This window comes from Streptomyces omiyaensis (assembly GCF_014650895.1).
In the GTDB taxonomy this organism is placed as follows: Bacteria; Actinomycetota; Actinomycetes; order Streptomycetales; family Streptomycetaceae; genus Streptomyces; species Streptomyces omiyaensis.
The window spans coordinates 1-82,422 of sequence record NZ_BMVV01000030.1; the positions used below are offsets into that span (position 1 = coordinate 1).

Genomic DNA, 82,422 nt, shown 5'->3' on the forward strand with positions numbered 1-82,422 from the left:
CGGCGCGTCGAACCCGCCGTCCGGCCGCGCGAGGAACGTGAACAGCGCCACCGAACCGTCGCCGTACCCGTACAGCGCCGCCACGTCGTCCCGGCCGTCACCGTTGAAGTCCGCGTTCACCCGCGAGGAGGTGTCCTCCTTGGGCGCCTCCGGAGCGGGGACCGGGTCGTCGAGGATGCCCTTCAGCCGGGCCGGGGCGAAGGGGCCCTTTCCGCTGTAGTAGGGGTAGGGGAGAATGCGGTGGTGGACGCCGCTGGGCGTGAATTCGTAGCCCCAGTAGGAGGACTTGTCGGAGGTCGCCCATTCCTCGAAGAGGACGATGTGGCCGTCGGCACCGGAATCGTCGTCGAGGAGCGCGTCACCGGGCTTGAGTTCGGCCTTCGTTATCCATTCGGCCGTTCCCGGGACGAAGTTCGGGGTGGCGAGCGAACTGCCGAGCCCCCACGCCATGGAGACGTAGCCGGAGCAGTCCATCCGGTAGCCCTGGTGGTAGTTGGTCCAGCTGTAGTCCAGGCCCTTGCCGACCCAGGACTTCGCCCGGGCGATGACCTCGCTGCGGGTGATGCCCGCGGCGGCGGCGAGGCTCCGCTGCCCCGCGTCCCGGCGGAACTCGTCCGGGACGGGCGTGACCTTGCCCTGCCCGGCACCCGGGTACTCGACCCCGCCGGCCTTCACGGCCGGGCGGTGGCCGGCCGGTCCGGGCGACTGGGCGAACGCCCCGCCGGTCGCGCCGAGTCCGAGGGCGGTGGCGGCGCACAGGGCGACCGAGACGCGTCGGGTGATCCTGATCCTGTTCAACGTCATTCCTTCTGGGCAGGGGAAACCCACCCTGCGGACGGGCGGCTTCCGGGAATCGGTCGGGAAATGTGCCGGCCTTTTCCCCGACCGGATCAATTCCCTTTTCTCCTCCGGGAGTTCGGCGGCGCCTGACTCCCGATGCCTGAATCCTGCAACACGCCGGAAGGCCGGTGAAGCCGTTCGGGGTGTCAGCATCGGGACACGTCCGCTTCGGGACACCCTCCGTTCGGGTGAGGGCGCGTCGGCCCGCCGGGTGGACTCGGACGCCACCCCTGCCGCGTCGCGGGCATCCAACCCTTTGGTCGTATAACTTCCGTTCGTGATCATTCCTGTACGGAAAATGGCCGCATATGGCCTACTGGGTGCCGTTCTCGTCGGCTGCGGCGAGGGCGCCGAACCCCCCGCACCCAGGGCGAAGCCCGGGGCCACCGCCTCCCGCACCCCGCCGCCCGCCCCCGGCGGCACGCCGTCCGCCCCCGGAGCCCCGGCCGCGCCCAAGCCGGGCGCCGCACCCGCCGGGGTCCCCGTCCTGAAGCCCGGCCCCGACGGGCTCACCCCCGTCTACACGCGCGGCGCCGCGCGCTCCGCCCGGGGCGCGGAGAAGGTCGTCGCGCTCACCTTCGACGCCGACATGACCGCCGACCAGGGGCCCCGCGCGGCCGGCGGCGAGCGCTTCGACAACCCGGAACTCATCGCGACCCTGCGCCGCCTGAAGGTGGACGCGACGATCTTCATGACCGGCCGCTGGGCGGAGGAGTACCCCGACCAGGCCGGGTCCATCGGACGCGACCCCCGCTTCGAGATCGCCAACCACTCCTACAGCCACTACGCCTTCGCCACGCCCTGCTACGGCCTGCCGACGGTCGCCGCACCGGACATGGCGGCCGACGTGCGGCGCGCCTTCGAGTCCTTCCGGGACGCCGGCGCGGTCAACGTCGTGCCGTACTTCCGCTTCCCCGGCGGCTGCTACGACGACACCGCCCGGCACGCGCTCGCCCCGGCCCGGGTGACGGCCGTGCAGTGGGACGTGGTCGGCGGCGACGCCTTCGCGAAGGACCCGGACGCGGTGGCGGAGCAGGTCCTCTCCGGGGTGCGCCCGGGCTCCCTGGTGGTCCTGCACTGCACGCGCAGCGCCGCGCCCGCCACCGAGCGGGCGATCCGCCGGATCGTCCCCGAACTCCGCGCCCGCGGCTACCGCTTCGTGAAGGTGTCGGAGCTGATGCGGGCGGGCTGAGCCCCGCCCCCGTGGGTCAGCCGGCCGGCTCCGCCAGGCGGGCGAGGCCGTCCCGGACGGACTCCCGCTCCGCCGGACCGAGGGGCACGGCCGCGGCCTCCGCGGCCGCCTCCTCGTCGCCGGGCCGCCGCGCGGCGTCCGCGCGGAGCACCGGGAGGCGCAACCGCCGGACCGGGGAGGGCGGTTCGTCCGGTGCGCGCGGTGCCCGGCCGATCACCGTCGCGACCGCGACGGGCTCCTCCTCCGAGTGGGCGAGGAGGCCGGCGTGGTGCCGCGCGCGGACTCCGGAGCGGGAGGGGTCAGCCGGAACAGGCGTTGCGCTGCGCCTCCTGCCACTCGCAGACCGGGCACAGCACGATCCCCTTGGCCGACTCCGCGTACTCGGTCGGCTCCAGGCACAGCACGCAGCGCGCGTACGGTCCCCCGGTCGCCTTCGGCGGCCGGGGCGCGGGCTCGGGGGCGCAGGAGGCGCCGGGGCCGCCGGATTCCGTGGTCGTCATGGGAGAAGGCTACGCCGGGACGGGCCCCGCGACCGGCCCCGTCCCGCTCTCCGTCCCGGTCCCGGTCCCGGTCCCGGTCTCCGTCCCCGTCCACCGGCCCCGCCCCGCCGGTCCCCGTCCGCCCCTTCTCACTCCAGGCGGGCGGCGGCGAGGCGGGAGACGGCCGCCGTGACGGCGGCCAGGAGGACGGCGGCGGCGCACGCGGCCCACGGCGGCCGGACCGCCCCCTCGGCGCCGACCAGGGAGGCGACCGCGTGCTTCGCGGGCGACCCCGTCGTCACCAGCGCGCCCAGGGAGCCGAGGAGCAGCGCCGCCACCGAGAGGCCGGGCGCCCGCACGAAGGGGCGCGCGGCGAGCGCGCCGACGGCCCCGCCGGTGAGGGCGCAGGCGGTGGTGGCCAGGACCCCGGCGAGCAGGGCGGCCGGGCCTCCCGTCCCGGCGAGGTCCCCCGTGGCCGTCACCGCGCAGGCCGCGACCGCGCCGGCGAGGACCGGCCATCCGGCGCCGGTGAGGAGGGCCGCCAGGTGGGCGCGGGACCGGCCTCCGGCGGCGGCGACCACCGCCCGGGAGGCCTCCGGCTCCTGCGTCAGGCAGATCCGCACCGCCCACGCCGACACCGGCAGCAGACCCGCCGCCGCGATGCCGAGCGAGCCCGCCACCGGATCGCCCGGCCGCACCCCGACCACGACGAGGGCCGCGTACAGGATCAGGGGAGCGAGCCACCGCTGGGAGCGGAGGAACAGCGCGGAGTGGTACCGCAGCAGCGCCGTCACGCCGGCTCCCGGGCAGGTGCGGGCGCCGGTTCCGGCTCGACGCGGTGGACGTGCCAGGAGGCCGCGAGCAGCAGCCTCAGCAGTTCGTCGGAGTCGCCCCCGCCGACCCGGAAGACGACGCCCCCGCCGTCCGCCGGCGAAACCCGGGCGGCCCCGCCGGGCAGGACGTCCGGCAGCGCCCGGCCACCGGAGGCGACGATCCGCATCGACGCGGGTACGGGCACGGCCGCCGGCGCGGGTGCCGACACCCGCGCCGGCCTCGGCGCGGCGGGGCGCGGAGCGGGGTCCGGCCCGGCCCCGTCGCCGGGGCGGGGCGGCAGGCCGTGGACCCCGCCGTGCTCCAGCCGGAGGGTCACGCCGGCCTCGCCGGCCAGGCGGCGCGGGTCGTGGTCGACGAAGAGGACCGTGCAGCCGGCGGCGACCCGTTCGCGGACCGCCCGGTCGAGCTCCGCGCGGGCGCCCTCGTCCAGGCCCGTCCAGGCCTCGTCCAGGACCAGCAGGCCGGGCGCGGCGAGCAGCGCCTGGGCGACGGCCACCTTCTGGGCGCCGCCCTTGGAGAGCTCCGCGAGCGCGGTCCCGGCGTACGCGCCCGCGCCGAACCGCTCCAGCCACTCCCCCGCCCGGGCCCGGGCCTCGCCGGTGCGCAGGCCCTGGAGGCGGCCGAGGTGGACCAGGTGGGCGAGGGCCGTGAAGGGCAGGGCGGCCGGGAAGCGCTCGGGGACGTACGCGGTGCGCGCCGGGCGGCCGGTGATCCGGCCCTCGGCGGGGGCGTCGACCCCGGCGACCAGCCGCAGCAGCGTCGACTTGCCGGTGCCGTTCGCACCGGTGGCGCGCACCAGCCGCCCCTCCGGCAGCTCCAGGTCGACACCACGCAGCACCCACGGGCCGCGCGGCCCGTAGCGCCGCCCGACCCCCGCGAGCCGCACCGGCCCCCGTCCCCGCTCCGACGTCCTCATGGCGCCGATCCTCGCGCGCCCTCCGCGCCGGCCACAAGATCCGCCGGACCGGGACGGTGGCAGACTTGCCCGGGTGAGCAGCAACGACACCGATCCCCGCGACGAGAAGCCGCAGTTCGTCCTCCCCCTGGTGGTGCGCATCGAGCGGGACGCGCCCCCGGCCCGCACCGACGCCCTGGAGAGCGCGGCCCGGGCGGTCCTCCGGCTCCTGACCGACGAGCGCGCGCTCGGCGAGGGGGAATGGGCACAGGCCGTCGCCGACTGGGAGGACGCCCGGATCCGCAAGGTCGTCCGGCGGGCGCGCGGCGCGGAGTGGCGGCGCGCCTCGGCCCTTCCCGGCATCACCGAGACCGGCGCGGAGGCGGAGGTGCGGGTCTTCCCGCCGGTCCCGCTGGACGGCTGGCCCAAGGAGCTGGCCAAGCTCCAGGTGTCGGGCACCGACCTGGACGACCCGGAGCCGCCGGGGCCCGCCCCCGAGGGGGCCGCCGTGCTCTGGTTCAACCCGGAGCTCGCGATGTCGGCCGGCAAGGCGATGGCCCAGGCCGGGCACGGGGCGCAGCTGCTGTGGTGGGCCCTGGACGGGGCGGCCCGCGCGGCCTGGCGGGAGGCGGGCTTCCCGCTCGCCGTCCGCACCGCGGACGCGGACCGGTGGCCCGCGCTCGCCGCGAGCGGCCTCCCGGTCGTCCGCGACGCCGGCTTCACGGAGATCGCGCCGGGCAGCGCCACGGTGGTGTCCTCCTTCCCCGGTGTTCTCGGGGCTCCCGGTGCCCCTGCGGCCGGGAACCTCAAATGAAGCTCTGAACCTCCCCCTTCATGGGTTCGACCGGCATCGCCGGGGTCATCACGTGGATGACTGAGGACCGAAGGAGGGGGACATGACGGAACTCGGCATCGGCATCGGCTGGCGTCCCGAGATCGCGGACGCGGTCGAGGAGCTGCCCGGGGTCGACTGGGTGGAGGTCGTCGCGGAGAACGTGTGCGCCGGCCACCTGCCCGAGTCGCTGGCACGGCTGCGGGCGCGCGGCGTCACGGTCGTGCCGCACGGGGTGTCGCTGGGGCTCGGCGGGGCGGACCGGCCGGACCCGGAGCGGCTCGCCGCGCTGGCGGCGAAGGCGGAGGCGCTGGGGGCGCCGCTCGTCACCGAGCACATCGCGTTCGTCCGGGCCGGGGGGCCGCTGACCGCGACCCCGCGCCTGGAGGCCGGGCACCTGCTGCCCGTCCCGCGCACCCGGGACGCCCTCGACGTGCTCTGCGAGAACGTCCGCATCGCGCAGGAGTCGCTGCCGGTGCCGCTGGCGCTGGAGAACATCGCCGCGCTCTTCTCCTGGCCGGGCGAGGAGATGACGGAGGGGCGGTTCCTCGCGGAGCTGGTGGAGCGCACGGGGGTACGGCTCCTCGTCGACGTCGCCAACCTGCACACCAACCACCGCAACCGGGGCGAGGACCCGGCGCGGGCGCTCGCCGAACTCCCCGTGGAGGCCATCGCCTACGTGCACGTGGCGGGCGGGGTCGAGCGGGACGGCGTCTGGCACGACACCCACGCCCACCCGGTGCCGGAGCCGGTCCTGGACATCCTGGCCGACCTCGCCGGCCGGGTCGCCCCGCCCGGTGTGCTGCTGGAGCGCGACGACCGCTTCCCGGCAGCGACGGAGCTCGCCTCGGAGCTCGCGGCGATCCGTACGACGGTGACGACGGCCGCCCGCCGGCGCCCGGCGGCCCCCGGCGCGCGCCACGGCGTCGCCGCCGCCGCCCTCCGCGCGGGCCGCGCGCTCACCGGCGGCGACCCGCTCCACATCGGCGCCGGAGCCCGCGTCTCCGGCGGCCTCATGCCGCCCGCCCGGCCGGCCGCGGCCCCGGAGCCCCGCCCGCTCCGCGCGGCGGCCGTCCCGCCCGGCGGCCCGGTGGCCGTCCTGCCCCGCCCCGCCCCCGAGGCCGGAAGCGGAGCCGTGGCCGGGACCGCGCCCGAGCCCGGAGCCGAGGCCGCGGCCGTCGGGGACGCGGTGCGGCAGCGGGTCGGGGTGGGGCAGGCCGCGCTGCTGTCCGCGCTGGTGGCGGGGACGCCGGTGCCGGAGGGCTTCGACGTGCGGCGGATCCGGGTGCAGGGCCGGGCGCTCGCCGCGAAGCGGGCGTCCGTCGTGGCGCGGATCGCGCCCGAGCTTCCGGAGATCCTCGGCGAGGAGTTCCGGCCCGCGTTCCTCGCGTACGCGCGGTCCCGGCCGATGCCGGGGAGCTACCGCCGGGACGCGCTCGACTTCGTCGAGGGGCTGCTGCTCGACGGGCGGCGGCCCGAGCGGCGGGAGCTGACCCGCTGGTGGCAGGAACGGTCGGACAGCCGTCCGCCCGGGCTCGCGGGCCGCGTGGCCCGCGCCGCCCGGCACGTGCTCGGGGGGCGGTGGACGGCATGACCTTCCTCCTCCTCGCCTTCTACGCGGCCGGCGTCACCGCCTGCGCCGGGCTCGTCGTCGCCTGCCGCCGGGGCCGGGGCGGCCCGCCCGGGCCGCTCCAGGACGTCTACGAGGCCGCCTTCCTGGGCGGCGGCCCGGGCAGGGTCGCCGACACCGCCCTCGCCGCCATGCACGTGGACGGGCGCCTGGCCATCGGCGGACCCGGGGTGGTCGCGGTGGACCGGGCGGTCGCCCACGACCCGGTGGAGCGGGCCGTGCTCGACACCCACGCGGGCGCCCCGCACGGCGCCCTGCACACCCTGCGGCTCGGCGTGATGACGCACCCGGCGGTGCAGGAGATCGGCGACGGGCTCGCCGCGCGCGGCCTCGTGGTCGTGCCGGCCCGGCGCCGGACGCTGCGGCGGCGGTGCCTCTCGCTCGCCCTGGCGGCGTTCCTGATGCTGCCGGTCTCGGTGGTGGTCACCGTCGTCCAGTTCTCCGACCCGGAGGGCGCGATGGTGCCGTTCGTCGTGCTGGTGCTGCCGCTGTTCTTCGGCTGCTTCGTCACGGCCCTCGTCTGCGGCACCACGTACACCCGCCAGGTGAGCGCGGCGGGGCTGGTCGCGCTGGCGGCGTACCGGAGGGCGCACGGCCACGGCGGCGGCACCGCGCACGCGGTGGCCCTCGGCGGCATCCGCGCGCTGTCCGACCGCGACCTGTGGGAGCGGCTGCGGAACGCGGCCCGGCTCCAGGGGCCCGCGGCCGGGTCGAGCCGCCCCTCTCCGTCCCCGTACGCGCGGCACTCCTCCGACACCACCGCGGCGGCGGCCGTGGTCCTGTGGTGCGCGGGGGCGGCTCCGGGCGGCGGGGACGGCTGGGACTCGGGTTCCGGCGGGTCGGGATGCGGGTCGGGCGGCTCCTCCTGCGGGTCCTCGTCGTCCTCCTGCGGATCCTCCTCGTCCTCCTGCGGCTCGTCCTCGTCGTCCTCGTGCGGATCCTCCTCCTCGTCCTGCGGCTCGTCCTCGTCGTCCTCCTGCGGGTCCAGCGGCTGAGCCGTTCGGGTGGCGGAGCCCGCGGTCCTGTCGTACAACACGATCATGGTCTGGATCCCGCTCCTCCTCGTCGCCTCCGTCGTGACCGCCGTCGCCTGCGTCCGGCTCTGCCGGGCGGCGATCGCCGCCGGCGGGCCCGGCGGCGGGGCGGCCGGGGAGGGCGAACTCACCCTGGGCGAGGCCGCGTTCCTCGCGGGCGGGCCGGGGCGGGTCACCGATCTGACGCTGGTCTCGATGCACCGGGCTCGCCGGCTGCTGCTCGCGCACACCGGCTGGGCCACGGTCGTCGACGCCTCCGGCGGCGGGGACGAGCTGGAGCGGGCGGTGCTCGGCGCGATCGGCCCGGAGGGGCAGGCGCCGGTGCCGCGGCTGCGTCCGGCGGTCGCCGCCGCCGGGTGCGTACGCCGGATCGAGGAGGGGCTGGTGGAGCGGGGGCTCGCGGTGCCGGGGGCGGGGCGGCGGGAGGTCGCGGCCGGGCTGCGGGCGGTCGAGGGCGCGTTCCTGCTGGCCCTGGCGCTGGGGGCGGTCGCGGTGCCGCTGGTGTCCGCGGCGGAGCGGACGCAGGCCGTCGCCGGGTTCGTCCTGCCGCTGACGGCCTCGGGACTCTGTCTGCTGCTCGGCCGGGCGGAGTCGTATCCGCGCAGCCGGTGGGCCTCGCACGCCGGTCAGCGCCTGCTGGCGGGGCTCTCGGCGGAGGATCCGCTCACCGCGCTCGCCACCCGGGGGCCCTCGGTCCTGGAGCCGGAGCTGCGGGCCGCGCTGGGGCGCCCGCCGGGGGTGCGGTGAGGAAGGGACGCCGGTGCGGCGCGCTCGCGCGCGCCGCACCCGGTGCCGGACCCGGTGTCGCTGGAGCGGCGGGCCATGGAGCGGCCGCCGTCTGATCTTCCGGGTCGAGGGGCGAACCCCGGCTGGGAGCCGGGGTGCCACCAGGTCGTGGGGCCGTCAGGCCAGGCCCGCCACCAGGTCCGCGACGCTCTTGCGGCGGCCGGTGTAGAAGGGGACCTCCTCGCGGACGTGCATCCGGGCCTCGGAGGCGCGCAGGTGGCGCATGAGGTCCACGATGCGGTGCAGCTCGTCGGCCTCGAAGGCGAGGAGCCACTCGTAGTCGCCGAGCGAGAAGGAGGCGACCGTGTTGGCCCGGACGTCCGGGTAGCCGCGGGCCATCTTGCCGTGGTCGGCGAGCATCCGGCGGCGGTCCTCGTCCGGCAGCAGGTACCAGTCGTAGGAGCGGACGAAGGGGTAGACCGAGACGTAGTCGCGGGGGGTCTCGTCGGCCAGGAAGGCCGGGATGTGCGACTTGTTGAACTCGGCGGGGCGGTGCAGCGCCATGTTGGACCAGACCGGCTCCAGAGCGCGGCCCAGCTCGGTCCGGCGGAAGAGGTTGTACGCCGTCTGGAGCTCGTCGCTCGTCTCGGCGTGCCACCAGATCATGACGTCGGCGTCGGCGCGCAGACCGGAGAGGTCGTACGTGCCGCGGACGGTGACGTCCTCCGCCGCAAGCTTGTCGAAGAGCTCCTGGACCTCGTCGGCGTAACCGGCTCGGTCGGCGGGCAGGACGTCGCGCAGCTTGAAGACGGACCACAGGGTGTAGCGGATGACCTCGTTGAGGTCCTTCGCCTTCTTACCGGCGTTCGGGATCTTTTCGGGCGCACTCATACGCCTATTCTCGCCCGTCACGAGGAGTGCCCCGCACCGGGGTGCCCCGTTTCCGACGTGGCGATGATCTCGTCGGCGACCGCGTCGGCCGCGCGGTGCGCCGAGGCGACGCAGGCGGGGATGCCGACGCCGTCGTACGCGGCCCCCGCGAGGCGCAGGCCGGGCAGGCCGGCGAGGGCGGTGCGGGCCCGGGCGACCCGGTCCAGGTGGCCGACGGGGTACTGGGGCAGGCCGCCGGTCCAGCGGGTGACCGTGGTGGCGACGGGGCGGGCCGCGAGGCCGGTGGCGGCGCCGAGGTCCTTGAGGGAGGCGGCGACGAGGTCCTCGTCGTCGCGGTGGAGCCAGGTCTCCTCGCCGTGCCGGCCGACGGAGGTGCGGAGCACGAAGAGCTCGGGCGCGGCCTCGCCGACCCAGCGCCACTTCCGGCTGGAGAAGGTCGAGGCCTTGATGGTGTGCCCGTCGACGGGCGGGACGAGGAAGCCGGAGCCCGGCAGGTCCGGCACGTCGGCGCGGCGGAAGGCGAAGGTCACCAGGGCCATCGAGGCGTACGCGATCCCGTCGAGGAGCGCGGCGGCCGCGGGGGCGTGACCGGCGAGGAGGCCGGCGGCGACGGGGGCGGGGGCGGCGAGGACGACGGCGTCCGCGTCGAGCGTCCGCTCCGGGGTGACCACCCGCCAGCCGGTGCCGTCCCGGAGCAGGGCGGTGGCGGGGGTGCCGGTCAGGATCGTGCCTCCGGCGGCGCGGACGGCGTCGGCGACGGCACCGGGGAGGGTGCCGATGCCGCCGTCGAGGCCGGCGAAGGCGGCCCCGCCGAGGCCGGTGGCCGCGCCCGCCGCGTCGGCGGGGACGGCCGCTCCGGCGGCCTGGACGGCCCGGACGGCGGCGGTGAGGGTGGGGTGGCGGCGGGCGGCCTCGAAGAGGGCGGGGACAGCGGCCCGCATCGAGATGCGGTAGGCGTCGCCGGCGTAGACGCCGCCGAGGAGGGGCTCGACGAGCCGGTCGACGACCTCGCGGCCCATGCGCTCGGCGACGTACGCGCCGATCGCGGTGTCCTCTCCGAGCTCGGTGGGCGGGAGCTCCAGGTCGCGCCCGATCCGGCGCAGGGCCTCCTCGGAGAGGAGGCCGGCGACGGCCTCCGCGTCGCCGGGGACGCCCATGACGTGGCCCTTGGGCATGGGGACGAGACTGCCCCGGGACCAGACGGAGGCGGTGGTGGTGCCGGGGGGCCGGAGCCGGTCGCCGAGGCCGACGGCCCGGGCGAGGGCGACAGCCTCGGGGCGGCGGGCGAGCAGGGACTCGGCGCCGAGGTCCACGGGGGCGCCGGCGATCTCCCCGGCGAGGAGTTTGCCGCCGAGCCGGCCGCCGGCCTCCAGGAGGGTGACGCGCGCGCCGGCGGCGAGCAGCCGCAGGGCGGCGGAGAGGCCGGTGATGCCGCCGCCGACGACGACGGCGTGCGGTCCGGCGTGGGGTCCCGTGGTGTCCGCGTTCATGGGACCACTCTCTCAAATCGCCCGCGCGTCCCGTTCCGAGGCCGGAACGTGACCGCATCGCTACCGCGCGGCGCAAACCGGGAGCGGGTCCCGGACGTCCTAGGGACATCACTTCCGGCGACCCTGGGGGGTTTCGGTGCGCACGACGGTCAGGACGAGCGGGACGGGCAGGGCGGGCGGGGCGGCCCGGCGGCGGAGGGCGGGGGCGGCGCTGCTGCTCGCCGCCTCGGTGGCGCTGACGGCGGGCTGCGGCGGCGCCCCGGACTCGACCGCCGGGAGCAAGAGCGCCGCGGCGGCGGACGAGGCGGCCGGCGCGGCGCGGCAGGACACGCCGGGCGGCGCCACCGGCGGGTCGGGCTCCGGGTCGGCCGGCGCGAAGGGGGACGCGGCGGCACCGGCGTCGAAGGCGCCGGCCGTCCAGCACGTGATCCGCACGGCCTCGCTCTCGGTGGAGGTCGACCGGGTGGCGCCGACCGCCGACCGGGTGCGGGCGGTGGTGTCCGGGGCGGGCGGCCGGGTGGAGTCCGAGACGACCGAGCGCGTCGACGACCGGTACGGCGCCTCGACGATGGTGCTGCGGGTGCCGCAGGACCGGTACGACCGGGTCCTCTCCGAGCTGGCGGGCACCGGGAAGCTGCTCTCCCGCAAGGCGGAGGCGCAGGACGTCACCGACCAGGTGGTGGACGTGCAGAGCCGGATCGCCACCCAGCGGGCGAGCGTGGCGCGGGTGCGGGCGCTGATGGACCGGGCCGAGCGGCTGGGCGACGTGGTGACCCTGGAGGGCGAGCTGAGCCGCCGGCAGGCGGACCTGGAGGCACTGCTGGCGCAGCAGGCCTCACTGAAGGACCGGACCTCGCTGGCGACGATCACGCTGAACCTGCACGAGAAGGAGCGGGCCGCCGTCGAGGGCGGAGAGACCGAGGAGGGCAGGCCGGGACTCGGGGAGGCGCTCGGCGGCGGCTGGAGCGCGCTCGTCGCCGTGGTGGCGTGGGTCCTGGTGGTCCTCGCGGCGCTCGCGCCGTGGCTGGTGGTGGCCGCGGCGGCGTACGCGGTGTGGCGGTGGGTGGTGCGTCCGCGCCTCCGGGCCCGTGCGGCCGTCGCGGCGCCCCGGCCCGCGCCCGTTCCCGTACCGGGGCAGGGGGGCCGGACGAACGCGGCGGGGCTGCCGCTGCCCGACGCGGAGCCGGACGGGGGGACCCCGGCCCCGTAGCGTGGGCGCATGAGCGAACGACTGGTGATCATCGGCGGCGACGCGGCGGGCATGTCCGCCGCGTCGCAGGCGCGCAGGCTCAGGGGACCCGGGGAGCTGGAGATCACGGCCTTCGAACGGGGCCGCTTCTCCTCGTACTCGGCCTGCGGCATCCCGTACTGGGTCGGCGGGGACGTCGCCGGGCGCGACGAGCTGATCGCCCGCTCCCCCGAGGAACACCGGGCGCGCGGGATCGACCTGCGGACGCGGACCGAGGTGACGGAGATCGACCTCGCCGGGCAGCGGGTTCTGGCCAGGGACCTGGCGGCCGGCACGGAGACGTGGACGGGCTTCGACAAGCTGGTCGTCGCGACCGGGGCGCGGCCCGCCCGGCCGGCGGTGCCCGGGATCGACGCGGCGGGCGTGCACGGCGTGCAGACGCTGGAGGACGGGCAGGCGCTGCTCGACTCGCTGGCCGGGACGGCGGGGCGCCGCGCGGTGGTCGTCGGCGCCGGGTACATCGGCGTGGAGATGGCCGAGGCGCTGCTGAACCGGGGCTACGAGGTGACGGTCCTCAACCGGGGCGAGCAGCCGATGTCCACGCTCGACCCGGACATGGGCCGACTGGTGCACGCGGCGATGGACGGGCTGGGGATCCGGACGGTCGGCTCGGCGGCGGTGCGGGAGATCCTCACGGGGGACGAGGGGCGGGTCCGGGCGGTGGTCACGGACGACGGCACGTACCCGGCGGACGTGGTGGTGCTCGGGACCGGCGTGGTGCCGGAGACCTCGCTGGCGAAGACGGCGGGGCTGCCGCTCGGGACGCACGGCGGGCTGCTGACGGACCTGGCGATGCGGGTGCGGGGGCAGGAGAACGTGTGGGCCGGCGGCGACTGCGTGGAGGTCCTGGACCTGGTGTCGAACCGGGAGCGGCACGTGCCGCTGGGCACCCACGCCAACAAGCAGGGACAGGTCATCGGCTCGAACGTGGGCGGCGACTACGCGACCTTCCCCGGGGTGGTGGGGACGGCCGTGTCCAAGGTGTGCGACCTGGAGATCGCCAGGACCGGGCTGCGGGAGAAGGACGCCCGGGAGGTGGGACTGCGGTACGTGACGGTGACCGTGGAGTCGACGAGCCGGGCCGGCTACTACCCGGGGGCGGCGCCGATGACGGTGAAGATGCTCGCCGAGAAGCGGACCGGGCGGCTGCTCGGGGTGCAGATCGTGGGCCGGGAGGGCGCGGCGAAGCGGGTGGACGTCGCCGCGGTGGCGCTGACCGCCGGGATGACGGTGGAGCGGATGGCGGCGCTGGACCTGGGGTACGCGCCGCCGTTCTCGCCGGTGTGGGACCCGGTGCTGATCGCGGCCCGCAAGGCGGTGGCGGCGGTGCGGGCGGCGGGCTGACCCCGCCGCCCGCACCGTCCGTGCCCTGCCCGCCCTGCGCGCCCTGCGTGCCGTGCGGCGGGGCGTCAGACCGCCGTGCGCTCGTGGACGTGGGCGACGAGGCGGGTGAGGGCGTCGGGGTCCATCGAGGGCATGACGCCGTGGCCCAGGTTGAAGACGTGCCCCTCCAGGCCCTTCGCGGCGGCCAGGACCTCGTCGGCCTTGGCCTCGACGACCTCGGTGGAGGCGAAGAGGACGGCCGGGTCCAGGTTGCCCTGGAGGGCCTTGCCGGGGCCGACGCGGCGGGCGGCCTCGTCGAGCGGGACGCGCCAGTCGACGCCGACGACGTCGGCGCCCGCCTCGCCCATGAGGCCGAGGAGCTCGCCGGTGCCGACGCCGAAGTGGATGCGCGGGACGCCGTGGCCGGCGACCGCGTCGAAGACCTTGGCGGAGGCCGGGAGGACCGAGCGGCGGTAGTCGGCGGGGGCGAGGGCGCCGACCCAGGAGTCGAAGAGCTGGACGGCGGAGGCGCCGGCCTCGATCTGCACCTTCAGGAAGGCGGAGGTGATCCCGGCGAGGCGGTCGAGCAGGTCGGCCCAGAGCTGCGGGTCGCCGTACATCATCGCCTTGGTGCGCTCGTGGCTGCGGGACGGGCCGCCCTCGACGAGGTAGCTCGCGAGGGTGAAGGGCGCGCCGGCGAAGCCGATCAGCGGGGTGTCGCCGAGCTCCTCGGTGAGCATGCCGATGGCCTCGGTGACGTAGTGGACGTCGTCCGGGGTGAGGTCGCGCAGCCGGTCGAGGTCGGCGCGGGTGCGGATCGGGTCGGCGACGACGGGGCCCACGCCGGGCTTGATGTCGAGGTCCAGGCCGATGGCCTTGAGGGGGACGACGATGTCGCTGAAGTAGATCGCGGCGTCGACCTTGTGGCGGCGGACGGGCTGGAGCGTGATCTCGGTGACCAGCTCGGGCCGCATGCACGACTCCAGCATGGGGATGCCCTCGCGCACCTTCAGGTACTCGGGGAGGGACCGCCCCGCCTGCCGCATGAACCAGACGGGGGTGTGGGGCACGGGCTCGCGCCGGCACGCCTTGAGGAACGCGGAGTCGTGCGTCCGCGACTGCTGCTTCGTCTGCTGGCCCGTCGGGCTGTCCATGGCACTCACGCCCAAATCTTCGCATGTGACCGGAAGCCACTCGTGCCGGGCGGGTGTCTCTCCCCGCATGGCGGCCCCGTTCCGCCTACTCTTCCCCGCATGGCTGCGGCTCAGGGACATTTTTCCGATCATTCCGACGGCGTGCGAGGGACGGGCGACAAGGCGGACAGTACGGCGGGGACCCCGGTGCCGGCGGCGTTCCGGCGGGCGGTGGACGCCCTGCGGACGGCACGGCTGCGGTCCGAGATGGAGGTCGAGCCGACCCGCCCGCCGCAGCGGCTCGCGCCGTACGCGTACGCGGTGGAGGCGGCGGTCGTCGACGGCGAGGAAGACCTCGCGGACGGGCGCCTGGTGCTGCTGCACGACCCGGCGGGGCACGAGGCCTGGAAGGGCACCTTCCGGCTGGTGACGCTGGTGCGGGCGGAGCTGGAGCCGGAGATGGCGGCGGACCCGCTGCTGCCGGAGGTGTGCTGGTCCTGGCTGACCGGGGCCCTGGAGGCGCGGGGGCTCGCGTACGGGGAGGCGAGCGGGACCGTGACGATGGCGGGCTCGCACTACTTCGGGGGACTCGCGGAGCGCCGGCCGGCCACCCAGATCGAGATCCGGGCGTCCTGGACGCCCCGGGAGGGGACCGGTGGGGTCCCGGACACCGCCGCGCACCTGGCGGCCTGGTCCGACCTGCTGTGCCAGATCGCGGGGCTGCCGCCGGCGCCGGCCGATCCGCCGGGGGCGCACGGCCCCGCGGCGGCGGGTCCGGCGGGGACGGTGTCGGGCGCGGGGGTCGTCTCGCTGCCCCAGCGGCGGGGGCCGCAGGGGGCCTGAGTCCCGTCCGGACAGGTGTGCGCGAGGGGCCCCTCAGGGGGCCCTTCCCTCATTCGTACGGGGTCCCCCGTGGGAGTGAGGGAACGGGGGCCGCTCGTAGGATGATCGATCGCGCGTCCGAATTGCCCTAATTGTTACTCACTAAATCGTGATCTTTCCCTAAAGGCGGGCGGCCCCTCTGCCGAAAGAGTCATTGACCCCTTCGGCAGCGGGGGTCCACCCCCGGCTTCTTCCCCGAGCCGACTCCGTCCCCCTCCCCTTCAGCCTCAGGAGGCCGAGTGTCCGTTCTGCTCGAGCAGCCCGCCAGCCTGGTCGCCTACCGCCCGAACAAGCCGACGGCCATGGTCGTCGTGGCCGACCCGCGCGTCCGCTCCACCGTCACCCGCCACCTGTGGGCGCTCGGCGTGCGGGACGTGATCGAGGCGTCGTCCATCGCGGAGGCCCGCCCCCGCGTCGGCAACCCGCGCGACATCTGCGTGGCCGACGTCCACCTTCCCGACGGCAGCGGCCTCACCCTGCTGTCCGAGACCCGCGCCGCCGGCTGGCCCAACGGCCTCGCCCTCTCGGCCGCCGACGACATCGGCGCGGTGCGCAACGCGCTCGCCGGCGGCGTGAAGGGCTACGTCGTCACCGGCACGCGGACCAACATCGGCCACCCGACGCGCCCCGGCGCCGCGCCCATCGGCGCCGCGGCCGCGCGGCTCGGCCACCGCCGCCCCCCGGGTGCCCCGAGCCACCCGGGCGGCTACCGCGAGCTCTCCGGCCGCGAGGTCGAGGTGCTCCGCCTCGTCGCCGAGGGCCAGTCCAACAAGGCCATCGGCGTCTCCATGGGGCTCTCGGCGCTCACCGTGAAGAGCCACCTCGCCCGGATCGCCCGCAAGCTGGGCACCGGCGACCGGGCCGGCATGGTCGCCGTCGCCCTGCGGACCGGGATCATCCACTGACTCCGGTCGACGGAAGGGCCGCGCCTGTCGACGGAACGTTCCGTCGGCAGGCGCTTGCCGTCGGCGGATACCCTTGACAGGTGACCGACGCCCAAGAGACCGCAGCAGACACCACACTGCGCACCACCGGGGGCGGCCCCCCGGACGACGACGTCCCTGCGAATGGGCTTCCGATCCCGTTGCTGGAGCCCCGGGAGGGCATCCCGCCGGTCGTCGCGGACGACGAGGCCCTCGCCGGGGTCATCGCCGCCTTCGCCGCCGGACGCGGGCCCGTCGCCGTCGACGCCGAGCGCGCCTCCGGCTACCGCTACGGCCAGCGCGCCTACCTCGTCCAGCTCCGCCGCGAGGGCGCGGGCAGCGCCCTGATCGACCCGGTCGGCTGCCCCGACCTCTCCGGCCTCGGAGAGGCCCTGGACGGCACCGAGTGGATCCTCCACGCCGCCACCCAGGACCTGCCCTGCCTCCGCGACATAGGCATGCGCCCCTCCTCGCTCTTCGACACCGAGCTGGCCGGCCGGCTCGCCGGCTTCCCCCGCGTGGGCCTCGGCGCCATGGTCGAGTCCGTCCTCGGCTACGCCCTGGAGAAGGGCCACTCCGCCGTCGACTGGTCCACCCGCCCGCTCCCCGAGCCCTGGCTGCGCTACGCGGCCCTCGACGTCGAGCTCCTCGTCGACCTGCGCGACGCGCTGGAGAAGGAGCTGGACCGGCAGGGGAAGCTGGAGTGGGCCCACGAGGAGTTCGAGGCCATCGCCGCCGCCCCGCCCGCCCCGCCGCGCAAGGACCCCTGGCGCCGCACCTCCGGCATGCACAAGGTGCGCCGCCGCCGCCAGATGGCGGTCGTGCGGGAGCTGTGGACGGCCCGCGACCGGGTCGCCCAGCGGCGCGACGTCTCCCCCGGCAAGGTGCTGAGCGACGCCGCGATCGTCGAGGCGGCGCTCGCCGTCCCGGTGAACGTCGCCGCGCTCACCGCACTGCCCGGTTTCGGCCACCGCATGGGCCGGCGCCAGCTGGAGCAGTGGCAGGCCGCCGTGGACCGGGCCCGCGCCCTCCCCGAGAACGAGCTGCCGCAGCCCGGCGCCCAGGTCGCCGGACCTCCCCCGCCGCGCGCCTGGGCCGACAAGGACCCGGCCGCCGCCGCCCGCCTCGCGGCCGCCCGCACCGGCGTCGGCGCGCTCGCCGAGGAGCTGAACCTCCCCCAGGAGAACCTGATCACCCCGGACACCGTCCGCCGCATCTGCTGGGAGCCCCCGGCCCCCGCGGACCCGGACGCCGTCGCCGCCGCGCTCACCGCGCACGGCGCCCGCCGCTGGCAGGTCGGCCTGGTCACCCCGCTCCTGGTCGAGGCCCTGCGGGCCCGGGCCTGAGCCGTGCCCGTCCCCCGCCGAAGCCCCCGCGCCCCCGTGGTGCCGGGGGCTTCGGCGCGCTCCGGGCGTGTGACCTTCGCCGCTTGGCCCCCAAGGGGTGGGCAGCTTGGTTACCCACAAGTAGCATGGGGGAAGCAAGCGCACGCTTAGTGGTGTGCGCCGCAGCAGTGCCGTCCCGCACCTGGAGGAGAGCCATCGTGCCTCGTACCGTCAGGGACGTCGTCTTCGTCGACGGCGTCCGCACCCCGTTCGGCAAGGCGGGCCCGAAGGGCATCTACCACGAGACCCGCGCCGACGACCTCGTCGTGAAGGCCATCCGGGAGCTGCTGCGCCGCAACCCGGCCCTCGACCCGGCGAAGATCGACGAGGTCGCGATCGCCGCGACGACCCAGATCGGCGACCAGGGCCTGACCCTCGGCCGTACCGCCGGCATCCTGGCCGGTCTGCCGCAGTCCGTGCCCGGCTACTCGATCGACCGCATGTGCGCCGGTGCGCTCACGGCCGTGACGAGCGTCGCCGGCTCCATCGCCTTCGGCGCCTACGACGCCGTCATCGCCGGCGGTGTCGAGCACATGGGCCGTCACCCCATGGGCGAGGGCGTCGACCCGAACCCGCGCTTCGTCAGCGAGAAGCTGGTCGACGAGTCCGCCCTCTTCATGGGCATGACCGCCGAGAACCTGCACGACCGCTACCCGAGCATCACCAAGCAGCGCGCCGACGAGTACGCCGTGCGCTCGCAGGAGAAGGCCGCCAAGGCCTACGCGGACAACAAGATCCAGCCCGACCTGGTGCCGATCTCCGTCCGCCGCACCAACGCCGAGGCCGGCGAGACCGGCTGGGGCCTGGTCACCGCCGACGAGCCGATGCGCCCGGGCACCACCCTGGAGTCGCTGGCCAACCTGAAGACGCCGTTCCGCGTCCACGGCAACGTCACCGCGGGCAACGCGGCCGGTCTCAACGACGGCGCCACCGCCTCGATCATCGCCTCCGAGGACTTCGCCCGGGAGAACGGCCTCCCCGTCAAGATGCGCCTCGTCTCGTACGCCTTCGCCGGCGTCGAGCCCGAGGTCATGGGCTACGGTCCGATCCCGGCCACCGAGAAGGCCCTGGCGCAGGCCGGTCTGTCCATCGAGGACATCGGCCTCTTCGAGATCAACGAGGCCTTCGCGGTCCAGGTCCTCGCCTTCCTGGAGCACTACGGCATCGCCGACGACGACGCCCGTGTGAACCAGTACGGCGGCGCGATCGCCTACGGTCACCCGCTCGCCTCCTCCGGCGTCCGCCTCATGACGCAGCTGGCCCGCCAGTTCGAGGAGAACCCGCAGGTCCGTTACGGCCTCAACACCATGTGCGTCGGCTTCGGCATGGGCGCGACGGTCATCTGGGAGAACCCCCACTGGGAGGGCAAGTGAGCACCACCGCCGAGCTTCTGAAGGGCGCCGCCGAGCTCTTCCCGGACGAGGTCGTCACCAGCGCCCACGTACGGCACTTCGAACTGCCCGCGGGCGCGGGCCGGTTCGCGCTGATCACGCTGGACAACGGCTTCGACCACACCAAGCCGACCACCTTCGGCCCGCAGTCGCTGGCCAACCTGAACGCGGCGATCGACCAGGTCGAGGCCGAGGCCGCCAACGGCGAGATCGTCGCCGCGGGCATCACCGGCAAGCCGTTCATCTTCGCCGTCGGCGCCGACCTCAAGGGCGTCGAGCTGCTGAGGAAGCACGACGAGGCGCTCGCCATCGGCAAGGGCGGCCACGACGTCTTCAAGCGCCTCTCCGCGCTCGCCGTGCCGACCTTCGCGTACTACAACGGCGCGGCCATGGGCGGCGGCGTCGAGGTCGGTCTGCACTGCACCTACCGCACCGTGTCGAAGGCCCTCCCGGCCTTCTCGCTCCCCGAGGTCTTCCTCGGTCTGGTCCCCGGCTGGGGCGGCTGCGCGATCCTCCCGAACCTGATCGGCGCCGAGAAGGCCGTCCAGGTCATCATCGAGAACTCGCTCAACCAGAACCGTCAGCTCAAGGGCAAGCAGGTCTTCGAGCTCGGCATCGCCGACGCGCTCTTCGAGGGCGCCGACTTCCTGGAGCAGTCGCTCATCTGGACCGCCGGCGTGCTGAACGGCTCTGTCGCCGTCGAGCGCCCGGAGATCGACCGGGGCGAGGGCTGGGACGCCGCCGTCGCCAAGGGCCGCGCGATCGCCGACTCCAAGGTGCACGGCGCCGCTCCGGCCGCCTACCGCGCCCTCGACATCATCGAGGCCGCCAAGGACGGCGACCTGCAGAAGGGCTTCGACGCCGAGGACCAGGCCCTCGCGGACCTGATCATGGGCGGCGAGCTCCGCTCCGGCATCTACGCCTTCAACCTGGTGCAGAAGCGCGGCAAGCGCCCCGCCGGTGCCCCGGACAAGTCCCTGGCCCGCCCGGTCACCAAGGTCGGCGTCGTCGGCGCCGGTCTGATGGCCTCGCAGCTCGCCCTGCTCTTCCTGCGCCGCCTGGAGGTGCCGGTCGTCCTGACCGACATCGACCAGGAGCGCGTCGACAAGGGCGTGGGCTACGTCCACGGCGAGATCGAGAAGCTGCTCGGCAAGGGCCGCATCAACCAGGACAAGGCCAACCGTCTCAAGGGCCTGGTCTCCGGTGTCCTCGACAAGGCCGAGGGCTTCGCGGACGCGGACTTCATCATCGAGGCCGTGTTCGAGGAGATGTCCGTCAAGCAGAAGGTGTTCGCGGAGGTCGAGGCGGTCGCCCCGGCGCACGCGATCCTCGCCACCAACACCTCCTCGCTGTCGGTCTCCGAGATGGCGTCCAAGCTCCGCCACCCGGAGCGCGTGGTCGGCTTCCACTTCTTCAACCCGGTCGCGATCCTCCCGCTCCTGGAGATCGTCCGCGGCGAGAAGACGGACGACGCCTCGCTCGCCACCGCCTTCGGCGTGGCGAAGAAGCTGAAGAAGACCGCGGTCCTCACCAAGGACGCCCCGGCGTTCGTCGTGAACCGCATCCTCACCCGCTTCATGGGCGAGATCCAGAACGTCATCGACGAGGGCACCTCGGTCGAGACGGCCGAGAAGGCCATCGAGCCCCTCGGTCTGCCGATGTCCCCGCTGGTCCTCCTGGAGCTCGTCGGCCCGGCCATCGGTCTGCACGTCTCCGAGACCCTGAACCGCGCCTTCCCGGAGCGCTTCACCGTCTCCCCCAACCTGAAGGCCGTCGTCGAGGCCGGCAAGCGCGGCTTCTACGTCTACAAGCCGGAGAACGGCTTCAAGCCGGAGCTCGACCCCGAGGTCGCCGCGCTGCTCAAGCAGGGCGACACCGTCCTCACCGAGCAGCAGGTCCGCGACCGCGTCCTCGACGCGGTGGCGCAGGAGATCGGCCTCATGCTGGAGGAGGGTGTCGTCGCCGAGGCGCAGGACATCGACCTCTGCCTGATCACCGGTGCGGGCTGGCCCTTCCACCTGGGCGGCATCACGCCGTACCTGGACCGTGAGGGCGTCTCCGAGCGCGTCAACGGCAAGCGTTTCCTGGCGCAGGGCGTGGCGAGCGTCCCGGCGTAACCGGCCGCGCACGCGGGAAGGGGCCCGGTGGCTTGTGCCACCGGGCCCCTTCGTCGTTCCCCGCCCCTCGGCCCGGGGCGCCGTCCCCGCCGGGGACTACCAGCGCCCGTCGAAGGGGTAGTGGTCGCACTTCTCGCCGCAGCGCTCGCGGGCGTCCGTGGAGGTGCGCAGGAAGCTTTCCTCCGGGACGCCGAGCACCCGGATGTCCACCGGGGTGGCGGTCGAGTGCAGCGCGCTGAAGATCGACACGAACTCGACGCGGTGGGCGCCGGGCCGCCAGCTGTGCGGGTGGCGCATGCTCCAGGTGCCGTCCTCGGCGACGACGGCCTCGCCGATCAGCCGCTCGCCCTCCAGGGCCATCACCTTGGTGACGCCGGGGGCGGCGGTGCCGCTGAAGCGGGGGCGCGGGTTGACCCAGGCCCCGCTCTTCGGGGCGGCGACCACCGGCGGGGCGACGTGGTCGCGGACCTCGAAGCGCAGCGAGGCGATCGGGGTGACCCCGCCCGCGCGGGCGATGCCGACGGCCTGCACGGTGTGCTCGCCGGCCGGCCAGACCATGGTGCGGCGCCACAGGAAGCGGCCCTGCTCGTTGACGGCGGTGCCGCCGATGTAGGCGCCCTGGGAGAAGAAGAGCAGGTAGCCGGTGTCGGGGCCGGCGTTGCCGGCGAACTTCTGGAGGCCGCTGACCGCGCGGTCGGGCGCCGGCGAGGTGAAGACGGGGGCGGTGCCGACCCGGTCGGTGGCGTAGAGCGCGCTCTCCGGGCTGACCACGGTGAACTCGGGGGCGGGCGGCGGGTACTCGCCGGGGACCAGGGTCGCCGGGTCGACGGTGCCGGCCGGGATGTCCGGGCTGCTCTCCAGGGCGGAGGCGAGGATCCGGGCCACCTCGCGGGCGCCAGCGTGGTTGAAGTGGGTGGAGTCGATCATGCCGTCCGGGTGGAGCGGGTGCTCTCCGGCGTCGATCCAGCGGTAGTACTGCTTGGCCCGGGCGGGGCCGAGCTCCTGGAGGAGCCGGCCGGTGTGGGAGTTCATGTCGACGAAGACGGCGCCGGTCTCGGCGGCGGCCTCCCGGGTGACCTCGGGGTAGCCGTCGCGGGTGTCGGAGACCTGGCCCTGCACGTCGAAGGCGCAGCGCGAGCACGGGGTGAGGAGGACCGGGATCGCCCCCTGGGCGCGGATCCCCTCCACGTACAGCTTGAGGAACTCCTTGAACTCCCGCTTGCCGTGGTAGCGGAGCGGGACGTTGATCCGCTGCTCGACGCCGCCGAAGTCGAGGGCGACGATGTCGCCGGGCTCCAGCAGGTTGAGCAGGGTGGCGAAGCGGTCCGTGAAGTACGTGCGGGCGGTCATCGCGTCGCGGGCGAAGTTCCGCACCTCCCAGCCGGGGGCGAGGAACTCCGCCATGTACTGGCCCCATCCGGCGATGGGGCCCTCGGCGGTCTTGCGGGACTTGGCGACGGAGGCGCCGAGGATGCAGAACTTGGGCATGACGGGCCTCCGGTTCACAGGGGCCAGGCGGCGATCCGCCCGGCGTGGAAGTGTTCGTTGCGCGGCGAACCGGTCTCGAACTGGCTGGCGATGGGGAAGTAGCTGGGCAGGAAGGCGGCGAGGGTGGCGTCCTGCTCGTCCTCCGAGACGTCTCCGTCGTGGAAGTCGTTGAGGCAGAAGACGTCGTTGGGGCGGGAGGCGAGCAGGCCGTTGAGCTTCTTGACCTGTTCGCTGAGGCCGACGTTGACGAAGCCGGAGGAGATCCGGCCGGGCACGCTGCGGCCCGTGTGGTAGCCGAAGTAGTGGTGGAGCGAGGAGGCCACGGAGACGTCCGAGGGATCGCGCAGCCGGTTGTGGGCGGTGCGGCGCAGGGCGTCGGGGAAGTGGGTCTCCAGGTCGGCCATCACGCTGCGGCGCAGCGGGTGCGGGGCGTGGATGAAGGAGTTCACCAGCGTCTGGCCGAACATGCCCTGGATCAGGTCGCGGTTGTTCTTGGCGGCGATCCGGCTGAACTCGTCGCCCTCCAGGGCCGGTCCCATGGGGATGGCGTTGGAGGACATGAAGTGCTTGGAGGCGCCGTTGCCCAGGAAGAAGAGCGAGGGCTGGATCGGGCGGGCGGCGAACACGTCGTCGTTGAAGTAGAGGAAGTGCTCGGCCAGGCCGTCGATGTGGTGCAGCCGGCTCTCGATGGCGTGCGAGTTGTACGTGGGCAGGGAGCCCTCGCCGCCGAAGATCTCGGTGTGGTCGACGACCCGGACCCGGGGGTGGCGGGTGTCCAGCCACGGCGGCACCTGCTGGTCGGTGACCAGGTAGATGTTCCGGATCCAGGGCGCGTACATGTCGAGGGAGCGCAGCGAGAAGCGCAGCTCGTCGCGGTTGCGGAAGCGGGCGGCGCTGGTGGCGGCGTCCTCGGTGACGATGCCCATCGAGGCGAGGACCGCGTTCTTGCGCTCCAGCCAGTTCACGTCGGATCCGTCGACCCAGGTGTAGACGGCGTCGATGGGGAAGGGCACGTCGTGGTGGAGGGTGTGGGTGTACGGCTCCACCGTCGGGTAGGTGCGTCCGCCGAGGACGGTCGGCATCCGGCGCATCGAGGCGCGGGGCACCCGCTGGCCGATGAGCGTGCGGCGCGGCGAGTGGAAGAAGTGCGGCTCCTCCTCGTCGTGGTACCAGAAGGAGACCAGGCAGCCGTAGGTGGCGCCGAGGCGGAGGGTGCCGGTGGCGGAGACGACGGGGGCGTAGACGCGGATGCCGGAGCACTCGGTGTTGACGAGGTCGGCGGCCCGCTGCGCGAGGGTGGTGGCGATCGTGGTGTCGGCGTCGTTGAGGAGCCCCACGTAGACCGGGCCGTCGGGGAACCGGTCGGCGAGGGCCTTGAGGACGGCGTCCCGGTAGTCGGCGTGGACGGCGACGCTGTGCCGGATCTTGGTGTCCCGGACCAGGAAGTAGGGGACGCCGGCGGCCTCCAGGGCGTCGGCGGTCAGGGCCAGGTTGGTCTGGGCGATGTCGAAGGGCGATTCGGCGTCGATGACCCGGCAGACCTGGCCGCCGTCGCGGACGAGGCCGCGGTCGCGCTTGAGCAGCCGCTCCTCGGCCTCCTTGAAGGCGCGGTTGCGGGCGGTGCCCTGGGGGGCCGCGGCGGCGGCCCGGGCGGCTCCGTCGTTGCCGCCGAGGAGGGCCTGGGCGGCGGTGCGGGCGGCCTTGGCCGCGGGGCGGCCGCCGCCGGCGCGCTCGGCGGCGAGGGCGGAGAGGAGCTGCTCCCAGCGGGCGGTGGCCTCGGCGGGGGCGTGGCGGACGGCCTCCTCGGCCGCGGCGGCGCCGAGGCCGAGGCGGAGCCGGTCGTCCTGGACGAGCCGGAACAGCCGGTCGGCGAGGAGTTCGGTGTCGTCGACGGGGACGAGCAGGCCGGTGCGGCCGTCGGCGACCACGTCGCGCAGGACGCCGGGGCTGTCGAAGCCGACGACGGGGACGCCGGCGGACTGGGCCTCCATGAGGGAGTAGCCGACCGCGTCGGTGCGGGTGGTGGTGAGGGCGATCGAGGCCTTGGCCCACTCCTCCGCGGGGTGGGTGGCCTCGCCGACGAGCTGGACGGTGCCGTGGAGGCCGAGCTGGTCGCGGCGGCGGCGCAGGGCGCCGCCGAGCGGGCCGTCGCCGAGGATCCGCAGGGTCCAGGTCGGGTGGAGCGGGGAGACCCGGGCCCAGGTGCCGAGGGCCGCGTCGACGCCGGAGTTCTCCTCCAGGCGGGCGGCGAGGGTGACGATCCGGGTCTGCAGGGTGGAGCGGGGGCGGAAGCCCTCGGGCAGGGCGGGCGGGACCACCTGGAGGCGCGGGGCGGCGGCGCCGAAGGTCTCGGCGTACCACTCGTGGGCGCGGGCGCCGGGCAGGACGACGGCGTCGAAGCCGGCGGTGTGGCGCAGCAGGGGTTCGAGGGCGGTGGCCTCGGCGACCTCGGAGGCGCGCTGTTCGAGGTGGACGAGGAGGGTCTCGGCGGGGGCGAAGCGGGCCGCGAGGACCATCAGCCCGGGGGTGGTGGTGACCAGGACGTCGGTGTCGAGGGTGGTGAGGGCGTACTCGGCCTCGATGTCGGAGAGCCGGTTGTGGCCGTCGTCCCAGCGGCGTTCGACGAGCTCGCTGGGGCGGGCGGCGAGCGCGGCGGAGAGGGCCTCGTCCGGACCGCCCTCGCGGACCGGGCGCTGCTGGGGGCCGGCGCCCTCGACGAGGAAGGTGACGGGGACCCGTCCGTCGTACGGGGTGAACCTGCGGCGGCGGGCCTTGAAGAGGCTGAGGACGGAGACCTCGTGCCGGGCGGCCAGTTCGGAAGCCTGGTGGAGCACCGCGCGCTCGGGGTCACCGAGGACGTCGGCGGCATGCAGAAGGAACGTTACTTTCACGATGTGCGCTTCCTCAGGCCGTCTCTTCGACACGACGGCAGGTGAACCGGAGGTTCCCGGCGGGGGTGTAGCGGGGCTCGACCGACATCAGGGTGTCCTTGCGCGCGGCGACCACGACCGAGCGCATCGCCAGCACCCGCTGGGGGTCGGTGAGGTCGTGCAGCAGCCGGGCCACCCGGTGGGGGCGCCGGTCGGCCGTGTGCAGCAGGACGTCCCAGTGCTCGCGGCGGTGGGAGACCGGGTACATCTCGGAGAGCGGCACCTCGGTCTGCCAGACGCCGGGCTCGATCTCGGTGAGTTCGCAGGGGATCCGCCGCCCGGAGGCGACGAACTCGCACCACGGCTCCTCGGCCGGCATCCCGACCAGGCGCAGCCGCACGTCGATGCGGGCGTGCTCGATGTGCACGTCCACCACCTCGGCCCCCGGGCGGGCCGACGCGTGCCGGAGCCGGGCGCTGCCGGTGACGGAGCGCCCGACGCGGTAGCGGCCGCCGCTGATCGGGGAGGCCTCCATGGGGCGCGTGGTGCCCTTGTAGGTGTGCGGGGCGTCGACCAGGAGGAGCGGGTAGGTGCGGGTGCGGTGGCCGGTGCGGACGCCGAGCCGCAGCCGGGTCCCGCCGGTCTCCACCGGGACGCCGCCCGTCTCGGCGCCCAGCAGCACGGCGGCGTCGACGAGCACCCGGCCCGAGCGGTCGGTGTGCACCCGGGCGGGGCTGCGGTGCGGCGAGCGGCCGCCGCCGATCAGCACCTCGGCGGAGTCCGCGGCGCGGGCCCCGGCGGGCAGCTCGGCGTGCAGGTTCATCGTCTGACCGTCGAGCACGGCGGCGTACAGCACGGTGGCGGAGCGGCGGCCGCGCAGCGGGAGGAAGACCCCGCGGAGCAGTCGGCTCCACAGCGGCGCGGCGATCCGGAGCCTTGCGGTCCGGCGCACCCTGCCCAGGCGCCTTCGTATCGAGCCCATCAGTCGGCACGTCCTCGTTCGGTCAGTCGGCGGGTGGGGAGCCCCACGGCATCCGTGCGCTCGTAGGGGCTCGGCACCGGGAAGTAGTCGTCGAGGAAGCGCCGCACCATCCGCTCCTGCGCGTCGCGGTCCTCGGGCACGACGGTGTCGTTGATGCAGAAGGTGTCGAAGTCACGGCGGGCGGAGAGCCGGTCGAGGCGCTGCTGCGCGCCCCGGTCGCCGATGTCGATGTAGACGTACCGCAGGTCGCCCACGGTGGCGCGGGCCGAGTGGTACGCGAAGTAGTGGTGCAGCGACGAGGCGATGGGCACGTCCTGGGGCGAGCGGAAGCGCGCGTGCTGGGTGGTCCAGTGGGCGCGCGGGTAGGTGTGCTCGATCTCGTTCAGGATGCTGCGGCGCAGGGCGTGCGGGGTGTGCTTCATCTTCTGCGAGACGAAGGTGCCGAACTGCTGGGCGATCAGGCCCCGGCTGTTCTTGCCCGCGGCGTTGACCGGCAGGTCGTCGGGGAGGGCCCGGCCGGTGGGGATGAGCGCCTTGGACATGAAGAACTTGCTCAGTCCGTTGGCGTGGAAGAAGTGCCCGAGGGTGGTCGGCCGGCCGAAGAACACGTCGTCGTTGAGGTAGAGGAAGTGCTCCGACAGGTCGGGGATGTGGTGGAGCTGGCTCTCGATGGCGTGCGAGTTGAAGGTGGGCAGCGCGGTGGGGTCGGAGAAGATCTCGCGGTGGTCGACGACCCGCAGGCCGGGGTGGTCGAGGTCGAGCCAGCCGGGCACCTGCCCGGCCGTCACCAGGAAGACGTTGCGCACCCAGGGCGCGTACTGGTGGATCGAGCGCAGCGAGTAGCGCAGCTCGTCGCGGCTGGTGAAGCGGGCGTCGTTGGCGGCCTGCTCGTGCAGGGCGGGGCCGCCCTCGTCCTCGTGGCCGAGGAGGCGGCGGGTGGTCTCCTTGGTGCCGCGCCACACCGGGTCGTCGGCGTCCACCCAGGTGTAGACGACGTCCACGGGGAAGGTGTGGTCCTCGGGCAGGTGCGCGGTGAACTCGGGCAGGGTGCGGGCCTGCCCGGTGGTGTAGAGGGCGGGCACAGGGCTGAAGAGGGCCTGCGGCGCCTCGACGGTGCGCGGGGCGGCGTCGGCCTCGGTCACCACCCGGTTGGGGCGGGGGGCGATCAGCTCGCCGTCCCGCTCGTCCCAGAACTCCAGGTCGCAGCCGTGGGCGGCGCCGAAGACGAGCCGGCCGGTCGGGTCGCAGACGATCCAGGCGATCCGCAGGATCCGCCGGGAGCGCAGCTTGCGCCAGGACGCGGCGGCCTCGCCGGGGCGGAGGTCGCCGGGACCGGTGCCGACGTAGCCGGGCTCCTGGTCGAAGGCGTACGCGAGGAGGTCCTCGGTCTCCTCGCGGTGCCGCGCGGGGACCGCGACGGCGGGCAGGCCGTTGGCGGTGCCGCGGACGCAGAAGTACTCGATGCCGGCGTCCTCCAGGAGGCCGACGAGGAGGTGCAGGTTGCGGGCGCGGGCGGCCCAGGCGGTGATGCCGGGGACCTCCAGGGCGCGCAGGTGGCGGCCGCCGTCCTGGACCACCCGGAGGGTGCCGCGCTCGGTCTCGGCGCCGCCCTTGCGGCCGCCGATGGCGCGGGCCACGACGGCGGAGCGGGCGGAGTCGACGCCGGCCAGGGTGCGGGCCACGGACTGGCGGACGGGCTGCGGGATGCCGGCCACGATGCGGCGGCGGGCCCGGACGGGCACGAGGTTCCGGTAGACGGAAACGAGCGCACTGGACTCGGGGTTGCGAGACGTCGCCACCGTGTTCAGCCCACCATTTCCACACCACACGCATGCGGAGCATGCGCCCGGAACCACGCTTGCCCGGATCTGATTCAGTCCGGGCTCAACGCTGAACTCCGGCCCCCCGAAGTCCCGGCCCTCGGCGGGACCGGTCGAGCACCTCCCCCGATCGCAAGACTGCGCAGAGGATGCTCGCACCGGATCTTCACACCCGATCCATGCCCCAGACAACTTATCGAAGGCTTATCGGACCAGCCGTTATCCAGCTGAGATGTGAACGCGCCTCCGATGTCGGGTAGGTCACTCCGAATGCCCGGGAAGGTCTCCGGGAGTCCCGGAACCGTCACCCCCTGTCGCACACCCGTCCGACCGTCTGCCTATACTCCACGCTCAACCCGCGCGCCGCCGTGCCCGCGTACCGGAGGCGCGGGCGTCACCGAGCGCCCCGAACGGTCACCAGGATTCGAGGAACCGCACACGATGAGCCAGGACACCCGCACGCCCGAGGCCGTCGGCGGACGCCGTGGCACCGGCTCCCGCCCGCGCAAGAAGCGCAGGACCGGCAGGATCGTCCTGCTGACGCTCCTCGCCCTGCTGCTGGCCGCCGGCGGCGCCCTGTACTGGACCTACAGCAGCATCGACGGCAACATCAAGGGCGTCGACATCACCAAGGCGCTCGGCGACGACCGCCCCGAGAAGCTGCCCACCAGCGGCCAGAACCTCCTGGTCCTCGGCTCGGACTCGCGCGCCGGCGACAACGGCGACCTGGTCGGCGGCTCGGTCGGCGGCGGCCGCTCCGACACCACGCTCGTGGTCCACATACCCGAGGGCCGCACCGAGGCCGTCGCCGTCAGCATCCCGCGCGACACCCTGGTCACCCGCCCCGAGTGCACCCGCGGCGACGGCACCGCCGCACCCTCCGCCAAGCGCGTCATGTTCAACTCCGTGTACGCGCAGTACGGCCCCGCCTGCGTGGTCAAGACCGTGGAGTCGATGTCCGGCGTCCGCCTCGACCACTTCCTGGAGATCGACTTCGCCGGCTTCAAGGACCTCGTCGACACCATCGGCGGCGTCACGGTCGACGTGAAGCAGCCGATCGACGACAAGCAGAGCGGCCTCCAGCTCGCGGCCGGCCCGCAGAAGCTCGACGGCACCCAGTCGCTCGCCTTCGTCCGCACCCGCCACGGCGTCGGCGACGGCTCCGACCTCGGCCGCATCTCCCTCCAGCAGCAGTTCCTCACCTCGCTGCTCACCGAGGTGAAGAAGCAGGACCTGCTGAGCAGCCCCACCAAGACGTACAAGATCGCCGACTCGGCGACCAAGGCGCTCACCACCGACTCCGAGCTCGCCTCCCTCACCGCGCTCAGCGAGTTCGGCCGCAGCCTCAACGGCGTCGACCCGCAGAACATGGAGACGATCATGCTGCCGGTCGCCTACGACAAGATCGACCCCAACCGCGTCGTCGCCCACGAGCCCAACGCCTCCCAGCTGTGGAAGGCCGTCCGGGAGGACGCCGAGATCCCGGCCTCCGCCAAGAAGTCCCCCGCCACGGGCGGCTGACGGACCCTCCGCCCCGTACGACACCGGTGCCCCGGCCCCTCACCACGAGGGACCGGGGCACCGGCGCGTGCGGGCGCGTACGCCGCTCAGAGGCGCGTCCAGGGCTCCAGGGCCAGCCCCGGCTCCGTCCCCTGCCGGGTGACGATCACGCCGCCGTCGGCCGCCAGCGCGGCCACCGCGGCCGCGCCGCCGGCGTCGGCCGTCAGGGCCGGCGGACCGAGCACCGGCGGGCCGGACGGGGTCCAGTACAGACCGGTGTCCTCGCGCTCCGTCAGGTACGCGGCCAGCGCCGCGCCGCCCTGGTCGTCGCACTGGGCCAGCAGCGTGCAGTCGTAGCCGTCGATCAGGCACCGCCCCGCGGTCAGCGGGCCGCCGCCGACCGCGGCGGCGAACGGCGTGGGCGCGAGGCCGCGCCCCGGCGACCAAGCGCAGATCCGCCCGGAGCCGTCCGTGTAGTAGGCCGTGACGTGTCCGGAGGCGCCGGTCACCGCGGCGAGGGTGCCCGGCACGACCGGGGTCGGCACCAGCGGCTCCACGACCGGGCGGGCGCCCGGCTCGTGCTGCACGTACCGCACCAGGCCGCGGTCGCTGGAGGTGTACAGCTCGACCAGGCCGGCGCCGTTCACCGCGGCCACCGGGTTCTGGTCGGTGCGGCCGCCCTTCAGGTCCCACCACGGGTGCCAGCCGCCGGCGTCCTTCTGGACGCGGGCGCTGACGCCGCCGCCGCGGTTGCGGACGAAGACGTGGGCGCGGCCCTGGGCGTCCACGGCGAGGGCCGGGTTGCCGAACCACTCCGCCCGCCCGTTGGAGCCGCCGATGGACTTCCACTCCACGTTGGGCCGGCCGGTCTGGAACTGGACGCTGTGCACCAGCTCGACGTGCCGCTCCCCCGCCTCCCCGGTGGTGCCGGTGGGCCGGAAGCCGATCAGGTGCACGTACCGGTCGGGTCCCTGCGCCGCCGCGAGGAAGGGCAGCAGCCCGCCGCCGCCGATCTTGTCCGGGCCGGTGAACCGGCGGCCGGGGCCCTCGGTCCAGCGGAGCACCTCGCCGTCCCGGGGGACGTACACGCTGAAACGGCCCTCGGCGCCCCGGGTCAGCCAGCCGCCGTGCATCTTCGGGGCGCGCGGGGAGCCGTGGGTGGGGTCGGCGGGGGCCTGGGGTCGGTTCACCATGCGAGGATCCAGCGCTCCGGGTCGAGTGGGGGACGGTTCGCACCGACTTTATCCGCCCGGCCCGGCCGCCTTCCGCGCGCCCGCTGGTTCCCGGTCAGGAACGGAGGCTCCGGCCCTCCTTGCCCAACCGGCTGTGGTTGCGCCCGTACAGGAAGTACACGATGACGCCGAGCGCCATCCAGACCGCGAAGCGGAACCAGGTCTCGCCCGGCAGGTTGAGCATCAGCCACAGCGAGGCCGCGATGGAGATGATCGGCAGCGCCGGCACCCACGGGGTCCGGAAGGCGCGGTGCAGGTCGGGGCGGGTGCGGCGGAGCACGATGACACCGGCGGCGACCATCACGAAGGCGAAGAGGGTGCCGATGTTCACCAGCGTCGCCAGCTCGTTGATGCTGGTGAAGCCGGCGACGATCGCGATGATCACGCCGAGCAGGATGGTCGGCCGGTACGGGGTCTTGTACTTGGGGTGCGTGACCGAGAAGAAGCGGGGCAGCAGGCCGTCCCGGCTCATCGCGAAGAAGACGCGGGTCTGGCCCAGCAGCAGGATGAGGCAGACCGTGGTGAGGCCGACGGCCGCGCCGAAGCTGATCACGCCCGCGTAGAAGGGGTGCCCGGCGGCCTTGAAGGCGTCGGCGAGCGGGGCGCTGACCGACAGCTCGGTGTAGTGCTGCATGCCGGTCACGACGAGGGCGACCGCCACGTACAGCACCGTGCAGATGAGCAGCGAGCCGAGGATGCCGCGGGGCATGTCCCGCTGCGGCAGCTTGGTCTCCTCGGCGGCGGTGGCCACCACGTCGAAGCCGATGAAGGCGAAGAAGACGATGGAGGCGGCGGTGAAGATGCCCATGACGCCGAAGTTGGTGGGCTCGTACCCGAAGAGGATCTGGACGAGCGGCGCGGTCCAGTTGTCACCGCCGCCCTCCGGGGTGACGGCCGGCGGGATGAACGGGTCGTAGTTGTCGCCGACGATGAAGAACAGGCCGGCGACGATCACGATCATGACGACGGTGACCTTGATCGCCACCACCAGGGCGGTGATCCGGGCGGAGAGCTTCATGCCCAGGACGAGGATCACGGTCAGCACCAGGACCAGCAGGAACGCCAGGATGTCGAAGGTGCCGCCCGGTGCGTCCGGCCCTTCCAGGGAGGCCGGCAGGTGCCAGCCGATGTTGTCCATCAGCGAGCGCACGTACCCGGACCAGCCGACCGCCACCACCGCCGTGCCCAGCGCGAACTCGAGCACCAGGTCCCAGCCGATGATCCAGGCCGGAAGCTCCCCGATGGAGGCGTAGGCGAAGGTGTACGCCGATCCGGCGACCGGCACCGTCGAGGCGAACTCGGCATAGCAGAGGGCGGCCAGGGCGCAGACGATGCCGGCCGCGACGAAGGCCAGCGCCGTGGCCGGGCCCGCGTTCTCCTTGGCGACCTTGCCGGTCAGGACGAAGATGCCGGTGCCGATGATCACACCGACGCCGAAGACCGTGAGGTCCCAGGCCGAGAGGGACTTCCGGAGCGCGTGCTCCGGCTCCTCGGTGTCCCGGATCGACTGCTCGACCGATTTGGTCCGGAACATTCCGGTGTTGGCCCGTGGGGGGCGCTGGTCCGTGCTCACCGTCGTACCTCCGCGTCGTCCGTGACGTCGGGTCTCGGGCCCCCGGCACACGGGGGTCGAGGGGACGCTGCCCGCGCTGAAGCCAGAATGCACGCGAAAGGGCCGGTCGGCACCCGGGAGGGTGAGCCGACCGGCCCAACGGTGACGCGGTGTGACCGCTCCGCCGGGGCGGAGGTCAGTCGCGGGCGGGCTCCACGGCCTCGCGGGCCGCCTCGTACCGGCCGTCCAGACGCGAGACCAGTCCGGTGACCTGGCGCGCGATGTCCGGGGCGGTCAGTCCGATCTCGGCCAGGACCTCGGCGCGGGAGGCGTGGTCGAGGAAGACCGGCGGGATGCCGAAGTCACGCAGGGGCACGTCGACGCCGGCGTCGCGGAGCGCCTGGGCGACGGCCGAGCCGACGCCGCCGACCCGGCTGTTGTCCTCGACGGTGACGACGACCCGGTGGTCCGCGGCGAGCGGCGCGAGGGCCTCGTCGACCGGCTTGACCCAGCGGGGGTCGACCACCGTGGTGGAGATGCCCTGCCGGTCGAGGAGGTCGGCGATCTCCAGGCACATCGGGGCGAGCGCGCCGACCGAGACCAGGAGGACGTCCGGCCGGTCCGTGCCGGCCTCGCGGAGCACGTCCATGGAGCCGACCCGGCCCACGGCGGGGACGGCGGGGCCGACCGCGCCCTTGGAGAAGCGCACCACGGTGGGGGCGTCGGTGACCTCGACGGCCTCGCGGAGCTGGGCGCGGACCTGGTCGGCGTCGCGCGGGGCGGCGAGCCGCAGGCCGGGCACGACCTGGAGGATCGACATGTCCCACATGCCGTTGTGCGAGGCGCCGTCCGTGCCGGTGACGCCGGCCCGGTCGAGGACGAAGGTGACGCCGCACTTGTGCAGGGCCACGTCCATCAGGACCTGGTCGAAGGCGCGGTTGAGGAAGGTCGCGTAGACCGCGAAGACCGGGTGCAGGCCGCCGGTGGCGAGGCCGGCCGCGGAGACGGCGGCGTGCTGCTCGGCGATGCCGACGTCGAAGACCCGCTCCGGGAACTCCTTGGCGAAGCGGTCCAGGCCGACCGGCTGGAGCATGGCGGCGGTGATCGCCACGATGTCCTCGCGCTCCTTGCCGAGCGCGACCATCTCCTCGCCGAAGACGCTGGTCCAGTCGGCGCCGGAGGTGGCGATGGGGAGGCCGGTGTCCGGGTGGATCTTGCCGACGGCGTGGAAGCGGTCGGCCTCGTCCTGGAGGGCGGGCTGGTAGCCGCGCCCCTTCTCGGTGAGGCAGTGGACGATCACCGGGCCGCCGAAGCGCTTGGCGCGGGTGAGGGCGGACTCCAGGGCCTCGATGTCGTGCCCGTCGATGGGGCCGACGTACTTCAGGCCCAGGTCCTCGAACATGCCCTGGGGGGCGATGAAGTCCTTGAGGCCCTTCTTGGCGCCGTGCAGAGTCTCGTAGAGCGGCTTCCCGACGACCGGGGTGCGCTCCAGGATGTCCTTGCCGCGGGCCAGGAAGCGCTCGTAGCCGTCCGTGGTGCGCAGGGTGGCCAGGTGGTTGGCGAGGCCGCCGATGGTGGGCGCGTAGGAGCGCTCGTTGTCGTTGACGACGATGACGAGCGGGCGGTCCTTGGCGGCCGCGATGTTGTTGAGCGCCTCCCAGGCCATGCCGCCGGTGAGGGCGCCGTCGCCGATGACGGCCACGACGTGGTCGTCCTTCCTCAGGACCTGGTTCGCCTTGGCGAGGCCGTCGGCCCAGCCGAGGACGGTCGAGGCGTGCGAGTTCTCGATCACGTCGTGCTCGGACTCGGCCTGCGAGGGGTAGCCGGAGAGGCCGCCCTTCATCTTCAGCTTCGAGAAGTCCTGGCGGCCGGTGAGCAGCTTGTGCACGTAGCTCTGGTGACCGGTGTCCCAGAGGACCTTGTCCTTCGGGGAGTCGAAGACGCGGTGCAGGGCGATGGTCAGTTCGACCACGCCGAGGTTGGGGCCGAGGTGGCCGCCGGTCTTGGAGACGGCGTCGACGAGGAAGGTCCGGACCTCCGCGGCCAGCTGGTCCAGCTGTTCCGGGGAGAGCCGGTCCAGGTCGCGCGGTGTCCTGATACGGGTCAGCAGGGCCACCCGTGCCTCCTTGCGTTCTGAGCTGGTCGAGCTTGCCGATTTTGCCGAGTCTAATGTTCCGTCTTGGATCGTGGGCATCGGGCCAGGCGGAGCGGCATCACCCGCACGGGGGATGTACTGGTCCGGACGCGACGGTGCCCGGCACCGGTTCACCGGTGCCGGGCGCATGTGGCGCGTCTTACCCCAGGGCCGTCGCGCGCGTCGCGCGCGGCCCTCCTGTCACGCGCGTCCCGCGGACTTCTGGGTCTTGCGGGAGACGGAGTCGATGATCACGGCGATGAGGAGCACGGCGCCGGTGATCATGTACTGGATGGCGTTGGACTCCAGGTTGAGCTGGTTGAGGCCCTGGACGATCGACTGGAGCACCAGGATGCCCAGGAGCGCCGACCAGACCTTGCCGCGTCCGCCGAAGAGGGAGGTGCCGCCGATGACGGCCGCGGCGATGCACATCATGAGCTGGTTGCCGCCGCCCAGGGAGCGGTCGGCGCCGCCGGTGGCGGAGGCGAGGAAGAGGCCGCCGACCGCGCCGAGGGTGCCGGAGATCATGAAGACCGAGGTGCGGATCCAGGCGACGTTGATGCCGGCCCGGCGGGCGGCCTCGATGCCGCCGCCGACCGCGAAGACCTGGCGGCCGTAGGTGGTGCGGCGGAGCACGAAGTCGGTGACGAGCAGGATGACCAGGAAGATCACCAGGGAGAGCGGGAGGCCCTTCTCCTGGTTGAAGCCGTAGGCGGCGACCAGGACGAGGACCGCGAGGACGCCGGTGCGCAGCAGGATCTCGCTGTGCGGGCGGTGGGGCAGCTCGGCGGCCTTGCGGCGGGAGGAGTCGCGGAGCTGGGCGAGGTAGAAGGCGGCGATGACCGCGACGGCGAGGCCGTAGGCGGCGATGACGTCGGAGAAGTAGTACTTGGTGAGGTCGCCGACGAAGCTGCCGATGGGGGTGGGGATGGTGGAGCGGTCGCCCATGACCCAGGTCTGCAGGCCGGCCCAGCCGAGGAAGCCGGCGAGGGTGACGACGAAGGCGGGGACGCCGATCTTGGCGAAGACCAGGCCGTGGAAGGCGCCCAGGAGGGTGCCGGAGAGGATGCCGAGCAGGATCGCGAGCGAGTCGGGCATGTCGGTGGCGAACACGCCCCACACGGAGCCGGCGAGGCCCGCGACGGAGCCGACGGCCAGGTCGATCTCGCCGAGCAGGAGCACGAAGACGATGCCGACGGCCATGATGCCGGGGCCGGCCGCGTACAGGGTGATCTGGTCGAGGTTGTACGAGGTGATGAAGTTGCCGGTCAGGGCCTGGAAGACGATGCCGATGACGATCAGGCCGATGACGACGGGCAGCGAGCCGATCTCACCGGAGCGGATCTTGCGCTTGAACTCCGCGACGTAGCCCTTGAATCCCTGCTCGCGGACGAGGAGGCGGGGGTCGACGGCCGGGATCGCGCCGGCGGCCGGGGCCCCGGCGGCGTGCTTGGGGGCGCGGGGCTCGGGCACGGGTGCCTGCTCGGTCGTGCTCACTGGGCTACCTCCGCGGTGCGGGCCTGCCGGCGGGTGACGGCGTTGTCCGTGGCGCCGGTGATCGCGGCGATGATCTCTTCGTGGGTGGTGGTGGCGACCGGGAAGGTGCCGTTGTTGCGGCCGAGGCGGAGCACGGCGACGGTGTCGGCGACGGCCTTGACGTCGGCCATGTTGTGGCTGATGAGGATGACGCCGAGGCCCTGCTCGCGCAGCCGCTCGACCAGGTCGAGGACCTGGGCGGTCTGCTCGACGCCGAGGGCGGCGGTGGGCTCGTCCAGGATGACGATCTTGGGGTTGCCGACCAGGGCGCGGGCGATGGCCACGACCTGGCGCTGGCCGCCGGAGAGGGCGGCGACGGGGATGCGGACGCTGGGGATGCGGATGGAGAGCGTCGACAGGAGGTCCTTGGCGCGCTTCTCCATGGCGACCTCGTCGAGGACGCCGCCCTTCTTGAGCTCGCGGCCGAGGAAGAGGTTGGCGACGACGTCGAGGTTGTCGCACAGGGCGAGGTCCTGGTAGACGGTGGCGACGCCGAGGGCCTGCGAGTCCTGCGGGCGGGAGATCTCGACCGGGCGGCCCTCCCACTCGATGACGCCCTCGTCGATGGGGTGGACGCCGGCGATCGTCTTGACCAGGGTGGACTTTCCGGCACCGTTGTCGCCGACCAGGGCGACGACTTCGCCCGCGTGGACTTCGAGGTCGACACCGGAGAGGACCTGGACCGCTCCGAATCGCTTGAAGATCCCGCGCAACGCCAGGACAGGCGTCTGGGACACGTGAACCAACTCCTTCGCCGCCCGCGGTGGAGGAGCGGCGGCATGAAGCGCCGGTGGGGCGCCGAGTTCGAGGGGGGCTGTGTGCGTCCGGCCCCGGACCGACAGCGGGGTCTGGGTCGGCCGGGGCCGGACGGGTAGGGGGGCGGAACCGCGTCACGGGGCGGCGGTTCCGCGTCCCGCCGGGCCTGACGCTCCGGCGGGAGGGGTGGAGCCCGGTGGTCCGGGCTCCGGGGGGGGCCTACTTGATGCCCAGCTCGGCGCACTTGGCGGCGAGGTCCGCGGTGCAGACGTCGGCGGCCTTGTAGATGCCGTCCTGGATCACCGTGGACTGGATGTTGGCCTTGTCGACGACGACCGGGGCGAAGAGGGTGGACTTCACGCCGTCGGTCTCGCCCTGGGCGCCGAGGTCCTTGCCCTGGAGCAGGTTGACCGCGAACTTGGCGGCCTCGGGGGCCAGCTGGAGCGGGGACTTGTAGATCGTGAAGGTCTGGGTGCCGGCGACGATGCGCTGGATGCCCGCGACCTCGGCGTCCTGGCCGCCGACCGGGATGCCCTTGATGCCGGCGTTCTCCAGGGAGGTGACGATGCCGCCCGCCATGCCGTCGTTGGCGGAGTAGACGGCGCCGATCTTGTCCTTGCCGACGGAGGAGATGGCGGCGGCCATCTTCTCGCCCGCGACCTTCGGGTCCCACTCGCCGGAGGCCTCGTAGGCGATCTTGCCGACCTTGCCGTCGAGCGCGGTGTGGGCGCCCTTCTTGAAGAGGCCCGCGTTCGGGTCCTTCTCGTCGCCGTTGATCATGACGATCTGGGCGGAGGAGGCCTTGTCGCCGAGGGCGGCGAGGAGCGCCTGGCCCTGGAGCTCGCCGACCTTGTTGTTGTCGTGGCTGACGTAGGCGTCGGCGCCCTGGATCGCGCGGTCGTAGGCGATGACCTTGACGCCCTTGCCCTTCGCCTCCTGGACCCAGCCGGCGGACTTGGCGGCGTCGACCGAGCCGAGCGCGATGACCTTCACGCCGTCGGCGATGAGCTGGTCGAACTGCTGCTTCTGCTTCACGACGTCGGAGACGGCGTTGTTGTAGACGACCTCGCAGTCGCCGCAGGCGGCCTTGACGGCCTTCTCGAACTGCGGCTTGTCCAGCGCCTCGTACCGCGCGGTCTTGTTCTCCGGCAGGAGCAGGCCGATCTTGGTCGAGCTGCCCTTGTCCTCCCCGTCGCCGCCACCGGCCTGACCGCAGGCGGAGAGCGCGAGGGCCATCGAGACCGCGGCCGAGCCTATGACGACACGACGAGTCATTGCGTTCATGTGGGGTTGCCTCCCTGACGAGGCCGCGACGGTGCGGCCGAGGTGTCACGAAGTCAACTCGGCCGCAACACCGTCGTCAAGAAGTGAAAACTTAACGAGATGACAACGGTGGTTATTGTTTTCTAAGTGAAGGCGGGAGCGGAGGCCGGAACGGCCGCCGGAAGCGAGCTCCCCAACAGGGTCGAATCGCCCATCTCGCTCAGCACCAGAGCCAGCGCGCCCAGCACCTCGGCCCGCCCGCCGAGGGCCCCCTGCACAAGGGAGAGCTGGCGAGCGGCGCTCGGGATGGCGTACCGGCCGACCGAATCGCGGACCGGGGCGAGCACCAGCTCCCCCGCCTCGGCGATGTCGCCCCCGAGGACGACCCGGCTCGGGTTCAAGAGATTGCAAAGGTTGGCGATACCGCTGCCGATGTGGCGTCCGACGTCGGCGATGACCCGCCGGCAGCCGGGGTCGCCCTCGCGCGCCAGCTGCACCACCCGCTCCATGGTGAGGTCGGGGCCGTGACTCGGCTGGAGCAGCGGCAGCACGTACCGGGCCGCGGTGAAGGTCTCCAGGCAGCCGCGGTTGCCGCAGCGGCAGACCGGGCCCGACTCGTCGAGCGTGATGTGGCCGATCTCGCCGGCCGTGCCGCCGGGGCCGCGGTAGACCCGTCCGTCGATCACGAGCCCCGCGCCCACCCCGCTGGCCACCTTGATGTACGCCAGGTCCCTGACGCCCCGGCCGCTCCCCCACACCAGCTCGCCGAGCGCGCCGAGGTTGGCGTCGTTGTCGACGTGGACGGGGACCCCGAGGCGGGCGGACAGCTCCTCGGCGGGGTTGATCCCGCTCCAGCCCGGCAGGATCGAGGTGGAGCCGAGCGTCCCGGAGGATACGTCGATCGGGCCGGGCACGCCGAGGCCGACGCCGATCACCTTGTCGCGCCCGATGCCGGTGGCCTCGATCAGCCGGTTGACCAGCCGCTCGGCCCGGTCGAAGCCCTCCGCGGCGGAGGCGTCCACGTCGAGCGGCTCGGCCTCCTCGGCGAGCACCTGGTGGGCGAGGTTGCCGACCGCGACCCGCAGATGGGTGTGGCCGAAGTCGACGCCGATGACGATGCCCGCGTCGCCGGAGAGCGACACGCTGCGGGCCCGCCGGCCGCCCGCCGAGGTGGGGGTCACCTCGACCGTCCCGCCGTCCTTCAGCTCGCGGACGATGTTGGACACCGTCGCCGCCGACAGTCCCGTCGACCGGGCGATCTCCGCCTGGGTCAGCGAACCGGCCATTCTGACCGCCCGGACGACCCGCTCGAGATTGGCCCTGTGCAGAGACGTCTGCGACCCCGGAGTCTCCATCGACTCTCTCACTCCCACCGTTTTCTCCAACATGTGAACTCTAAGGGGACGCTTTCGGCTTCACTCCCGTCAAGACCCGGAACACGGCAGGGGGCGTGCGGAGACGCGCGAGGGCCCCCGCACGCCTGCGCGCGCGGGGGCCCTCGACGGGGGTTCGCCCTACTTCACGGCACCGGCGGTGAGACCGGCCACCACCTGCCGCTGGAAGACGATGTACGCGGCGAGCACCGGCAGCATCGCCATCACCAGGCCGGCGAAGAGTCCGGACCAGTCGCCCTTGTACCCCTGGCTGACCGCGAGCTGCACCAGCCCCTGCGAGAGCACCTTGTTCTCGGGGTTGGTGTTGAGCACGGTCGGCAGCAGGTACTGGTTCCACTGGCCGAGGAAGTTGAAGATGCCGACGCTGATCAGGCCCGGCTTGGCCATCGGCAGCATCACCTGGAAGAAGGTGCGGGTGTGCGAGGCGCCGTCGATGAAGGCCGCCTCCGCCACCGAGGTCGGCAGCGTCCGGAAGAAGGCGGTCAGGAAGAAGACGGTGAAGGGCAGCGAGTACGCGATGTAGACCAGGATCAGCCCGTGCAGGGTGTTCAGCAGGGCCATGTTCTGCATCACGTAGAAGAGCGGCACCAGCGCCAGGATGATCGGGAAGCTCATCCCTCCGATGAAGAGGAAGTAGAGGAAGCGGTTCCCGGGGAACTCGAAGCGGGCCAGCACGTACGCCGCCATCGAGCCGAACAGCAGGGTGCCGACGAGCGAGCCGCCGACCACCACGATCGTGTTCAGGAAGTACTCGCTCATGTGCGCCTGGGTCCAGGCGCGCGACCAGTTCTCGAAGTGCAGCGCGTCCGGCAGCGACCAGGGCGAGGTGAAGATCGCCCGGTCGGTCTTGAAGGAGGTCATGACCGCCCAGAGCAGCGGCATCACCACCATGATCGCCCAGATGATCAGCACGCCGTGCGAGAAGACGTTGAGGACGGTGCCCTCGCGCTTCTCCTTCACGGGCGCGGCGGTCCCGCCGATCACGGGGTCCCGGCCCTCCCGGGGGGCGGGGATCGTCGCGTCCCCGGTGGGCGGGGTGTCGGTGGTCTTCATCAGAACTCCAGCCGCTCGCGCCGGCCCAGCTTCATCACGACCGCGGCGAAGGCGAGCGTGACGAGGAGGAGCGCGACACCGATGGTCGTGGCGTAGGCGGCCTGACCGTCCCGGAACGCCTTCTGGTACACGTACAGCGGCATGACGATGGTCGAGTAGTCGGGCCCGCCGCCGTTGGGGCCGACGGTCATGATCTGCACGACCGCGAAGGACTCCGCGCCGAGCGCGAGGATGCCCATGTAGATCCACCCCGACTGCACGGTGTCCCAGAGCAGCGGAAGGGTGATCTTGAAGAACGTGGTGAAGCGGCTGGCGCCGTCGAGCAGCGCGGCCTCGTAGAAATCACGCGGAATGGACGCCATGCCCGCCGAGAACAGCACCACGAAGAACCCGACCGTCGACCAGACCAGCACCACCATCACGCAGATCAGGGCGAGGTTCGGGTCGCCGAGCCAGTCGGGCTGGATGCTGCCGAGCCCGACGAGCTTGAGGACCGAATTGATCGCCCCGCTGTTGGGGTTGTAGGCGAACTGGAAGAGCAGGGCGACGATGACGATCGACAGCACCTGCGGGAAGAAATAGACGATCTTGTAGAAGGAGGAGCCGCGCACGCCCGTGACCGCCGCTCCCTTCCTCCGGCGGCCGCCCACATTCAGCATGAACGCCAGGAAGAGGGCGAATCCGACCGTCACCAGCGGAAGGACGACGGCGAAGGTCAGGCTGTGCTGGAGCGACTTCCAGAAGATCTCGTCGTCCAGCATTCTGGTGTAGTTGGCGAGCCCCACGAACCCGAATTCGGGACTCAGGCCGGTCCAGTCGGTCAGCGAATAGTAGATGGACTGGACGAACGGCCAGATGACGAAGAGCGCGTACAGCGCCAGGGGTACCGCCAGGAACCCCACGATGAAACGGTACTTGCCGTGCTGCATTCCTAACCGACCCCGATCTCCGGCGAAGGGCGCGCGCCGCGGCGCCGCGCGCCGAGGAGCCGGGGCCCGCTCCCGGTCGGCGGGAAGGGGCCCCGGCACTGCTCACTGGTGCTTGTAGTGCTTGATGTTCGGGTCCTTGGCCGCCTCGTCGGCGAACTTCTGGATCTTCTTGATCGTCTCGGCCGGGGTGGCGCGGCCGGCCATCATCTCGCCGATGCCGGCGACGCCGATCTTCTCCTTCTGCAGGGCCACGTACCAGTCCTGGAGGCGGGGGTTGACCACGTTGGTGCCGGCCTTCTCCAGGGCCGCCACACCGGACTTGAGGCCCGGGGAGAGCTCGATGCCGTCGGTGCCGCCGTTGAGGGCGCTGAGCGACTTCACGGACTGCGTGAAGCTCTTGGAGGAGGCCTCGCTGAGCATGATGCGCAGCTGCTCCATGGCGCCCTCGGGGTTCTTCGCCTTCGCCGGGACGATGAAGGGCTCGCCGCCGGCCGCCCAGATGGTGCCGAAGGGCATCTTGTCCGAGGAGTCCAGACCGGTCGGGGCGGAGACCGCGAGGCCGAAGTCGGCCGGCATGGTCTTGGCGGCCTCGTTCTCGACCCAGGAGCCGTTCGGGATGAAGAGCGCCTTGCCCTCGGTCCAGGCGGTCTGCGACTGGATGTGGTCGAGGCCGGGGGTGCCCTGGAGGATGTAGCCCTTGCGCTGGAGCTCGTAGTAGGCCTCGAAACACGCCTTGACGGCGGGGTGCTCCCAGGCCTTCGGCTCCAGGTTGTCGATCGCGTCGAGGACCTCGCGGCCGCCGACCTTGCCGATCATCGGGTAGAGCGAGAAGGGCAGGTAGTACGGGTGCTTGCCCGCGTACGTCCAGGGCGCGATGTTCTTCTTCTTGGCCTTCTCGCAGACGGCCAGCATCTCGTCCCAGGTCTCGGGGTACTTGGCGTCGAGCGAGTCGAGCAGCTTCTGCGAGTACCACACGCCGTAGACGGTGTAGGCGTAGTTGAGCATCCAGCAGGGCTGGCCGTCGAACTGGCCCATCTCGATGATGCCGGGGCGCAGGGTGTCGCGGACCTTCTTGCTCGGGTCGTCCACGGAGGGCGCGTCGAGCAGCGGGGTCAGGTCGGTGAGCTGCTTCTGGCCGACGAGGACGCCCATGTCCATCTGCTCGGCGCCGGAGTTGTCGATGAGGTCCGGCGGGTTGCCGCCGTTGAACCGCGGCTGGAGCTCGGTGGTGATCTTCTGCGTCGGGGTGAACTTGACCTTGGCCTTCGGGTACGCCTGCTCGTAGAGCTTGATCGCGTCCTTGGCGTACTGCTGGCCGAAACCGCCGTCGAAGAGGAAGAAATCGAGCTCTGCCGACTCATTGACCCCGAGCGGGTTCTTGTCGGACTTGACGCCCTTCTCGACCTTGTCGTTGGTCTCGCCGCCACCGCTCGCGCAGGCGGAAAGGAAGCCCATGGCCGGGACGGAGATCAGACCGAGAGCGGCAGAACGCTTGATCAGATCGCGACGGCCAAGGCCCTCGTTCGAGTGGGCGGAGGTGGATCCCATGCTCAAGTCCTCGCCTTCATTCAGGACTCAGGCGGTGTACCGGTCGCCCGTACTTCGTCTCGCCACCGGCGAAGGGCCCCGCCACCGCGGTCATTTGCAGCTGGGTCGTGCAGGCGTCGGGCCGTCGCCGGAGGCTTCCGACGGGCTGGACGCCGACAGGTATAGTCCACTTCCCTCGACCGGAGCAAGATCGAAAGCAGCATTCGTCAGGCATCTTTCCCGAGTTGAGACCTCGGGGATTTCCCCGGACCTTCCGGCGGAAGCCTGTCCGGCCCACCCGGAATGCGCCCCTCCGCCTGCGTTCACAAGCTGAATGGTCCATTCGAAATCCGGCGAAGGGGACAGGTCGAGGACGCGCGGGACGAAGGAGTTGCGGGTCGGCCGGAACCGCGCGGTCGCGGATGCCGTCTTCCTGTCATGTACGGAGTCGCCGCCGGGCGGGCGGAACGGGGGAAAACCCGCCGAACCGGGCCGAGTCCGGTGGCCTTCGTACCACCCTGTTCCCGACATGGATCTGGAGATCTACGTGGCCAAGAATTCTGGCCTGAACCGCACGGGCGTGCTCGCCCGTGTCACGGTCGCGGCGCTGACGGCGGCCCTCGTCGGCACCTCGACGGTCGCCATGGCGGCGGAGCCGGGCCCGGCGCTCGCCTCCAAGGACTCGGGGAACGCCTCGGCGTTCGCGGCGAGCGCCCTGTCGGCCTACAACAACCTGTACGGCGTGAACAGCGCCGGCACGATCTGGGGCTACACCCCGGTCAACGGCGGCATCCAGCGCCTCGCCAACAACAGCGGCACGGGCTGGACCTCGTACAAGCACTTCACGCAGCCCGACCTGAACGGCGACCGCCGCTCCGACGGCATCTACGCGATCCGCTCCGACGGGCGTCTGAACTACGGCGACTGGGGCGGCCCGATCCGCGACCTCGGTGGCGGCTGGAACACCTACAACAAGGTCTTCTCGGCCGGCAACACCGGTGGCGGCGTCTCCGACGACCTGCTGGCCCGTGACGGCTCCGGCGTCCTGTGGCACTACCTGGGCTACGGCAACGGCGCGCTCACCCAGCGCGTCCGGATCGGCTCGGGCTGGAACCAGTACAGCCAGATCGCCGGCAAGGGCGACGTGACGGGCGACGGCAAGGCCGACATCGTCGCGAGCGACCGCAGCGGCGTCCTGTGGCTCTACAAGGGCACCGGCAGCCGTACGGCGCCGTTCTCGGGCCGCGTGCGCGTCGGCACGGGCTGGAACACGTACAACCTGCTCGCCTCCTCGGGCGACCTCACCGGCGACGGCCGCGCGGACCTGGTGGGCCGCAACGCCGCCGGGGAGCTCTACCTGTACAAGGGCCGGGGCAGCTCCACGGACCCGTACGCGGGCCGCGTGAAGATCGGCACCTCGGGCTGGAACAGCTTCCGCTACCTGTTCTGATCCCGCCCCGCGCGTCGCGGCACGAAGGAAGGGCCCCGCTCCTCGTCATGAGGAGCGGGGCCCTTCCCGTGCGCTACCGGATCAGGGGCGTCAGCCGCGGATCAGGTTGCGGAGCACGTACTGCATGATGCCGCCGTTGCGGTAGTAGTCCGCCTCGCCGGGGGTGTCGATGCGGACGACCGCGTCGAACTCGACACCGGTGTCGGTGGTGACCTTCACCGTGCTCGGGGTGGTGCCCTCGTTCAGCTCGGTGATGCCGGCGATGGAGAAGGTCTCCTCGCCGGTCAGGCCGAGCGAGTCGGCCGACTGGCCGGCCGGGAACTGGAGCGGGAGGACGCCCATGCCGATGAGGTTGGAGCGGTGGATGCGCTCGTACGACTCGGTGATGACGGCCTTGACGCCGAGGAGCGCGGTGCCCTTGGCGGCCCAGTCGCGGGACGAGCCGGAGCCGTACTCCTTGCCGCCCAGGATGACCAGCGGGGTGCCGGCGGCCTGGTAGTTCTGCGAGGCGTCGTAGATGAACGACACCGGCCCGCCCTCGACGGTGAAGTCGCGGGTGAAGCCGCCCTCGGTGCCCGGCGCGATCTGGTTGCGCAGGCGGATGTTGGCGAAGGTGCCGCGGATCATGACCTCGTGGTTGCCACGGCGCGAGCCGTAGGAGTTGAAGTCGCGACGCTCCACACCGTGCTCGGTGAGGTACTTGCCGGCCGGGGTGTCGGCCTTGATGGCACCGGCCGGGGAGATGTGGTCGGTGGTGACCGAGTCGCCGAGCTTCGCGAGCACGCGGGCGCCCGTGATGTCGGTGACCGGGGTGGTCTCCATCGTCATGCCCTCGAAGTACGGGGGCTTGCGGACGTAGGTCGACTCGGCGTCCCACTCGAAGGTGTTGCCGGTCGGGATCGACAGCGCCTGCCACTGGGCGTCGCCGGCGAAGACGTCCTGGTAGGACTTGGCGAACATGTCCTCGCCGATCGCGTGCGCGACGACGTCGTTCACCTCGGCCTCGGAGGGCCAGATGTCCTTGAGGAAGACCGGGTTGCCCTCGGTGTCGGTGCCGAGCGCGTCCTTGGTGATGTCCACCTTCATGGAGCCCGCGAGGGCGTACGCGACGACCAGCGGCGGGGACGCCAGGTAGTTCATCTTGACGTCGGGGTTGATGCGGCCCTCGAAGTTGCGGTTGCCCGAGAGGACCGAGGTCACGGCCAGGTCGTGGTCGTTGACCGCCTTGGAGACCTCCTCCGGCAGCGGGCCGGAGTTGCCGATGCAGGTGGTGCAGCCGTAGCCGACGAGGTTGAAGCCGACCTTGTCGAGGTACGGGGTGAGGCCCGCCTTGTCGAAGTAGTCGGTGACGACCTTCGAGCCCGGGGCGAGGGTGGTCTTGACCCACGGCTTGCGGGTCAGGCCCTTCTCCACGGCCTTCTTCGCGACGAGCGCGGCGGCGACCATGACGTACGGGTTCGACGTGTTGGTGCAGGAGGTGATGGCCGCGACCGTCACCGCACCGTGGTCGAGCGTGTAGGTCGAGCCGTCGGGGGCGGTCACCTCGACCGGGTTCGACGGGACCGTGCTGGAGACGGCCGGGGCGTCGGAGGCCGGGAAGGACTCCTGGCCCGCCTCGTCGACCGAGTCGACGTAGTTGCGCACGTCCTGGGCGAACTGCTCGGCGGCGTTCGCGAGGACGATGCGGTCCTGCGGGCGCTTCGGGCCGGCGATCGACGGGACGACCGTGGAGAGGTCGAGCTCCAGCTTCTCGGAGAAGTCGGGCTCGGCCTTCGGGTCCAGCCAGAGGCCCTGCTCCTTGGCGTACGCCTCGACGAGCGCGACCTGCTGCTCGGAGCGGCCGGTGAGCTTGAGGTAGTTCAGGGTCTCGTCGTCGATCGGGAAGACCGCGGCGGTGGAGCCGAACTCCGGCGACATGTTGCCGATGGTGGCGCGGTTCGCGAGCGAGGTGGCGGCGACGCCCTCGCCGTAGAACTCGACGAACTTGCCGACGACGCCGTGCTTGCGCAGCATCTCGGTGATGGTGAGCACCAGGTCGGTGGCGGTGGTGCCGGTGGGCAGCTCGCCGGTCAGCTTGAAGCCGACGACGCGCGGGATCAGCATGGAGACCGGCTGGCCGAGCATGGCGGCCTCGGCCTCGATGCCGCCGACGCCCCAGCCGAGCACACCGAGGCCGTTGACCATGGTGGTGTGGGAGTCGGTGCCGACGAGGGTGTCGGGGTAGGCCTGGCCGTTGCGGACCATGACCGTGCGGGCCAGGTGCTCGATGTTCACCTGGTGGACGATGCCGGTGCCCGGGGGGACGACCTTGAAGTCGTCGAAGGCGGTCTGGCCCCAGCGCAGGAACTGGTAGCGCTCCTTGTTGCGGCCGTACTCCAGCTCGACGTTCTGCGCGAAGGCGTCGTTGGTGCCGAACTTGTCGGCGATGACGGAGTGGTCGATGACCATCTCGGCCGGGGAGAGCGGGTTGATCTTCGCCGGGTCGCCGCCGAGCGCCGCGACGGCCTCGCGCATGGTGGCGAGGTCGACGACGCAGGGGACACCGGTGAAGTCCTGCATGATCACGCGCGCCGGCGTGAACTGGATCTCCTGGCTCGGCTGGGCCTGCGAGTCCCACTCGCCGAGCGCCCGGATGTGGTCGGCGGTGATGTTCGCGCCGTCCTCGGTGCGGAGCAGGTTCTCCAGGAGGACCTTCAGGCTGTAAGGGAGGCGCGCGGAGCCCTCGACCTTGTCCAGCTTGAAGATCTCGTACGACTCGTCGCCCACGCGCAGCGTGCTGCGGGCGTCGAAGCTGTTCGCCGACACGACAGTCTCCTTCATCAATGTGCGCGTACTACCGTCATGCTGCCGCCACGGCTCCTCGCCGATCCGCTAAGGTAAGGCTAAGTTAGGTAACCCTTACCATTCAGGCGGCCACGGTGCGCCGTAAGCAGTTATCTCGATGTCGAGATAACTCTAGTGCATCCCCGGCCGTCGGTCATGCCCGGGCGCCCCGGGATCTCGCGTGGCGCCGCCGACGCGCGCCCGCGCCGCACCGGCGGGACGCGCCACGGGGCACACCGGCGGGACGCGCCACGGGGCGCACCGGCGGGGCACCGCCCTCCCTCCCCCGCCCGCACCCCGCCCCCCCTGCCCGCGACCCGGCCCCGTCCCTCCGCGGCCCGGCCACCCGTCCGGCCCGCACGCCTTGCCGCCCCCCGGGGCCGGGCCGAGGATCGGTCCATGTTCAGCGGCGCGCACATCACCCTCTACAGCCGGGACGCCGAGGCCGACCGGACCTTCCTCAGGGACGTGGCCGGCTTCCCGCACGTGGACGCGGGGCGGGGCTGGCTGGTCTTCCGGCTGCCACCCGCCGAGGTGGCCGTCCACCCCGCCGAGGAGGGCGGGACCCGGCCCGAGGTCTATCTGATGTGCGAGGACCTCACCCGCACCCTCACCGCCCTGGAGGACAAGGGCGCCGAGATCTCACGGGCCATCAGCGACCAGGGGTGGGGGCTGCTCGCCGCGGTGCGGCTGCCGAGCGGCACGGAGCTCCCCCTCTACGAGCCGCGGCACCCCACGGCACTCGACCTCCCCTCCTAGCCAGAAAAGGGCATAGAGGCCGATATGTCACGACACGTCACCCGACTGCCCCACTCGATGATCGCCGCATCTCATATCTGAGATAACGTGACGCCATGGCAGACGACTACCTCGTACGCATCGGCCAGCTCATCCGTGACGCACGGCAGCACCGCGGCTGGACCCAGACGCAGCTCGCCGAGGCCCTGGCCACCAGCCAGAGCGCGGTCAACCGCATCGAGCGCGGCAACCAGAACATCAGCCTTGAGATGATCGCCCGCATCGGCGAGGCGCTCGACAGCGAGATCGTGTCCCTGGGCTACGCCGGCCCGATGCACCTCCGCGTCGTCGGCCGCCGCCGGCTCTCCGGCTCCATCGACGTCAAGACCAGCAAGAACGCCTGCGTCGCCCTGCTCTGCGCCACCCTCCTCAACAAGGGCCGCACCGTGCTGCGCCGGGTCGCCCGCATCGAGGAGGTCTTCCGCCTCCTCGAAGTGCTCAACTCCATCGGCGTCCGCACCCGCTGGATCAACGACGGCGTGGACCTGGAGATCGTGCCGCCGGCCGAGCTGGACATGGAGTCCATCGACGCCGAGGCCGCCATCCGCACCCGCTCCATCATCATGTTCCTCGGCCCGCTGCTGCACCGCATGGACCGCTTCAGGCTGCCGTACGCCGGCGGCTGCGACCTCGGCACGCGCACGATCGAGCCGCACATGATCGCGCTGCGCCGCTTCGGCCTGGACATCACCGCGACCGAGGGGCTCTACCACGCGCAGGTCGAGACCGCCGTCTCCCCCGACCGCCCGATCGTCCTGACCGAGCGCGGCGACACGGTGACCGAGAACGCGCTGCTGGCCGCGGCCCGCCACGACGGCGTCACCGTCATCCGCAACGCCTCCTCCAACTACATGGTCCAGGACCTCTGCTTCTTCCTGGAGGCGCTGGGCGTCCGCGTCGACGGCGTCGGCACCACCACCCTGACCGTGCACGGCGTCCCGGAGATCGACGTGGACGTCGACTACTCCCCCTCCGAGGACCCGGTCGAGGCGATGAGCCTCCTCGCCGCCGCCGTCGTCACCGAGTCGGAGCTGACGATCCGCCGGGTCCCGATCGAGTTCCTGGAGATCGAGCTCGCCGTCCTGGAGGAGATGGGCCTCGACCACGACCGCTCGGCCGAGTACGCCGCCGACAACGGCCGCACCCGCCTGGTCGACCTGACGGTCCGCCCCTCCAAGCTGGAGGCGCCGATCGACAAGATCCACCCGATGCCCTTCCCGGGCCTCAACATCGACAACGTCCCCTTCTTCGCGGCCATCGCCGCCACCGCCCAGGGCCAGACCCTCATCCACGACTGGGTCTACGACAACCGGGCCATCTACCTGACGGACCTCAACCGCCTCGGCGGCCGCCTCCAGCTCCTCGACCCCCACCGCGTCCTGGTCGAGGGCCCCACCCGCTGGCGCGCCGCCGAGATGATGTGCCCGCCCGCCCTCCGCCCCGCCGTGGTCGTCCTCCTCGCGATGATGGCCGCCGAGGGCACCTCCGTCCTGCGCAACGTCTACGTCATCAACCGCGGCTACGAGGACCTGGCCGAGCGCCTCAACTCGGTGGGCGCCCAGATCGAGATCTTCCGGGACATCTGAGCCCTGCCGGTACGCACGTACGTGAAGGCCCCGCACGGACGGCGGGGCCTTCACGCGTACGGGGGCGGGCGGGTCTCAGCCGCCCGGCATCATCGCTCCGCCGCCCTTGAGGCGTTCGATGTCGGAGGGGCGGACCTTGATGACGATGACGGCCACCAGGGCGCTCACCACGGCGAAGATCGCGGCGGTGACGAAGCCGGCGGAGACGCCGGAGGTGAGGACCTGGTCGGCCCAGGGGGGCGGGAGCTGGCCGGTCTCGGCGAAGCGGGCCTTCTCCAGGGGGCCGGCCTGGGAGAGGAAGTCGGGGACCTGGGTCTCGGCCTCGTTGCGGCTCGCGGTGCCGAAGACGGTGACGAGGATGGAGAGGCCGAGGGAACCGCCCACCTGTTGCATGGCGTTGAGGAGGCCGGAGGCCGCGCCGGACTCGCGCGGCTCGACTCCCGAGAGGGCCATGATGGTGAGGGAGACGAACATCAGGCCCATGCCGAGGCCGAAGACGAGGATCGGGCCGAGGATGCTGCCGACGTAGGTGGAGTGGACGTCGGTCAGCGTCAGCCAGGAGAGGCCGACCGCCGTGAGGACCGAGCCGGTCACCATGAAGGGTTTCGGGCCGTAGCGGGGCAGCAGGTTCGAGGTGAGGCCCGCGCCGACCGCGATGATCGCGCTCACCGGGAGGAAGGCCAGGCCCGCCTCCAGGGGGCTGAACCCCAGCACCTGCTGGACGAAGAGCGTGAGGAAGAAGAACATGCCGAAGATGGCCGCCGCCAGACAGAGCATGATCACGTAGGTGCCGGAGCGGTTGCGGTCGGCGAACATGTGGAGCGGGGTGATGGGCTGCTGGGAGCGGCGCTCCACGAAGACGAAGAGGACCAGGAGCACGACCGCCGCGCAGAACGAGCCGATCGTGTACGGGTCGCGCCAGCCCTCCTGCGCGGCCCTGATGAAGCCGTACACCAGCGCCACCATGCCGAGCGTCGAGGTCAGCGCGCCGAGCAGGTCGAAGTGACCCGGATGGCGCTCCGACTCCTTGACGTGGCGAGGCGTCAGGAAGGCGATGAGCAGGGCGATCGGCACGTTGACGAAGAAGATCCAGCGCCAGTCGAGCCACTCGACGAGCATGCCGCCCGCCACCAGGCCGATCGCGCCGCCGCCGGCCGAGACGCCGGCGAAGACGCCGAACGCCCGGTTGCGCTCCGGCCCTTCGTCGAAGGTGGTCGTGATCAGGGAGAGCGAGGTCGGCGAGGCGATGGCGCCGCCGACGCCCTGCAGGGCGCGGGCCGCGAGGAGCTGCCACTCGCTCTGTGCCAGGCCGCAGAAGAGCGACGCCAGTCCGAAGAGCAGCACGCCGAAGATGAACACCCGGCGCCTGCCGAGGATGTCGCCCGCCCGGCCGCCGAGCAGCAGCAGGCCTCCGAAGGTCAGCGTGTAGGCGTTGACCACCCAGGAGAGGCTGGTGGTCGAGAAGTCGAGGGCGCTCTGGATGTGCGGGAGCGCGATGTTGACGATGGTGATGTCGAGGACGACCATCAGCTGACAGGAGGCGATGACGAAGAGGGCGATGCCCTTGCCGTCGCCACCGGATGCCGGTGCCTTCGCTGTCGGGGTCGTCGGCTTCGGTGTACCGCTAGTCATGTTCGCTCATGGCGCGTCGCGCCCTCACCGCCGGGGTCGCGGGCCGGTCGGTCCACCTTTCGACCCTAAGCCCGGCCTCCTGTGCCGACCAGTCGATCAAGGCGCGCCCCGCTCCCCCCAGTTCGCGGCCGCGTGCCGCCCCGCCGGGCCGTTTCGCCCCGTATCGGGTGAGAATGCGGGCATGTGGGGATTCCTCGGCGCCCCTGGGCGTCCCGGACGGCGTGTGGCGTCGGCGCGGGCCCGGACGTCGGCGTGCGCGTCCGCGCGGGCATGGGAGCCGGCACCCGTGCCGGCGCGGGCCCGGACGTCGGCGTCCGTGCCGGTGCGCGTGCGGGCGCGGGCGGTGGCGCCGAGCGGCGCCGCGGGGCCGCCGCGGCACGGACCCGGGCGGGAAGGGGCGGACCCATGGAGCTGACGCCGTCCGGACACGCCGACCCCTTCGCCCGCGACCGGCTCCCGCCGGTCGCCCAGTGGCCCCGGCTGGTCTTCGAGCTGCCGGGCCTGACCTACCCCGAACGGCTCAACTGCGCCGCCGAACTGGTCGACACCACGACCGTGCGGTTCGGCGCCGGCCGGCCCGCCTTCCACGACGGGGAGGGCGGCAGCTGGAGCTACGGCGAGCTGCGCGAGCGGGTGGACCGGATAGCGCACGCGCTCAGCGGCGGCCTCGGGCTGCGGCCGGGCAACCGGGTGCTGCTGCGCGGGCCGACCTCGCCCTGGCTCGCCGCCTGCTGGCTCGCCGTCGTGAAGGCCGGCGGGATCGCGGTCTCCGTCCCGCCGGAGCAGCGGGCCGCCGAGCTCGCCTTCGCCGCCGGGACGGCCTCCTGCTCGCTCGCGCTGTGCGACGCGGGCTCCCTGGACGAGCTGCGGGCCGCCGGCGTGCCGGGCCTGGAGATCGTCCCGTACGGCGGTGACGGGCCCGGCGACCTCCTCGCCCTCGCCGGGCGCCGCTCCCCCGGCCCCTACCGGGCGGCGGACACGGCCGCCGACGACGTGGCGCTGATCGCCTTCACCTCCGGCACCACCGGCCGTCCCAAGGGCTGCGTCCACTTCCACCGGGACGTGCTGGCCGCCGCCGACACCTTCTCCGCCCACGTCCTGCGGCCCCGCCCGGACGACGTCTTCGCCGGCTCCCCGCAGCTCGCCTTCACCTTCGGCCTCGGCGGCCTGCTGGTCTTCCCGCTGCGCGCCGGGGCCAGCGCCGTCCTGCTCGACCGGGCGGGACCCCAGCAGCTGCTCGCGGAGATCGGCCGGCACCGGGTCTCGGTGCTCTTCAGCGGCCCCTCCGTCTACCGGATGATGCTCCGCCTGCTCGACGGGGGGTCCGACGCCGACCTCTCCTCGCTGCGGCGCTGCGTCTCGGCCGGCGAGCACCTCCCGGACGCGGTGTGGACCGCCTGGTACGCCCGGACCGGCCTCCGGCTCATCAACGGCATCGGCGCCACCGAGCTGCTGCACATCTTCGTCGCGGCCGCCGACGCCGACAGCCTCCCCGGCACCACCGGCCGGCCGGTGCCCGGCTGGCAGGCCGCCGTCCTGGGCCCGGACGGGCGGCCGGTGCCGGACGGGCGGGAGGGGCTGCTCGCCGTCCGCGGCCCGGTCGGCTGCCGCTATCTGGCCGACGGCCGGCAGACGGAGTACGTCCGCCACGGCTGGAACCTCACCGGCGACCGGTACGTCCGCGAGCCCGACGGCCGGTTCCGCTACGTCTCCCGCGCCGACGACATGATCGTCTCGGCCGGGCACACCATCGCCGGCCCCCAGGTGGAGGAGGTCCTGCTGGCCCATCCGGACGTCGTCGAGACGGCGGTCGTCGGCCGCCCGGACCCGGTGCGCGGCCAGGCCGTCGTCGCCTACGCGGTGGTGCGGAAGGGGGTGCCGCGCGACGCGGCCACCGCCGCCGCGCTGCGCTCCTTCGTCCGCGCCCGGCTCGCCCCGTACAAGTCCCCCCGCGCGGTCGTCTTCGTCGACGCGCTCCCCCGCACCGCCAGCGGCAAGCTCCAGCGCCACCGGCTGCGCGACCGGCCGGAGCACGGGCCGGACGGGAGCGGGGCCGCCGGTCCGCCCCGCACGGCCTAAAGTGATCACGTGGCCGAGCAGCACACCCCCCGTTCCCTGATCGTCTCGCTCTACGGCGCCTACGGCCGTCCGACCGCGGAGACGCCGATGCCGGTGGCCGCGCTGATCCGGCTGCTCGCGGCCGTCGGCGTGGACGCCCCCTCGGTGCGCTCCTCCGTCTCCCGCCTGAAGCGGCGCGGGCTGCTGCTGGCCCGCCGGACCCCCGACGGCTCGGCCGGCTACGCGCTCTCCGACGACGCCAGGCGCCTCCTGGAGGACGGCGACCGGCGGATCTACGCCCGGACCGAGCCGTCGCTGTCGGACGGCTGGGTCCTCGCCGTCTTCTCGGTGCCGGAGCAGGAGCGGCACAAGCGGCACCTGCTGCGCTCCCGCCTCGGCCGGCTCGGCTTCGGGACGGCGGCGCCGGGCGTGTGGATCGCCCCGGCCCGGCACTACGAGGAGACGCGCAACGCCCTGGAGCGGCTGGAGCTCTCCTCGTACGTGGACTTCTTCCGCGGCGACCACCTGGGGTACGCGGCGACGGCGGAGGCGGTGGCCCGCTGGTGGGACCTGCCGGCGATCGCGGCGCTGCACGAGGAGTTCCTGGCCTCTCACGCGCCGGTCCTGGCGGCCTGGCGGGATGCCCCGGGCACGGCGGAGGACGCCTACCGGGACTACCTCCTCACCCTCGACGCCTGGCGCCGGCTGCCGTACGCGGACCCGGTGCTGCCGTCCGAGCTGCTGCCCGGGGGCTGGCCGGGCCGGCGCTCGGCGGAGGTCTTCGCGGAGCTGCACGCGCTGCTGTGGGAGCGGGGCGCGGAGTACGTCCGGACGGTGGAGAAGGACCTCTAGGCCCCCTCGGGGGCTCAGGGGCCTCTAGGACCCCTCGGGGGCCTCCGCGGGACTCGCGGGACCCTCCGGGGCTTCCGGGACCTCCGGGACCCGGTGGGCCCCTCGCGGTCCGCCCGAAGGTCCCGGGGCGGCGGGGCCTGCGACCCGGTGAGGTCGGGAGGGGTGCCTCTGAGGCCGGCGGGACGCCCCTTATAGAGTCGAAACCAGGACGTCTCGGGTGGCCCCCGCCCCCGTTCCCCGTCGTCCGTCCCCTCCTCCTGCCCTCCCCCTCCCCCACACGGCAAAGGGAGCCCGCCCCCATGCCCGACGTCACCGGCCCCGCGAGTGCCGGACCCTCCGCCTGCCGGCGCGTCCGGCTGCCCCGTACGACCGCCGCGGTGCCCCTCGCCCGCGCCCTGGTCCGGACCGCCCTCGGCGAGATCGAGCCCGCCGCGGCGGGCCGGCCGGACCGCGACACGGCGGAGCTGCTCACCGCCGAGCTGGTGGCGAACGCCGTCGAGCACACCTCGGGGGACGGGCCGATCGAGCTGGTCGTGGAGGTGCTGGCGGCGCCGGGCGGCTGTCAGATCGAGGTGCACGACCCCGATCCGGCCCGCCCGGGGGAGCCGCTCTGCCCGGATCCGGGCGTCGAGGTGGACCCCTGGCAGGAGCACGGCCGGGGCCTGCTGCTGATCCGGGCGCTCAGCAGCGACTGCGGCCACCGCCCGACCGCGCGCGGGAAGGCGGTCTGGTTCACGCTCCCCCGGGTGCCCCTCCAGCGGCGTCGGTCGCGGACGTGAGCGCGAGGCGCGAGCGGCGGCGCCCGTAGACCGCGTACAGCACGGACCCGGCGACCAGGAAGCAGGCGAAGACCAGCCAGGTCCGCCAGCCGGTGCCCCAGATGAGGTAGAGGCAGAAGCCGATGCCGAGGACCGGGCTCGCCGGGTAGAGCGGGACCCTGAACGAACGGCCGAGGCCTGGTTCGCGGCGGCGCAGCACGATCACCGCGAGGTTGACCACGACCATGATCGCCAGGGTGCCGATGGTGGTGAGGCCGACGACCACGTCGAGCGGGGCGAAGGCGGCGGGGACGGCGAAGACCGCGGCGACGATCCAGGTGTTGGCGACGGGGGTGGAGGTCTTCGGGGAGACCCGTTCGAAGACGCGGGGCATCAGGCCGTCGCGGGACATCGCCATCAGGATGCGGGTCTGGCCGTACATCACGGCGAGGACGACGGAGGCGATGGCGACGACCGCGCCGAAGGCGATGATCCCGCCGCCGACGGAGGAGCCGGTGACCTGGTCCACGACGAGGGAGAGCGCGGCGGGCTTGTCGGCGACCTCCTCGGCGCCGAGGGCGCCGATCGCGGCGAGGGCGACCGCGCAGTAGAGCACGGTGACGACGCCGATGCAGATCAGGATGGCGAGCGGGATGTTCCGGCGCGGGTTCTTCACCTCCTCGCCGGCGGTGGTGATGGCGTCGAAGCCGATGTACGAGAAGAAGGCGACCGAGGCGCCGGCGGTGATGCCGCCCATGCCCTCGGTGGCGAACGGGGAGAGGTGCCCGGCCTGGAAGGCGGAGAAGCCGATCGCGCAGAAGGCGACCAGGATGCCGATCTTGAGGATCGACATGGCGGCGGTGGCCCGGGCGCTCTCGCGCACGCCCCTGACCAGGAGGGTCGCGGCCATGAGGATGACGACCACCGCGGGCAGGTTGATCACGCCGCCCTCGGCGGGGCCGGCGGCGAGCGCGTCGGGCAGCCGGAGGCCGGTGAGGCCGTGGAGGAGTTCGTCGAGGTACTGGCTCCAGCCGACGGCGACCGCGGAGACGGAGACGCCGTACTCCAGGAGCAGGCACCAGCCGACGAGGAAGGCGGCCCGCTCGCCGAGGCTCGCGTAGGCGAAGGAGTAGGAGGATCCGGAGACCGGGATCGCGCCCCCGAGCTCCGCGAAGGAGAAGGCGGTGAAGACGCAGGTGATCGCGGCGAGGACGAAGGAGACGACGACCGCGGGCCCCGCCTCGGCGACGCTGTCGGCGAGGCCGACGAAGATGCCGGTGCCGACGATCGCCCCGACGCCGAAGCACACGAGCTGGAAGAGGCCCATGGTGCGTCTGAGGCTGTGCCCCTCGAGGTCGGCGCCGGACTCGGCGATCAGCTGCCGGGGGGACTTGATCCGCGAAGACATGCGGGCGTTCTCATCTCTGGTCTTGCATGGGGGGTGTACATGCGTCAGGGGGGTCCGGGCACATGTGCCCGGACCCCCCTGACGTCTGGTGATCCTATGCCCCGGCGGGACCCGCCAGGGTCGCCACGAGGACCGCCTTGATGGTGTGGAGGCGGTTCTCGGCCTCGTCGAAGACGACGGAGTGGTCCGACTCGAAGACCTCGTCGGAGACCTCCAGCTCGGTCAGGCCGTGCCGGTCGTGGACCTCGCGGGCGACCTTCGTGCCGAGGTCGTGGTAGGCGGGCAGGCAGTGCATGAACTTCACGCCGGGGTTCCCGGTGGCGCGCAGCACGTCCATGGTGACGGCGTACGGGGCGAGGGCGGCGATCCGCTCGTCCCACACCTCCTTGGGCTCGCCCATCGACACCCACACGTCGGTGACGACGAAGTCGGCGCCGCGGACGCCGTCGGCGACGGACTCGGTGAGGGTGATCGTGGCCCCGCTCCCGGCCGCGAGCCCGCGGGCGGCGGTGACGATCTCCTCGGCCGGCCAGTACGCCTCGGGGGCGACGATGCGCACGTCCATGCCGAGCAGGGCACCGGTGACGAGGTAGGAGTTGCCCATGTTGAAGCGGGCGTCGCCGAGGTAGGCGAAGGAGACGTCCTCCAGCGGCTTGTCGCTGTGCTCGGTCATGGTGAGCACGTCGGCGAGCATCTGGGTGGGGTGCCAGTCGTCGGTCAGGCCGTTGAGGACGGGGACGCCGGCGAAGGAGGCCAGCTCCTCCACGGTGGCCTGGCTGTCGCCGCGGTACTCGATGGCGTCGAACATCCGGCCGAGGACGCGGGCGGTGTCCTTCACCGACTCCTTGTGGCCCATCTGCGAGCCGGAGGGGTCGAGGTAGGTGGTGGAGGCGCCCTGGTCGGCGGCGGCGACCTCGAAGGCGCAGCGGGTCCGGGTGGAGGTCTTCTCGAAGATCAGGGCGATGTTCCGGCCGTTCAGCCGCCGCTCCTCGGCCCCCGCCTTCTTGGCCGCCTTCAGCTCGGCGGCGAGCTCGACCAGGCCGCGGAACTCCTCGGCGGTGAAGTCCAGCTCCTTGAGGAAGTGGCGGCCGGAGAGGTCAAGGGCCATGGCGGGCGCTCCTGGGATGCGTGCGGTCGGGACGGGTACGGCAGGACGCTGGAAGTGTATACATAACCCAGTATGCCTATACAGCCCCCTGGTGTGTTCGCGCGCTCCCCGGCGCGCCCTCCCGCCCCGGCGCGCCCGGGGCGCCCGCCTCACACCGCGTCCCGCACCACCGGGCAGCTCATGCAGCGCGGACCGCCCCGCCCCCGCCCCAGCTCGCTCCCCGGGATCTCGATCACCTCGATGCCCCGCTTCCGCAGGTGCGTGTTGGTCGTCACGTTCCGCTCGTACGCCACCACCACGCCCGGCTCCACGGCCAGCACGTTGCAGCCGTCGTCCCACTGCTCGCGCTCCGCCGCGTGCACGTCCTGCGTCGCCGTCAGCACCCGCACCTCCGGAAGCCCCAGCGCCGCCGCGATCGCCGCGTGCATCCGCTCCGGCGGATGGTCGGTCACCCGCAGCGCCTGCCCCCCGTCGCCCGGCTCGATCGTGTACGAGCGCAGCATCCCCAGCCCCGCGTACTGGGTGAAGGTGTCGCCGTCCACCATCGTCATCACCGTGTCCAGGTGCATGAAGGCCCGCCGCTTCGGCATGTCGAGCGCCACGATCGTCCGCGCCGAACCCGCCGCGAACAGCCCCCGCGCCAGCATCTCCACCGCCTGCGGGGTGGTCCGCTCGCTCATCCCGATCAGCACCGCGCCGTTGCCGATGACGAGCACGTCCCCGCCCTCGATCGTCGACGGATAGTCCGCCTGCCCCTCCGACCAGTGGTGGAAGGCGCCCGCCTCCGGGCCGGTGAAGAGCGGATGGTGCTTGTAGATCGCCTCGAAGTGGACCGTCTCCCGCTGCCGCGCCGGCCACCTCATCGCGTTGATCGACACCCCGTCGTAGATCCACGCCGAGGTGTCCCGGGTGAAGAGGTGGTTCGGCAGCGGGCGGAGCACGAAGTCGTCGAGCTCCAGGGCGTGGAAGCGGATCGACGTCGGCTCCCGGTGCGCGGCGAGGAACTCGCGCTTCGTCATCCCGCCCACCAGCGCCTCCACCAGCGCCCCGGAGTCGAGGGAGTCGAAGGCGTCCCGCAGGTGGTCGGCGGCGAGCGGCCCGTACTCCTTCTCGTCGAAGACCCGGTCGAGGACGAGCGCCCGCGCCCGCGGCACCTCCAGCGCCTCCCGCAGCAGATCGCCGAAGAGGTGCACCTCGACGCCCCGGTCGCGCAGCACGTCCGCGAAGCCGTCGTGCTCCTGGCGGGCCCGCCGCACCCACAGCACGTCGTCGAAGAGCAGGGCGTCCTTGTTGGACGGGGTCAGCCGCTTGAGCTCCAGATCGGGGCGGTGGAGGATCACGCGGCGGAGCCGGCCGGTCTCGGAGTCGACATGGAATCCCATGCGCCCATCCTGACGGAGCGGACGGCCGTGCGCGTGGGACGCGCACGGCCGAATTCACGGCGCACGGCCCGCCCGTGGCCCCTGGGCCGTCCCTTCCGGATCCGGCCGGGCGCGCGCCGCCCGGCCGGATCCGAAGGAGAAGGCCTACAGCCTCGGGTCCACCGGCTCCGACTCCAGGGCCAACACCGCGAAGACCGCCTCGTGCACCCGCCACAGCGGCTCGCCGGCCGCCATCCGCTCCAGCCCCTCCAGGCCGAGCGCGTACTCGCGCAGGGCGAGCGAGCGCTTGTGGCCGAGGGAACGCTGCCGCAGCCGTGCCAGGTTCTCCGGGCGGGTGTACTCGGGGCCGTACACGATCCGCAGGTACTCCCGGCCGCGCACCTTCACGCCCGGCTGCACCGGGCGGCCCGCGCCGTCCTCGACCAGCGCCGCGAGCGGCTTGACGACCATGCCCTCGCCGCCGGCGCCGGTCAGCTCCAGCCACCAGTCGGTGCCCGCGCGGACCGACGCCTCGTCACCGGTGTCGACGACGATCCGCCGCGTCACCTGAAGCAGCCCCGTCGGATCGTGCTCCACGAGCCGGTCCAGCCACCCCAGCTGGACGTCGTGCGGCACGCCCGCGAGCGACCGCCCCCGGCCCGCGAGCAGCTGGAACGGCGCGAACCGCACCCCGTCCAGGCCCTCCGTCGGCCAGCAGTACCGCCGGTACGCCTCGGTGAAGGCGGCCGCGTCCGCCGCCCGGTCCCGCTGCGCCGCGAGCAGCCCGCCGAGGCCCTCCACACCGCGCGCGACCGCCGCCTCGACCGCCCCCACGGCCGCCGGGAAGACCGCGCCGGAGGCCGCGCCGACCGCCGCGTACTGGTGGCGCAGCAGCCCGCCGGACTTCAGCGACCACGGCATCAGCTCGCCGTCGAGCAGCAGCCAGGCCGTGTCGAGCTCCTCCCAGAGCCCGGCCGCGCCGATCGCCGTCCGCAGCCGGGCGAGGACCTGCTCGGTGGCCGCCCCGTCGTCGAAGAACGGCCGGCCGGTACGGGTGTGCAGCGCGCCCGTCGGCCCGTCCACCCCGAACCGCTCGCGCGCCGCGTCCGCGTCCCGGCACACCAGGGCGACCGCCCGCGAGCCCATGTGCTTCTCCTCGCACACGACCCGCTCGACGCCGTCCGACCGGTACTGGGCGAACGCCTCCACCGGATGCTCCAGGAAGCCCTCCGCCTTCGCGGTGGGCGTCGGCGCCATCGTCGGCGGCAGGTAGGCGAGCAGCCGGGGGTCGACCGCGAACCGGCTCATGACCTCCAGGGCCGCCGCCGCGTTCTCCTCCCGCACCGCCACGTTGCCCAGGTGCCGGGTCTCCACCGTCCGCCGCCCGTGGACGTCGGCCAGGTCGAGCGGCCGCCCCTGGTGCCCGCCGGGCACGTCCGACGACAGCGGCCGGGCCGGCTCGTACCAGACCCGCTCGGCCGGCACGTCGACGAGCTCGCGCTCCGGCCAGCGCAGCGCGGTCATCCGCCCGCCGAACACCGCGCCGGTGTCCAGGCAGATCGTGTTGTTGATCCACGACGTCGTCGGCACCGGCGTGTGCCCGTAGACGACCGTCGCCCGCCCCCGGTACTCCTCCGCCCACGGGTAGCGCACCGGGAGCCCGAACGCGTCGGTCTCGCCGGTGGTGTCACCGTACAGCGCGTGGGAGCGGACCCGGCCCGAGGTGCGGCCGTGGTACTTCTCCGGCAGACCGGCGTGGCAGACCACCAGCTTCCCGCCGTCCAGGACGTAGTGGCTCACCAGGCCGTCGATGAACTCCCGCACCCGCGTGCGGAACTCCTCCGGCTCGCGCTCCAGCTGCTCCACGGTCTCGGCGAGGCCGTGCGTCAGCTGGACCTTCCTGCCCTTCAGCCAGCGCCCCAGCTTGTTCTCGTGGTTGCCCGGCACGCACAGCGCGTTCCCGGCCTCCACCATGCCCATCACCCGGCGCAGCACGCCCGGCGAGTCCGGCCCCCGGTCGACGAGGTCGCCGACGAAGACCGCCGTGCGCCCCTCCGGGTGCGCGCCGTCCACGTAGCCGAGCCGGCCGAGCAGCGTCTCCAGCTCGCTCCGGCAGCCGTGGATGTCGCCGATGACGTCGAACGGGCCGGTGAGGTGGCGCAGGTCGTTGAACCGGCGCTCCAGCCGCACCTCAGCGGCCTCCGTCTCGGCGACCGACCGCAGGACGTGGACCTTGCGGAAGCCCTCCCGCTCCAGCCCCCTCAGGCCGCGGTGCAGTTCGCGCCGGTGCCGGGGGACGACGTGGTCGGGCATGCCGGCCCGGTCGGCCCGCAGGGCGTTGCGCTCCCGGCAGACGGACTCCGGCGGGTCGAGCACGATCGCGATCGGCAGCACGTCGTGCTCCCGCGCCAGCTGCACCAGCTGCCGGCGCGCCTCGCGCTGCACGTTGGTCGCGTCGACGACGGTCAGCCGGCCGGCCGCGAGCCGCTTGCCGACGATGTAGTGCAGCACGTCGAAGGCGTCCTTCGACGCCGACTGGTCGTTCTCGTCGTCCGCGACGAGTCCCCGGCAGAAGTCCGAGGAGACCACCTCGGTGGGCTTGAAGTGGCGCCGCGCGAAGGACGACTTGCCGGAGCCGGTCGCACCGACGAGCACCACGAGGGAGAGGTCGGTGACGGGGAGCACCCGGCGCTCCTCGGTGGTGCCGGCGACGGTCGTGGGGTCGCTCATGCCCGGTCCTCCTTCTTCTTCTCGTCCTCGGTGGCGGTGGCGGTCGCGGTGTCGGTGCCGGTGTCGGTGTTGGTATGGGTGTCGGTGTCGGTGTCGGTGTCGGTATCGGTATCGGTTCCCGTGCGGGTGAAGACGCCCATCTGCGTCGGCGCGCCGACCTCCGGGTCGTCCGGCCCCACGGGCGTGAACTCCACGGCGTAGCCGTACCGTTCGGCCACCTCGGCGGCCCACTTGCGGAACTCGGCCCTGCTCCACTCGAAGCGGTGGTCGTGGTGCCGGACGTGCCCGGCGGGCAGCGAGTCCCAGCGCGCGTTGTACTCGACGTTCGGCGTCGTCACCACGACCGTGCGGGGGCGGGCCGAGCCGAACACCGCGTACTCCAGGGCCGGCAGCCGCGGCAGGTCCAGGTGCTCGATCACCTCGCTCAGCACGGCCGCGTCGTACCCGCCGAGCCGCTTGTCCGTGTACGTCAGCGAGCCCTGCACCAGCTCGACGCGGGAGGCCTGCCGCTCGCCCATGCGCTCCAGGCGCAGGCGGCGCGCGGCGACGGTCAGCGCCCGTACCGACACGTCCACGCCCACGATCCGCGTGAAGCGCACGTCCTTCAGCAGCTCCTGCACCAACTGGCCCTGCCCGCAGCCCAGGTCGAGGACGCGGGCCGCGCCGGCCGAGCGCAGCGCGGACAGGATCGCCTCGCGCCGGTGCACGGCGAGCGGCACCGGCCGCTCCTCCGTGTCCCGCGCCTCGTCCACGGCGTTGTCGACGTCCTCGACGTCGAGTCCCTCGGCCTCGGCGAGCCGCACCAGTTCGAGCCGCTCCGACGCCTCGCGGGCGAGGCTCCGGCGGCGCGCCAGGTAGCGGGTGGTGATCAGCTCGCGCCGAGGGTGCGACGCCAGCCAGCCCTCTCCGGCCCGCAGCAGCTTCTCCACCTCGTCCGGCGCCACCCAGTAGTGCTTGGCGTCGTCGAGGACGGGCAGCAGCACGTAGAGCTGGTTCAGCGCGTCCGCGAGCCGGAGCCCCCCGCCCTCCAGGACGAGGCTCACGTACCGCGAGTCGCCCCACTCGGGGAACTGCGCGTCCAGCGCCACCGGCGCGACGTCCACCGTGGTCCAGCCGAGCGGCCCGAACAGCTCCCGCACCAGCTCGGCGCCGCCCCGCGCGGGCAGCACCGGGACCTCGATCCGCAGCGGCAGCGGCGCCGCCGCGCGCTCGGGCAGCGCCCGGCACGCGCCGTGCAGCGCCGTCTTGAAGACCTGGGCCAGGGCGACCGCGAGCAGCGAGGACGCGGCGTAGGGCCGGTCGTTGACGTACTGCGCGAGCGCCGCGTCCGGGGCGCCGCCCCGGCCCTTGCCCTTGCCGCGGCGCACCAGCGCCACGGGGTCCACCTCCAGGAGGAGGGCGGCGGTGCAGCGCTCCGCCGTGGCCTCGGGATAGAGCACGTGCGCAATGCCGTGCGAGGTCGGGAACGCCTGGGCCCGCTCGGGATGCTTGTGCAGCAGGAAACCGAGATCGGTCGCGGGTCGCTCCGGGGTGCCGGTGGTGCTGATCGTCAGGAACACATGCCCGAGTATGGGCGCGCCCCGCCCCGCCCACCAGGCATTTTCACCGCCCCTCCCGGCCTCCGGGAGCGGTGCGGCACCTGCGAGGATGGCGCCATGGGAGACAGCGCGGGCACGGGGGAGGCCGGGACGGACCGGCACGGCGGCGCCAACGCCGACGTCAGCGGGAACGGGAGCGAGAGCGGGAGCGGGAGCGGGAGCCGGAGCGGGAGCCGGAGCGGGAGCGACGGCGGCATTGACATCGGCGTCGGCTGGAGCAGCGTCAGCGGCAGCGGTGACGGCTTGGTGGCGCTCCTGCGCACGAGGGCCACCGCCCGGGAACCGGACGAGCGGATCACGGTCACGGCCGCGGTCTGCGCGTCGTGCGGCTGGGACTGTTTCGAGGTCGTGGCGGACGAGTGCTTCTGCGAGGGCTGCTGCCTGCCGCTCGGCGTCAGGGACGGCGGCGTCCACCCGGACGGCTTCCCCTGGCGGCTCACCCCCGCCCTCCCCTGGCCCTCCACACCCCCCGGCTCCGCGCCGCCCGTCCTGCGCTGCCCCGGGGGCCACGACCTCTTCGAGGCCGCGGTCGCCCACGCGACCGGCCCGGCCGGAGAGGTCCGCCGCGTCTGGCTGGCCCTGCGCTGCACCGAGGACGGCACCGGGACCGTCCACGTCGACGGGGCGACGGTCACCCCCGCCCCGTGCTCCTGCCACCCGGCGCCCTGAAACCGGCCTCCAGGGCGGCGATCGTCCCCGGGCCGACCCGGCAGCAGCCGCCGACCAGCCGGGCGCCGGCCGCCACCCACGCGGCGGCGAGGCCCGGGGCCTCGGCGGGACCGAAGGCGGCGGCGCCCCGCCACGCGCCCGCCCCGGCATCCCAGCGCTCCCCGCTGTTGGGGTAGACGACGCCGGGCTTCCCCGTCACCTCGGCGGCGACCGCCAGCGCCTCCGCCGCCCCGGCCGGGTCGCAGCAGTTCACGCCCACCGCCACCACCTGGTCGTTCCCCGCCGCCACCGCGAAGGCGTCGGCCTGCTCCTGGCCGGCCCTCGTCCGGCCGTCCGCCACCGTGTACGAGAGCCACACCGGCACCCCGCACCCGGCGACCGCCCTCAGCAGGGCCTCCGCCTCGTCGGCGTCCGGCACCGTCTCCAGCGCCAGCACGTCCGGCTCCGCCGCCGCCAGGGCCTCCACCCGCGGGCGGTGGAAGGCCTCCAGCTCCCGCACCGACAGCCCGTACCGCCCCCGGTACTCGCTCCCGTCGGCCAGCATCGCCCCGTACGGCCCGACGGAGGCCGCCACCCAGGCCCTCCCCCGCCCCGCGGCCCGGGCCAGCGACACGCTCCGGCCCAGCAGCGCCGCCGTGGCCGCCCGGCCGATGCCGCGGCGGGCGAAGCCCTCGAAGGTGGCCTGGTAGCCGGCGGTGATCAGCACCTGGGCACCGGCCCGGGCATAGGCGGCGTGGGCCGCCTCGATCCGGTCGGGCGCGTCGGCGAGCAGCCGCGCCGACCAGAGCGCGTCCGACAGGTCGCAGCCCTGGGCCTCCAGCTCGTTGGAGAGCCCGCCGTCGAGGAGGAGCACCCCGTCGGCGAGGGCCCGGGCGAACGTCCGGTCCGGTGCCATCGGCTCAGCCCAGCTGCGGGGCGACCTGGGCGGAGATCAGCTCCAGGTGGTCCAGGTCGTCCAGGTCGAGGACCTGGAGGTAGACCCGGCCGGAGCCGACCGCCGCGTAGCGCCCGAGCTTCTCCACGACCTCGGCGGGCGAGCCCGCCAGGCCGTTGGCCTTCAGTTCGTCGACCTCCCGGCCGATGGCGGCGGCGCGGCGCGCCACTTCGGCGTCGTCCCTGCCGACGCAGACGACGAGGGCGTTGGAGTACACGAGGTCGCCGGCGGGCCGGCCGGCCTCCTCCGCGGCGGCGCGGACGCGTCCGAACTGCCGCTCGGTGTCCTCCACGGACGCGAACGGGATGTTGAACTCGTCCGCGTACCGCGCCGCCAGCCGGGGCGTGCGGGTCGCGCCGTGGCCGCCGATCAGGACCGGCACCTTCCGCTGGGCGGGCTTGGGCAGCGCGGGCGAGTCGGCGAGGCGGTAGTGCTCCCCCTCGTACGAGAAGGTCTTGCCGGCCTCGGTCCCCCACAGGCCCGTGACGATCGCCAGCTGTTCCTCCAGCCGGCCGAACTTCTCCTTCGGGAACGGGATGCCGTACGCGGTGTGCTCTTCCTCGAACCAGCCGGCACCCAGGCCGAGTTCGACCCGGCCGCCGGACATCCGGTCGACCTGGGCGACCTGGATGGCGAGGACGCCGGGCAGCCGGAAGGTGGCGGCGGTCATCAGGGTGCCGAGGCGGATCCGGCTGGTCTCCCGGGCGAGGCCCGCGAGCGTGATCCAGGCGTCGGTCGGCCCGGGCAGCCCGTCGCCCGAGCCCATGCGCAGGTAGTGGTCGGAGCGGAAGAAGGCGTCGAACCCGAGGTCCTCGGTGGCGCGGGCCACCCGGAGGAGGGTGTCGTAGTCGGCGCCCTGCTGGGGTTCCGTGAAGATGCGAAGATCCATGCCTCCATCCTGCACCGTCGGGTGCGTGTCGGGCCGCGCGTCAAGCCGCGCGTCAGCGCACGGGGCCCGCCTGCTCGGGCGGGTGAATATCCGTCCCCCTGGCGGGGCGCGTCACCACCGGCCAGTGACCGTGACCGGACCCCGTCGTTGGCTCGGGCGGAGCCGGACCGCCCGGCCCGCGCGCCGGCGGCCGCAGCCGGTGCGTCGTTCTTCTCCCGTGTCCCCGTCCGTGCCGGCCGGGGCCCGGGGCGAGGAGGCCGCGATGTCCCACGAAACCGCGTCGGAGCAGGCGTCGCCCGAGCAGCAGGTGCCGCAGGCCGTGCCCGGGCAGCAGGCTCCCGGAGCCCCGAAGGGGCTGCTCCAGCAGATGGAGGAGCTGATGGCGGCGCTCTCCGCCGACCTCTCCCAGCTGGACGCCGACCTCCAGTCCGCCACGGACCGCCACGAGCCGGGGACGCCCTACGACGACGGCGCCGGCGCCGGCCCCGACGACGGCCACGGTCACGGCGCCGGGACGCGCTGACCCTTCTCCCGTCGGCTCCTCTCCCGTCGCCCCCTCTCCAGCCGAACCCCCTCCCGTCGGTTCGGCTCCCCCGTTCTCCTCTTCACCCGTCCCCCGCCCCCTGCCCCTCGCCTCCTGCTCCCTCTTCCCCCTCCCCCTTCGTCTTCGCCGTCCCCTCGCCTCCCCGTGCCTTCGCCGTCCCGCCCGTCACCGCCTCCGCTCGCTCCCGTCAGCGGTCGCGGGCCCGGTCGCGCTCCCGCACGTGTCCCGGGGTCCGGTTCGGCTCCGGGTCCGGGCTCGGCTCCCGGTCCGCCTCGCCCGCGGGCTCGGGGGCCGGGCGACGGGGGGTCGGGTTCCTGGGATGCGGGGTGGCCGGCAGGGGGCCCGCCCTGCCCCGGGGCGGGTCGGGAGGGCGGGCCCGGCCCTGCTCGCGGACGTCGAGGCGCCGGAGCATGCCGCGGACGCGGTCGCCGGCCTCGTCCGCGGCGTCGATGGCCTCCATGCACTGCCAGTACAGCCCCTCGTCGTCGGTCACCGAGGCCACGCCGACGAGGGCGATGCCGACCTCCCCGAGGAGCTCCCCGAGCGCGGTGAGCGCCGAGCGCGGGTCGCCGACCTCCGTGAGCCGCGCGGCACGCGGCCCGGCCGCTCCCCACGCCGGGTACTCGCCGGCCTCGCTGAGTCCGCGCGCCTCGCCCCGCAGCTCCAGCGGTCCGCAGAGCGCGAGATGACTCCCCATCGCCTGGGCGAGCGCCCGGGCCTGCCAGGCTTCCGCCACGATGTCGTGTGCCGTCCCGCTCTCGGCCAGTGCGTGCAGGCCGGCCCGGACGAGTCGCTCCGCTTCCATCACATCCGCCCCCGTTCGTGCGACGTGCCGTTCCCTCAGTCCACTACCCAGAGTGAGGCCGCCTGAGCCCCCGCACCAGAGGAATTCGGAAATCTGTGGACAGGCGGCTCGAAGGAGGGAAAGCGATCACTCCGAAGAGTGACGATCAAGAATCTCGCTTGCCTTCGGTGTCCGACTCGCCCGTTCCGTCCCGTCCGCGGACCGGGAAGCGGAGCTCGTTGCGGTCGATCTTCGCGGCGAGGGCGGCGAGGGGGTCGATCCCCAGGACCTGGCAGAACTGGAGCAGGTAGGCGAGGACGTCGGCCACCTCGTCGGTGACGCGGTGGGCCGATTCCGGGTCGTCCATCACCCGCTCCGCCTGCTCGGGGGTCGACCACTGGAAGATCTCCAGGAGTTCGGCCGCCTCGACGCTGAGCGCCGCCGCCAGGTTCTTGGGCGTGTGGAAGGGCTGCCAGTCGCGTGCCGCCGCGAAGGCGGCGAGCCGGCGCTGGAGCCCTGCCACGTCGTGTTCGGTGTCCGTCACGGGGTCAGGTCTACCACCGTCACACCCGGGGTCCGCCGGGCTTCCGCCGCGGTGGCCGCGCCGACCGAGCCGGCCAGGCGGATGTGGCCGTCGGCGGCGACGGCCGCGGCGAGGTCGAGGAGGGCGGCGGCCTGGCGCGGGTCGAGACCGCGGTCGAGGCCGTCGGCGAGCAGGGTGAGGCACTGCATGGCGTCCGGGACCTCGGCGATCCGGTCCATGGCGAGGACGCCGGGGCCGGTGAGGAGGGTCAGCGCGAGGGCGAGGTAGCGGAGTTCGCCGTCGCCGAGGCGGCCGAGCGGGGTGGCGGGGCGGGCGCCCCGGGCGAGGAGGGCGCGGACGGTGCCGTCGCCGAGCTCCTGCGTCCCGAGTCCGGTGACGGGGCCCGCGCAGCCCGCGCCGGCGACGGCCGCGAGGCGCCGGTGGCGGCGGGGGCAGGCGGTGTGGGTGCGGTGCAGGACCTCGGCGAGGTTGGCGCAGTCGCGCAGGAGACGGCCCTCGCCGGGGAGGACGGGGGCGCGCATCCGGTCCGGTTCCGGGGCGCAGGCGAAGAGGGAACGGAGGCCGACCACGGCCTGTTCGGCGGCGGCGAGCACCTCGCGCTGGCCGGCCGTGGCGCCGGCGACGCGGAGCGGGAGGAGGGCGGTGCCGAGGAGGTCGTCGGGGAGCGGGGCGCGGGTGACGGGGGTCGCGCCGGCGGTGAACCAGGCGGCCTGGACGGTGGTGCGGCCGGGGTCCCTGAGGGCGGTGGTGAGGAGGATGCGACCGTGACGGGAGAGTCGTTCGCCGACGATGCGGAGCTCGGGGTCGGCCTGGACGGCGAGGTCGAGGCGGACGGGGCCGACGGGGCCGTCGACGGTGCAGCCGATGCGGAAGCCGCGGCGTCCCTGGGCGTCGGGGCGGGCGTCGTCGGGGACGAGCCGGACCGGGTCGGGGAAGACCTCCCCGAGCGGGTCGCCCGCGCCGAGCCGGGCGAGCGCCTCGTAGGCGCCGAGGACGGTGGACTTGCCGCTGCCGCTGGGGCCGGCGAAGAGGGTGACGGGACCGAGGGGGTACGTAGCGCGGCGGCGTCCCGCGTAGGCGGAGAGCCGCAGTTCGGTGACGACGGGCCTCGGGACGGCCGGCGGCTCGGCCCCGCCCGCGGCCCCGCCCCGCGCGTCCGCCGAGCCCCGTACATCTGCCGCACCCCGTGCGCCCGTCGTACCCCGCGCCCCTGCCGCGTCCTGCGGACCCGCCGCGCCCCGGACGTCCGCCCCGCTCCTGCGGGCGCCGGCCTGGGCGCCGACGCGGGCACGGACCCTGCCGCCGGACGCGGAGCCCGCCGGGACCGCGCGGGACCCGGGCCCCGCCGCCCCCGGACCGGGGCGGGACTCGGCCGGGACCGTGCCGGACCCCACGCCGGTCAGGGCGGTACCGGACCCGGGGGCGGCCAGGGCCCCGCCGGAGACGGGACCGGCCGGAACCGCACCGGACCCGGAGCCGACCGGAACCGCGCCGGACCCGTGGTCCGCCGAAGCCGCGCCGGGACCGGGGTCCGCCAGGGACGAACTCGCCCCGGAGGCGGCCGGGACCGCGCCGGGGCCGGCGTCCGCCGGGACCGCACCGGACCCGGCGGACGTCGGCTCCGTGCCGGCCCCCAGGTCCGTCAAGTCCGTGCCCGGACCGGCGCCCGCCGGGACCGCACCGGACCCGGGGGACGCCGGCTCCGTGCCGGCCCCCAGGTCCCTCGAGTCCGTGCCCGGACCGGCGCCCGCCGGGTCCGTGCCGGACCCGGGGGACGTCGAGTCCGTGCCGGTTCCGGAGGCCGCCGGGTCCGTGCCGGGGCCGGGGGGCGGCGCGGTCGTGCCGGACGCGGGGGCCGGTGGGGGCGGGGTCCGCCTCGGGGTGGTGGGGGCGGGGCCGTTCGCGCCCGGTTCCCGGGGCGTCGGGCGCGGGTGGGGGACGGTGTCGGGGGTGCGGGGGCCGGGGGTGCGGGCGAGGGTGGGGCCGCCGGTGAGGTCCATGATCGGACCGTACGCAGGGCCGGCACTGACGAACCGTTACGCCGAGATGACCTTCCTACGATCGGGGGACGCCCGCGCGGGGGGCGCCGACGGGCTCGTCGTCCTCGTCGCCGGCCGGGCCGTCGCCGGTGCCCTCGACCTCGGTCCCGGGCGGGGCCAGCAGGAAGACGTTCCGGTCGACGCGGTGCATGCCGCTGCCGAGGCCGAAGACGACGCCGCTGCTGAAGTCGAGGACGCGCTTGGCGACTTCCGGGTCGGCGCCGGTGAGGTCGAGCAGGACCGGGATCCGGGCGATGAGGTACTCGGCGACCTCGCGGGCGTCGGCGAAGACCTGGACCCGCAGCACGACCATGCGGCGCTGTTCGGCGGATTCGTACTGCTCGGGCATCGTGCGGTGGTCGACCCTGGACGGCCATTCGTCACGGCCGCGCAGCGGAAGGACCTGGGCCAGCCCCTCCCACTGCTCGTCGGTGACGTCGTACCTCTCGTACCTACTCATGGCCCCATCCTCCCGCTCCTCACCCGTTCGGCCCAACAACGACACGGGTGAACGGCGGGGGCGGACGCCGGGCGCTCACGCGAAGGCCTCGGCCAGGCGGCGCAGGCCCTCGGCGATCTCGTCGGGCGCGTGGGTGGTGAAGGAGAGGCGGAGGGAGGCCGGGTCGGGGGTGCCGGCGTAGAACGGGGCGCCGGGGACGTAGGCCACGTCGTGGCCGATGGCGGTGGCGAGGAGGGCGCCGGCGTCCCGGCCCCCGGGGAGGGTGGCCCAGACGAACATGCCGCCCTCGGGCCGGTTCCAGCGGCTGCCCTCGGGGAGGGCGGCGGGCAGGCCGGCGATGTTCGGCACGGGCTCGCCCTCGAAGCGGAGTTCGCCGTACGGGTCGTCCTCGGCGATCCAGAAGCCGTGCCGGGCGGCGGCCTCGGCGACGGCGGCGCGGCGCGCGGCGGGGAGGGTCCGGCCGGTGGGGTTCTGGAAGGTCGGGACGACGTAGAGCAGCGTGGGCCTCTCGCGGGCGGCGATCTCGTCGAGCGCCTCGGGGAGGATCCCGTCGTCGTCGGTGGGGACGGGGACGGCCCGGGCCCCGGCGAAGCCGAAGGCCTGGAGGGCCGCGAGGGAGCAGGGGTCCTCGACGAGGACGACGTCGCCGGGTTCGAGGAGCGCCGTGGCGAGGAGGGTGAGGGCCTGCTGGGAGCCGGTGGTGACGAGCAGGATGACCTCGGGGCGCGCGGTGAGCGCCGGGATCTCGCGCACGGGAGACGGGGCGACGTTCGCCGGCCGCGCGGCCGGCGGGGGCGCGGGGGCGGCGGGAGGCGTGGCGGGAGGGGAGACCGCGGCGGCGGGAGGCATGCGATTCAGTGCAGAGAGCACGCTTTTTCTGTCCAGGGCCGTCTCGCGGCGTGAATCCCCTGGAGTGCGGCGGGAGTCGGCGGGCCGGCGGTGAAGGTGCGGGTGTACGGGATGCGGTGGGCGTCGAGGGCGCGGCGGGTGGCGTCGGCGCGGGCCGCGGCGCCGGGGACGGCCGGATCGTGCAGCACGCCGGCGACGGAGCCGCTGTGGGAGATCTGGACGCCGACGGCGCCGGTGCGGCGGGCGAGCGCGACGAGCGGCTCGAACTCCCTTTGCCCGAGCAGCCGTTGGGCGCGGCGGGCGCTGGCGGTGGCGACCCGGCCGAGGAGCGCCGCGTCGCCCTCGGCGAGGGCGCGGCGGAGCCGGTCGCGCAGGTCGGCGTAGGCGCGGAGTTCGGCCTCGGTGGGCGTGGGGGCCGGGAGGGCGAGGGTGTCGACGGGGGCGCCGTCGCCGAGGAGGCAGCCGACGACGAGGAGCGGCGGCAGGGCGGGGCCGAGGACTTCGAGGACGCGGCCCTCGCGCTGGGCGAAGAGGACGGGGCGGGCGTCGAGCATGAGGGGGTCGCTGGCCCGTTCGGCGCGGACGGCGAGGCGGGCGGTGGTGCCGGGGTCGAGGCGGAGCCCGTACGCGTCGGCGACGGCGCGGACGGCGGCCAGGACGTCGCTGGTGGAGCTGCCCATGCCGAGGCCGAGCGGGACGGTGCCGGTGAGGCGCAGGGTGCCGCCGCGGGCGGGGCGGCCGGTGCGGCCGGCGCAGACGGCGACGGCGAGCCGGGCGGCGCGGGCGGCCTTGCTCCGGTCGCCGGGCAGGACGGTGACGGCGTCCGGCGGGGTGCCGGGGCGGGGGGTGAAGTCGGCGCGGGTGCCGGGGCCGGCCAGGGGCAGCGTGACGAGCCCGGCGCACGGCCGGCCGCCGGCGTCGAGGAAGACGCCCTGGAGGAGTTCCCCGTGGTGGGAGGGGGCGTGACCGGTGCCGGGGACGGGCCCGTCGGCGGGCACGGGCGGGGCGAGGGGAGCGCTGGTGGTCACGGGGAGAGTCTGACCGCTGGTGCCGGGCGGTGGTGCGGCCGGGGGGTGCGGCTCCGGGGCCGGCGGACCTGCTGCGGCTTCGGGGAGCGGCGCGGCCGGAGCCGCTCCGGGAGCCCGTGCACACCCGGTACCGCTCCAGGAGCCCGTGCACACCCGGTACCGCTCCGGGAGCCCGTGCGTCCGGTGCTGCTCCGGGGGTCGGTGTCCGCGCGGGGCGGTACCGCCCCGGGGCGGCGGCCCCGCGCCCGGCGGCGTGCCTCCGCGGTGACCGGCCGGGCCGGGCGGCCGGGTCCGGTGGGGCGGTGTCAGGCGGGCAGGGAGGCCACCGGTTCCGCAGGTTCCGCCAGTTCCAGGGTGCCGTCGGGGAGGCGGCGGGCGGCGACGCCGGAGCGGAGGAGGGGGGTGTCGTGGTCCGCCGGGGCCGGGTGGCCGGGGCCGTGGACGGTGCTGAAGGGGAGCGCGGGCCCGGTGGCGCACAGTTCCCCGGGGCGGCCGGTGGCGAGCGGCACGCCCCGGTCGTCCACCACCCGGACCTGGACCTCGGAGACCGGTGAGCCGAGGGTGTGCGGGGCGGTCCCGGGGGCGGTGAGCTCGCGGGAGGTCCAGGGGAGGACGCCGTCGGTGGGGGCGAAGTCGGCGCGGAGCCGGGCGTGCGGCAGGACGTCGAAGTGGCGCCGGACCAGGTCGGCGGGGACGGGACCGCCGACGAGCTGGACGAGCCGGGGCCGTACCGGGAGCGCGTCGAGGAGGGTGGCGTACTCCTCGGGCGTGAGGACGGCGGCGCACGGCGTGCCGTCGCCGCCGGCCGGGGTGCCGGAGGGCGGCACGGCCCGCAGCGAGGCGCCGGCGGCGAACGCCCACCACATCGCGGAGAGCGCGGCCGGCCCTGACGGGGGGCCCGTCACGTGGACCCGGCGGGGGGCCGGGCCGGAGGTGCGGATCCGCTCCGCGACGGCGAGGCGCCAGGCGCGGTGGTCGACGAGGTGCCCGGCGGGGGCGCCGGGCCCGCCGTGCGCGCGCAGCAGGTAGGCCGCCTCGGCGGGGTGCGAGAGGGGGAGCGAGGGCTCCAGGCGGTGGGCGGTGATCCGGCGCCAGGTCTCCGGGTCGTCCAGGGCGAGGGCGGTGTGCGCCCGCCCCCACGCCGCCCGGGTGGAGCTGCTGCACAGGACGGTGGTGGCGCCGCTGAGGGTCCCGACGGCGCGCAGCTCGCGCGGGCCGAGGCCGTGGGCGGCGGGCACGCAGACGCCGCCGGCCTTCAGGACGGCGAGCTGGGCCACCAGGGCCTGCCGGTGGTCGTCGCAGTGGACGATCACCGGGTCGCCGAGCTGGACGCCCCGGTGCATCAGCATCGACGCGAGGCGCGCGGCCCACTGGTCGGCCCGGGCGTAGGTGAGCGCGCCGCCGGCGTCCTGGACGGCGACGGCGTCCGGCCGGCGCAGGGCCGCGCGGGCGAACCCGCCGTCGAGGGTGGCGGGTGACGGGGGCGGCGGGGCCGGTGCGGCGGGGCGCGGGAGGCCGGGGCCGGGCGGGGGCTGCGGGTGACGGGCGGCGGGCCTCCGGCGGGGTGCCAGGGCGGGGTCGGGGGTCACGGTGGTTCCTCCAGCTCGGGATCGGGTGCCGTGCCGGGGTCAGGCGGTGGCCACCGCTCCCCACTCCCCCGGCGGGACGTCCCGCAGATGGCGGGTGAACTCCCACAGGTGGCCTTCGAGGTCGCGGACCAGGTACTGGCGCAGTCCCCACGGCTTGTCGGTCGGGGGCTGGACGATCTCGGCGCCGGCGGCCTCGGCGTGCGCGCGGTGCGCGTCGACGTCGGGCACCCAGACGATGACCTGCTTGCAGGTGTGGTCGGCGGAGCAGGCGGCGGTGTGGCGCTCGCCGGTGCGGCGGACCATGACGACGCCGCCGCCGGTGTCGAGGTCGGCGTGGTGGATGCCGCCCGCCGCGGGCTGCCGCAGGAGCAGGCGGAAGCCGAAGGCGCGGACGAGCCAGTCGACGGCGCGGTCGGGGTCGGCGTAGGCGAGTTCGACGACCACCTGGGGGAAGCCGCGGGCCGGGTCGTACACGGTCGCTCCTTCGACGGAGGAGGGAAACGGGGTGGTGGGGGGCGGGGGGGGAGACAGGGTGAGGGGCGGCGAAGGGAGGGGGCGGTGGGTCAGCCGGAGGCGCGGCCGGGGCGCACCGCGGCGGCGAGGTCGGCGAGGGTGGCGGACTCGAAGACCGCCCGCATCGGGACGGCGGCGCCCAGCGCGTCGCGGAGCCGGCCGGCGAGCCGGGTCGCCAGGACCGAATGGCCGCCGAGCTTGAAGAAGTTGTCGTCCGGGCGGACGTCCGGCACGCCGAGGATCTCGCCGACCAGCCGGCACACGGTCCGCTCGACGGGGTCGGTGACGGGTCCGGCGGCCGGTTCCCCGGCGGGGCCGTCCTCCGCCCGCCGCTCCCCCGCCGCGCGCTCGGCCTCCTCGGCGAGCCGGCGCAGCGCGGCCCGGTCGATCTTGCCGTTGGCGGTGACCGGGAGGCTCGGGAGGAGGTGGACCGAGGAGGGGACCATGTGGTCGGGCAGGGCCTCCGCCGCGTGGGCGCGCAGCGCGGGCCCGGTGACGCCGGCGCCGTCGACGGTGCTGACCCAGGCGGCGAGGCGGGCACCCGCGAGGTCGCCGACGACGGTCACCGCGGCCACGTCCACCGCCGGGTGGGCGGCCAGCCGGGCCTCGACCTCGCCGAGCTCGACGCGGAAGCCGCGGATCTTCACCTGGTCGTCGCCCCGGCTGGAGAAGACCAGCTGTCCGTCGGCGCGGCGGTGGCCCCGGTCGCCGGAGCGGTACATGCGGCTGCCGGGCGGGCCGGCGGGGTCGGGCAGGAAGCGGCCGGCGGTGAGGCCGGGGCGGTCGAGGTAGCCGCGGGCGACGCCGTTCCCGGCGAGGTACAGCTCGCCGTCGACGCCGTCGGGGACCGGGCGGAGGCGTTCGTCGAGGACGAGGACGCGGTTGCCGGACCACGGCGTGCCGATGGTGATCGCCTCGCCGGGGGCGACGGGGCCGGCGATGGTGGAGCCGACGGTGGTCTCGGTCGGTCCGTAGCCGTTGAAGAAGCGGCGTCCGGGGGCCCACCGGGCGACGAGGGCGCCGGTGCAGGCGTCCCCCGTGGACATGACCGTGCCGCCGGGGAGCACGCCCTCGGGGTCGGTGACGCTGAGCGCGACCGGCGGGAGGGTGGCGTGGGTGACGGCGTGGCGGCGCAGGGTGGCGTGGAGCGGCGGGCCGGGCAGCAGCTCCTCGGCCGGGGCCATGACGAGGGCGGCCCCGGAGAGGAGGGCCGCCGACCAGTCCCAGAAGGCGGCGTCGAAGCTGATGGAGGCCCATTGCAGGACGCGGTCGCCGGGTCCCGGGGCGAGGGTCGCCGCCTGGGCGGCCACCAGGTCGGCGGCGCCCGCGTGGGTGACGGCGACGCCCTTGGGCGTGCCCGTCGAGCCCGAGGTGTAGATGACGTACATCAGGTGCCGCGGGGTGAGGGGGGCGTTGCGGCACCGGTCGGTCAGGTCGTGGGCGGGCCGCGCGGCCGTCTCCCGTGCGGTGCCGGGGTCGTCGACGACGAGTTCGGGCACCGGGGCGCCGAGGTCGGGGCGGAGGGCCGCCGGGCGGACCAGCAGGACGGGCCGGGCGTCGGCGACCATGTGGGCGAGGCGCCGGGCGGGGTACTGCGGGTCGAGCGGGAGGTAGGCGCCGCCGGCCTTGAGGACGGCGAGGAGCACGACCGTCAGCTCGTCGCCCTTGGGCAGCGCGACCGCCACGGGGGTGTCCGGGCCGACGCCGCGGGCGACCAGGGTCCGCGCGAGGCGGTTGGCGCGGGCGTTGAGCTCGGCGTAGGTCACCACGCGGTCGCCGTGGAGCACCGCGGGGCTGTCCCCCGCGCGGGCCACGACGGACTCGAACAACTCCGGAACGGTCGGCACGTGCGGACTCCGTCCTCTCGGTACTGCGGTACGAGGGCGCTGGGCCGGCCACCGAAGCTAGCCGCTCGGCCCGCGCCGGCGGGGTGGCGCGAAAGGAGTGCGACAGGGGGTGCGGAGGGGAGGCGGCGGAAGGGGGGCCGGGAGGCTTCGGAGGGGAGGCGGCGGAAGAGGGGCCGGGAGGCTTCGGAGGGGAGGCGGCGGAAGAGGGGCCGGGAGGCTTCGGAGGGGTGCCCGGGAGGCTTCGCTCCTGTCGTGTCCCTGTCGCCGTTCCCTCGTGCCCGGGGGGCCTCGGCCACGCTGGGGCGACCGCGCGGGAGCGCCGTGCGGTCCGGCCCGTCGGCCCCGTTGGAGGGAAGCGATGCTCGAAGGTTGTGTGCCCTGGCCCGAGGAACTGGCAGCGCTCTACCGTCGCGAGGGGTACTGGGAGGGGCGGCCGCTGGGCGAGCTCCTCGACGAGGCGTGCGCGCGGTACGCCGGGAGGACCGCGCTCGTGTGCGGGGAGCGGCGGACGACCTACGCCGAGCTGGCCGAGGAGGCGGCGGCGCTGGCGGGCGGCCTGCTGGACCGGGGCATCGGGCCGCTGGACCGGGTCGTCGTCCAGCTGCCGAACGAGCCGGAGTTCGTCACGGTGGTCTTCGCGCTGCTGCGGATCGGGGCGATCCCGGTGATGGCGCTGCCGGGGCACCGCCGGGTCGAACTCACCCATCTGTGCGGGCACTCGGGGGCGGTCGCGCTGGTCGTCGCCGACGAGGTGAAGGGCTTCGACCACCGGGTCCTGGCCCGCGAGGTGCTGTCCGGGGTGCCGTCGCTGAAGCACGTCTTCGTGGCGGGCGAGGCGGAGGAGTTCACGGCGCTGGCGGAGCTGCGCGCGCCGGGGCGGACGATGCCGGCGGTCGATCCGTCGGAGCCCGCGCTCTTCCTGCTGTCGGGCGGGACGACGGGGCTGCCCAAGCTCATCCCGCGGACCCACGACGACTACGCGTACAACATGCGGGCGACCGCCGAGGCGCTGCGCTTCGACGGCGACGGCGTCTACCTGGCGGTCAATCCGGTCGGCCACAACTCGGCGCTCGGCTGCCCCGGCGTGCTGGGCGCGCTGCTGGTCGGCGGCACCGCGGTGCTCACCTCCAGCGTCCGCCCCGACGAGGTGTTCGCGCTGATCGAGCGGGAGGGGGTGACGCTGACGACGCTGGTGCCGCCGGTGGTGCGGCTGTGGATCGACGCGGCCCGCAGGTCGGGGGCGCGCTTCCCCGGTCTGCTGCTGCAGGTGGGGAGTTCGAAGTTCGACAGCGGGCGGGCCGCGGACGTGGGTCCGGGGATGGGCGCGGCGCTGTCGCAGTGGTTCGGCGTCGGCGAGGGGCTGCTGACGTACACGCGCCTGGACGACCCGGAGGAGGTCGCCGTCCACACCGAGGGGCGGCCGCTGGCCGCGCACGACGAGGTCCTCGTCCTGGACGCGGAGGGGCGGCCGGTGCCGGACGGCGAGGAGGGCGAGCTGGCGGTGCGGGGCCCGTACACGATCCGCGGCTACTACCGGGCCGAGGAGCAGAACCGGAACGCCTTCACCCCCGGCGGGCACTTCCGCACCGGGGACCTGGTGCGGCGGCGGCCGGACGGCAACCTCGTGGTGGTGGGACGGATCAAGGACATCGTCAACCGGGCCGGGGAGAAGGTGCCCGCCGAGGAGGTGGAGGAGCACCTGCTCACCCACGCCGCGGTCCGGGACGCGGCGGTGGTCGGGGTGGAGGATCCGGTGCTGGGCGAGCGGTGCGTCGCCTTCGTGGTCTTCCGGGACGAGCCGGTGGGCGGGCCGGCGGTGAAGGCGTACCTGCGGGAGCGGGGGCTCGCCACGTACAAGATCCCGGACCGGGTGGTGGCGGTCGGGGAGTTCCCCCGGACCCCCGTCGGCAAGGTCGACAAGGTGGCGCTGCGCGCCTCGGTGTGACCGGCGGGACGGGTCCGGCGCGTCCCGCCGGGCCCGTCAGCGGGCGGTGAAGGCGACGGGCATCGTGCTGTGCCCGTTGAGGAAGGTGGAGTAGACGCGCCGGGGGGTGCCGGTGGCCTCGATGCCGGAGACGGTGCCGGCCAGGGCGGTGAGCAGGGCGCGGAGTTCGGCGCGGCCGAGGTGGGCGCCGAGGCAGAAGTGGGGGCCGTGGCCGAAGGACACGTGCTTGTTGGGGGTGCGGGCGGGGTCGAAGCGTTCGGGCCGGTCGAACTGCCGCTCGTCGAAGTTGGCGGAGGTGTTCCACAGGGTGACGACGGACCCGGCCCGGATCCGCCGGCCGCCGATCTCCAGGTCGGTGGTGGCGGTGCGGGCGAAGTGCATGGCGGGGGTGGCCCAGCGGAGCACCTCCTCGACGGCGGTGTCGAGGGAGACCTCGCCGTCGCGGACGGCCCGCCACTGGTCGGGGAAGTCCGCGAAGGCCTTGACGGCGCAGATCGCCGACACCCGCGAGGACTCGTCGCCGCCGAGGATCAGGCTGTAGCAGTTGAGGGCGACGTCCTCGACGGAGAGCGGGGCGCCGTCGACCTCGGCCGCGGCGATCATGCTGACGACGTCGTCGCCGGGGGCGGCCCGGCGCCGTTCGACCAGGTCCACGAAGTACAGCAGGATCTCGTTGCGGGCCTCCAGGGCGGCGTACGGGTCGGCCTCGGCGTCGTCGGAGGACAGGGCGCTCTTGTTCCAGCGCAGCAGGTCCGGCCGGTCCGCGGCGGGGATCGACAGCAGGTCGCAGATGGTGCCCAGGGGGATGTGCTCGGCGACCTCGGCGGCGAAGTCGAAGGAGCCCGCGCCGGTGACGTCCCGGACGAGCTCGGCGGCGCGCCGCTCGACCCGCTCGACGACGGCGCCGAGCACCCGGGGCGAGAAGGCGCGGAGCATGACGGTGCGCAGGTCCCGGTGGCGGGGCCGGTCGGTGACGGCGAGCATCCGGCCGCCGGCCGAGTCGTCGCCGTGGAGCAGGACGTCGAGGACGGTGCCGCGGGCCGAGCCGAGGCGTGCGGCGTCGGTGTAGGCGGCGAGGACGTCGGCGTACCGCGAGACCACCCAGAAGCCGGGCCGGCCGTCCCTCCCCTCGTGCCAGTGGACGGGGTCGTGGTCGCGCATCCGGGCCCAGAAGGCGAGCGGGTCGTGGCGGACGAACGTCGTCGGGTCGGTGAGGTCGAAGGCGGTGGTGCCGGCCGTGGTCGGGCTCATCGGCGAAACCTTCCGTGCGGGGACCGGGGACGCGGCAGAGCGGCGAGCCGTGCCGGTGACCGCATCGTCACAACGGCGGCGACGGGCCCGGGCGCATCTGGCGCAGTTCTGTCGGAACGGGGTGCCGATCGGGAGGACAGGCGACAGATTGGCCGGGACACCGAGGGTCCGGCGGGACGGAGTCCGCGCTCGCGGCCGCTCGCCGCGCCGGGTCTCGTACCGGCTCGACCGGGTCCGTCCGGGCGCCGGGCGGGACAGTCCGTCCGGGCCGGACGGGACAGGAGGGTGCACGGTGGCAGAGCACGGAGACGGGCTGGCCGGACGCGCGGTGATCGTCACCGGCGCCGGCACGGGCATGGGACGCGCGGTCGCCGAGCTGCTCCTGGAGCGCGGCGCGCGGGTGGTGGCCGTCGGGCGGCGCGAGGACGCGCTGCGCGGGCTGGCCGCCGGTCCCGGCGGCGGGCGCGTCGAGGTGGTCGCCGCCGACATCACCCGGCCGGGGGCGGCCGAGGAGGTCGTCGCCGCCGCGACCGCCCGCTTCGGCACGGTCCACGGCCTGGTCAACAACGCCGGCCTGGCCCGCTTCGCCCCGCTGGAGGAGGCGTCCGACGACGACTTCGAGCAGCTGCTCGCGGTGAACGTCCGCGCCCCCGCCGCGCTGATCCGCGCGGCCCTGCCGCACCTGCGCGAGGAGCGCGGCGCGGTGGTGAACGTGTCGTCCGTCGGCGGGGTGCTCGCCATGCCGGGGCGGTCGTTCTACGGCGCCGGGAAGGCCGCGCTGAACAGCCTCACCCGCTCGCTGGCCCGGGAACTCGCCCCGGAGGTCCGGGTCAACGCGGTCCTGCCGGGCCCGGTGTCGACCCCGATGTGGGACGACATGGGCCTGGACGCCGCGGGCACCGACGCGCTCCTGGCGGGGCTGCTCGCGGCGACCCCGATGGGCCGCTTCGGCCGGCCCGGCGAGGTCGCCGGGTGGGTGTGCGGCCTGCTCGACCCGCACTTCTCCGGCTGGATCACCGGAGCCCTGATCCCCGTCGACGGCGGCCGCACCTCCTGATCCGTCCCGCGCGCCGCCGCCACGATCGAAACGGAGTCCTGATGCCCCTGCCCAGCCCTTCCACGCCGCTGTCCGACGGTGCCGCGGTCGCGGCGACGATCCCCTCGTCGGAGCTGCACCGCGTCTTCCGCGAGGCGGACGAGCGCGAACGCGCGACCGGCCGGCCGGTCACCAAGCTCCACGTCGGGGAGCCGTACTTCACCCCGCCGCCCGAGGTCGCGCGGGCGCTGGCGAGGGCCGCGGAGGAGGGACGGACGACGTACACCGACGTCGAGGGCCTGGTGGAGCTGCGCGAGCGGCTGGTGGAGAAGCTCGCCACCGAGAACGGCGTGGACACCGACGCGTCGCGGGTCTTCGTGACCCCCGGCTCCTGCCAGGGGCTGGCCGCGCTGATGCAGGCCGTCGCCGAGCCCGGCGCGGAGATCCTGCTGCCGGAGCTGCACTGGCCCATCCACCTCCAGCAGGCGCTGCTGGCCGGGCTGCGCCCGGTGTTCTACCCGCTGGGCGCCGACTACCGGCCGGACCCCGAGGCGGTGCTGGCCGCGGCGACCCCGAACACCCGGGTGCTGCTGCTGAACTCGCCGTCCAACCCGACCGGCGCCGTGCTGGACGCGGAGCGGCTCTCCGCCCTCCTCGGCACGGCGCGGCGGGAGGGCTGGCAGATCATCAGCGACGAGGCGTACGAGCACTTCGTCTTCGACGGGGCGCACGTGTCGACGGCGTCGCTGGAGCGGGACGTGCCGGTCTCCGAGCGGATCGTGCACACGGTGCAGACCTTCTCGAAGAGCCTGGCGATGACCGGCTACCGGCTCGGCTACCTCGCCACGGCCGACGAGCGGACGGCGCGGGCGGTGCGGATCGTGCAGGAGGCCAACCTCATCGCGATGGCGACGCCCGTGCAGTACGCGGGGCTGGAGGCGCTGCGCCTCGGGCACGTGGTGAAGGAGAACCGGGCGATGGTGCTCGCCAACCGTGACGCGGCGCTGCCCGCGGTGCGGGACGCCGGGCTGATGGCCGAGCTGCCGGCCGGCGGCTGGTACGCGGTGCTCGACGTGGCGCCGACCGGCCTGACCGCCGAGGAGTTCTCCGCCCGGCTGCTGCGGACGCGGAACGTGGCGGTGGTCCCGGGCAGCGGCTTCGCGCTGCTGCCTCGGCTCGACGCCAGGGGGCGGGTGCTGTCGGCGGAGCCGGCGCCCTGGTCGCGCCATCTGATCCGGATCGCCGTGTGCGGGGATCCGGGGACGCTGCGGGACGGGGTGGCCGAGCTGCTCGACTTCGCCCGGGAGTGCGGCGGGGCCGTCCGGTGACGGCGGCCCTCACCTACGCGGACTACCTGAACGTCGACGCCCTGCTGGGCCTCCAGGAGACCCGCACCCCGGACTCGGCGAGCCGGTCGGTGATCCAGGCGGAGCACTTCTTCATCGTCACCCACCAGGCCTGCGAGCTGTGGCTGAAGCAGGTCACGATCGATCTGGACGCGGCGGCGGAGGCGATGGTGCCGCCGTACGGTCCGGAGGACGACGAGCTGGCCCTGGAGTTCCTCGACCGCACGGTCGAGCTGCTGCGGGTGCTGCACGGGCAGGTGGTGGCGCTGGAGAAGCTGCCGCTGCGGCACTTCGCCGAGTTCCGTCCGTACCTGGACGGGGCGAGCGGGGCGCAGTCGGCGCAGTTCCGGCTGCTGGCGCGGCTGCTCGGCGGCGACCGGCAGGAGGGCCGGCTGTACGGGGCCTTCGAGCGGCTGGCGGAGCACCGGGGCGTCACCGTCGCGGAGGTGTGCGCGCAGGGGCCGGGCGCGGGGGTGCTCAACCGGATCGCGGACAGTCTGCTCGACGTGGCCAACGGCTACTGGCGCTGGAAGATGACGCACCTGGCGCTGGTCTCGAAGATGGTGGGCAACCGCGGCGGCACCGGCGGGAGTTCGGGCGTCGACCATCTGGCGTCCCGGGTGACGATGCCCTTCCCCGAGCTGCGGCGGCTGCGGGCGCAGGTGCACGAGAAGCTGCTGTCGGAGGGCTGAGGCGGCGACGGCGTCGGGG

General features: G+C 74.0%; 65 protein-coding genes and 1 pseudogene. 25 read left to right on the forward strand and 41 right to left on the reverse strand.

What is annotated here, in order from left to right:
- Positions 1–798, reverse strand: a 798-nt coding sequence (locus tag IE287_RS32550) for an NlpC/P60 family protein (protein ID WP_506004978.1), incomplete at its 3' end; no start/stop codon positions are given.
- A gap of 340 nt (positions 799–1,138) precedes the next feature.
- Between IE287_RS32550 and IE287_RS32555 the strand changes: the two genes are divergently transcribed.
- On the forward strand, positions 1,139–2,032 hold the full coding sequence (locus IE287_RS32555; protein WP_189852853.1) for a polysaccharide deacetylase family protein: 894 nt from the start codon (positions 1,139–1,141) through the stop codon (positions 2,030–2,032).
- A gap of 16 nt (positions 2,033–2,048) precedes the next feature.
- Here the strand turns inward: IE287_RS32555 and IE287_RS39635 are convergent.
- The 4 genes and pseudogenes from IE287_RS39635 to IE287_RS32570 form a co-directional block, all read right to left on the reverse strand.
- Positions 2,049–2,282: pseudogene (locus IE287_RS39635) on the reverse strand (DUF8817 family protein); the annotation flags it as partial.
- A 49-nt stretch (positions 2,283–2,331) separates the two neighbouring features.
- A complete protein-coding gene (locus tag IE287_RS32560) occupies positions 2,332–2,532 on the reverse strand; it encodes a hypothetical protein (RefSeq protein ID WP_189852854.1) in 201 nt (66 codons plus the stop codon).
- 128 nt (positions 2,533–2,660) lie between these two features.
- Positions 2,661–3,305, reverse strand: coding sequence for an ABC transporter (locus IE287_RS32565; RefSeq protein WP_189852855.1), 645 nt, complete (start codon positions 3,303–3,305; stop codon positions 2,661–2,663).
- Positions 3,302–4,231: an ATP-binding cassette domain-containing protein gene (locus tag IE287_RS32570; RefSeq protein ID WP_189852907.1), complete on the reverse strand. Its 930-nt coding sequence runs from the start codon at positions 4,229–4,231 to the stop codon at positions 3,302–3,304. The genes IE287_RS32565 and IE287_RS32570 overlap by 4 nt, the downstream gene beginning before the upstream one ends.
- A gap of 103 nt (positions 4,232–4,334) precedes the next feature.
- Between IE287_RS32570 and IE287_RS32575 the strand changes: the two genes are divergently transcribed.
- The 4 genes from IE287_RS32575 (at position 4,335) to IE287_RS32590 (ending at position 8,483) form a co-directional block, all read left to right on the forward strand.
- On the forward strand, positions 4,335–5,054 hold the full coding sequence (locus IE287_RS32575; protein WP_229883880.1) for a peptidyl-tRNA hydrolase: 720 nt from the start codon (positions 4,335–4,337) through the stop codon (positions 5,052–5,054).
- Positions 5,055–5,136: 82 nt separating this feature from the next.
- On the forward strand, positions 5,137–6,666 hold the full coding sequence (locus IE287_RS32580) for an MbnB/TglH/ChrH family RiPP precursor modification enzyme (protein ID WP_189852857.1): 1,530 nt from the start codon (positions 5,137–5,139) through the stop codon (positions 6,664–6,666).
- Positions 6,663–7,697, forward strand: coding sequence for a TIGR04222 domain-containing membrane protein (locus IE287_RS32585; protein WP_189852858.1), 1,035 nt, complete (start codon positions 6,663–6,665; stop codon positions 7,695–7,697). The genes IE287_RS32580 and IE287_RS32585 overlap by 4 nt, the downstream gene beginning before the upstream one ends.
- Positions 7,698–7,742: 45 nt before the next feature.
- Positions 7,743–8,483 (forward strand): TIGR04222 domain-containing membrane protein, encoded by a 741-nt coding sequence (locus IE287_RS32590; RefSeq protein ID WP_189852908.1) that lies wholly within the window; start codon positions 7,743–7,745, stop codon positions 8,481–8,483.
- Positions 8,484–8,639: 156 nt separating this feature from the next.
- Here IE287_RS32590 and hemQ read toward each other — a convergent pair whose 3' ends face one another.
- Positions 8,640–9,353: a hydrogen peroxide-dependent heme synthase gene (hemQ, locus tag IE287_RS32595; RefSeq protein WP_189852859.1), complete on the reverse strand. Its 714-nt coding sequence runs from the start codon at positions 9,351–9,353 to the stop codon at positions 8,640–8,642.
- A 17-nt stretch (positions 9,354–9,370) separates the two neighbouring features.
- Positions 9,371–10,843 carry a protoporphyrinogen oxidase gene (gene hemG / locus IE287_RS32600; protein WP_189852860.1) on the reverse strand — a complete coding sequence of 491 codons (1,473 nt, stop codon included), beginning with the start codon at positions 10,841–10,843 and terminating at the stop codon, positions 9,371–9,373.
- A 136-nt stretch (positions 10,844–10,979) separates the two neighbouring features.
- Here hemG and IE287_RS32605 point away from each other — a divergent pair, with 136 nt between their 5' ends.
- Positions 10,980–12,053 carry a DUF4349 domain-containing protein gene (locus IE287_RS32605; RefSeq protein WP_229883881.1) on the forward strand — a complete coding sequence of 358 codons (1,074 nt, stop codon included), beginning with the start codon at positions 10,980–10,982 and terminating at the stop codon, positions 12,051–12,053.
- Between the two features lie 9 nt (positions 12,054–12,062).
- A complete protein-coding gene (locus tag IE287_RS32610; RefSeq protein ID WP_189852861.1) occupies positions 12,063–13,436 on the forward strand; it encodes an FAD-dependent oxidoreductase in 1,374 nt (457 codons plus the stop codon).
- Between the two features lie 65 nt (positions 13,437–13,501).
- Here the strand turns inward: IE287_RS32610 and hemE are convergent, their stop codons facing one another.
- The gene (gene hemE / locus IE287_RS32615) at positions 13,502–14,578 is read right to left on the reverse strand and encodes a uroporphyrinogen decarboxylase (protein WP_189852862.1); all 1,077 of its coding nucleotides are present in this window, start codon (positions 14,576–14,578) and stop codon (positions 13,502–13,504) included.
- Positions 14,579–14,668: 90 nt separating this feature from the next.
- Between hemE and IE287_RS32620 the strand changes: the two genes are divergently transcribed.
- From IE287_RS32620 to IE287_RS32640, 5 genes are all read left to right on the forward strand, one after another.
- Positions 14,669–15,391, forward strand: a complete 723-nt coding sequence (locus IE287_RS32620; protein ID WP_189852863.1) for a DUF3000 domain-containing protein — start codon at positions 14,669–14,671, stop codon at positions 15,389–15,391.
- Positions 15,392–15,669: 278 nt separating this feature from the next.
- Entirely contained in the window at positions 15,670–16,335 is a 666-nt protein-coding gene (locus IE287_RS32625) for a response regulator transcription factor (protein ID WP_015037008.1), read from the forward strand.
- An 80-nt stretch (positions 16,336–16,415) separates the two neighbouring features.
- Complete coding sequence (locus tag IE287_RS32630; protein WP_189852864.1) at positions 16,416–17,699, forward strand: HRDC domain-containing protein; 1,284 nt, start codon at positions 16,416–16,418, stop codon at positions 17,697–17,699.
- Positions 17,700–17,896: 197 nt separating this feature from the next.
- Positions 17,897–19,111, forward strand: a complete 1,215-nt coding sequence (locus IE287_RS32635) for a thiolase family protein (protein WP_189852865.1) — start codon at positions 17,897–17,899, stop codon at positions 19,109–19,111.
- Positions 19,108–21,246: a 3-hydroxyacyl-CoA dehydrogenase NAD-binding domain-containing protein gene (locus IE287_RS32640; RefSeq protein ID WP_189852866.1), complete on the forward strand. Its 2,139-nt coding sequence runs from the start codon at positions 19,108–19,110 to the stop codon at positions 21,244–21,246. Before IE287_RS32635 ends, IE287_RS32640 begins: the two co-directional genes overlap by 4 nt.
- Positions 21,247–21,342: 96 nt before the next feature.
- Here the strand turns inward: IE287_RS32640 and IE287_RS32645 are convergent, their stop codons facing one another.
- Genes IE287_RS32645 through IE287_RS32660 form a run of 4 tightly spaced genes read right to left on the reverse strand, consistent with a single transcriptional unit; the run spans position 21,343 to position 28,385 of the window.
- The gene (locus IE287_RS32645) at positions 21,343–22,734 is read right to left on the reverse strand and encodes a GDSL-type esterase/lipase family protein (RefSeq protein WP_189852867.1); all 1,392 of its coding nucleotides are present in this window, start codon (positions 22,732–22,734) and stop codon (positions 21,343–21,345) included.
- A 14-nt stretch (positions 22,735–22,748) separates the two neighbouring features.
- Positions 22,749–25,625, reverse strand: coding sequence for a stealth family protein (locus IE287_RS32650; protein WP_189852868.1), 2,877 nt, complete (start codon positions 25,623–25,625; stop codon positions 22,749–22,751).
- Between the two features lie 13 nt (positions 25,626–25,638).
- Positions 25,639–26,556, reverse strand: coding sequence for a hypothetical protein (locus IE287_RS32655; RefSeq protein WP_308436905.1), 918 nt, complete (start codon positions 26,554–26,556; stop codon positions 25,639–25,641).
- A 29-nt stretch (positions 26,557–26,585) separates the two neighbouring features.
- Positions 26,586–28,385 carry a stealth family protein gene (locus IE287_RS32660; RefSeq protein WP_189852870.1) on the reverse strand — a complete coding sequence of 600 codons (1,800 nt, stop codon included), beginning with the start codon at positions 28,383–28,385 and terminating at the stop codon, positions 26,586–26,588.
- Positions 28,386–28,847: 462 nt separating this feature from the next.
- Between IE287_RS32660 and IE287_RS32665 the strand changes: the two genes are divergently transcribed.
- Positions 28,848–29,927: an LCP family protein gene (locus IE287_RS32665; RefSeq protein WP_189852871.1), complete on the forward strand. Its 1,080-nt coding sequence runs from the start codon at positions 28,848–28,850 to the stop codon at positions 29,925–29,927.
- Positions 29,928–30,013: 86 nt separating this feature from the next.
- On the opposite strand, the gene IE287_RS32670 is transcribed toward IE287_RS32665, so the two are convergent.
- The 10 genes from IE287_RS32670 to ngcE all read right to left on the reverse strand — a co-directional run bounded on the left by IE287_RS32670 (position 30,014) and on the right by ngcE (position 43,303).
- Positions 30,014–31,099, reverse strand: a complete 1,086-nt coding sequence (locus IE287_RS32670) for a PLL family lectin (RefSeq protein WP_189852872.1) — start codon at positions 31,097–31,099, stop codon at positions 30,014–30,016.
- 94 nt (positions 31,100–31,193) lie between these two features.
- A complete protein-coding gene (locus IE287_RS32675; protein WP_189852910.1) occupies positions 31,194–32,672 on the reverse strand; it encodes an amino acid permease in 1,479 nt (492 codons plus the stop codon).
- Positions 32,673–32,886: 214 nt separating this feature from the next.
- Positions 32,887–34,806 carry a 1-deoxy-D-xylulose-5-phosphate synthase gene (gene dxs, locus IE287_RS32680; protein WP_189852873.1) on the reverse strand — a complete coding sequence of 640 codons (1,920 nt, stop codon included), beginning with the start codon at positions 34,804–34,806 and terminating at the stop codon, positions 32,887–32,889.
- 219 nt (positions 34,807–35,025) lie between these two features.
- Entirely contained in the window at positions 35,026–36,321 is a 1,296-nt protein-coding gene (locus IE287_RS32685) for a sugar ABC transporter permease (protein WP_189852874.1), read from the reverse strand.
- Complete coding sequence (locus IE287_RS32690; RefSeq protein ID WP_189852875.1) at positions 36,318–37,097, reverse strand: ATP-binding cassette domain-containing protein; 780 nt, start codon at positions 37,095–37,097, stop codon at positions 36,318–36,320. The genes IE287_RS32685 and IE287_RS32690 overlap by 4 nt, the downstream gene beginning before the upstream one ends.
- Positions 37,098–37,335: 238 nt before the next feature.
- Complete coding sequence (locus tag IE287_RS32695) at positions 37,336–38,400, reverse strand: sugar ABC transporter substrate-binding protein (RefSeq protein ID WP_189852876.1); 1,065 nt, start codon at positions 38,398–38,400, stop codon at positions 37,336–37,338.
- A gap of 122 nt (positions 38,401–38,522) precedes the next feature.
- The gene (locus IE287_RS32700) at positions 38,523–39,734 is read right to left on the reverse strand and encodes an ROK family transcriptional regulator (RefSeq protein ID WP_189852877.1); all 1,212 of its coding nucleotides are present in this window, start codon (positions 39,732–39,734) and stop codon (positions 38,523–38,525) included.
- 159 nt (positions 39,735–39,893) lie between these two features.
- Positions 39,894–40,826, reverse strand: a complete 933-nt coding sequence (locus tag IE287_RS32705) for a carbohydrate ABC transporter permease (RefSeq protein ID WP_189852878.1) — start codon at positions 40,824–40,826, stop codon at positions 39,894–39,896.
- The gene (locus IE287_RS32710; protein ID WP_189852879.1) at positions 40,826–41,755 is read right to left on the reverse strand and encodes a carbohydrate ABC transporter permease; all 930 of its coding nucleotides are present in this window, start codon (positions 41,753–41,755) and stop codon (positions 40,826–40,828) included. Before IE287_RS32710 ends, IE287_RS32705 begins: the two co-directional genes overlap by 1 nt.
- A 102-nt stretch (positions 41,756–41,857) precedes the next feature.
- Positions 41,858–43,303, reverse strand: coding sequence for an N-acetylglucosamine/diacetylchitobiose ABC transporter substrate-binding protein (gene ngcE, locus IE287_RS32715; RefSeq protein ID WP_189852880.1), 1,446 nt, complete (start codon positions 43,301–43,303; stop codon positions 41,858–41,860).
- A gap of 508 nt (positions 43,304–43,811) precedes the next feature.
- Here ngcE and IE287_RS32720 point away from each other — a divergent pair.
- Positions 43,812–44,732 (forward strand): FG-GAP-like repeat-containing protein, encoded by a 921-nt coding sequence (locus IE287_RS32720; RefSeq protein ID WP_189852881.1) that lies wholly within the window; start codon positions 43,812–43,814, stop codon positions 44,730–44,732.
- A gap of 90 nt (positions 44,733–44,822) precedes the next feature.
- Here the strand turns inward: IE287_RS32720 and acnA are convergent, their stop codons facing one another.
- Positions 44,823–47,537 (reverse strand): aconitate hydratase AcnA, encoded by a 2,715-nt coding sequence (gene acnA / locus IE287_RS32725; protein WP_308436906.1) that lies wholly within the window; start codon positions 47,535–47,537, stop codon positions 44,823–44,825.
- A gap of 417 nt (positions 47,538–47,954) precedes the next feature.
- Between acnA and IE287_RS32730 the strand changes: the two genes are divergently transcribed.
- Both IE287_RS32730 and IE287_RS32735 read left to right on the forward strand, forming a co-directional pair.
- Complete coding sequence (locus tag IE287_RS32730) at positions 47,955–48,314, forward strand: VOC family protein (protein WP_189852883.1); 360 nt, start codon at positions 47,955–47,957, stop codon at positions 48,312–48,314.
- A 95-nt stretch (positions 48,315–48,409) separates the two neighbouring features.
- On the forward strand, positions 48,410–49,939 hold the full coding sequence (locus IE287_RS32735; protein WP_189852884.1) for a helix-turn-helix domain-containing protein: 1,530 nt from the start codon (positions 48,410–48,412) through the stop codon (positions 49,937–49,939).
- 75 nt (positions 49,940–50,014) lie between these two features.
- On the opposite strand, the gene IE287_RS32740 is transcribed toward IE287_RS32735, so the two are convergent.
- Positions 50,015–51,571, reverse strand: a complete 1,557-nt coding sequence (locus tag IE287_RS32740; protein ID WP_229883882.1) for an MFS transporter — start codon at positions 51,569–51,571, stop codon at positions 50,015–50,017.
- Between the two features lie 405 nt (positions 51,572–51,976).
- On the opposite strand from IE287_RS32740, the gene IE287_RS32745 reads away from it, so the two are divergent.
- The 3 genes from IE287_RS32745 to IE287_RS32755 all read left to right on the forward strand — a co-directional run bounded on the left by IE287_RS32745 (position 51,977) and on the right by IE287_RS32755 (position 55,260).
- Positions 51,977–53,650, forward strand: a complete 1,674-nt coding sequence (locus IE287_RS32745) for an AMP-binding protein (protein WP_189852885.1) — start codon at positions 51,977–51,979, stop codon at positions 53,648–53,650.
- Positions 53,651–53,659: 9 nt separating this feature from the next.
- Positions 53,660–54,481, forward strand: a complete 822-nt coding sequence (locus IE287_RS32750) for a PaaX family transcriptional regulator (RefSeq protein WP_189852886.1) — start codon at positions 53,660–53,662, stop codon at positions 54,479–54,481.
- A 299-nt stretch (positions 54,482–54,780) separates the two neighbouring features.
- Positions 54,781–55,260, forward strand: a complete 480-nt coding sequence (locus IE287_RS32755) for an ATP-binding protein (RefSeq protein WP_189852887.1) — start codon at positions 54,781–54,783, stop codon at positions 55,258–55,260.
- Here IE287_RS32755 and IE287_RS32760 read toward each other — a convergent pair.
- From IE287_RS32760 to IE287_RS32780, 5 genes are all read right to left on the reverse strand, one after another.
- Positions 55,214–56,647: an amino acid permease gene (locus IE287_RS32760; RefSeq protein ID WP_189852888.1), complete on the reverse strand. Its 1,434-nt coding sequence runs from the start codon at positions 56,645–56,647 to the stop codon at positions 55,214–55,216. The genes IE287_RS32755 and IE287_RS32760 overlap by 47 nt on opposite strands.
- Positions 56,648–56,741: 94 nt before the next feature.
- Positions 56,742–57,755: an ornithine carbamoyltransferase gene (gene argF / locus IE287_RS32765; RefSeq protein ID WP_189852889.1), complete on the reverse strand. Its 1,014-nt coding sequence runs from the start codon at positions 57,753–57,755 to the stop codon at positions 56,742–56,744.
- A 149-nt stretch (positions 57,756–57,904) separates the two neighbouring features.
- Positions 57,905–59,137, reverse strand: a complete 1,233-nt coding sequence (locus tag IE287_RS32770) for an arginine deiminase (RefSeq protein ID WP_189852890.1) — start codon at positions 59,135–59,137, stop codon at positions 57,905–57,907.
- A gap of 144 nt (positions 59,138–59,281) precedes the next feature.
- Complete coding sequence (locus IE287_RS32775; protein ID WP_189852891.1) at positions 59,282–61,846, reverse strand: polynucleotide kinase-phosphatase; 2,565 nt, start codon at positions 61,844–61,846, stop codon at positions 59,282–59,284.
- Positions 61,843–63,405: a 3' terminal RNA ribose 2'-O-methyltransferase Hen1 gene (locus tag IE287_RS32780; RefSeq protein ID WP_189852892.1), complete on the reverse strand. Its 1,563-nt coding sequence runs from the start codon at positions 63,403–63,405 to the stop codon at positions 61,843–61,845. The genes IE287_RS32775 and IE287_RS32780 overlap by 4 nt, the downstream gene beginning before the upstream one ends.
- A gap of 96 nt (positions 63,406–63,501) precedes the next feature.
- On the opposite strand from IE287_RS32780, the gene IE287_RS32785 reads away from it, so the two are divergent.
- Positions 63,502–64,113: a hypothetical protein gene (locus IE287_RS32785; RefSeq protein ID WP_189852893.1), complete on the forward strand. Its 612-nt coding sequence runs from the start codon at positions 63,502–63,504 to the stop codon at positions 64,111–64,113.
- Here the strand turns inward: IE287_RS32785 and mmuM are convergent.
- Both mmuM and IE287_RS32795 read right to left on the reverse strand, forming a co-directional pair.
- A complete protein-coding gene (gene mmuM, locus IE287_RS32790; protein ID WP_189852894.1) occupies positions 64,076–65,008 on the reverse strand; it encodes a homocysteine S-methyltransferase in 933 nt (310 codons plus the stop codon). The genes IE287_RS32785 and mmuM overlap by 38 nt on opposite strands.
- 4 nt (positions 65,009–65,012) lie before the next feature.
- A complete protein-coding gene (locus IE287_RS32795; protein WP_189852895.1) occupies positions 65,013–65,936 on the reverse strand; it encodes an LLM class F420-dependent oxidoreductase in 924 nt (307 codons plus the stop codon).
- A 262-nt stretch (positions 65,937–66,198) separates the two neighbouring features.
- Here IE287_RS32795 and IE287_RS32800 point away from each other — a divergent pair, with 262 nt between their 5' ends.
- Positions 66,199–66,459, forward strand: a complete 261-nt coding sequence (locus IE287_RS32800) for a hypothetical protein (protein ID WP_189852914.1) — start codon at positions 66,199–66,201, stop codon at positions 66,457–66,459.
- A gap of 208 nt (positions 66,460–66,667) precedes the next feature.
- Here IE287_RS32800 and IE287_RS32805 read toward each other — a convergent pair whose 3' ends face one another.
- From IE287_RS32805 to IE287_RS32845, 9 genes are all read right to left on the reverse strand, one after another.
- Positions 66,668–67,285, reverse strand: coding sequence for a DUF6099 family protein (locus tag IE287_RS32805; protein WP_373307948.1), 618 nt, complete (start codon positions 67,283–67,285; stop codon positions 66,668–66,670).
- A gap of 145 nt (positions 67,286–67,430) precedes the next feature.
- Positions 67,431–67,808, reverse strand: a complete 378-nt coding sequence (locus IE287_RS32810; RefSeq protein WP_189852896.1) for a nucleotide pyrophosphohydrolase — start codon at positions 67,806–67,808, stop codon at positions 67,431–67,433.
- The gene (locus IE287_RS32815) at positions 67,805–69,202 is read right to left on the reverse strand and encodes an AAA family ATPase (protein ID WP_373307949.1); all 1,398 of its coding nucleotides are present in this window, start codon (positions 69,200–69,202) and stop codon (positions 67,805–67,807) included. Before IE287_RS32815 ends, IE287_RS32810 begins: the two co-directional genes overlap by 4 nt.
- 661 nt (positions 69,203–69,863) lie before the next feature.
- Complete coding sequence (locus IE287_RS32820; protein WP_189852897.1) at positions 69,864–70,307, reverse strand: cell division protein SepF; 444 nt, start codon at positions 70,305–70,307, stop codon at positions 69,864–69,866.
- A 75-nt stretch (positions 70,308–70,382) separates the two neighbouring features.
- The gene (locus IE287_RS32825) at positions 70,383–71,156 is read right to left on the reverse strand and encodes an aminotransferase class I/II-fold pyridoxal phosphate-dependent enzyme (protein ID WP_189852898.1); all 774 of its coding nucleotides are present in this window, start codon (positions 71,154–71,156) and stop codon (positions 70,383–70,385) included.
- Positions 71,157–71,161: 5 nt separating this feature from the next.
- A complete protein-coding gene (locus IE287_RS32830; protein WP_189852899.1) occupies positions 71,162–72,184 on the reverse strand; it encodes a GHMP family kinase ATP-binding protein in 1,023 nt (340 codons plus the stop codon).
- A 305-nt stretch (positions 72,185–72,489) separates the two neighbouring features.
- Positions 72,490–73,773 carry an AMP-binding protein gene (locus tag IE287_RS32835; protein ID WP_189852900.1) on the reverse strand — a complete coding sequence of 428 codons (1,284 nt, stop codon included), beginning with the start codon at positions 73,771–73,773 and terminating at the stop codon, positions 72,490–72,492.
- 39 nt (positions 73,774–73,812) lie between these two features.
- A complete protein-coding gene (locus tag IE287_RS32840) occupies positions 73,813–74,247 on the reverse strand; it encodes a VOC family protein (RefSeq protein WP_189852901.1) in 435 nt (144 codons plus the stop codon).
- 89 nt (positions 74,248–74,336) lie between these two features.
- The gene (locus tag IE287_RS32845; protein ID WP_189852902.1) at positions 74,337–76,133 is read right to left on the reverse strand and encodes a non-ribosomal peptide synthetase; all 1,797 of its coding nucleotides are present in this window, start codon (positions 76,131–76,133) and stop codon (positions 74,337–74,339) included.
- Positions 76,134–76,506: 373 nt separating this feature from the next.
- Here IE287_RS32845 and IE287_RS32850 point away from each other — a divergent pair, with 373 nt between their 5' ends.
- Entirely contained in the window at positions 76,507–78,078 is a 1,572-nt protein-coding gene (locus tag IE287_RS32850) for a (2,3-dihydroxybenzoyl)adenylate synthase (protein WP_308436907.1), read from the forward strand.
- A 36-nt stretch (positions 78,079–78,114) separates the two neighbouring features.
- On the opposite strand, the gene IE287_RS32855 is transcribed toward IE287_RS32850, so the two are convergent.
- Positions 78,115–79,329 carry a cytochrome P450 gene (locus tag IE287_RS32855; RefSeq protein WP_189852904.1) on the reverse strand — a complete coding sequence of 405 codons (1,215 nt, stop codon included), beginning with the start codon at positions 79,327–79,329 and terminating at the stop codon, positions 78,115–78,117.
- Between the two features lie 292 nt (positions 79,330–79,621).
- Here IE287_RS32855 and IE287_RS32860 point away from each other — a divergent pair, with 292 nt between their 5' ends.
- The 3 genes from IE287_RS32860 to IE287_RS32870 are packed head-to-tail and all read left to right on the forward strand — an operon-like array spanning position 79,622 to position 82,403.
- Positions 79,622–80,386 carry an SDR family NAD(P)-dependent oxidoreductase gene (locus IE287_RS32860; RefSeq protein WP_229883883.1) on the forward strand — a complete coding sequence of 255 codons (765 nt, stop codon included), beginning with the start codon at positions 79,622–79,624 and terminating at the stop codon, positions 80,384–80,386.
- Between the two features lie 41 nt (positions 80,387–80,427).
- Positions 80,428–81,693: a pyridoxal phosphate-dependent aminotransferase gene (locus IE287_RS32865; RefSeq protein WP_189852905.1), complete on the forward strand. Its 1,266-nt coding sequence runs from the start codon at positions 80,428–80,430 to the stop codon at positions 81,691–81,693.
- The gene (locus tag IE287_RS32870; protein WP_189852906.1) at positions 81,690–82,403 is read left to right on the forward strand and encodes a tryptophan 2,3-dioxygenase family protein; all 714 of its coding nucleotides are present in this window, start codon (positions 81,690–81,692) and stop codon (positions 82,401–82,403) included. Before IE287_RS32865 ends, IE287_RS32870 begins: the two co-directional genes overlap by 4 nt.
- Positions 82,404–82,422 lie beyond the last annotated feature (19 nt).

Bases quoted from the DNA above. Each gene is read 5' to 3' on its own strand.
- IE287_RS32555 (WP_189852853.1), top strand. From the start codon at position 1,139: ATGGCCGCATATGGCCTACTGGGTGCCGTTCTCGTCGGCTGCGGCGAG.
- IE287_RS32560 (WP_189852854.1), bottom strand. From the start codon at position 2,532: ATGACGACCACGGAATCCGGCGGCCCCGGCGCCTCCTGCGCCCCCGAG.
- IE287_RS32580 (WP_189852857.1), top strand. From the start codon at position 5,137: ATGACGGAACTCGGCATCGGCATCGGCTGGCGTCCCGAGATCGCGGAC.
- IE287_RS32585 (WP_189852858.1), top strand. From the start codon at position 6,663: ATGACCTTCCTCCTCCTCGCCTTCTACGCGGCCGGCGTCACCGCCTGC.
- IE287_RS32590 (WP_189852908.1), top strand. From the start codon at position 7,743: ATGGTCTGGATCCCGCTCCTCCTCGTCGCCTCCGTCGTGACCGCCGTC.
- hemQ (WP_189852859.1), bottom strand. From the start codon at position 9,353: ATGAGTGCGCCCGAAAAGATCCCGAACGCCGGTAAGAAGGCGAAGGAC.
- hemG (WP_189852860.1), bottom strand. From the start codon at position 10,843: ATGAACGCGGACACCACGGGACCCCACGCCGGACCGCACGCCGTCGTC.
- IE287_RS32610 (WP_189852861.1), top strand. From the start codon at position 12,063: ATGAGCGAACGACTGGTGATCATCGGCGGCGACGCGGCGGGCATGTCC.
- IE287_RS32620 (WP_189852863.1), top strand. From the start codon at position 14,669: ATGGCTGCGGCTCAGGGACATTTTTCCGATCATTCCGACGGCGTGCGA.
- IE287_RS32645 (WP_189852867.1), bottom strand. From the start codon at position 22,734: ATGCCCAAGTTCTGCATCCTCGGCGCCTCCGTCGCCAAGTCCCGCAAG.
- IE287_RS32665 (WP_189852871.1), top strand. From the start codon at position 28,848: ATGAGCCAGGACACCCGCACGCCCGAGGCCGTCGGCGGACGCCGTGGC.
- IE287_RS32670 (WP_189852872.1), bottom strand. From the start codon at position 31,099: ATGGTGAACCGACCCCAGGCCCCCGCCGACCCCACCCACGGCTCCCCG.
- IE287_RS32675 (WP_189852910.1), bottom strand. From the start codon at position 32,672: ATGTTCCGGACCAAATCGGTCGAGCAGTCGATCCGGGACACCGAGGAG.
- IE287_RS32695 (WP_189852876.1), bottom strand. From the start codon at position 38,400: ATGAACGCAATGACTCGTCGTGTCGTCATAGGCTCGGCCGCGGTCTCG.
- IE287_RS32700 (WP_189852877.1), bottom strand. From the start codon at position 39,734: ATGGAGACTCCGGGGTCGCAGACGTCTCTGCACAGGGCCAATCTCGAG.
- IE287_RS32705 (WP_189852878.1), bottom strand. From the start codon at position 40,826: ATGAAGACCACCGACACCCCGCCCACCGGGGACGCGACGATCCCCGCC.
- IE287_RS32710 (WP_189852879.1), bottom strand. From the start codon at position 41,755: ATGCAGCACGGCAAGTACCGTTTCATCGTGGGGTTCCTGGCGGTACCC.
- ngcE (WP_189852880.1), bottom strand. From the start codon at position 43,303: ATGGGATCCACCTCCGCCCACTCGAACGAGGGCCTTGGCCGTCGCGAT.
- IE287_RS32720 (WP_189852881.1), top strand. From the start codon at position 43,812: ATGGATCTGGAGATCTACGTGGCCAAGAATTCTGGCCTGAACCGCACG.
- IE287_RS32730 (WP_189852883.1), top strand. From the start codon at position 47,955: ATGTTCAGCGGCGCGCACATCACCCTCTACAGCCGGGACGCCGAGGCC.
- IE287_RS32735 (WP_189852884.1), top strand. From the start codon at position 48,410: ATGGCAGACGACTACCTCGTACGCATCGGCCAGCTCATCCGTGACGCA.
- IE287_RS32740 (WP_229883882.1), bottom strand. From the start codon at position 51,571: ATGACTAGCGGTACACCGAAGCCGACGACCCCGACAGCGAAGGCACCG.
- IE287_RS32745 (WP_189852885.1), top strand. From the start codon at position 51,977: ATGGAGCTGACGCCGTCCGGACACGCCGACCCCTTCGCCCGCGACCGG.
- IE287_RS32755 (WP_189852887.1), top strand. From the start codon at position 54,781: ATGCCCGACGTCACCGGCCCCGCGAGTGCCGGACCCTCCGCCTGCCGG.
- IE287_RS32760 (WP_189852888.1), bottom strand. From the start codon at position 56,647: ATGTCTTCGCGGATCAAGTCCCCCCGGCAGCTGATCGCCGAGTCCGGC.
- argF (WP_189852889.1), bottom strand. From the start codon at position 57,755: ATGGCCCTTGACCTCTCCGGCCGCCACTTCCTCAAGGAGCTGGACTTC.
- IE287_RS32770 (WP_189852890.1), bottom strand. From the start codon at position 59,137: ATGGGATTCCATGTCGACTCCGAGACCGGCCGGCTCCGCCGCGTGATC.
- IE287_RS32775 (WP_189852891.1), bottom strand. From the start codon at position 61,846: ATGAGCGACCCCACGACCGTCGCCGGCACCACCGAGGAGCGCCGGGTG.
- IE287_RS32785 (WP_189852893.1), top strand. From the start codon at position 63,502: ATGGGAGACAGCGCGGGCACGGGGGAGGCCGGGACGGACCGGCACGGC.
- mmuM (WP_189852894.1), bottom strand. From the start codon at position 65,008: ATGGCACCGGACCGGACGTTCGCCCGGGCCCTCGCCGACGGGGTGCTC.
- IE287_RS32795 (WP_189852895.1), bottom strand. From the start codon at position 65,936: ATGGATCTTCGCATCTTCACGGAACCCCAGCAGGGCGCCGACTACGAC.
- IE287_RS32800 (WP_189852914.1), top strand. From the start codon at position 66,199: ATGTCCCACGAAACCGCGTCGGAGCAGGCGTCGCCCGAGCAGCAGGTG.
- IE287_RS32805 (WP_373307948.1), bottom strand. From the start codon at position 67,285: ATGGAAGCGGAGCGACTCGTCCGGGCCGGCCTGCACGCACTGGCCGAG.
- IE287_RS32820 (WP_189852897.1), bottom strand. From the start codon at position 70,307: ATGAGTAGGTACGAGAGGTACGACGTCACCGACGAGCAGTGGGAGGGG.
- IE287_RS32825 (WP_189852898.1), bottom strand. From the start codon at position 71,156: ATGCCTCCCGCCGCCGCGGTCTCCCCTCCCGCCACGCCTCCCGCCGCC.
- IE287_RS32855 (WP_189852904.1), bottom strand. From the start codon at position 79,329: ATGAGCCCGACCACGGCCGGCACCACCGCCTTCGACCTCACCGACCCG.
- IE287_RS32865 (WP_189852905.1), top strand. From the start codon at position 80,428: ATGCCCCTGCCCAGCCCTTCCACGCCGCTGTCCGACGGTGCCGCGGTC.